The sequence below is a fragment of the Paenibacillus sp. FJAT-27812 genome (assembly GCF_001273905.1).
Taxonomy (GTDB): domain Bacteria; phylum Bacillota; class Bacilli; order Paenibacillales; family Paenibacillaceae; genus Pristimantibacillus.
This window is the reverse complement of sequence record NZ_LIGH01000001.1, coordinates 6,666,962-6,779,980: the sequence shown is the minus strand read 5'-3', so window position 1 is coordinate 6,779,980 and position 113,019 is coordinate 6,666,962. Positions and strand designations below refer to the sequence as shown.

General features: G+C 47.7%; 124 protein-coding genes, 1 other RNA gene and 2 pseudogenes (2 of these 127 only partly in view). 92 read left to right on the top strand and 35 right to left on the bottom strand.

The genetic code is table 11. The features are described 5' to 3' along the window. The 7 genes from ADU23_RS29255 to ADU23_RS29225 form a co-directional block, all read left to right on the top strand. On the top strand, window positions 1–904 hold the 3' portion of the coding sequence (locus ADU23_RS29255) for a phosphotransferase (protein ID WP_053376987.1). Its footprint begins 80 nt before the window's first position; 904 of the gene's 984 nt are visible here — the last part of the coding sequence; its start codon lies off the left edge, out of view; its stop codon occupies window positions 902–904. A gap of 188 nt (window positions 905–1,092) precedes the next feature. Then, window positions 1,093–1,542 (top strand): SRPBCC family protein, encoded by a 450-nt coding sequence (locus ADU23_RS29250; protein WP_053376986.1) that lies wholly within the window; start codon window positions 1,093–1,095, stop codon window positions 1,540–1,542. Window positions 1,543–1,770: 228 nt separating this feature from the next. Then, on the top strand, window positions 1,771–2,964 hold the full coding sequence (locus tag ADU23_RS29245) for a glycine C-acetyltransferase (protein WP_053376985.1): 1,194 nt from the start codon (window positions 1,771–1,773) through the stop codon (window positions 2,962–2,964). Between the two features lie 11 nt (window positions 2,965–2,975). Continuing rightward, window positions 2,976–3,950, top strand: a complete 975-nt coding sequence (locus tag ADU23_RS29240; protein WP_053376984.1) for an NAD-dependent epimerase/dehydratase family protein — start codon at window positions 2,976–2,978, stop codon at window positions 3,948–3,950. A gap of 47 nt (window positions 3,951–3,997) precedes the next feature. Further along, a complete protein-coding gene (locus tag ADU23_RS29235) occupies window positions 3,998–4,567 on the top strand; it encodes a helix-turn-helix domain-containing protein (RefSeq protein WP_053376983.1) in 570 nt (189 codons plus the stop codon). 244 nt (window positions 4,568–4,811) lie between these two features. Next, window positions 4,812–6,185: an S-layer homology domain-containing protein gene (locus ADU23_RS29230; RefSeq protein ID WP_053376982.1), complete on the top strand. Its 1,374-nt coding sequence runs from the start codon at window positions 4,812–4,814 to the stop codon at window positions 6,183–6,185. 98 nt (window positions 6,186–6,283) lie between these two features. Then, window positions 6,284–6,952 carry a DNA alkylation repair protein gene (locus tag ADU23_RS29225; RefSeq protein WP_053376981.1) on the top strand — a complete coding sequence of 223 codons (669 nt, stop codon included), beginning with the start codon at window positions 6,284–6,286 and terminating at the stop codon, window positions 6,950–6,952. Between the two features lies 1 nt (window position 6,953). Here ADU23_RS29225 and ADU23_RS29220 read toward each other — a convergent pair whose 3' ends face one another. Next, window positions 6,954–8,345 carry an MFS transporter gene (locus ADU23_RS29220; RefSeq protein ID WP_053376980.1) on the bottom strand — a complete coding sequence of 464 codons (1,392 nt, stop codon included), beginning with the start codon at window positions 8,343–8,345 and terminating at the stop codon, window positions 6,954–6,956. A 131-nt stretch (window positions 8,346–8,476) separates the two neighbouring features. On the opposite strand from ADU23_RS29220, the gene ADU23_RS29215 reads away from it, so the two are divergent. The 3 genes from ADU23_RS29215 (at window position 8,477) to ADU23_RS29210 (ending at window position 9,486) form a co-directional block, all read left to right on the top strand. After that, a complete protein-coding gene (locus ADU23_RS29215; RefSeq protein ID WP_053376979.1) occupies window positions 8,477–8,782 on the top strand; it encodes an ArsR/SmtB family transcription factor in 306 nt (101 codons plus the stop codon). Window positions 8,783–8,863: 81 nt separating this feature from the next. After that, entirely contained in the window at window positions 8,864–8,995 is a 132-nt protein-coding gene (locus ADU23_RS34005; protein WP_255314267.1) for a hypothetical protein, read from the top strand. Beyond that, window positions 8,986–9,486: a GGDEF domain-containing protein gene (locus ADU23_RS29210; protein WP_082311246.1), complete on the top strand. Its 501-nt coding sequence runs from the start codon at window positions 8,986–8,988 to the stop codon at window positions 9,484–9,486. The genes ADU23_RS34005 and ADU23_RS29210 overlap by 10 nt, the downstream gene beginning before the upstream one ends. A 27-nt stretch (window positions 9,487–9,513) precedes the next feature. Here ADU23_RS29210 and ADU23_RS29205 read toward each other — a convergent pair whose 3' ends face one another. Further along, on the bottom strand, window positions 9,514–10,182 hold the full coding sequence (locus tag ADU23_RS29205; RefSeq protein ID WP_053376977.1) for a class I SAM-dependent methyltransferase: 669 nt from the start codon (window positions 10,180–10,182) through the stop codon (window positions 9,514–9,516). Between the two features lie 227 nt (window positions 10,183–10,409). On the opposite strand from ADU23_RS29205, the gene ADU23_RS29200 reads away from it, so the two are divergent. The 4 genes from ADU23_RS29200 to ADU23_RS29185 all read left to right on the top strand — a co-directional run bounded on the left by ADU23_RS29200 (window position 10,410) and on the right by ADU23_RS29185 (window position 15,034). After that, a complete protein-coding gene (locus ADU23_RS29200) occupies window positions 10,410–10,985 on the top strand; it encodes a GNAT family N-acetyltransferase (protein WP_053376976.1) in 576 nt (191 codons plus the stop codon). Window positions 10,986–11,084: 99 nt separating this feature from the next. After that, window positions 11,085–11,318, top strand: coding sequence for a hypothetical protein (locus ADU23_RS29195; protein ID WP_053376975.1), 234 nt, complete (start codon window positions 11,085–11,087; stop codon window positions 11,316–11,318). Between the two features lie 78 nt (window positions 11,319–11,396). Then, a complete protein-coding gene (locus ADU23_RS29190) occupies window positions 11,397–13,130 on the top strand; it encodes an ABC transporter ATP-binding protein (protein ID WP_053376974.1) in 1,734 nt (577 codons plus the stop codon). Further along, window positions 13,127–15,034 (top strand): ABC transporter ATP-binding protein, encoded by a 1,908-nt coding sequence (locus tag ADU23_RS29185; RefSeq protein WP_053376973.1) that lies wholly within the window; start codon window positions 13,127–13,129, stop codon window positions 15,032–15,034. The genes ADU23_RS29190 and ADU23_RS29185 overlap by 4 nt, the downstream gene beginning before the upstream one ends. A 179-nt stretch (window positions 15,035–15,213) precedes the next feature. Here ADU23_RS29185 and ADU23_RS29180 read toward each other — a convergent pair whose 3' ends face one another. After that, window positions 15,214–15,696 carry a hypothetical protein gene (locus tag ADU23_RS29180; RefSeq protein ID WP_157266015.1) on the bottom strand — a complete coding sequence of 161 codons (483 nt, stop codon included), beginning with the start codon at window positions 15,694–15,696 and terminating at the stop codon, window positions 15,214–15,216. A gap of 357 nt (window positions 15,697–16,053) precedes the next feature. Between ADU23_RS29180 and ADU23_RS29175 the strand changes: the two genes are divergently transcribed. From ADU23_RS29175 to ADU23_RS29165, 3 genes are all read left to right on the top strand, one after another. Next, window positions 16,054–16,455, top strand: coding sequence for a phage holin family protein (locus tag ADU23_RS29175; protein ID WP_053376971.1), 402 nt, complete (start codon window positions 16,054–16,056; stop codon window positions 16,453–16,455). A gap of 85 nt (window positions 16,456–16,540) precedes the next feature. Continuing rightward, a complete protein-coding gene (locus ADU23_RS29170) occupies window positions 16,541–16,942 on the top strand; it encodes a hypothetical protein (RefSeq protein ID WP_053376970.1) in 402 nt (133 codons plus the stop codon). 135 nt (window positions 16,943–17,077) lie between these two features. Beyond that, window positions 17,078–17,467, top strand: coding sequence for a cytochrome c oxidase subunit II (locus ADU23_RS29165; protein ID WP_053376969.1), 390 nt, complete (start codon window positions 17,078–17,080; stop codon window positions 17,465–17,467). A gap of 71 nt (window positions 17,468–17,538) precedes the next feature. On the opposite strand, the gene ADU23_RS29160 is transcribed toward ADU23_RS29165, so the two are convergent. Next, window positions 17,539–17,805, bottom strand: a complete 267-nt coding sequence (locus ADU23_RS29160; RefSeq protein WP_053376968.1) for a hypothetical protein — start codon at window positions 17,803–17,805, stop codon at window positions 17,539–17,541. 107 nt (window positions 17,806–17,912) lie between these two features. On the opposite strand from ADU23_RS29160, the gene ADU23_RS29155 reads away from it, so the two are divergent. The 5 genes from ADU23_RS29155 (at window position 17,913) to ADU23_RS29135 (ending at window position 20,655) form a co-directional block, all read left to right on the top strand. Further along, window positions 17,913–18,200 (top strand): Dabb family protein, encoded by a 288-nt coding sequence (locus tag ADU23_RS29155; protein WP_053376967.1) that lies wholly within the window; start codon window positions 17,913–17,915, stop codon window positions 18,198–18,200. A gap of 152 nt (window positions 18,201–18,352) precedes the next feature. Then, entirely contained in the window at window positions 18,353–18,772 is a 420-nt protein-coding gene (locus ADU23_RS29150) for a DUF86 domain-containing protein (protein ID WP_053376966.1), read from the top strand. 76 nt (window positions 18,773–18,848) lie between these two features. Then, window positions 18,849–19,514 (top strand): helix-turn-helix transcriptional regulator, encoded by a 666-nt coding sequence (locus ADU23_RS29145; protein ID WP_442950635.1) that lies wholly within the window; start codon window positions 18,849–18,851, stop codon window positions 19,512–19,514. A 208-nt stretch (window positions 19,515–19,722) separates the two neighbouring features. Next, entirely contained in the window at window positions 19,723–20,205 is a 483-nt protein-coding gene (locus ADU23_RS29140; RefSeq protein ID WP_053376965.1) for a DUF948 domain-containing protein, read from the top strand. 42 nt (window positions 20,206–20,247) lie between these two features. After that, window positions 20,248–20,655: a YtxH domain-containing protein gene (locus ADU23_RS29135; protein WP_053376964.1), complete on the top strand. Its 408-nt coding sequence runs from the start codon at window positions 20,248–20,250 to the stop codon at window positions 20,653–20,655. A gap of 100 nt (window positions 20,656–20,755) precedes the next feature. On the opposite strand, the gene ADU23_RS29130 is transcribed toward ADU23_RS29135, so the two are convergent. From ADU23_RS29130 to ADU23_RS29110, 5 genes are all read right to left on the bottom strand, one after another. Then, complete coding sequence (locus ADU23_RS29130; RefSeq protein WP_231637555.1) at window positions 20,756–21,976, bottom strand: sugar phosphate nucleotidyltransferase; 1,221 nt, start codon at window positions 21,974–21,976, stop codon at window positions 20,756–20,758. Window positions 21,977–22,077: 101 nt separating this feature from the next. Beyond that, on the bottom strand, window positions 22,078–23,823 hold the full coding sequence (locus tag ADU23_RS29125) for an alpha-glycosidase (RefSeq protein ID WP_053376963.1): 1,746 nt from the start codon (window positions 23,821–23,823) through the stop codon (window positions 22,078–22,080). A 47-nt stretch (window positions 23,824–23,870) separates the two neighbouring features. Further along, complete coding sequence (locus ADU23_RS29120) at window positions 23,871–24,677, bottom strand: SDR family oxidoreductase (RefSeq protein WP_053376962.1); 807 nt, start codon at window positions 24,675–24,677, stop codon at window positions 23,871–23,873. A 194-nt stretch (window positions 24,678–24,871) separates the two neighbouring features. Next, a complete protein-coding gene (locus ADU23_RS29115; RefSeq protein ID WP_053376961.1) occupies window positions 24,872–26,512 on the bottom strand; it encodes an MDR family MFS transporter in 1,641 nt (546 codons plus the stop codon). A 47-nt stretch (window positions 26,513–26,559) separates the two neighbouring features. Beyond that, on the bottom strand, window positions 26,560–27,012 hold the full coding sequence (locus ADU23_RS29110) for a MarR family winged helix-turn-helix transcriptional regulator (RefSeq protein WP_053376960.1): 453 nt from the start codon (window positions 27,010–27,012) through the stop codon (window positions 26,560–26,562). A 281-nt stretch (window positions 27,013–27,293) separates the two neighbouring features. On the opposite strand from ADU23_RS29110, the gene racE reads away from it, so the two are divergent. From racE to ADU23_RS29065, 9 genes are all read left to right on the top strand, one after another. Next, on the top strand, window positions 27,294–28,103 hold the full coding sequence (racE, locus tag ADU23_RS29105) for a glutamate racemase (RefSeq protein WP_053376959.1): 810 nt from the start codon (window positions 27,294–27,296) through the stop codon (window positions 28,101–28,103). Between the two features lie 131 nt (window positions 28,104–28,234). Then, window positions 28,235–29,119, top strand: coding sequence for a M14 family metallopeptidase (locus ADU23_RS29100; protein WP_231637554.1), 885 nt, complete (start codon window positions 28,235–28,237; stop codon window positions 29,117–29,119). A gap of 86 nt (window positions 29,120–29,205) precedes the next feature. Continuing rightward, window positions 29,206–29,448, top strand: coding sequence for a hypothetical protein (locus ADU23_RS29095; RefSeq protein ID WP_053376958.1), 243 nt, complete (start codon window positions 29,206–29,208; stop codon window positions 29,446–29,448). Window positions 29,449–29,490: 42 nt separating this feature from the next. Further along, window positions 29,491–29,793, top strand: a complete 303-nt coding sequence (locus tag ADU23_RS29090; RefSeq protein ID WP_053377886.1) for a heme biosynthesis protein HemY — start codon at window positions 29,491–29,493, stop codon at window positions 29,791–29,793. A gap of 37 nt (window positions 29,794–29,830) precedes the next feature. Continuing rightward, the gene (locus ADU23_RS29085) at window positions 29,831–30,055 is read left to right on the top strand and encodes a DUF1450 domain-containing protein (RefSeq protein WP_053376957.1); all 225 of its coding nucleotides are present in this window, start codon (window positions 29,831–29,833) and stop codon (window positions 30,053–30,055) included. Window positions 30,056–30,155: 100 nt separating this feature from the next. Then, window positions 30,156–30,770, top strand: a complete 615-nt coding sequence (locus ADU23_RS29080; RefSeq protein WP_053376956.1) for a DUF3990 domain-containing protein — start codon at window positions 30,156–30,158, stop codon at window positions 30,768–30,770. Continuing rightward, window positions 30,733–31,032 carry a hypothetical protein gene (locus tag ADU23_RS29075; RefSeq protein ID WP_053376955.1) on the top strand — a complete coding sequence of 100 codons (300 nt, stop codon included), beginning with the start codon at window positions 30,733–30,735 and terminating at the stop codon, window positions 31,030–31,032. The genes ADU23_RS29080 and ADU23_RS29075 overlap by 38 nt, the downstream gene beginning before the upstream one ends. An 86-nt stretch (window positions 31,033–31,118) precedes the next feature. Then, on the top strand, window positions 31,119–32,558 hold the full coding sequence (locus tag ADU23_RS29070; RefSeq protein ID WP_053376954.1) for a PDZ domain-containing protein: 1,440 nt from the start codon (window positions 31,119–31,121) through the stop codon (window positions 32,556–32,558). After that, a complete protein-coding gene (locus tag ADU23_RS29065) occupies window positions 32,534–32,728 on the top strand; it encodes a hypothetical protein (RefSeq protein ID WP_053376953.1) in 195 nt (64 codons plus the stop codon). The genes ADU23_RS29070 and ADU23_RS29065 overlap by 25 nt, the downstream gene beginning before the upstream one ends. A 48-nt stretch (window positions 32,729–32,776) precedes the next feature. On the opposite strand, the gene ADU23_RS29060 is transcribed toward ADU23_RS29065, so the two are convergent. Further along, window positions 32,777–34,810, bottom strand: a complete 2,034-nt coding sequence (locus tag ADU23_RS29060) for an LTA synthase family protein (protein ID WP_053376952.1) — start codon at window positions 34,808–34,810, stop codon at window positions 32,777–32,779. A gap of 24 nt (window positions 34,811–34,834) precedes the next feature. Next, window positions 34,835–35,980: a THUMP domain-containing class I SAM-dependent RNA methyltransferase gene (locus ADU23_RS29055; protein ID WP_053376951.1), complete on the bottom strand. Its 1,146-nt coding sequence runs from the start codon at window positions 35,978–35,980 to the stop codon at window positions 34,835–34,837. A 145-nt stretch (window positions 35,981–36,125) separates the two neighbouring features. Between ADU23_RS29055 and ADU23_RS29050 the strand changes: the two genes are divergently transcribed. Further along, window positions 36,126–36,755 (top strand): O-methyltransferase, encoded by a 630-nt coding sequence (locus tag ADU23_RS29050; RefSeq protein ID WP_053376950.1) that lies wholly within the window; start codon window positions 36,126–36,128, stop codon window positions 36,753–36,755. Window positions 36,756–36,958: 203 nt separating this feature from the next. Here ADU23_RS29050 and ADU23_RS29045 read toward each other — a convergent pair whose 3' ends face one another. Further along, window positions 36,959–38,179 (bottom strand): MFS transporter, encoded by a 1,221-nt coding sequence (locus ADU23_RS29045; protein WP_053376949.1) that lies wholly within the window; start codon window positions 38,177–38,179, stop codon window positions 36,959–36,961. Between the two features lie 404 nt (window positions 38,180–38,583). Between ADU23_RS29045 and ADU23_RS29040 the strand changes: the two genes are divergently transcribed. From ADU23_RS29040 to ADU23_RS29020, 5 genes are all read left to right on the top strand, one after another. Next, on the top strand, window positions 38,584–40,251 hold the full coding sequence (locus ADU23_RS29040; protein WP_053376948.1) for a GspE/PulE family protein: 1,668 nt from the start codon (window positions 38,584–38,586) through the stop codon (window positions 40,249–40,251). A gap of 32 nt (window positions 40,252–40,283) precedes the next feature. Further along, window positions 40,284–41,321, top strand: a complete 1,038-nt coding sequence (locus tag ADU23_RS29035) for a type IV pilus twitching motility protein PilT (RefSeq protein WP_053376947.1) — start codon at window positions 40,284–40,286, stop codon at window positions 41,319–41,321. Between the two features lie 33 nt (window positions 41,322–41,354). Further along, complete coding sequence (locus tag ADU23_RS29030; protein ID WP_053376946.1) at window positions 41,355–42,566, top strand: type II secretion system F family protein; 1,212 nt, start codon at window positions 41,355–41,357, stop codon at window positions 42,564–42,566. Window positions 42,567–42,809: 243 nt separating this feature from the next. Beyond that, window positions 42,810–43,190: a prepilin-type N-terminal cleavage/methylation domain-containing protein gene (locus ADU23_RS34000; protein ID WP_053376945.1), complete on the top strand. Its 381-nt coding sequence runs from the start codon at window positions 42,810–42,812 to the stop codon at window positions 43,188–43,190. 76 nt (window positions 43,191–43,266) lie between these two features. Further along, on the top strand, window positions 43,267–44,022 hold the full coding sequence (locus tag ADU23_RS29020) for a prepilin peptidase (protein WP_053376944.1): 756 nt from the start codon (window positions 43,267–43,269) through the stop codon (window positions 44,020–44,022). 3 nt (window positions 44,023–44,025) lie between these two features. On the opposite strand, the gene ADU23_RS29015 is transcribed toward ADU23_RS29020, so the two are convergent. Next, complete coding sequence (locus ADU23_RS29015) at window positions 44,026–44,523, bottom strand: prepilin-type N-terminal cleavage/methylation domain-containing protein (protein ID WP_053376943.1); 498 nt, start codon at window positions 44,521–44,523, stop codon at window positions 44,026–44,028. An 18-nt stretch (window positions 44,524–44,541) separates the two neighbouring features. Further along, window positions 44,542–44,997 carry a type IV pilus modification PilV family protein gene (locus ADU23_RS29010; RefSeq protein WP_053376942.1) on the bottom strand — a complete coding sequence of 152 codons (456 nt, stop codon included), beginning with the start codon at window positions 44,995–44,997 and terminating at the stop codon, window positions 44,542–44,544. Between the two features lie 73 nt (window positions 44,998–45,070). Between ADU23_RS29010 and ADU23_RS29005 the strand changes: the two genes are divergently transcribed. The 10 genes from ADU23_RS29005 (at window position 45,071) to ADU23_RS28960 (ending at window position 56,074) form a co-directional block, all read left to right on the top strand. Next, on the top strand, window positions 45,071–46,852 hold the full coding sequence (locus ADU23_RS29005; RefSeq protein WP_053376941.1) for a hypothetical protein: 1,782 nt from the start codon (window positions 45,071–45,073) through the stop codon (window positions 46,850–46,852). A gap of 29 nt (window positions 46,853–46,881) precedes the next feature. Next, window positions 46,882–47,985 carry a type IV pilus biogenesis protein PilM gene (gene pilM / locus ADU23_RS29000; protein ID WP_053376940.1) on the top strand — a complete coding sequence of 368 codons (1,104 nt, stop codon included), beginning with the start codon at window positions 46,882–46,884 and terminating at the stop codon, window positions 47,983–47,985. Beyond that, window positions 47,985–48,551, top strand: a complete 567-nt coding sequence (locus tag ADU23_RS28995; RefSeq protein ID WP_053376939.1) for a PilN domain-containing protein — start codon at window positions 47,985–47,987, stop codon at window positions 48,549–48,551. Before pilM ends, ADU23_RS28995 begins: the two co-directional genes overlap by 1 nt. Further along, complete coding sequence (locus ADU23_RS28990; RefSeq protein ID WP_157266009.1) at window positions 48,548–49,279, top strand: hypothetical protein; 732 nt, start codon at window positions 48,548–48,550, stop codon at window positions 49,277–49,279. Before ADU23_RS28995 ends, ADU23_RS28990 begins: the two co-directional genes overlap by 4 nt. Before the next feature lie 224 nt (window positions 49,280–49,503). Further along, complete coding sequence (hemE, locus tag ADU23_RS28985; RefSeq protein WP_053376937.1) at window positions 49,504–50,574, top strand: uroporphyrinogen decarboxylase; 1,071 nt, start codon at window positions 49,504–49,506, stop codon at window positions 50,572–50,574. Then, window positions 50,567–51,520, top strand: a complete 954-nt coding sequence (hemH, locus tag ADU23_RS28980) for a ferrochelatase (RefSeq protein WP_053376936.1) — start codon at window positions 50,567–50,569, stop codon at window positions 51,518–51,520. The genes hemE and hemH overlap by 8 nt, the downstream gene beginning before the upstream one ends. A 5-nt stretch (window positions 51,521–51,525) precedes the next feature. Continuing rightward, window positions 51,526–52,974: a protoporphyrinogen oxidase gene (gene hemG, locus ADU23_RS28975; RefSeq protein ID WP_157266007.1), complete on the top strand. Its 1,449-nt coding sequence runs from the start codon at window positions 51,526–51,528 to the stop codon at window positions 52,972–52,974. Window positions 52,975–53,075: 101 nt separating this feature from the next. Beyond that, window positions 53,076–54,389 (top strand): CapA family protein, encoded by a 1,314-nt coding sequence (locus ADU23_RS28970; RefSeq protein WP_053376934.1) that lies wholly within the window; start codon window positions 53,076–53,078, stop codon window positions 54,387–54,389. Between the two features lie 30 nt (window positions 54,390–54,419). Further along, window positions 54,420–55,160 (top strand): glycerophosphodiester phosphodiesterase, encoded by a 741-nt coding sequence (locus tag ADU23_RS28965; RefSeq protein ID WP_053376933.1) that lies wholly within the window; start codon window positions 54,420–54,422, stop codon window positions 55,158–55,160. Window positions 55,161–55,210: 50 nt separating this feature from the next. Continuing rightward, window positions 55,211–56,074, top strand: coding sequence for a DUF92 domain-containing protein (locus tag ADU23_RS28960; RefSeq protein WP_053376932.1), 864 nt, complete (start codon window positions 55,211–55,213; stop codon window positions 56,072–56,074). A gap of 70 nt (window positions 56,075–56,144) precedes the next feature. Here the strand turns inward: ADU23_RS28960 and dapA are convergent, their stop codons facing one another. Continuing rightward, complete coding sequence (gene dapA, locus ADU23_RS28955) at window positions 56,145–57,029, bottom strand: 4-hydroxy-tetrahydrodipicolinate synthase (protein WP_053376931.1); 885 nt, start codon at window positions 57,027–57,029, stop codon at window positions 56,145–56,147. Window positions 57,030–57,142: 113 nt separating this feature from the next. On the opposite strand from dapA, the gene ADU23_RS28950 reads away from it, so the two are divergent. The 12 genes and pseudogenes from ADU23_RS28950 to ADU23_RS28895 all read left to right on the top strand — a co-directional run bounded on the left by ADU23_RS28950 (window position 57,143) and on the right by ADU23_RS28895 (window position 65,220). After that, complete coding sequence (locus ADU23_RS28950) at window positions 57,143–58,021, top strand: LysR family transcriptional regulator (protein WP_053376930.1); 879 nt, start codon at window positions 57,143–57,145, stop codon at window positions 58,019–58,021. Between the two features lie 259 nt (window positions 58,022–58,280). After that, window positions 58,281–58,718, top strand: coding sequence for a hypothetical protein (locus ADU23_RS28945; protein WP_053376929.1), 438 nt, complete (start codon window positions 58,281–58,283; stop codon window positions 58,716–58,718). A gap of 219 nt (window positions 58,719–58,937) precedes the next feature. After that, window positions 58,938–59,489, top strand: a complete 552-nt coding sequence (locus ADU23_RS28940) for a hypothetical protein (protein WP_053376928.1) — start codon at window positions 58,938–58,940, stop codon at window positions 59,487–59,489. Between the two features lie 243 nt (window positions 59,490–59,732). Then, entirely contained in the window at window positions 59,733–60,197 is a 465-nt protein-coding gene (locus ADU23_RS28935; RefSeq protein ID WP_157266005.1) for a pentapeptide repeat-containing protein, read from the top strand. 238 nt (window positions 60,198–60,435) lie between these two features. Continuing rightward, a pseudogene (locus ADU23_RS28930) lies at window positions 60,436–61,127 on the top strand (class I SAM-dependent methyltransferase). A gap of 119 nt (window positions 61,128–61,246) precedes the next feature. Then, complete coding sequence (locus ADU23_RS28925; protein WP_053376927.1) at window positions 61,247–61,594, top strand: VOC family protein; 348 nt, start codon at window positions 61,247–61,249, stop codon at window positions 61,592–61,594. A 164-nt stretch (window positions 61,595–61,758) separates the two neighbouring features. After that, on the top strand, window positions 61,759–62,130 hold the full coding sequence (locus tag ADU23_RS32525) for a DUF5071 domain-containing protein (protein WP_053376926.1): 372 nt from the start codon (window positions 61,759–61,761) through the stop codon (window positions 62,128–62,130). Window positions 62,131–62,172: 42 nt separating this feature from the next. Next, complete coding sequence (locus tag ADU23_RS28915) at window positions 62,173–62,733, top strand: YdcF family protein (RefSeq protein ID WP_053376925.1); 561 nt, start codon at window positions 62,173–62,175, stop codon at window positions 62,731–62,733. 214 nt (window positions 62,734–62,947) lie between these two features. Further along, the gene (locus tag ADU23_RS28910) at window positions 62,948–63,298 is read left to right on the top strand and encodes an MmcQ/YjbR family DNA-binding protein (protein ID WP_053376924.1); all 351 of its coding nucleotides are present in this window, start codon (window positions 62,948–62,950) and stop codon (window positions 63,296–63,298) included. Between the two features lie 395 nt (window positions 63,299–63,693). Continuing rightward, entirely contained in the window at window positions 63,694–64,083 is a 390-nt protein-coding gene (locus ADU23_RS28905; protein WP_053377884.1) for a tautomerase family protein, read from the top strand. 66 nt (window positions 64,084–64,149) lie between these two features. Then, complete coding sequence (locus ADU23_RS28900) at window positions 64,150–64,692, top strand: DJ-1/PfpI family protein (protein ID WP_053376923.1); 543 nt, start codon at window positions 64,150–64,152, stop codon at window positions 64,690–64,692. A 45-nt stretch (window positions 64,693–64,737) separates the two neighbouring features. Further along, complete coding sequence (locus ADU23_RS28895; protein ID WP_053376922.1) at window positions 64,738–65,220, top strand: HIT family protein; 483 nt, start codon at window positions 64,738–64,740, stop codon at window positions 65,218–65,220. A gap of 57 nt (window positions 65,221–65,277) precedes the next feature. Here ADU23_RS28895 and ADU23_RS28890 read toward each other — a convergent pair whose 3' ends face one another. Beyond that, window positions 65,278–66,003: an SDR family oxidoreductase gene (locus ADU23_RS28890; protein ID WP_053376921.1), complete on the bottom strand. Its 726-nt coding sequence runs from the start codon at window positions 66,001–66,003 to the stop codon at window positions 65,278–65,280. 186 nt (window positions 66,004–66,189) lie between these two features. Here ADU23_RS28890 and ADU23_RS28885 point away from each other — a divergent pair, with 186 nt between their 5' ends. After that, the gene (locus tag ADU23_RS28885) at window positions 66,190–66,570 is read left to right on the top strand and encodes a winged helix-turn-helix transcriptional regulator (RefSeq protein WP_269433179.1); all 381 of its coding nucleotides are present in this window, start codon (window positions 66,190–66,192) and stop codon (window positions 66,568–66,570) included. Here the strand turns inward: ADU23_RS28885 and ADU23_RS28880 are convergent. The 4 genes from ADU23_RS28880 to ADU23_RS28865 all read right to left on the bottom strand — a co-directional run bounded on the left by ADU23_RS28880 (window position 66,560) and on the right by ADU23_RS28865 (window position 70,040). Then, complete coding sequence (locus ADU23_RS28880; protein WP_053376920.1) at window positions 66,560–67,264, bottom strand: GH25 family lysozyme; 705 nt, start codon at window positions 67,262–67,264, stop codon at window positions 66,560–66,562. The genes ADU23_RS28885 and ADU23_RS28880 overlap by 11 nt on opposite strands. 243 nt (window positions 67,265–67,507) lie before the next feature. Next, window positions 67,508–69,298 carry an oligoendopeptidase F gene (gene pepF, locus ADU23_RS28875; protein WP_053376919.1) on the bottom strand — a complete coding sequence of 597 codons (1,791 nt, stop codon included), beginning with the start codon at window positions 69,296–69,298 and terminating at the stop codon, window positions 67,508–67,510. Between the two features lie 194 nt (window positions 69,299–69,492). After that, window positions 69,493–69,675 carry a hypothetical protein gene (locus ADU23_RS28870; RefSeq protein WP_053376918.1) on the bottom strand — a complete coding sequence of 61 codons (183 nt, stop codon included), beginning with the start codon at window positions 69,673–69,675 and terminating at the stop codon, window positions 69,493–69,495. Window positions 69,676–69,806: 131 nt separating this feature from the next. Then, a complete protein-coding gene (locus ADU23_RS28865) occupies window positions 69,807–70,040 on the bottom strand; it encodes a hypothetical protein (RefSeq protein WP_053376917.1) in 234 nt (77 codons plus the stop codon). Between the two features lie 167 nt (window positions 70,041–70,207). Here ADU23_RS28865 and ADU23_RS28860 point away from each other — a divergent pair, with 167 nt between their 5' ends. The 4 genes from ADU23_RS28860 (at window position 70,208) to ADU23_RS28845 (ending at window position 73,170) form a co-directional block, all read left to right on the top strand. Next, window positions 70,208–70,909: a class I SAM-dependent methyltransferase gene (locus ADU23_RS28860; RefSeq protein WP_063846114.1), complete on the top strand. Its 702-nt coding sequence runs from the start codon at window positions 70,208–70,210 to the stop codon at window positions 70,907–70,909. A 79-nt stretch (window positions 70,910–70,988) separates the two neighbouring features. After that, window positions 70,989–71,186: a cold shock domain-containing protein gene (locus ADU23_RS28855; RefSeq protein WP_053376915.1), complete on the top strand. Its 198-nt coding sequence runs from the start codon at window positions 70,989–70,991 to the stop codon at window positions 71,184–71,186. Between the two features lie 113 nt (window positions 71,187–71,299). Beyond that, window positions 71,300–72,289, top strand: a complete 990-nt coding sequence (locus ADU23_RS28850; RefSeq protein WP_053376914.1) for a phosphotransferase enzyme family protein — start codon at window positions 71,300–71,302, stop codon at window positions 72,287–72,289. 161 nt (window positions 72,290–72,450) lie between these two features. Beyond that, window positions 72,451–73,170, top strand: coding sequence for a YebC/PmpR family DNA-binding transcriptional regulator (locus tag ADU23_RS28845; RefSeq protein WP_053376913.1), 720 nt, complete (start codon window positions 72,451–72,453; stop codon window positions 73,168–73,170). Window positions 73,171–73,259: 89 nt separating this feature from the next. Here the strand turns inward: ADU23_RS28845 and ADU23_RS28840 are convergent, their stop codons facing one another. Continuing rightward, window positions 73,260–74,447, bottom strand: a complete 1,188-nt coding sequence (locus ADU23_RS28840; protein WP_053376912.1) for an MFS transporter — start codon at window positions 74,445–74,447, stop codon at window positions 73,260–73,262. A 133-nt stretch (window positions 74,448–74,580) separates the two neighbouring features. Between ADU23_RS28840 and ADU23_RS28835 the strand changes: the two genes are divergently transcribed. The 3 genes from ADU23_RS28835 (at window position 74,581) to pfkA (ending at window position 77,004) form a co-directional block, all read left to right on the top strand. Then, window positions 74,581–74,898: a hypothetical protein gene (locus tag ADU23_RS28835; protein ID WP_053376911.1), complete on the top strand. Its 318-nt coding sequence runs from the start codon at window positions 74,581–74,583 to the stop codon at window positions 74,896–74,898. Window positions 74,899–74,976: 78 nt separating this feature from the next. Next, window positions 74,977–76,005 (top strand): tetraprenyl-beta-curcumene synthase family protein, encoded by a 1,029-nt coding sequence (locus ADU23_RS28830; RefSeq protein WP_053377882.1) that lies wholly within the window; start codon window positions 74,977–74,979, stop codon window positions 76,003–76,005. Window positions 76,006–76,035: 30 nt separating this feature from the next. Beyond that, window positions 76,036–77,004, top strand: a complete 969-nt coding sequence (gene pfkA / locus ADU23_RS28825) for a 6-phosphofructokinase (RefSeq protein WP_053376910.1) — start codon at window positions 76,036–76,038, stop codon at window positions 77,002–77,004. A 122-nt stretch (window positions 77,005–77,126) separates the two neighbouring features. On the opposite strand, the gene ADU23_RS28820 is transcribed toward pfkA, so the two are convergent. The 3 genes from ADU23_RS28820 to ADU23_RS28810 form a co-directional block, all read right to left on the bottom strand. Further along, window positions 77,127–78,323 carry a putative glycoside hydrolase gene (locus ADU23_RS28820; protein WP_053376909.1) on the bottom strand — a complete coding sequence of 399 codons (1,197 nt, stop codon included), beginning with the start codon at window positions 78,321–78,323 and terminating at the stop codon, window positions 77,127–77,129. Window positions 78,324–78,563: 240 nt separating this feature from the next. Beyond that, on the bottom strand, window positions 78,564–78,758 hold the full coding sequence (locus ADU23_RS28815; protein WP_053376908.1) for a hypothetical protein: 195 nt from the start codon (window positions 78,756–78,758) through the stop codon (window positions 78,564–78,566). Window positions 78,759–78,896: 138 nt separating this feature from the next. Beyond that, window positions 78,897–79,694 (bottom strand): YitT family protein, encoded by a 798-nt coding sequence (locus tag ADU23_RS28810; protein ID WP_053377881.1) that lies wholly within the window; start codon window positions 79,692–79,694, stop codon window positions 78,897–78,899. Between the two features lie 197 nt (window positions 79,695–79,891). Between ADU23_RS28810 and ADU23_RS28805 the strand changes: the two genes are divergently transcribed. The 4 genes from ADU23_RS28805 to ADU23_RS28795 all read left to right on the top strand — a co-directional run bounded on the left by ADU23_RS28805 (window position 79,892) and on the right by ADU23_RS28795 (window position 83,377). Beyond that, window positions 79,892–81,508, top strand: a complete 1,617-nt coding sequence (locus tag ADU23_RS28805; RefSeq protein WP_053376907.1) for a DEAD/DEAH box helicase — start codon at window positions 79,892–79,894, stop codon at window positions 81,506–81,508. 359 nt (window positions 81,509–81,867) lie between these two features. After that, entirely contained in the window at window positions 81,868–82,644 is a 777-nt protein-coding gene (locus ADU23_RS28800; protein WP_053376906.1) for a YesL family protein, read from the top strand. 47 nt (window positions 82,645–82,691) lie between these two features. After that, window positions 82,692–82,874, top strand: a non-coding RNA gene (ssrS, locus tag ADU23_RS31850) — 6S RNA. A gap of 113 nt (window positions 82,875–82,987) precedes the next feature. Then, on the top strand, window positions 82,988–83,377 hold the full coding sequence (locus ADU23_RS28795) for a DUF1499 domain-containing protein (RefSeq protein WP_082198158.1): 390 nt from the start codon (window positions 82,988–82,990) through the stop codon (window positions 83,375–83,377). 80 nt (window positions 83,378–83,457) lie between these two features. On the opposite strand, the gene tpx is transcribed toward ADU23_RS28795, so the two are convergent. Further along, window positions 83,458–83,976 carry a thiol peroxidase gene (gene tpx, locus ADU23_RS28790; RefSeq protein WP_053376904.1) on the bottom strand — a complete coding sequence of 173 codons (519 nt, stop codon included), beginning with the start codon at window positions 83,974–83,976 and terminating at the stop codon, window positions 83,458–83,460. Between the two features lie 104 nt (window positions 83,977–84,080). Here tpx and ADU23_RS28785 point away from each other — a divergent pair, with 104 nt between their 5' ends. Both ADU23_RS28785 and ADU23_RS28780 read left to right on the top strand, forming a co-directional pair. Then, window positions 84,081–84,722: a rhomboid family intramembrane serine protease gene (locus ADU23_RS28785; protein ID WP_053376903.1), complete on the top strand. Its 642-nt coding sequence runs from the start codon at window positions 84,081–84,083 to the stop codon at window positions 84,720–84,722. A gap of 39 nt (window positions 84,723–84,761) precedes the next feature. Continuing rightward, window positions 84,762–85,670 carry a LysR family transcriptional regulator gene (locus ADU23_RS28780; protein ID WP_053376902.1) on the top strand — a complete coding sequence of 303 codons (909 nt, stop codon included), beginning with the start codon at window positions 84,762–84,764 and terminating at the stop codon, window positions 85,668–85,670. A 70-nt stretch (window positions 85,671–85,740) separates the two neighbouring features. Here ADU23_RS28780 and ADU23_RS28775 read toward each other — a convergent pair whose 3' ends face one another. Both ADU23_RS28775 and ADU23_RS28770 read right to left on the bottom strand, forming a co-directional pair. Next, window positions 85,741–86,421, bottom strand: a complete 681-nt coding sequence (locus ADU23_RS28775; protein ID WP_053376901.1) for a zinc metallopeptidase — start codon at window positions 86,419–86,421, stop codon at window positions 85,741–85,743. Window positions 86,422–86,458: 37 nt separating this feature from the next. Then, window positions 86,459–86,890, bottom strand: coding sequence for a MerR family transcriptional regulator (locus ADU23_RS28770; protein WP_053376900.1), 432 nt, complete (start codon window positions 86,888–86,890; stop codon window positions 86,459–86,461). Between the two features lie 520 nt (window positions 86,891–87,410). Between ADU23_RS28770 and ADU23_RS28765 the strand changes: the two genes are divergently transcribed. From ADU23_RS28765 to ADU23_RS28755, 3 genes are read left to right on the top strand one after another with little or no spacing between them, the layout of a single operon-like run. Next, entirely contained in the window at window positions 87,411–88,775 is a 1,365-nt protein-coding gene (locus ADU23_RS28765) for an ammonium transporter (protein WP_053376899.1), read from the top strand. Window positions 88,776–88,817: 42 nt separating this feature from the next. After that, window positions 88,818–89,885, top strand: coding sequence for a DUF294 nucleotidyltransferase-like domain-containing protein (locus ADU23_RS28760; protein WP_053376898.1), 1,068 nt, complete (start codon window positions 88,818–88,820; stop codon window positions 89,883–89,885). Between the two features lie 12 nt (window positions 89,886–89,897). After that, a complete protein-coding gene (locus ADU23_RS28755) occupies window positions 89,898–90,632 on the top strand; it encodes a 3'-5' exonuclease (protein ID WP_053376897.1) in 735 nt (244 codons plus the stop codon). Here ADU23_RS28755 and ADU23_RS28750 read toward each other — a convergent pair. After that, the gene (locus tag ADU23_RS28750) at window positions 90,618–91,085 is read right to left on the bottom strand and encodes a Mov34/MPN/PAD-1 family protein (RefSeq protein WP_053376896.1); all 468 of its coding nucleotides are present in this window, start codon (window positions 91,083–91,085) and stop codon (window positions 90,618–90,620) included. The genes ADU23_RS28755 and ADU23_RS28750 overlap by 15 nt on opposite strands. Before the next feature lie 289 nt (window positions 91,086–91,374). On the opposite strand from ADU23_RS28750, the gene ADU23_RS28745 reads away from it, so the two are divergent. Then, a complete protein-coding gene (locus ADU23_RS28745; protein WP_053376895.1) occupies window positions 91,375–91,914 on the top strand; it encodes a TlpA family protein disulfide reductase in 540 nt (179 codons plus the stop codon). A 59-nt stretch (window positions 91,915–91,973) separates the two neighbouring features. On the opposite strand, the gene cimA is transcribed toward ADU23_RS28745, so the two are convergent. Next, entirely contained in the window at window positions 91,974–93,590 is a 1,617-nt protein-coding gene (gene cimA / locus ADU23_RS28740) for a citramalate synthase (RefSeq protein WP_053376894.1), read from the bottom strand. A 203-nt stretch (window positions 93,591–93,793) separates the two neighbouring features. On the opposite strand from cimA, the gene ADU23_RS28735 reads away from it, so the two are divergent. From ADU23_RS28735 to ADU23_RS28725, 3 genes are all read left to right on the top strand, one after another. Then, window positions 93,794–95,080 carry a DNA polymerase IV gene (locus ADU23_RS28735; RefSeq protein ID WP_053377880.1) on the top strand — a complete coding sequence of 429 codons (1,287 nt, stop codon included), beginning with the start codon at window positions 93,794–93,796 and terminating at the stop codon, window positions 95,078–95,080. Between the two features lie 57 nt (window positions 95,081–95,137). Continuing rightward, a complete protein-coding gene (locus ADU23_RS28730; protein ID WP_053376893.1) occupies window positions 95,138–95,374 on the top strand; it encodes a ferredoxin in 237 nt (78 codons plus the stop codon). A 156-nt stretch (window positions 95,375–95,530) separates the two neighbouring features. Then, window positions 95,531–96,934, top strand: coding sequence for a L,D-transpeptidase (locus ADU23_RS28725; RefSeq protein ID WP_063846277.1), 1,404 nt, complete (start codon window positions 95,531–95,533; stop codon window positions 96,932–96,934). Window positions 96,935–96,940: 6 nt separating this feature from the next. Here the strand turns inward: ADU23_RS28725 and ADU23_RS33365 are convergent, their stop codons facing one another. Continuing rightward, entirely contained in the window at window positions 96,941–97,081 is a 141-nt protein-coding gene (locus ADU23_RS33365) for a hypothetical protein (protein ID WP_176707719.1), read from the bottom strand. Window positions 97,082–97,255: 174 nt separating this feature from the next. Here ADU23_RS33365 and ADU23_RS28720 point away from each other — a divergent pair, with 174 nt between their 5' ends. Together ADU23_RS28720 and ADU23_RS28715 are read left to right on the top strand one after the other, a co-directional pair. Continuing rightward, the gene (locus ADU23_RS28720) at window positions 97,256–98,353 is read left to right on the top strand and encodes a quinone-dependent dihydroorotate dehydrogenase (RefSeq protein ID WP_053376891.1); all 1,098 of its coding nucleotides are present in this window, start codon (window positions 97,256–97,258) and stop codon (window positions 98,351–98,353) included. A gap of 17 nt (window positions 98,354–98,370) precedes the next feature. Then, a complete protein-coding gene (locus tag ADU23_RS28715; protein WP_053376890.1) occupies window positions 98,371–99,174 on the top strand; it encodes a GTP pyrophosphokinase in 804 nt (267 codons plus the stop codon). Between the two features lie 171 nt (window positions 99,175–99,345). Here ADU23_RS28715 and ADU23_RS28710 read toward each other — a convergent pair whose 3' ends face one another. Together ADU23_RS28710 and ADU23_RS28705 are read right to left on the bottom strand one after the other, a co-directional pair. Then, window positions 99,346–99,882: a PCYCGC motif-containing (lipo)protein gene (locus ADU23_RS28710; RefSeq protein WP_082198156.1), complete on the bottom strand. Its 537-nt coding sequence runs from the start codon at window positions 99,880–99,882 to the stop codon at window positions 99,346–99,348. Next, the gene (locus ADU23_RS28705; RefSeq protein WP_053376888.1) at window positions 99,879–100,394 is read right to left on the bottom strand and encodes a thioredoxin family protein; all 516 of its coding nucleotides are present in this window, start codon (window positions 100,392–100,394) and stop codon (window positions 99,879–99,881) included. The genes ADU23_RS28710 and ADU23_RS28705 overlap by 4 nt, the downstream gene beginning before the upstream one ends. A 145-nt stretch (window positions 100,395–100,539) precedes the next feature. Here ADU23_RS28705 and ADU23_RS28700 point away from each other — a divergent pair, with 145 nt between their 5' ends. The 3 genes from ADU23_RS28700 (at window position 100,540) to ADU23_RS28690 (ending at window position 103,828) form a co-directional block, all read left to right on the top strand. Continuing rightward, on the top strand, window positions 100,540–102,195 hold the full coding sequence (locus tag ADU23_RS28700; protein WP_053376887.1) for an RsmB/NOP family class I SAM-dependent RNA methyltransferase: 1,656 nt from the start codon (window positions 100,540–100,542) through the stop codon (window positions 102,193–102,195). 1 nt (window position 102,196) lies between these two features. Next, window positions 102,197–102,949 (top strand): pseudouridine synthase, encoded by a 753-nt coding sequence (locus tag ADU23_RS28695; RefSeq protein WP_053376886.1) that lies wholly within the window; start codon window positions 102,197–102,199, stop codon window positions 102,947–102,949. An 81-nt stretch (window positions 102,950–103,030) separates the two neighbouring features. After that, window positions 103,031–103,828 carry a Cof-type HAD-IIB family hydrolase gene (locus tag ADU23_RS28690; protein ID WP_176707718.1) on the top strand — a complete coding sequence of 266 codons (798 nt, stop codon included), beginning with the start codon at window positions 103,031–103,033 and terminating at the stop codon, window positions 103,826–103,828. Window positions 103,829–103,902: 74 nt separating this feature from the next. Here ADU23_RS28690 and ADU23_RS28685 read toward each other — a convergent pair. Beyond that, window positions 103,903–104,511, bottom strand: a pseudogene (locus tag ADU23_RS28685) (IS3 family transposase); the annotation flags it as partial. Window positions 104,512–105,196: 685 nt separating this feature from the next. Here ADU23_RS28685 and ADU23_RS28680 point away from each other — a divergent pair. Both ADU23_RS28680 and ADU23_RS28675 read left to right on the top strand, forming a co-directional pair. Next, window positions 105,197–106,096, top strand: coding sequence for a cation diffusion facilitator family transporter (locus tag ADU23_RS28680; protein ID WP_053376885.1), 900 nt, complete (start codon window positions 105,197–105,199; stop codon window positions 106,094–106,096). 36 nt (window positions 106,097–106,132) lie between these two features. Further along, window positions 106,133–106,510 (top strand): winged helix-turn-helix transcriptional regulator, encoded by a 378-nt coding sequence (locus tag ADU23_RS28675; RefSeq protein WP_053376884.1) that lies wholly within the window; start codon window positions 106,133–106,135, stop codon window positions 106,508–106,510. Between the two features lie 78 nt (window positions 106,511–106,588). On the opposite strand, the gene ADU23_RS28670 is transcribed toward ADU23_RS28675, so the two are convergent. After that, a complete protein-coding gene (locus ADU23_RS28670) occupies window positions 106,589–107,659 on the bottom strand; it encodes an SDR family oxidoreductase (protein ID WP_053376883.1) in 1,071 nt (356 codons plus the stop codon). A gap of 280 nt (window positions 107,660–107,939) precedes the next feature. Between ADU23_RS28670 and ADU23_RS28665 the strand changes: the two genes are divergently transcribed. Beyond that, window positions 107,940–108,533, top strand: coding sequence for a GNAT family N-acetyltransferase (locus tag ADU23_RS28665; RefSeq protein WP_231637553.1), 594 nt, complete (start codon window positions 107,940–107,942; stop codon window positions 108,531–108,533). Window positions 108,534–108,583: 50 nt separating this feature from the next. Here the strand turns inward: ADU23_RS28665 and ADU23_RS28660 are convergent, their stop codons facing one another. Beyond that, the gene (locus ADU23_RS28660; RefSeq protein WP_053377877.1) at window positions 108,584–109,126 is read right to left on the bottom strand and encodes an isochorismatase family protein; all 543 of its coding nucleotides are present in this window, start codon (window positions 109,124–109,126) and stop codon (window positions 108,584–108,586) included. A 206-nt stretch (window positions 109,127–109,332) separates the two neighbouring features. On the opposite strand from ADU23_RS28660, the gene ADU23_RS28655 reads away from it, so the two are divergent. From ADU23_RS28655 to ADU23_RS28640, 4 genes are all read left to right on the top strand, one after another. Next, complete coding sequence (locus ADU23_RS28655; protein WP_053376882.1) at window positions 109,333–110,067, top strand: class I SAM-dependent methyltransferase; 735 nt, start codon at window positions 109,333–109,335, stop codon at window positions 110,065–110,067. 147 nt (window positions 110,068–110,214) lie between these two features. Continuing rightward, on the top strand, window positions 110,215–110,823 hold the full coding sequence (locus ADU23_RS28650; protein ID WP_053376881.1) for a transglutaminase-like domain-containing protein: 609 nt from the start codon (window positions 110,215–110,217) through the stop codon (window positions 110,821–110,823). A 289-nt stretch (window positions 110,824–111,112) separates the two neighbouring features. Further along, entirely contained in the window at window positions 111,113–112,147 is a 1,035-nt protein-coding gene (locus ADU23_RS28645) for an ROK family transcriptional regulator (RefSeq protein ID WP_053376880.1), read from the top strand. Window positions 112,148–112,175: 28 nt separating this feature from the next. Further along, window positions 112,176–113,019, top strand: the 5' portion of a protein-coding gene (locus ADU23_RS28640) for an MFS transporter (protein WP_053376879.1). 386 nt of this gene lie beyond the right edge of the window; 844 of the gene's 1,230 nt are visible here — the first part of the coding sequence; its start codon is at window positions 112,176–112,178; its stop codon lies off the right edge, out of view.

Below are 113,019 nucleotides of genomic sequence, written 5' to 3'. Positions count from 1 at the left end.
TGGGCAGTGGAGCGAGTGTTTGTTTTGGCTGCGAGGCTTGAACGATACCTATCGCGTTCGAACGTCTAAAGGGTATTATATTCTACGTGTCTATCGTCAGGAGATCAAAGAGCAGGATGTTTCGTATGAGCTATCTTTGTTGACACAACTCAAGGCGCTCTTAAGCTCCGAGCACACGGGTGTAGCAGAACCAATAGCTAAAAAAGACAGTCGTTATTATACCGTAATCGATGCAGCTGAAGGAAAAAGGGTCGCTGTCCTTTTTCGATTTATTACGGGTACGGAGAACAGGCTGCAAGACGAAGAGTCTTGCTACGCTTTCGGCAAGTCTGCTGCTGAGCTGCATGCGGCTATGGATCAGGTTGTTTTGGAGCAGCACCGTTATGAGTTGGATACCAAGTTTCTTATTGATCAACCGTTAGAGCGTATTTTGAACTACATAGGCGAAAATCATGAGTCAGCCCCTTTTCTGCAGCAGTTTGCGCTTGCATTAAAAGAACGGATTACTGCTGCCGCTGATCAAGGGTTGGATTTTGGCATTTGTCATGGTGACATGCATGGGAATAATAACGCGATGGAACAAAACGGACATTTCACCCATCTCGACTTTGAATGGGCTGCCAAGGGCTGGCGAGCCTATGATCTTGCGCAAGTTCGGGCAAGAAAAAGGCAGCAACCAGAGACAAAGGAGCAGCTATGGCATGCTTTAATGGCGGGTTATCGGTCTGTCCGACCATTTTCGGTGCAGGATGAAGCGGCGATTGAGCTGTTTGTTTTTGCTCGCAGATTTTGGGTGATGGGCCTTGATGTTGCTTTTATCCATAGCGATAACGGCGCCATTGATTATACGGAGGATTGGCTTGACGGATTTATAGCTGAATTTCGCAAAACGAATTTGGTTTAGCCATGCATAAGCGAGTGGGTGCGGCGGTTCAGCAATTAATAGCTTTTAGCTCATTCTAGAACAAAACGAAGCCACCGCCCAAGATACATGGACACACATCTATAATTGTTGCTTTTAAGACAGCCTCTTATTTTTTTCATCAATCATGTAGAATAGATGAAAAGGGTTTATAAGAGGGGGTAAATAGATTGAAGCAATGGTCAAGAGAAATTGAGATAAACACTCCTATTGAACATGTATGGTCTTATTTAGATGGTTCGTTAGAACAGATGCAAAAGATTATGCCTCAAGTGGTAGAGAATAAACCAGTCCGCATTACTGAAGAGGTTGTCGGCAGCATATACCGTCAAAAGTATAAAGAAGGCAAACGCATAGAGGAATATGACGTCCACACGCTAGAATATGCGAATAATCAAAAGGATAAGAAGATGAAAATCGGGTTCACATTGGCAAATATCTTTGAGATCACTGCTTTATATGAACTGCATCGAATAAATGACCAGAAAACAAAGCTTAAATACACAGTTACCAATAAAGCATTGAAGTGGTTTGCAAAGCTGTTTATGCTATTTGCGACGGAGAAGATCGTTGTTAAATTTTTAGAAGATGTAAAAAAGGTTGCTGAATCAGAAACTTAACCTATGTCATCCTTACATACAATCTAGCCCCAAATCCCCCTGCCCATGCCTTGGCAGGGGGATTTTTTGTTCAGGTCAATACAGCAAGAAAAATGTCGTAATTTCAGTATTGCGCTATAACGCATTTTTATATATTATAACATACATACGCTATAGTGTACTTTTGTGCGCTAATAAAACGAGAGTGTTTTTTAAACTTAAACCTAACTGATACGAGGTGGCATACGGATGAGAAACCAAAGATTATCTTCCATTTTACATCGGGAACTTGACGAGCTTCGAAACCGGGGGCTGTATCCGACGATTGATTCGCTGGAAGGAGCAAACGGACCTGTTATTCGGTTGAAAGGCAAGGAGCTGGTGAACCTCTCTTCCAACAATTATTTGGGACTGGCGACGGACGGAAGATTAGTGGACGCTGCGGTTCAGGCAACGATCAAGTACGGAGTGGGAAGCGGGGCTGTACGGACGATTAACGGGACGTTATCGCTGCACGTTGAATTGGAAGAGAAGCTGGCTGCGTTTAAAGGAACCGAAGCCGCCGTCGCTTATCAATCGGGCTTCAACTGCAACATGGCGGCGATTTCCGCGATCATGGGTGAAGGGGATGCCATTCTGTCGGATGAGCTCAACCACGCCTCCATCATTGACGGCTGCCGGTTAACGAAAGCAAAGGTCATTCGGTACGGCCATTCCAACATGAGCGATTTGCGGATTAAGGCACAGTCAGCAAGGGAATCGGGTGTATTTGATAAAATTATGGTCATTACGGACGGCGTGTTTTCAATGGATGGCGATATCGCGAACCTGCCTGAAATCGTAAAAATTGCGGAAGATTACGACCTGATCACATACGTGGATGACGCGCACGGCACAGGGGTGCTTGGCGGAGGAGCGGGTACCGTGAAGCATTTTGGCCTTTCCGACCACATCGATTTTCAAATCGGAACCCTGTCCAAAGCAGTCGGAGTGGTTGGTGGTTACGTGGCGGGAACGCAGGAGGTCGTTGACTGGCTCAAAGCGCGCAGCCGTCCGTTCCTCTTCTCTACGTCGCAGCCGCCGGGAACGATTGCGGCATGCATTGCAGCGATCGGTATTATCCAAGACAGCAAAGAGCTGCAAGAGAAGCTGTGGAACAATGCGGCATATTTGCAGAATGGCCTCAAGAAGCTTGGTTACTCGATTGGCCATACGGTGACGCCGATCACGCCTTGCCTTATCGGCGATGAGCAGTTGACCCAGCGCTTTAGCGCGAAGCTGTATGAAGCAGGCGTCTACGCTAAATCCGTCGTATTCCCGACCGTGCCGAAGGGAGCGGGGCGCATTCGCAACATGCCTACTGCCGCGCACACGAAAGAAATGTTGGACCATGCGTTAACCGTATACGAGCAGGCGGGACGCGAGCTTGGCATCATCCTTTAGGAGGAATCGATATGAGGCGTATTCTTATTACCGGCGCGTTTGGGCAAATCGGCAGTGAGTTGGCTATTCGGCTGCGTCAGATTTATGGCAATGATGCGGTTATGACGACAGACATTCGGCAAAGTTCCAGCGAAACGGCACAATCCGGGCCGTTCCAAACGCTGGACGTAACCGATGGCAAAGCCTTTTATCATGCGGTGAAATCGCATCAGGCAGATACGATTATCCATCTTGCGGCTTTACTGTCCGCGACGGCAGAAGCATTGCCAATGCATGCATGGCAGTTGAATATGGGAGGGCTGCTGAACGCGTTGGAGGCGGCAAGAGAGCTTGATTGCCAGCTCTTCACGCCGAGCTCGATTGCGGCATTCGGCATGGAGACGCCGAGAAACGGTACGCCGCAAGACACCATGCAGCGCCCTGCGACGATGTACGGCATCAATAAAGTGGCCGGAGAGCTGCTCTGCGATTATTATTTTCATAAATACAAAGTGGACACGAGGGGACTTCGTTTTCCTGGATTAATCTCCTATACCGCTCCTCCGGGAGGAGGGACGACCGATTATGCGGTCGACATGTACGTAAGCGCAGTGAAGACCGGCCGCTTCACCTCGTATATCGATAAAGGGACCTTTCTGGACCTCATGTACATGCCAGACGCAATCAATGCGGTCATTAAGCTGATGGAGGCGGACGCGTCCCGGCTTAAACATCGAAACGCCTTTAACGTGACGGCAATGAGCGTTGACCCTGAAGGGATTGCGGCCAGCATCCGCAGGTATATACCAAGCTTCGAGCTCGATTACGGCATTGATCCTCTAAGGCAATCGATCGCGGACGGTTGGCCGGATGCGATCGATCCGTCGGCGGCTCGCGAAGAATGGGATTTCGACCCTGAGTACGATTTGGATTGGATGACTGATGATATGCTCTCTAATCTCAAAGGAAAATCGACTTATAGCAAGACAAGTGCGAATCTGTTATAATACGCTTAACTTTGGCTGTATGACGGTTTGAAAAGAGGCTTCGAGAGATGGAACAGATACACAAGAAGGTCGGAAAAAATTTGCTGGCTATTCGAAAATCACGCGGCTTAAGCCTGGATAATATGGCCGAAATGACCGGCGTGAGCAAGGCGATGCTCGGGCAGATTGAACGCGGGGATTCGAATCCGACGATCTCGGTGTTGTGGCGAATCGTCAACGGGCTAGGCATCTCGTTTACGACGCTTATCGAAGACATAGATTCGGAAGTAACGGTAGCGACGCCCGGCAATTTGGAACTGTTTTCGGAAGAAGACGGCGCTTATCGCGCTTATCCGATGTTTCCGTACAGCTTGCGAACGAAGCTTGAGTCCTACATGGTCACAATTGAACCTGGCTGCTTGCACGGCTCCGAGCCCCATAACGACGGGGTAGAGGAATATATTTTTGTTCATCAAGGTGTCTTGGAGCTTACGCACGACGAGGAGTCTTACGAAGTGCCGGCGGGCAGCGCTGTTCATTTTCATGCGAACCGGGCGCATTGGTATCGCAATACGGGTTCCGAAGCCGTACATTTTTTTACGGTTATCTTTTATGCCGACGCTGCGGCACGAGGATAATGAAGATCGCGTTGCTTAGGAAAAACAAAGGAGCTATGCGCACACAAGCCGCTTAGCTCCTTTTTTATTTTCAAATTCACACGTTTGCAGATTAAATCCTTCACACACATCTATAATTGTTGCTTTTGGGACAGCCTCTTTAAATAATTTCATTGACACTTATGTTTTCCAGTTGGTATACTATGGAACATTACATATTTCCGATCAAAACTATCGGAATTAAATTATAATGGAGGTAATGTTCATGAGAAAAACACAATCATCGTACACCAAACTGCTAGTAGCACTCCTCTTGTCCGTCTCTGTCATTTTCACACAATCCGCAGCTTTTGCCGCATCGCCAGCTGCTCCTGTGTCTCAGGTTTCACAGGTATCGCAGGAGGATGGCGCAGCACAGTATAAGCTGTTTTTAAAAGACAAGTTTGATGTCAGCCTATCGGGCAAAGTAACTAAAGGTGACTTCATTAAAGCGGTAGCGGATATTCTTGGCTACAAGCCATCCGGCAAAGAAGTAACGTTCTCCGATGTAAAATCCGGCAGCGAATGGTTTGATGCTGCGGCAGCTTTGTACGAGAAAGGCATTTTGTCGGGACCAGCCATTCAGGGCGAGCAGGTGCTAACTACTTCGGTAGCGGTATCGATTGCGGTTAGAGCAGCAGACCTTAAAGAGCTTGCTTATACATACCCGGAAGCTAAAGTGAATAAAGCGTTGACTAAGCTGAACGTAAAAAGCAGCGCGCTTGGCACAAAAGGCGCTCAAGAAACTGCTGCTGCGGTTGACACCGGTTTGCTGACAGCTGACCAATACGCCAACTTTAAGCCCAAAAATGCAGCTAGCGAGCAATTGATCAACACGCTGTTAGGTAAAGTATTGATTACAAAAGGCCTTTACAAAAAGTATATCGGCTATGTGAACGATGGCGATATTTTCGCGAAGCTGAGCAACGCATACAATACTTCTGATATTATTAATGCTCCTAAGCTGCAAGAGCTTGTAAATACGGCACTAAAACAGGATTTGATTACAGGCTACAACATTAAGGATTCCCGTTTCAACGCTAACTTCGTTGACTCCTTATCCCTCATTTATGGACATTCCGATTTTAACCATGCGATTCAGCTGATCGGCTTGCTTCGCAGTGAAGGCTTAAATGCAAAGGTACAATTTGAGCCAAAAACATCTGCTTTTATCTTCTTGGCTGAGTGGGGCACACCTGGACCAAATGTCGTAAAAATTGAAAATGGCAACTATATTTCTTACTCCAAAGAGTATGATCTTGCCTTTGAATTCGCGACAGCAGCAGATAAAGCCGCTTTCCAAGACGTTATTTTGAAATACGCTAAAAAAGATAAAGCAGACCAAACAGGTCTGATCATTGCTTCATGGTGGCAGCCGCTGTACTATTCCCAAACGGAATTGAAGGATTATGAAATTATTACGAACAACTTTATTACTGATCCGGATAGCCCGTATACGGTAAATCCTTTCTCCCTTAACGAGGATTCCGAGAAGGTAGTTGCAGGCTTGAAAGCGATCGACCCTAGCGTGAACGTTACGCCGATTCAATTCTGGGTAGATAAACCGTTCTACAGATATTTGCATGACGAAGCGGTTTAATACCAATTGAGAAGAATATTGATGAAGAGCAGCCCTGACCGTCATTGATGGTTGGGGCTGCTTTATGTTATCGTTCAAAGTAAAGGAGCTGCTATCTTATGACTGCGATTGCACAGGCGCTTGAAGCACGATTTAGGGAAAACGAAAACCCGGAACATGCATTGCCCATGGAAGCATACATGCGCGGCCAATTCGTTTTTTTGGGCATTAAAACACCAGAGCGGACACAACTGCTGCGAGAGTTCTGGAAGCATAACGAGAAGCCTAAGGGCGAGGAGCTGCTGCTAACAGCGGAATACCTGTGGCAGCTAAACGAGCGGGAATTCCATTATGTTGCGATGGGACTGCTTGAAAAATACAGCAAAGAGGCTGCGTCTGCTCATATCGAGAGGCTGGAGCGATGGGTAACGACCCATTCGTGGTGGGATACGGTTGATTTTATAGCGGCGCATCTCGTTGGTTATCATCTGTCGAAATACCCGGCGTTAATAGCGGAGCACACAGAGCGCTGGATCGTGTCGGACAACCTGTGGCTGCGCCGCACGGCGATTCTTTTTCAGCTCAAATATAAGCATCATACCGATGCAGCGCGATTGTTTGGATACATAGGCAAGACGAAGGATGAAAGCGACTTTTTTATAAGGAAGGCGATCGGCTGGGCGCTGCGCGAATATGCAAAAACCGATGCATCGAGCGTGCATCGGTTCGTTATGGAAACGGCGCTCTCCCCGCTAAGCAGGAAGGAAGCGCTGAAGCATATGCTTTAGCTTAAAGCGGCTTTTTAACTCCAAGCTGCTGCCTTGACGATGAGTAATACAGCCAAGTGGCTGCAATGGCAATAACAGCAATGACGGCCATTCCCCAAAAAATATTCGAAAAAGCGCTGCTGAGCGGAAGCTTGCTTTGTGATGCGAGTACGATTCCGCTGATCGCCACGCTGAACGCACCGCTGATGAACTGCGATAGCTGGAATAAGCCCATACCTGCGCCTACATGCTCACTAGGCAAAATGCGTGACAGCTCGTTGGATACGCTCGAATTTAAGGCAGAGAAGCCAACGCTCATTAAAATATAGATAACCATAATGACGTAGATCGAACGATCTGCAAACAAGGCAAATGAAATGGCAGCGAGCAGCAAAGGCAATGGCGCAAGACGAAGCAGCATGCTGTTGCCGTGGCGATCGATGATTTTGCCAATTCGATTCGACGACAGCATCGCGACGAGCGCTCCCGGGAAAATGATCAGGCCGGCTTGACCAGGCGTCAGCTTGAATAAGTGAATGAGCACCTGCGGCAGCAGGAACAGCGTTGCGAAATTGTTAATATACGAGACGATGCCAAGCGTAATCAGGCGGATATACCTTTTATTCCGGAACAAAGTGGGCTGTACAAAGGGATTTACGGCACGATTAATGCGAAGCCAAAATAATACGAGCGCCGTAATTCCGACAATGAGAGCAATCCAGAAATGGTTCGTAATATACAGTAGTACGCCGGTTGATCCGATACCGACAAGTAAAGCGCCCAAGATGTCGAAGGTGCCTTTGCTAACCGCTTCATCCGGGAGCAGTTTATAGAAGACAGGAATAAAGAGCAGCGAAATGCCGGTTACGATGAACAGGTCGTTCCAGCCTAAATACTGGGTGATCGCGCCGCCGATTACCGGACCTAGCCCAAGCCCAAGCGATGCGGCGGAAGTAATAAGCGCCATCGATTTGCCTCGTCTGTCGAGTGGAATAAACCTCGTAATAAGGACGATGGTCAAGCTGAGGACGGAGCCTGCGCCCGATGCCTGAATGAGCCGAGCGACGAGCAGCAAAATATAATGATGGCTAAAAAAACCGAGCACAGACGCGCCGCCCATTGCAATTAATCCAATCATAAGCAAACGGCGAATGGGAACGAAGTCGGAGAGCCTGCTGTAGGTAATGGATGAAATCGCAAAGACGATGGAATAACCGGTTATGATCCATGAAGCAGCGGAGGAGGAAAGCATAAACTCTGCCGTTACTTGCGGAAGCGCTAGATTGAACATCATCGTATTCATAATGACGATGATGACGGTTAAGCCAAGCAAAGGAACAACAAGGCCGTCACGAAAAGCGGGCCGAGCCTCGGCGGTTAGTGTTGGGGCGGTAATCGTTGCAGTGTTTCTCATGGAAACCTCCAAAGGGAATATTTGTCACTGAATTTATTGTTTTCATTGTACGACGATTATCGTACTATGAGAATATAGCATGATCCGTAATATCAAGCAATGAATAATTAATTGGAGAGGAGCGAAGCGGATTGAAAATTTTATTCCATCCCAATCGCGAGGATATCGAGCTTACTTCCGTGCTCTATGCATTAAGCGATCCCATTCGTCTCAGCATCGTTATCGAAATTGTGAAAAGCGGCGAGCAGCCCTGCGGCTATTTCGACTTTCCAGTAGTCAAGTCTACGATGACCCATCATGTTCGGACGCTGCGGGAGGCGGGTGTGCTGAATGTTCGCAAGCAGGGCACCCAGCATTTTTTGACGCTGCGCTCAGAGGATTTGAATATGCGCTTTCCCGGACTGCTCACGGCAATTTTACAGACTGCTTCCGTATAAAAACGTATGGAAAAGTACTTAATTTCTCGTCCTTTTACGCTAAAAAGAAGTTGCATTTTAGCAACGAGAGAAGGAACATCCGTGAGTACGCGCAAAGGCTTGAGGCTTCGATTTGTATTAGGACTATTAGTGATAGGCTCCGTTCTTTTAACCGCCGTTATAGGCGGTTATTTTGCATGGGCGGCGAATGAGGCTTCTTTAAAATCGGGTTAAAGGAAATCCGATTAGACGGATTAACAGGTCTTGCGAACAGGAAAACATTTGATTTGACCATACGGGAGTGGCTGGAGGAAAAAATTCCGTTCGCGCTAATTTTGCTCGATATCGACTATTTCAAAAAAATCAATGATGAGCATGGCCATCTCATTGGGGATGAGGTATTGATGCATACGGCTTCGCAGATATTAGCTTTCTCCAGAAGCGAGGATCTATGCTTCCGCTACGGAGGCGAGGAGTTTGGCATATTGGTCAACCATGGAAACATTCAAACGGCTGTGCAAATGGCAGAACACCTTAGAGAAGCCATTGCAGCTGCTATAAGTCCAACTGGCAGTCCGATCTACGTATCTATCGGCATTTCTGTGTCGATCGCTGGAGCTGCGGATGTTAAGGAAATCATTGAGATGGCGGACAAAGCGCTTTATCAGTCCAAAACGAAGGGCAGAAACCGAACGACCGTATATAAAAAAGAACAGGATGGCTAGCTCGCTAGCTATCCTGTTCTTTTTTCATTAAGGCTTCTTCAACAAGGCGCGAAAGCAGTATAATCGGCCCCATAAATCAGAATGGACAGCATCTGGCGGCGGCGTCCATTCAAAATCGTTCGCAAACGTCAGGCCCGCGGACTCTACGGCACGGTAAAGCTGCTGCAAGTCGACAGTGGGGTAATCAAAGGTAAGCGCGACTCTGCCTCCCCGCTTAACCACTCTGGCGAATTCTTTTAGGCTGAGATCCTGATCCACGTGTCTGAGATGCTCCAGTACGGAAATGCAGAAGACGATGTCAAATTGACCATTTTCATAAGGGAGATCGGTTATGCTCGCTTGCGCGTACCGTACGTTCGAATAGCCCTGATGGGCGATAATGGACGAGAGGGCTTCTTGGCCAACGTCCTGAATGATTTCTTGTTTGATTGCCTCCCATGAGTCAATCCGGGGATCAAAATCGCACGCATGAGTCTCCTTGCATAGTCCGCCCAAATAAAACTTTAACGGGTGGGAAATCCCGCATGCCGCATCAAGCGCGATATCGCCAGGAGCTGCGAGCGACCGGCACCATTCGTATTCATATGGACGACTCCACCATGTTTCTGGCAAAGGATAGATAAGCGTATCCGTCTTTGCATCGGCTGCTGTGAAGAAGCGAGCTTCCTCAAGGCGATTCACATTTGGGTCTAACATCGGTTATTTCTCCTCCCGCGGAATGCGAATTTTCTCCGGGTTTGCACATGAAGCTCATTTTACAAGCTTATGATTCAGTTGGGGGAATATGTATAGCGAGCCATTACAAATGCTTTCACTTTTTTGGAGGATTGTGGTATGTTATCTGATCATGCAGGGGCGAGCGGCAGTCGGTTGAATAACCGCAAGCTGGATCCTTGTTTTTATGATTAAAAGGGGCTGGGTGGATGGCGTTATCATACTCATTTCAAGTGTTTCCTCGGATGGAAACGGAGCGGTTTATTTTGCGCAAGACGCAGGAGCGGGATACAAAAGATTTGTTTGAGCTTTATTCGGAAGAGGAGGTCGTCAAATTTACCCCGTTGCTCCCTTTCTCGGCTGAGGAAGAAGCGTGGCAGGAAATGAATTGGCATTTGGAGATTTTTGCTCAGCAAATAGGCATCAGATGGCTGATCGAGGAGAAGAGCACAGGGAAGGTGATCGGTACCTGCGGTTTCTTGCATTACATGAAGGAGTATGCCCGTACTGAAATCGGCTATGATCTGGCACCAAGCCATTGGCGCCAAGGCGTTATGAGCGAGGTAGCGGCGCCGATTGTTGCTTTTGGCTTCAACAGCATGAAGCTGTACTGTATCGAAGCGAAGGTAGATCCGGCAAATCAAGCCTCGATCGGGCTGCTGTCCAAGCTTGGGTTCAAGCAAGCCGGCGACGTACGGGAATATGAGATTGAAAAGGGAACCTTCGTGGAGCTGCTTGTATTCTCGATGCTGAGGAAGGAATTTTCTATGCTGGAAAAGGGTTAAGCGGCTTTCGAAAAGGCAGCGTAGCGCGTATAATAGAGAGAAGCGAGCGAATGCTTGCGAAGTAAATTTTTTCCAAAAACTTTTTAGGAGGGCAAAATCATGTCCATTAGCAAGGCGAAAAAAGCAAGGCAGAAGCTGGCACAGCAAGGGCGAATAACGCCGGATGTGCTGCGAGGCAGCTGGCAGGGCGTCAATCCAACGATCAAACGAACACCGACCCTACAGGAGAAGCAAGCAAAACTAAATAAGAAACACCGAAGGAATCACGCGAATTACAGCGATGGTTCCTTTTGCATTTATAAGAGGCAAAAGGCGCAAGTCACGGCGGGTTAGCTCCCTTTGAATTTCGCAATTTTGATATGGTAAAATGAAAGTTGCGTATATAGAAATACTGAACGGAGATGATCCAAACTGTTAAAACTATTTCGTGATTTGAGAACGTATTGGCTGATGATCGCATTTGTTTTTCTGCTCGTATTTTTGCAATCGCTATCAGAGCTTTATTTGCCAACGCTAATGGCGGATATCGTGAACATCGGCATCATTAAAGGAGACACGGGTTACATAATGAAGCTTGGCGGTCTCATGCTCCTGATTACCGCTGCTGGTGTCGTATTTTCGATCGCGGCCAGCTATTATTCCTCGTCCATCGCAGCAGGCTTTGGCAAGCGGACGCGCAGCAAGCTTTTTGCCCATGTTGAAAACTTCTCCTTGCATGAATTTGATAAAATCGGAACCGCCTCGCTCATTACGCGCACGACAAACGACGTGACTCAGGTGCAGCAGGTGCTTATTATGATGCTGCGCATGATGGTCATGGCACCGATGATGTGCATTGGCGGCATCATTATGGCTGTGTCAAAGGACGCAACGCTGTCGCTTGTATTTGTCGTAGTCGTTCCCATACTTGCGGGCACGATTATTTTTATCGGCTCCAAGGGCGTTGTTTTGTTCAAAGCGATGCAAATCAAAATCGACAAGCTAAATCTTGTGCTGCGCGAGGGCTTGACCGGCATACGCGTCATCCGCTCGTTTAACCGGACGGGCTTTGAGCAGCAGCGCTTTGAAAAGGCGAATAAGGATTTGACCGACACAGCCATCAAGGTAAACAAAGTGATGGCTTTTATGATGCCTGTTATGATGCTCATCCTTAACCTGTCGAGCGTTGCCATTTTGTGGTTTGGAAGCATAAGGATCAGCAATAACGATATGCAAATAGGGGATTTGATGGCTTTTCTGCAATATGCGATGCAAATTCTTTTCTCTTTGATCATGGTTGCGATGATGTTCATAATGGTGCCTCGCGCTTCCGTATCTGCCGTTCGTATTAACGAGGTGCTGGACATGAAGCCGGACATTGTCGATAAGCATGATGCTGGAGATGGCGAACGCGCAGTTTCAAGTGACGGCGTGGAATTCCGTGACGTAACCTTCAGCTACCCAGGCGCGGAGAAGCCTGCACTGTCAGCGATTTCGTTCACCGCGAAAGCGGGCGAGACGACTGCTATTATCGGCGGAACCGGATCGGGGAAATCGACGCTTGTCAATCTGATTCCGCGTTTCTATGATATTCAGGCGGGCAGCGTGCTTGTAAATGGTTTGGATGTTCGTAGCCTTTCGCAGCATAATTTGCGTGCGAGGATCGGATATGTGCCGCAGCAGGCGGTGCTGTTCACCGGAACGATAAGCGACAATATTAAGTACGGCAAAGAAGATGCGACGGATGAAGAAATTAGGCATGCAGCGCTGGTTGCGCAGGCCGCATCGTTTATCGCTGAAATGCCGGAGGGGTATGAGTCCATAATCGCGCAGGGAGGCACCAACGTATCAGGCGGACAGAAGCAGCGGCTTTCGATTGCGCGGGCGCTTGTGAGGAAACCTGATATTTATATTTTTGACGACAGCTTCTCCGCACTCGACTTTAAGACCGACGCGCTGCTTCGGGCAGCCCTAAAGGAAGAAACAAAGCAAGCCGCTGTTCTTATTGTGGCGCAGAGGGTAAGCACGGTTATTCATGCTGATAAAATTATCGTGCTTGACGAAGGCGAGATTGCCGGCATCGGCACACATCACGATTTGATGCAAACAAGCAGCGTTTATCGGGAGATCGTATCTTCGCAGCTGTCAGAGGAGGAAATGGCATGAGTGAGCGTCCGCATGACAAAACACCATCCAAGCCGGGCGGAGGACCTGGCTTCGGTCCTCCCGGCAGAGGCCCGATGGGGCCAGGAGGCGGCGGTGGGCCAATGGGCGCGCTGGGGATGCCGGTGCAGAAAGCGAAGGATTTTAAAGGAACGCTTCGCAGGCTGCTCGCTTATTTAAGGCCCCAACGAAAAAAACTGATTGTCGTAGTCGTGATGGCTATGCTGAGCACGGTGTTCTCGATCGTCAGCCCTAAGCTTATGGGTAATGCTACGACTGAAATTTTTGAAGGAATTATGGGCGGCGGCGTCGATTTTGACGCGATCATGCGCATCATTCTTATTTTGCTCGGACTGTATGTGTTAAGCTCGCTTTTTGCATACGTGCAGCAGTATGTGATGGCTGGCGTTGCCCAGAAAACCGTATACGGACTTCGCAATGACGTTAACGCCAAGCTGGCTAGGCTTCCTCTCGCGTTCTTCGATTCAAGGACGCATGGGGAAATTTTGAGCCGGACCGTCAATGATGTCGATAACATAAGCAATACGCTGCAGCAGAGCTTGACTCAGCTGATTACCTCGGTTGTGACGCTGATCGGCGTCATTATTATGATGCTGACGATCAGTCCGTTATTAACCGTAATCTTGCTGCTTACGCTGCCGCTTAGCTTTTTTGTGATCAAGGCGATCGCTTCCAGATCGCAAGGTTATTTTAAGTCGCAGCAGGCGCAGCTAGGGAAGCTTAACGGACATGTAGAGGAAATGTATACCGGCCATAAAATTATTAAGGCGTTTGGCCATGAGCGCAAATCGGTAGCCACCTTTGATGACATTAATGATGGTCTGTACCATTCCGGCCGCAAAGCGCAATTCATTTCCGGCATTATGATGCCCCTGATGTCGTTCATCAACAATATCGGTTACGTGCTGACCAGCGTCGTAGGCGGTATTCTCGTAACGCGTCAGGCGATCAAAATCGGAGACATTCAAGCCTTTATTCAATATGCGAGGCAGTTTTCCCAGCCGTTGACGCAGACAGCGAACATCGCAAACATCATCCAATCGACGATTGCATCGGCGGAGCGGGTGTTCGAGCTGCTTGACGAGCAGGAGGAGAGCGTGGAGCCAATTGGCAAAGAGGCAGCTGTTATCGCTTCGCCGAAAGGAAATGTGCGGTTTGAGCATGTGAAGTTTGGCTACAAAGAGGATGCAGTCCTCATTGGAGATATGAATATCGATGTGAAGCAGGGACAAATGGTTGCGATCGTAGGCCCGACGGGAGCCGGTAAAACGACATTAGTCAATTTGCTCCTTCGGTTTTACGAAATTAGAGATGGCAGCATAACCATTGACGGTGTAAATATTGCGAAGCTTAGACGGGGCGATTTGCGCACGCTGTTCGGGATGGTGCTTCAGGACACGTGGTTGTTCAACGGCACGATTCGTGACAATATCGCTTACGGACGCGAGGGAGCGACGGAAGCGCAAATTATTGAAGCGGCGCAAGCGGCGCATGCCGATCATTTTATCCGTACGCTGCCCGATGGTTATGACACGGTTCTAAATGAGGAAGCATCGAACATTTCTCAGGGGCAGAAGCAGCTGCTTACTATCGCAAGAGCGATTCTTGCCGACCCTGCGATCCTCATTCTCGATGAAGCAACTAGCAGCGTTGATACGCGGACGGAAGCACAAATTCAGAAAGCGATGGGCAGGCTGATGGAAGGGAGAACGAGCTTCGTCATTGCTCACCGCTTATCGACCATCAAAGATGCCGATATGATTCTCGTCATGAACCACGGTGACGTGATCGAGAAGGGCAGCCACGAGGAGCTTCTGGAAAAAGGCGGCTTCTATGCCGACTTGTACAACAGCCAGTTTTCCGACGAATCCGGCTCGGTAGCTTGATGGATTTGTGGTCTGTAAGCACGCATGCGTGCTTATAGATAGATATCGGCGAATCGGCGTTCTGTTCCGCGTCAGCCGCCGCTGTTACTATCGCAGTAAAAAGGTCAGTATCGAGGCGACGGAAATCGCTTCGATGCTGACCTTTTCTTTTTTAGCAATTGGCGCTTGCTGCGAGGCATCTACAAGCTCCCGGCTTTTAAAAAAACGACAATCTTGCTGCGATCCATATCATAAATCGTATAGACCGTCTCAAAGGTGTGCTGTTCGCTCACGATAAAATGGTCCAGCAGAAGCTGAGCGAATTCCAGCGGACTTGCCGGGGATGGCTGAGCCAGCGTGCAAGGATTAAACCGATGGCCGTTCCACAGCAAATACTCCACTTCCACATTAGGGGAGACGGTAACGTATTCATGAAGCGCGGTGCGGATGGCTTGCCCATAAACGGGATCGTCGTAATCATGAAAGGGCTTCGCATAAATTAGATGGCGCGTCCCGTCCTCGCATTCGTTGGCCGTATGCTCGAACAGGCTGCTCTGGAATACGGTTGCATTTACGAGCTTGCGCATAAAAATATCGTCTCGTGTTATCACTTCATCGGTAATGGTTCGTACTACACGCTGATCCGGCTCGGACCATTCCATGTAGGCTAGCGAACAATTCACATCGATTACCGCCTCTCTGATTTAATCTTCGTGATGGTCTCGTCATTTGAAATAACGAATAGACGGGCTTCGGCTGGTATAAGCTCGTAGAGCTAACGAGTACGAGCAAGCGTAACCAAAACAACAAAGCAATGATTTAGACGAAGAAGCTTTATCGTAAGTTTCAATAACGGCTGCATGCCTGTAACCCTCTCTTCGAATACGGCTGTATCCACCATACTATCTTTTCAAGCATTTTCCAATGTGAATACAGCCTAAGCTGATCGCCTTTTTCATAGAATGAAGCCTTCCCATCCAGCTGTTAACGGACAACCTTTGTTCTACATGCATATGTTATAGCAGCAGAATGAAGGCGAGGTGGGGATTGTGCCCCAAATATGGTTATGTTCGATTAGCGGCTTGGCAGGCGCGGCAATTACGTTTGCATTCGGAGGCTGGGCTGAGTCTCTTACCTTATTAGTAGTTGCAATGGGCATAGATTATGTTACAGGAATTGCGGCAACCATTAAAGAAGGGAAGGGCTTAAACAGCGTCTTTGGCTCATGGGGACTGGCGCGCAAAGGTTTGATGCTGCTCGTTATTTTATTAACGCACCGAATCGATGTATTGCTTGAGCTGAACAATGTGACGATGGGTGGCGCCATTTATTTTTATATTGCCAACGAAATGATATCGATTACAGAAAATTATGGGCGGATCGGGCTGCCTCTGCCCGAGCAGCTTCGCAAAATAATCGAGGTGCTTAAAGAAAAGAAGTAAATATTGGATAGACGGAAATTCACTTGCATGAAATCGTTGTCCCTGGCTATAATAAGAACAGATGTTCTTATTTGGAGGGGTGGCAATGGCCGCTAATGAGGAAGAAGCCCGCGGCAGAGTCAGAACGGCATCGCATCCGCCGATACAGACGGAGGAAGAGCTTGAGCTCGTGAAGCGTTACGTGCTGCTTGGAATCGTTATGCGTATTTTGGATCATGATATACGAGTAATCGGCACATCCGCGATTAAGCTTCCGCGGTTTTACGATTCCATGCTTCGCGGCATGCAGGATCGCGTGCTGCTTGAGCTTGCCGCGATCAGAAGACAGTTTCGGGAAACGGGCATTAAGGTATACGAGGAGAAGCGTGAAACGGACGGCTTGCATGCCGAATATGTGTGCAGAGGCTACCATCACAAGTTTTTTATGCTGTGGGGTTTCGTGAAGGCGGAGTCCGAACGAGTATTAAAACAGTATTTGTCCAGCTAATTTTGAATTTGTTCATGGTTTTGTCAAAATAACAAAAAAACTTTTCCTCTTTCGGTAGTTTAAGGTTGAGAACATCGGACCATCTTATGTAATATAAGAGGTAGACATTATGAACGCAAAGGGGAGCACATAGCAATGCATAAGTGGATTATGTTTACTTTATTTGCAGCGGCGTCGTTGCTGGGCTTATATTTGCTCACATTCGCCTTGCCGCCTAAGCCGGTTGACGAGTCAGCCTCGTTGCCAGAGGGCATGAGTTTAATGAAAGTAGTAGCATCCAACGATTTCGTATTTGATCAAGCGGAGTACAAGGTGAAAGTTGGAGACAAGGTTAGACTTAAGCTATCCAATAAAAGCGGCATTCACGGTTTGAAAATTGATGAGCTTCAAGTAGCTTTGGATAATGACCACCCAGAAACGGACTTGGAATTTACAGAGCCAGGCACCTACAAGATCTATTGCTCCATCCCGTGCGGCCAAGGACATACAACGATGCATTCTACATTAGTTGTTGAAGCTGCCTGACCCCTAAACCGATTGATGGACCGTAAACATGCGAAAGGAGCCGAAAGGCTCCTTTTTGTTGAAATAAATAGTTATCGTGCCGAGCGGGGATGGCGTTCGCTATCTCGGCCGCGCGCAATCAGCACATCGGCTACAAAGCCAAGCAGCGCCCAAGTGATGATGGTAAGTGCATACATAAGCAGGACGCTTACCTCATGCACGTCGACAAATAAATCAACGACCCATGCGGGAATGCTCAGCATGAAAAAAATAAAGTTGTGCGGGTCGTAACCCGTGTAATTAAACAAGCAGATTGCAACTCCAATTAATGTAGCAACAATTGTTACCGGGTAGCGCATGACGTTCCGATCTCCTTCGCGTTAAAGATTGCCGTAATGCGACTGCATAGGTTATTATGTGACAAAAGGACGAAAGTCATGCGACAAAATCAGAGGAGGAACAATAAATGATTACTCATATCGTATTTTTTAAATTAAAGGATGGCAGCGAAGAGAGCGTGGCACGTACCGCACAGGTGCTTAGAGATATGGAAGGCCAGATCGAAGTGCTGAAATACATTGAGGTTGGCATTGACATCGTACATTCGGAGCGTTCATACGATATTGCGCTTATTACGAAATTTGAATCCTTGGAAGCATTAGAGGTTTATCAAGTGCACCCTGTACATAAAAAAGTAATCGAGCATATGATGCAAGTTCGCGAAGCTTCCGTCAGCATTGATTTTGAGAGCTGAGAGGCAGGTTAACGGCTTATGAGTGACATGAGAGATGTTTATGAAGTGCTGACGTATTTGTTAGTCATTATTTTTAGCAGTATTATTATGGTAGCATGGCTTAAACGCAAGGCGAAAAAAAAGAAGTAAGGCTGAAAGCGGGCGACTGATTGATGTATTATGTGAATCGCGAACAAATTGCCGTACGGTTGAATTCGATTACCGAAGTTGCATCTGCGCTGCAGTCGCTTGCCGCTAATTGGCAGGGGACAGTGCTTGAAGGCCTGGCGCAGGAGAGAGCGCTGCATCTGGCCATTGAAACCGTGACGGATGTGGGCAGCTTCCTGATCGACGGATTTATTTTGCGGGATGCGAGCAGCTATGAGGATATCATTGATATTACGGGCGAGGCAGGCGCATTCCCAGCGGACATGCACGGAACGCTGACGGAGCTCGTGAAGCTGCGCAAGCCGCTCGTACAGGATTATTACGTCTGGCAGCGGACGGAGCTTCATCCGCTTACCGAAGTGCTTTCCACGCTCATGCCTGCCTTCAAGCAAGCGGTTGAGCACTATTTGGAACGCGAGCTGTAGGTAAAATATGCTTGATTTACGAAGAAGTCAAAATACGTTACAATGACGCTATCAAGCCTGCAAAGGTGGTGAAGGGTTGAAGCGGACAAGAGCGGTAGAAGCGGCAGACATGACGGCAGATTCACGGAGAGACAGTTCTACGCGCGAGAGAATTTTAATGCTGCTCAAAACTAGCGGCAGAATGAACGCCGGCGACTTGTCGAGCGAGCTTGCGCTGACAGAGATGGCGATTCGGCGGCATATGTATGCGCTTGAGAGCGAAGGCAGCGTTAGCATCGTGGCTGTGCGCCAGGCAATGGGAAGACCATTGCATGCGTATGAGCTGACGGCTGAGGCGGACGAGCTTTTTCCAAAAAATTATCATGTTCTCGCGCTGGATTTGCTTGACGAGCTGGCGGAAGACCCGGATACTGCAGCGCTTATCGATCGGATGTTTGAAGGCAGGAAGAAGAAGCTGCTTGATCGCTATGAGCCGCGCATGGCGGGCAAAAGCTTGGAGCAGAAGGTCAGCGAGCTTGCTGTCATCCAAAATGCCGGGGGCTACATGGCAGAAGTGGAGACGAGGAGCGACGGCAGCTTTATGCTCTACGAGTATAACTGTCCGATTGCGCAGGTTGCCGGGAAGTACCAGCAAGCATGCCGATGCGAGCTGTCATTGTTTAAATCATTGCTTGACGTGCCTGTAGAACGAACGGAATGTTTGGCTAAGGGCGGCGGCAAATGCAGCTATCACATTGGTTAATGATCATATTTAGACAATAGCAAGGTTGTTTTGGCAGATCTGAGAAGATCTGCTGAGGCAGCCTTTTTTTGTTGGGCAAAAAAATGATTTTTTTATCAGCTGTGTCCTGACAAGCCCATGCTGCTTATACTGTCATTACGCAAGTGGGCATTCGTCTAGGAGCGCAAACGTATGGTCCTGCGATTGATTGAGGGGGAGGGATACGGTCATGATCATGACATGGAGTGCGGCCATTGCAGCCGGTGCATTTGTTGTACTGGCAGCAGGCATACTACTAGCATTGCGAGCAGCGCTTAACAAGCTTGGGCAAGTGCAAGCAGCGGCTGATAAGGTGCAGCAGGATTTGCAGAAGCTGTCGCTTGAGCTTAGCGGGCTTATACAACCGGCAGAAGAGACGATTAGAGCTGCGCATAAGCAACTGGAATCCGCGAGCAAGCTGTTCGAGGCTGCGGGGCAGGTCGGGGGAGCGATTGCGCATACGACATCGGCAGCCGAGCGCATAACGTCCGTATTATCGGAGTCGGCGGAGCATCACGCGAAACGGTACGAGACGAAGCGGCAGGTCGGCGAAGCGCTTGAATGGGCTGAGCTAGGAATGGCGGCATGGCAGCTGTGGCAAACTAGCCGAAAGGCGGCGGCACCTGCTGAGAATGACATGGACGCGTACCAGAATCGGGTTCCTGATCAATAACCATAGACGAAGAACACGCTAACAACGAGAGGAGCAACTATAATGTCAACACGTAAACAAACTAAAGGATTTTTGCTTGGCGCATTAGCCGGAGGTGTCGTAGGTTCGGTTACTGCTTTATTATTGGCGCCAAAGGCTGGCAAGGAGCTGCGTCAGGATATTTCAGTTCAAGCGCATAAGGTAAGCGATACGACAGTGAAGGTTGCTGGTCAAGTAAGTGATACAACGGGCCGCATTGCCAAGCAAATTGGAGATCAAGCGGTTCAAATCGCGGGCAAAACACGGCAAGCAGCAAGCAGCGTCGTCAGCAGCGTAAGATCGCGCAGCAAAGGCACGGAGGAAACAGAAGCCGTTGAAGCTATCATTGAAGCGACTGACGGCCAAGAAGCAAGCGCAATCGGAGCGGTAGAAGCTGGAGAGACAGAAGCGGCTGCATCCAAGGAGCTTTAATCCAAACATAGTCATGCATGGTGTGGGATAAGGACGAAAAAAAAGGCAAACTGCTCTGAGCGATTGCTCCTGCAGCTTGCCTTTTTCTTCGAAACGAGAATTAACCCACTATGTTGCTGTGATCACGAATGGCGACTGCATGAAGAAGAGATGCGAGCGGCTCCATATTGTAATCTTTTCTGGATGGGGACGAGGCGGTTATCGCTTCGCCTGGGCCAACAACGAAGATCTCGTCGTTCAAATGGCCGATATAGGCTCCGTCATGAACGACGGCGCCTTCGCCGATAATGGCGCGATGAATAGTGACATTCCGACCGATTCTGGCGCCAGGCATAATGATGCTTTCGTATATTTCGGTGTTTGCTCCAATCGACACACCCGAGCAGACGATGGAGCGGGTCACTTCCGCTTCTACGGTGGATGCCGGATGAAGAATGGAATCTGTAATCGCCGCTCGTGGACTCAAGTAGGGCTTATCGATGGTCGTATTTTTGCCGGACATTGCAGGCCAGCCGTTAGACCCAAGCCGCAGCTCGCCATCCAAGAGGTCCATGTTGGCCTCCCACAGGCTGTCGATTGTGCCGACATCCCGCCAATAACCCTCGAACGGGTAAGCGGCCATATGAGCATTAGAGGAAAGAATGGCTGGAATGACATCTTTGCCAAAATCATGACTGGAATCCGGATTAACGGAATCCTCTAGCAGGAACCTCTTTAAATCCGCCCACCGGAACAAATAAATGCCCATGGATGCTAAATTGCTTTGCGGCTCAGCCGGTTTTTCATGGAAGGAGCTGACGCGGTACTGCTCATCCGTTGTTAGGATGCCAAATCGGCTTGCCTCGCGCCATGCCACTTGCTTGACGGCTATCGTAGCTGCTGCGCCGCGTTCCTTATGGAACTCCAGCATAGGCTTATAATCCATTTCATAAATATGGTCGCCGGAGAGAATCAGCACATGCTCAGCGCCTTGCTGGTCGATATAATCCATGTTCTGATAAATCGCGTCGGCGGTTCCGGCATATTCCGTTAAGCATTTGCGTGAGGATGGGAGAAGGGAAATGCCGCGTGAACCAATATTTTCGGAAAATTCATGATCCGTGTTTGCTACATAGTTATGGACAGAGTCCGCGCAGTACTGCGTTAGGACGCCGATTGTCGTGATATTGGAATTTGCACAGTTATTCAGCGGGAAATCGATCATTCGAAAGCGATCGCCAAAAGGAATGATAGGTTTGGCTGCTTGACTCGTAAGCGGAGCTAATCGTCGACCTTCACCGCCGGCTAACAACATGGCAATGCAATCAGTATGTTTTTTCAATGAAATTTCCCCCTGTCCGTTATGAGTAGTTGCTGCGAGCGTCCGTTAACGACTAAAAATCTTTAACCTACCGAAGCGGCTTTTAAACCGAAGCGTCAAAATTAAATGTCCCGGCATAATATCCGGAAGTCGAGCGGCTTAAGCTCGAGCTGAAGCTGCTTGTCGATTGTCGCTACCTGATCGCCAGTAAGCGCGTCGCGCCAGTCGTCCGCTTCCATGCCATGCGTAAGTGTGAGAGCATCCTCCGTATTGTTCATCCAAATCGTAAAATGCTGCTTATTGTTCAAACGCTCAAAGAGCAAAGCTCCTTTTTCGTTATCGGCAAACAGGAAGCGGAATCGCCCGTCGCGGAGGGCAGGATGCTGCTTGCGCAGCGCAATCATGAGCTGGTAAAAATCAAACAGCTCACGATCCTGCTTCTCCTGGTCCCATTCCATACATCTGCGGCAATCGGGATCATCTCCGCCCTCCATGCCGATTTCATCGCCATAATAGACGCATGGAATACCCATGGATGTGAGCATAAAAACGACGGCCAGCTTTAAACGCTGCTTGTTGCCGCCGAGTGCCGTCGCCGCACGGACGGTATCATGGCTGGATAGAAGATTAAATAAGGCCTCATTGGTTTGCTGCGGGTATCTCATGAGCAATCGGTTAATTTGGTCGGCAAAATCCGATGCGAGCCCTTCGGACGAAGCGAAAAAATCCAAGACACAATTCGTAAACGGATAATTCATCGCGGAATCAAATTCATCCCCATGCAGCCAATTGAGCGAATTGCCCCATACCTCGCCGATAATGAAAGCATCGGGTTTCTCCGTTTTGACCGCAGCGCGAAAATCCCGCCAGAAGGCGTGGTCGATCTCATTGGCGACATCAAGTCTCCATCCGTCGATATCGACTTCTTTTATCCAGTAAACCGCAATATCAAGCAAATACTGCTTGACCTCGGGATTCGCCGTATTCAGCTTGGGCATATTGCCATAAAAGCCGAAGGTGGCATAATTGGCGACGCCATCTTTAACCTCAACGGGAAAATCCTTCAGATGGAACCAGTCCTTGTACTTGGAGCTTTCTCCATTCTTCAGCACGTCTTGAAAAGGTGGGAACTGCTCGCTCGTATGATTGAATACGGCATCCAGCACGACACGGATCTCAAGGTCATGGCAGGCTTTGACGAGCTTCTTAAGCAATTCGGCATCTCCGAACTGAGGATCGATTTGCTTATAATCGACCGTGTCATATTTGTGATTGGAGGGAGCAGTAAATAAAGGCATCAAATAAATCGCATTAATGCCTAGATTCGTTAGATGGTCAAGATTGCCAAGGATGCCTTGCAGATCCCCGCCAAAATGGGATTCGCCGGATGGCGGCTCGCCCCAAGGCTGCGTGCCTTCAGGATCATTGCTTGTATCGCCATTCGCGTAACGATCAGGCATGATTTGATAGAAGATGGCATCCTTCGCCCATTCGGGTGCTGCAAACAGATCGATGGCATGTATGTATGGAACATCATAATACCCGCCGGCTGGGGCAGGCTGCTCCTCAAAGATGCCGTTCTCGATAAGCCATAACGTCTCTTCGCCGCTCCGAACGCGAAAGCCGTAAGAAAAGCGCCGCTGCTCGGGTTTGATGACCGCCTCCCAATAATCGAATAAGGGGTCCGCCGCAATTTTCTCCATCTGGACGTCCAGACGATAGTTATCCCAGTCGTATTTGTCGCCTGTTACCGCTACAGCTTCTTCGACATCGTTCCGTTTAGTGCGGAGCCTGAGATGATAAGTATCGCAATCGTAAGCATATGCCCATTTCAAATCGGGCGAATGGTGCAAGCATTCCTTGAACATTGGCTCCCACTCCTCTATATATGATTTTGGCCTGCAAAAAATAAGCGTTATCCGCGAAGCAATGATTCTGCGCCGTCAATGAAGATGGCTGTACCTGATATATGGCTCGATTCCTCTGAAGCAAGGAACAATGCCAGCTTGGCCACTTGCGCGGCGCTTCCTGGCCCATGCTCCAGCGGCTGGCTGCCCTCGGGATATTCAACGGGAATCGTTACGCGCTCCAGCTCCGGCGTCCGCTCGGTGTTTTGTTCGATATTCGTCTGAATAGCGCCAGGGCAGATGGCATTGACCCGAATTTTGTACTTGGCAAGCTCCAGCGCTGCCATTTTGGCGAATGCAACCTGTCCCGCCTTGGTGCTGCTGTAAGCGCTAAATCCGATATTGGAAAATACGCGGTTGCCGTTAATGGAGCTAGTAATCAGGATGCTGCCGCCTTTTTCTTTTAATAAAGGGATCGCATGCTTAACGGTAAGGAAGGTTCCGCTCAAATTTACCTGCAGCGTCGTATTCCAATCGTCGAAGTCCATAAGCTCGATCGGTGTCAGTACGCCGTTAATGCCGGCATTGGCATAGACGATATCGAGCTTACCGTAATGTTCCCCCACCTGCCGGTAGGCGTTTGCAAGCTGAATTTCATTCGAAATGTCAGTCTCGATCGCAAGGCAATCTACGTTATAGAGGCGAACACTGCGGCAAACCTCTTCCATTTCAGCTTCCTTGACATCAAGAAGGGCCAGGTCAGCGCCTTCCTTCGCAAACTTCAATGCGGTTGCTTTGCCAATTCCGGAGCCTGCCCCCGTAATGAGCGCAACCTTCCCTTGCAATCGGCCAACGGGGAATTGATTATTTGTCATCGAAATTTCCTCCTTATTTATAAAAAAGGTTTAACATACGCTGTGCGATTGTTTTAATGCTATTTACCCGATATCGAGCTAACGAAACAAGCAGCCGATTCGCATATAAAGCAAAAAAGGACCACGAAGCTACTTAACGTAGCCATTCGTGGTCCTTATTGACGCGCAAAAGGCGCGTAGATGAATCATTTTTATTACATATGATTGACTTGAGGCTCTGCGCCTGCGGCTGCTTTTTCTTCCTTCGTCTGTTGGACAAGCTTTACGTTTCTCAGCAGCAGCGTAAGGACCGTTCCGATTAGAATGAAAACTAACCCAACCCAGAAGACGGTATGCAGAGAATCGATCAGCGTTGATTTTACGACGGGCACCATTTTGTCGGTAAGCTCCTTCGGAAATTGCGTCAACATCTTCGGATCAAGCAGCGTTGAATAAACGGCTTGCGGATTTGAAGCAACGGTTGCCGAGGTTTGATCCGCGAATTGCTTCGCTTCCTCAGGCAGCTGTCCGAGAAGCGGAACGAGCCGTTCCTTCAAATGGCTGCTCGATTGCATGTTCATAACAGCACCCAGCAGCGTCATGCCGAACGTACCGCCGATCTGACGGAAGAACGTACTGGAGGAGGTCACGACGCCGAGCTGCGATTTTGGATACGATTCTTGTAGGACGAGCGTGAGAAGCGGCATAACAAGCCCGATTCCGATACCCAAAATAACCATGAAGGATGATGCGGTCAGTTTAGCCGTCGATGCGTCGAGCGTTGTAAGCAGGAAAAATGCGGCTGCAACAACGATCATCCCGATTGCGAGCTGCAAGCGTACGCCGATTTTGTAAACGACTTGACCGCCGATCACGCTGAAAATCATCATGGAAATCATCATTGGCATCATAACGGTACCCGACTCGGAAGCCGAAATGCCTACGATCCATTGCATGAAGAGCGGCACGAACATAATAGCGCCGAACATCCCAAGGCTCATAAAGAAGCCGATTCCGTTGATCATCGTAAAGGTTCTGTCTTTGAATAGCTTAACTGGCAAAATAGGCTCTTCTGTCGTTGCTTCGATGCGGACAAACACCGTCAAAGATACGATGGCTAAAACGAATAAGCCGATGATTTGCCAAGAAAGCCAGTCAAATTCACTGCCGCCAAGCGATAGGCCAAGCAATAGGCTGACTACTCCGATAACCATGGTGAATATGCCTGGCCAGTCAAATTTGACAGGGCCTTCTGCCTTTTTGCCGCTGAGGGAGATTGCAATCAAAATCGTTGCAAGGATACCAACGGGCAAGTTGATGTAAAAGACCCAGCGCCAGTCCCAAGCATCGACGATCCAGCCGCCAACCTGCGGGCCAAGCACGGAGGAGAGGCCGAATACCGCTGCAAAAACGCCCTGCCATTTGGCACGCTGCTTGCCTGTGAACAAGTCACCGATAATGATCATCGCCATCGGCATCATAATACCGCCGCCAAGACCTTGAATCGCGCGGAAAATAATAAGCTGTTCAATATTTCCGGCCAAGCCGCATAACGCCGAGCCAATAATGAAAATAATAATACCGCTGACGTAAACGAGCTTCCGACCAAGCAAATCGGCGAGCTTGCCCGCGATCGGGACGATCGTAGTTGAGGTAAGCATGTAGGCGGTAGTCAGCCATGCCATCAGCTCTAAGCCGCCCATTTCTCTAATAATAGTTGGCATCGCGGTGCCGACGATCGTGCCGTCAAGCGCTGCGAATAACATCGCAATGAGCAATCCGATAATCAATAAGCCGCGCTTATTGCCGGAATCGGATGAAGGTAGCGGTGCCGCCGCTTGTTTTGTGTTTTCCATCTGTGTTTAACTCCTGTTCTTCTGTTAGTCAGTCGCTTCGCGGCGCGTTAATTGTCCTTCGAAAGCTCGGCTGCTATTTTCTCAAATGTTTGTACGAATTGAAGCATTTCCGCTTGGTCCATCTCTCGCAGATGATGCTTCATCAAAGCCTGGACATCACCTTTTATACGAAGCAGCGCTTCGCTTCCTTTGACCGTGCACTGAACAAGAACGACGCGTCGGTCTTTCGAATCGTGGATGCGCTCGGCGTAGCCGTTGTTCACGAGTCGATCGAGCATCACCGTAATGGCGCTTGGTTTCACTTCCATCTTGTCGGCCAAACGGGATACGGTAATGTTTTGCTCGTTCGAAATAATGCCCAAAATAAAGCACTGGGGAGCGGTCAAGTCGTTGTCCAGCTTCTGCGAAATGAGTGATCCAAGCCTGCGATGGGTTGTCATCATGGCTCTATGGAATCGTTCTACGATAAGCTCAGAAGTCGGATCAGACTGCGGCTGCATATGGGTTCACCTCTTTTTCTGTTCAGTAATTAATAGTTAAAGCATTTAAATATTAAGTTATATACATTTAAGTTGTCAACAAGAAAATAAAGCTCACGGAACGCTGATTTTTGGCAGCCCGACAGGGCGTGTGAAAGAAGCGCAAGGCATGCTGTTTTGGGCTTTTAACTTCGTTGAACCTTGTCCGAGTTTGCGCTAAGATAGAGGTACGTTTTTGTGCCTGTTTTCATATGCTATTCTGTCTCGATTCATTACACTTTGTTTAGGAAAGCGGTGTGTTTGTGCAGCAACCGATTGCGATACTAGATTCAGGCGTAGGCGGCATTACTGTTGCCAAAGAAGTCATGCGCCAACTACCGCGCGAAAAAATCCTTTACTTCGGAGACACGGCGCGGACGCCTTATGGCCCACGTTCTTCTGAGGAGATCGTTCGCTTTACGAGAGAGATCGTTGATTATCTCATACAGTTTAATCCGAAAATGATTGTTATAGCATGTAACACAGCAACCGCTGCCGGGCTTGAGGATATACGCTCTAGAGTGGCAATCCCCGTTGTAGGCGTCATTAATCCTGGCGCCAGGGCGGCAATCGGGCTGACGGTCACGGGCTGCGTCGGCGTTATCGGCACGGAAGGCACGATCAACAGCGGCGCATACGAGCAGGCATTGCGAGAGCTTTCTCCACAGGTAAAGGTAATCAGCTTGGCGTGTCCGAGGTTCGTGCCTCTGGTAGAGAAGGGGAAGTTCCGGTCTCTTGAAACGTATGAGACGGTGCGCAGCTCTATTGGGCATTTGCGAGGATATTCGATGGATACGTTAATTCTTGGCTGTACGCATTATCCGTTTCTGTCGGAGACGATCTCCGAGGTGATGGGCCCAAATGTCAAATTGATCAGCTCGGCAGATGAAACGGCGCGCGAGATCAGCATGATCCTACATGAACAAAGCAAGCTGTCGCGGGGCGACAAGCTGCCGTTACATCAGTTTTTTTGCAGCGGCGATCCCCAAATGTTCCAATCCATTACGCAGCAGTGGCTGGGCAAGCAGATCGAGCTGACGCCCGTCATCTGGCAAATACCGAATATCGTATAAGCATCATACGCGGTTACACCGAAGCTGGGCCCTGAGCGGGCTTGGCTTCTTTTTTTGATTTCGCTTCATAGGACAAGTGCGGCGCCGCATAACATGATAGGAACAAATCGATGCAGCAGGAGGCGATTGCGGTGTACTCCTTACAAACCTACGGCTACGTGGACTTAACAGAGGGTGTGAGGCAGCTGACGGGAAGATATCCTTTTTTATCGGCGCATGTTATTGGACATAGCGTGATGGGCAAGCCGATATTAGCGCTTCGCTGCGGCAACGGCCCGCGCCGTATCCATATGAACGGCTCTTTTCATGCAAACGAATGGATAACCTCTGCTTTGCTTATGCGGTATGTCGCGGATTTATCAGCAGCCTATTGCAGCGGCGACAAAATCGGCAATCAGCATGTGGATGACCTGTGCAGGAAGGTGACGCTTTGGGTTGTTCCGATGGTAAATCCCGATGGAGTCGAGCTCGCGCAATTTGGCGCGGCGCCTACGCATCCATTTTACAGGCAGCTAATGGAATGGAACGGAGGCTCTGAGCAGTTTAGCGCCTGGAAAGCGAACGTAAGGGGCGTTGATTTGAACGATCAATTCCCGGCGTTCTGGGAGGAGGAATGCAAGCGCAGAGGGATAGCAGGACCTGGTCCGAGAGACTATCCAGGGCCGTATCCGCTTAGCGAGCCAGAGGCGATGGCGATGGCCCGTTTTACGCAAACGATCGGATTCGACGCTGTCATGGCGCTGCATACGCAAGGACGGGAGATTTACTGGAACTATCGCGATTTTGAGCCGGCAGAAGCGGAGGAGCTTGCACGCAGGCTAGGCCGCGTTAGCGGTTATGAGCCGGTTAAGCTGACGGGCAGCGACGCAGGTTACAAGGATTGGTTTATTCAGCATTTTCGCAGACCGGGCTTTACGGTAGAAGCCGGCTTTGGCGAGAATCCGCTGCCGATGGGCAACTTTGACAATATTTATATGGAGCTGCAGCCGCTGCTGCTAGAGGCGCTTCGTCTTTAGCGGCTGCCCGCCGTTTGCGGGGAGTAGGTATGACGGACATGGATATGCTATAATAATCGGAAAAGATCAGCAAAGGTGGGATTCAGATGCGTAAAATGCTGTCGCTGCGCCATTGGCAGCGGACGTTTGCCCGAATTTTCCAGCTGCTTCGTTCTAAGAACGTATCTATGCTGGACAAGCTGATTTTTACCGTGCCTGTTTTCCTTTACTGGGTATTGCCTGATGTGCTTCCGCTGCCGTTTTTGCCGATAGATGATATCGCGGTGACGATGCTGCTTGCGGAATGGTTTGCCCGTAGAATGGAGACCAAGTATAATATGAAATTATGATCATTGCCGCAAGGCATAACGATAAGAGGAGCTGGATAAATGATGAACTGCAAAATTTCCAAAAACGCTGCAAAAGTTATTCAAGTAGAGCTGGACAAGCCTGAGAATGCAGGCAAAAAACTTCGTATCTACGTTACGCATTCGCACGGCGACCATGCGCATTACGGCATGGGCATCGACGAGCCAACGGAGAAGGATGAGGTCGTAACGACTGACAAAGGGATCGACGTTATTTTGGAGAAGGACAACGCTTTTCTAGACGGCGTTCGCATCGATTATTTCTATGTGCCAGAAGAAGGTTTTGCAGTTACGAATCCAACCAAGGGCAACCACGGCGATCACTAAGCAATATCCGAATCCGGTTGAAATAGGAAGTTGAATAATGGCTAACGATATAATGGTTTGCGACAAATGCAAGCATATGAAGATGAAATCAATTGTTCCTAAGCTGCAAAAGCTGGTGCCCGACACGGAAGTGCGCGTCGGCTGCAAGTCTTACTGCGGGCCCTGTGCCCGTTACGCATTCATATTTGTTAACGGCCGTTATATTAAGGCGGCATCCGAGGATGAAGCGATCGAGAAGATCCTTCCCTATATCAAGAAATAAAAATTTTATATGGCTGAACACACAACAGGACCCTGCGATAGCTTTATTCGTAGGGTCTTTGCGCAAATAGAGGCTATTGCCATTTGAAAGGAGCACGAGGGTGGACATAACGACGCCGCAGCTGTTATATCACGGCACGACAAGCGATACGGTGCAATCGTTTAGTCAAAAGCTGTTGAATTCGCCATATTGGCGGCCAGGCAAAGATTTTGGCGAGGGATTCTATACGACGATATCCGTTGCGCAGGCTCGCAAATGGTCGCATAAGGCGGCGAAGGATTCATGGGATGGAGGCCGTCCCTGCGTGCTGGTCGTTGAACTGACGTCGGTGCCGGAGCGGGTAGAGCCGCTGCTGTTCCTCTCCGATTCGCCGGCATGGGCATCCTTTATCTATGCTCACCGTAAGGCGGCGGTTAAAGGAAGCGATCCTTGCGAAGCCCATCCGGACATTATAATTGGTCCGATGGCGGACAATGACACTGGAAAAATCGTACATAAAGCAGTACAATTAAATAAAGATGAGCATTGGTTTTATGAACAAATTACGATTTCGCGCAAAGGCACGAAGCTGGACTCGCTGCGGCTTGGCAACCAGGTCGTCTTTTGCTCCGAACGTTGGGAAGCTCATTTGAAACTTGTCGGCTACCATATTTATACGGGAAGCAGGTGGATCTATCATGAAAGTGAAAACGCAGGTCAGGTTAAGCTTGTATGAGCGAGGCATTGTAGAGGCGTTAACAGCCGAATATGGTTACACGCCGGCTGATGCAAGAGTGCTTGTTGTCGAATATATCGAGGTTGTGCGCAAGCTTGGAGGTTATGATAATTGCGGTCAATACGCGCAGCTGCTCGATCGTGCGCGCCGGATGAATCATCCCCCTTCGCAGTGGCTTGATCGTATTCAGGATATAGAGAAGGGCGAGCTGAGAGACAGAGGCATCGGATCGGAAGAGCGCCAATATTTGCAAACGAAGTAGGACCCCGCGATACGGATCGTCGGGTCTTTTGTTTGTTTTACGGCTTAGGCATATACTAGTCAGAGGAAGCTTAGGAGGAACAAAAGATGCTGAAGCCAGCACGTTATTACCTATTTGGACTAGCCCTTGCGCTAGCTTGCTTGGTTGCGGCAGAGCTGATTTGGCTGCCGGCACCGCTTAGAACGGGCGGTGGCATGCAATGGATCGAAATGATAGACCGGCTGTTTAACGTGCTTGCGCTCGTTCCGCTCAGCTGGGCGTTCGGCGCTTTGTTAGGCGCGTGGCAGCAGCGCAGAAGGAGGGGCTTTTTTCTTTTATTGCAGCTCCTGCGGATCATAATAGCCGGGCTTGGTATTATCGGCGCGGCTTTCGTGCTGTTTGCGCCGGAGAAGCTGTTTCTGCTGCTCTTGATCATTGGCGCTGCGGCTCCGCTTGTATTTGTGGATATGCTGCTTAGCGAAGGCTTGGAGCGCGTGCGTGCGGCGAAGCTGGTGAGCTTGGAAGAAGCAGAGGGGCGGCATTCAATCGTTGGGAGAAGGCTTCGATGGCTGCCAAAGCGAGGCGCAGCCGCTTTGCTTGCTACGATCGTCTTGTTACTGGTTTTGCTATGCCCTACAGGCTACCGGGTTACTTACCCAGGGATGACGCTGAACATGAATCGGTATGCGCATGTGGAAGGCGGCAAGGAGGTTGGCACGATTAACGGCGTTCTCGTATTCGATAGGCCGGCGGTACCGGCGGATTGGTTGTATGCGAGACTTCTGCCGCTGTACAGCTTTGAGAAAATTCCGGCTGACGAGCCGCCGCTAACGGAGTCGTATGCGCAGGTCGTTCACATGAAGACCGATGCGAACAGCTTGGCTGCTGCCGTAGCGATGCAGAAGGCAGGAGTAGGCAAAGGCATAACGGCGGACGGCGTCAGAGTGATTGCCGTCGTGAAGGACAGCCCGGCCGATAAGCGGCTGCAGGCAGGAGATATCATTGATAAGCTTAACGGACAAGCCGTTCGTTCGATCATCGACATGACAGACTATATGGCAAAAGCCGTTAAGCCAGGCGATTCCGTAGCCGTTACGCTGAGAAGAGGTAAGGAAGCTGCCGAGGTTGAAGTGAAAACAAAGGCATCGGAGGATGATCCTAAGCGGTCTGTATTCGGTATTTCGGTACAAACGGAGCTGCTTTTGGACACCCCTCGGAGCATCGGCTATAAAAGGTTCATGGCGCATATCGGAGGGCCGTCGCATGGCGCGATGCTGACACTGGCGCTAATCGATCAGCTGACGCCTGGCGGCGTTACGAATGGCAATCAGGTAGCAGGTACGGGTACGATTGAACCGGATGGCTCCATTGGCCTTATCGGCGGCATTAAACAGAAGGCTTACGCGATCAGCCGTACGGACGCCGATGTGTTTTTTGTACCGGAGGAGCAAGAAGCAGAGGCCCGCAGCGGCGCGCCAGATCTGAACATCGTACCGGTGAAGACGATCGACGATGTGCTCGCATGGCTGGCGCAGCACGGGAAATAGATAAAGGGCTGACACGCCATGTTGTTGACACGATGGGTCAGCCCTTATTTTTTGTGCGCGCATCCGACATTCGGCTCTTTCATCACGCGGATACGTGGCAGCTTCTGAAATACAATGCTGAGAAGCTACCGATTGGTGAGCACAGGCTGCAGTTGGTACAGCGGAATTAGCTCAAACCGGTCAAATAGCCGGTTAGGCGATCTATTAAGCTGTTTTTACTATCGTTGTGCGGTCACTAGGTCGCTATTGGCGCGTGCTTCCGTAGCTTTTTGCTCCTTGAAGTCATCGATTAAATCGTTCATGACGATTTGGTCGGACATGCTCAGCTCGGTGCGTGCGCTTTTGTACTCGTCCAGACATGCGTTCAGATCGCCCGGAGCGTTGTTTTGAATGTTCCAGCAGGTCCCGTTCTTCGCGACACCATCGCTAGAAGGCTTGAAGTAGAAGGTGCCGTCAGTAAATGCACCGTTTCTTAACACGATTTTTTTGCCGGAAAGGGGCTTGTCGGTTAGAAGCGGCGTTCCAATCAAATATTGATCAGCCGTCGAAATGCCGAGCAGATGCATAATCGTAGGCGTAACATCAAGCTGTCCGCCAACCTGCGTATAGGTTCCAGCATGCTCGTCACCCGGCAAATGAACAAGGAAAGGCACCTGCTTCAAAATCATTTGGCGCTCGAGCTCGTTAAGCTCCTTGCCAAGGAATGTCTCAAACAGCGACCAATCCTTAATGGAATTGTCGTGATCCCCGTACATGGCCAGTATGGTGTTGTCCCAGAGCCCTTCTTTTTTCAGCCGATCGACTAGTTCTCCAAGCGCCGCATCCACATAATGAATCGCCTGCAGGTAATCGCCCATCATCGTTCCTTTTAGCTCGCCAACATCAAGCTTTTTCTCCGCTGCCGGCATCGTGTAGGGATGATGGCTGGATAGCGTGATCAGAAACGAATAAAAGGGCTGCTTTTGCTCGGATATGACATCGAGTGATTGCCTGAAGAAAGACTTGTCCCCGAGCGCCCAGCCGATCTTCTCATCCAGCGTAAAATGCTTCAAGCTGTAAAACTGATCGTATTGCATATTGTTGTACATAATGTTCCGATTCCAGAAGCCGCCCTCATAGGAGTGAAAAACGGATGTGCCATAATCGTTTTCCTTCAAGGTTTTGGACATGCAGTCGAACTCATTGGGCGCATATTGGATGAAGACGGAACCGTTCGCTACCGGCTGCATCGAGCAGTTGGCGGTAAAATCGGCATCTGACGTTCTTCCTTGGGCCGTTTGATGATAAAACTGACTGAAATACGCGCTTTGCTTGATCAGACCGTTAAGATGAGGCGTAATCTCTTGTCCGCCAATGGATTTGTTGATCATAAAGTTTTGGAACGCTTCAAGCTGCACCATCAAGACGTTGCTGCCTCTATAGGCCCCAAATAGCGTGTCCTGCTCAAGCGAGCCGCGGAGAACGCCGCGCGCTTCGATCCATTTTTGAGCTTCCGACGATTGCTCCGCGGTTACGGTCTGAGCATCCAGGTAGTTCTGCTTCACATAACGGTAAACGTCATAGCCGTGGAAGCCAAGCGCTCCCGTGACATTGTAAATGGACAGATTCCACCAATTGCCGTCAAATATGCCCTGCCCCCATGTACGCTTGGCTTCGTTCACATTCGTGAATACAAGCGAGGAGCCGATTGTAAATATAACGGCGCTCAGTAAGATGCGGACGATTGCTTTTTGCCAAATGGCCGTCCTTCTGCGATGCTCACTTGCCCTCCGGAGATCGCCGCGGCCTCTCCAGATCACATAGAGCGCAAACGGCAATATGGCAATAAAGTCAAGGAAAAGCAGAAAATCCTTCGCGCGAAGCAGCGTTCCGATGCTTTCGCCGAGCGAGTCGACTTGGCTGAATTGAAGCAGCACGGGAACCGAGATCAAATCCTGAAAATAACGATAATAAATGAGATCGGCATATAAAACGATAGATGCGATCACATTTAGTGCGATAAGGGAAATGATTCGCCCGCGCGCGGGCAGCCAAATGGTCCAGAAGCTGAAGAGCAGAATGGAGCCAAGCTCAATCAGCGCGTCTGTGCCGGTCATTTTCATATTGGCGACATGCAGAATTTCCGAAAACAAATACATCTTGGCAAGCATTACGCCAGCAAATAGCAGCAGATCGATAGCTTTAAAGCGTTCAAGCCATATCAAAGCCGTGCTCATGCCGTGGCGTAATGGCGTTTGCCTGGTAGATAACATAAGTGAAATATCCTTCCTGTTCCGTTACTGCCGATTTCCGCGAGGGGGAAGCGGGCCGAAAAATTGCAGGTAGTTACATTCAATCCGTCCATTGAACAGCTTCCGCTTCTTGTCGGCGGGTCGGCCGAAATAATGCTCAATCGTTGTTGAAGGGCTAATCGAGAAATACGACCATGTCGGATAGTGCAGCGCCGTTAGGCCGAATTGGCGAAGCGCCGCCTCTGCCTGCACGTCATCGCCGAGCCTCTCGCCATATGGCGGGTTCGTTATAATGACGCCATAATCGCCTTGCAGCTTCACCTTGGCGACAGGCTGGACGGAAAGCTTGATCACTTTGCCGAAGCCAGCTTTCTTTATTGCGGCCTCAGCGATCTCGATTGCGCCGGGATCAATATCGGAGCCGGCGATTTGGAGCGGGATATCGTCCTTCACTAAATCGAAGGCTTCGTCACGCGCTTCCTCCCATAGCTCACTCGGAATAAGCGGCCAGCCCTCACTATTAAAGCTTCGACGAAGTCCTGGCGCAATATTCCATCCGATCATAGCTGCTTCAATTAAAATTGTTCCGGATCCGCAAAACGGATCATAAAGCGGCCGATCAGGACGCCAGCGGCTAAGCTGAACGAGAGCAGAAGCAAGCGTCTCCCGAATCGGAGCTTCGGTAGCTACTTTACGATAGCCGCGTTTATGCAAGCCGTCGCCGGTCGTATCAAGCGTAAGCATCGCTCGGTCATTCATCAGCGTGACTTCAATGACGTAACGTCCGCCGTCTTCGGGGAACCACTCGGTGCCGTAGCGTTCGCTCATTTTATCAACGACGGCTTTTTTAACGATGCTTTGGCAAGCTGGCACGCTTGTTAGCAGAGATTTTTGCGAGCGGCCATTAACGGGGAATTCTCCGTCATTCGGAATCCACGTCGGCCAATCGAGCGCTTTCGTGCCTTCAAAAAGCTCGTCGAACGTAGTTGCAGGGAACTCTCCCATTTTAATAAGAATTCTGCCAGCGGTGCGCAGCCAAAGATTGGTGCGGCAAATATCGATCGGACCGCCTGTGAAATTCACGCGTCCGTTTTCTACTTGAAGATCGGTATAGCCAAGATCCTTCAGCTCGCGTGCGACAACCGCCTCAAGACCCATCGGCGCGGTTGCGATTAGCTGTAACTTTTCCATTTTACACTCTCTTTTCATCAATTCTTGGCGACATGAGCGTCGCATTAAAGGCTAAAGCTTGTAACCCCGTGAACAAAAACATACAATCAAGTATAGGACAAACTAGGTTGTTATTACAAATTGTAAAATTGGAGAGAGAAAAATAATGTTGCTGAACGAACAATATGTAGATTCGCTTTATGGGGCAGATGTTGATCTGGAACGCGCAAAAGCAGGAATAGCGGCAAACGGAATGCCGGATATATCGGTTGCCGACGGCTACGGAAGGCTGCTCACGATGCTAGTATCGTTATCGAAAGCTGACAATATCGTCGAAATTGGGGCGCTTGGCGGATATAGCGGCATTTGCTTGGCACGCGGGCTGAGAGAGGGCGGAAAGCTAGTTTCGCTAGAGCTTTTGCAAAACTATGCAGACCTAGCCAAGGTACACATGGAAGCGGCTGGCCTAGGGGACAAGGTCGAGTATATGGTTGGCGATGCGAAGCAAAGCTTGGAGGTGCTGAAGTCTGCTGGCCGGAAGTTTGATTTCTTCTTTATAGATGCAGATAAAGAAGGCTACCCGATCTATCTGGATTATGCCATCGCACTTGCCAATCCGGGAGCCATTATCGTAGGCGATAATATTTTGCTTCGTGGCAGAACGACCGATCCAGCGAAAGAGGGGCCTTCGGTTCGCGCAGTGCGATTCTTTAATGAGACAATCGCGTCAGACGAGCGGCTGCAGAGCACGGTGCTGCCCGGTTACGACGGACTTGCGATTGCAATCGTCAAGTAAACGTAAGTTGAAAAGCATTGATCTACTTCATGTTCGCCGAAGTGGGTTGGTGCTTTTTATTTATTTGGCAAGGGAAGGGGGATAGGCACGTATGTGCTCTTAACGCCGAGGATTAGCGTGATTTGGCTTCAACGCTCAATAAGAAAAGCGGCGCAAGAGAATGAATTTCTCTCACGCCGCTTCGCCACTACTATTTAACGGCGTCAGCCGTCCTTGCTTGGTTGTTTCTGTGGTCGCTTGCGCAGCAGCGATTGCCATACCCATCCTGCGTTAACCATAAGCATGACCGCGGATAGGAGGAACAAGCCTTGAATGCCGATCCAGCCGGAGAGAGCACCGCCGGTGATCGGGCCAATCATGTTGCCGAGGCTCATTGTGCTGGTGTTGAAGCTGTACGAGCGGCTCTCCATGCCGTCCGGTGTGTATTTGCGAATAAGGGAGTTTACCGCTGGAATAAGCCCCCCAAGAAAAATACCGAGCACAAAACGAGCAATTAGCAATTGCCAGACCGTTCCGGCCAAAGCCTGCGGGATAAAAGCAAGCGAGGCGCCGACAAGCGCGACCCCAAGCACACGCTCCGCGCCAATTCGATCGCTAAGCTTGCCAAGCAGCGGCGAGGCCACCAAATTGGAGAGGCCTGTAACCGAGCCGACAAAGCCGGCAAAAAAAGCAAGGTTAGCGGTTGTGCCGTGAAGCTCCTGCACGTAGAGCGGAATGAGCGTCATCGGGCTCATCATCGCGAACTGGATGAGGAAGGTGACAGCAAACAATGCGGTAAGCTGCGGAATTCCGCTTAGCTTCCGAAAGCCTTCAATGACGGAGGCCTGCATGCGAGCAGCTGCTTTCATCCGGTCAAAAGGTTCTTTTACAACGAACAAGGCAAGAAGAGAAGCCGCAAAAAGCAAAGCCCCCGTTAGATAGAAAATTGGACGGAAACCGATCGTGTCCGCCATTAAGCCGCCGATGAATGGTCCAAGAATCGTACCCGCAATTCCCCCGGATTGAATCGTTCCCATCGCGAAGCCCATTCGATTTTTTGGCGTTGTTGCCGAGATCAGAGCGATTGAGGCTGGGTTAAAGCCGGAAATCGTACCATTTACCATGCGAAGCAAAAGCAAATGCCAAGGGTTGGTGGCGAAGCCCATCAATACCATAACGATCGACATGCCGAAGCCTGAGCGAAGCAGCATCATTTTGCGACCGTAACGATCGGCCATTTTACCCCATATCGGTTGGAAAATAAACGAAGTAACAAAGTTTCCGGCAAAAATAAATCCAGCCCAAACACCGATCTCATGCTTATCCGATAAGCCCAAATCAAATTGCAGATAAAGGGACAGGAACGGAATGATCATCGTCATCCCAGCCATAACGAGAAACTGTCCGAACCACAACACAACCAGATTTTTTTTCCATTGTTCCATAAGCTGAGTATAGCATAACTTTAATGTCCATTTCCTCAAGCGAGCTTGACCAAAATCGAAAGCGCTTTCGGCAATATTTATTTTTATTTTTATTATATTAATGAAGAATAATTTCTAAAAAGAAAATTTTAAGCCCATTTTCAGCTGAAATGTAGTAAAATAAAAGTGTTATTCGACACATAACGCTACTATTTTTAACATGGGAATGATTTCCTTAGTACATTAATACTACATGGATAATATTACTATTATAAATAGGAAATTATGCTTATCCAGAAAACGGAATATATAGGTCAAAAGTCATTGACAGGGATTATATAACTTGTTTTAATTAAAGCAAGTTTCATTCACCTTATCTCTGCTTCAACATGGTTTGCAAATCTATTGATAGTTGGTGATGAATTATGTCAGGTACCCGTAAGCGAATAGGAGATTTGCTAGTCGAGTCTGGCGTAATTACGGAAGAACAGCTGCAGCAGGCGTTAATTCAGCAGCGGGAATTAAAGACAAGGCTCGGCGATATTTTGATTTCCAAAGGTTACATAACCCAGCAGCAATTTATTGAAGCGTTAGAATTTCAGCTTGGCATACCGCATGTGCAAATCTATCGCCAGAAGATAGATCCTAAAATTATTCAGCTTATCTCTCAAAAGCTAGCAGATCAGCATTGTGTCATGCCGATTCGGATGGAAGGCAATAAACTGATTTTGGCCATGGCCGATCCGCTGGATTATTTCGCAATAGATGAGATACGAATCGCCACTGGTCTTCGCATTGAACCTGTCATTGCCTCCAAAGAAGAGCTTGTTCGTGCTATTAACCGCTATTATGGACTGCAGGATACGATCGAGCAGATCAGCCAGAACCTGCAGCTAAAAGATATAGACGAGGATCACGCCATTCAGGATGAGGATTCTCCTGTCGTGAAAACCGTCAATCAGGTCATTGTACAAGCCGTCCAAATGGGAGCAAGCGATATTCACTTGGACCCGCAGGATGGTAGCTTCCGCATTCGTTACCGTGTGGATGGCGTAATGAGAACCGAACGAATGCTGCCGCCTAACATGCATGGCATTATTGTCGCCCGCATCAAGATTATGGCTAATTTGAACGTTGCCGAGCGGCGCCTTCCCCAGGATGGACGAGTAGAGCTCGATATCGATTTTCGAAAAGTTGACGTTCGGGTATCGACATTGCCAACGATTCACGGCGAGAAGGTTGTTATTCGTGTATTGGATTTAGGGAATTCGCTGGCCGATATTTCTAAATTAGCATTATCCGAGCGCAACGAGCAGGTTTTTCGCAAAAGCATTGAAATGGCGTACGGTGTTGTACTCATAACAGGCCCTACGGGAAGCGGAAAGTCGACGACGCTCTATTCTGCGCTTGCCCACTTAAACAAAGATGACGTCAATATTATCACGATTGAGGACCCGGTCGAGTATCAGCTAGAGGGTGTCAATCAGGTACAGGTTAATCCGCTAAGCGGGCTTACGTTCGCTAGGGGACTGCGGGCTATTTTGCGGCAGGATCCGAATATCGTCATGCTTGGAGAAATTCGCGATTCCGAGACCGCTGAAATATCGGTACGGGCCGCAATGACCGGACATCTTGTCCTTAGTACATTACATACAAACAACGCCGTTAATTCGATTACTAGATTAATAGATATGGGCGTTGAGCCCTTCTTGATTTCGTCTGCCGTCAATTGTATCGTTGCACAGCGGCTTGTGAGACGGATTTGTACGCACTGCAAGCAGCGATATACGCCGATAGACAAGGAATTAGAGCTTATTTCCAGCCACGGCATACGAACGGATCATCTGTACAAAGGCGCAGGCTGCGGAGAATGCGGGCGTACCGGATATAAAGGCAGGCTTGCGATTCACGAAGTGCTGCTCGTCGATAATGATCTTCGATCTTTGATTATTTCTAAACGATCAGACAACGAATATTACGAGCATGCGCTTAAGCAAGGCATGATTCCGATCTTGGCCGATGGTTTAAGGAAAGCAGTAGAAGGCCACACGACGGTGACCGAAGTGTTCCGCGTACTTGGGCAAGGAGAATAAAAGGCAAGTGTTCAGCAGGGAGGGTGCTGCTTATGCAAGCGGAGGAATTGCTTTATTTAGCTCATTCAAAACAAGCATCCGATATCCACATCACCGTAAACTCGCCAATTATTTTTCGAATACATGGGGAATTAAAGCCGATTAACGATGTTTTGTTAAAGCCGAGTGAAACGCTTGAGCTCGCTAAGCAATTTATGACGGACGAACGTTATGAGGCGCTTCAGCAAAATGGTGACGTCGATTTTTCTTACGGAGTTGCCGGACTTGCTAGATTTCGTATTAACGCTTATAAGCAGCGTGGAAGCGTTGGGCTAGCGATCCGTATCGTGCCTAGCCGCATTCCATCGATGGAGGAGCTGCGGCTGCCCCCTATTGCAGCTGAATTCGCGAAAAAGCCGCAAGGCTTGATGCTTGTAACCGGACCAACGGGCAGCGGTAAGTCTACCACGCTGGCATCGATCATCGATCACCTGAACAAAACGGAAAATGCCCATATCATTACGCTGGAGGACCCGATCGAATTTATATACGATCATAAAAAATCGATGGTCAATCAGCGAGAGGTGGGCCTGGATACGCCGTCTTTCTCCCATGGGCTAAGAGCAGCGCTGCGGCAGGATCCGGATATTGTATTGGTCGGCGAGCTGCGTGATTTGGAGACTATCAGTACCGCAATTAGCGCAGCAGAGACCGGGCATCTTGTATTTGGAACCTTACATACTGCGGACGCACCGCAAACGATCGACCGCATCATTGACGTGTTCCCGCCTGCCATGCAAGCTCAAATACGAATACAGCTTGCCGCCGTTTTACTCGGAGTCATCTCGCAGCGTCTTTTGCCGAAGTCCGATGGCAGAGGAAGGATCGCTGCCTTTGAAGTGCTAGTGAATACGCCAGCTGTCGCCAACCTTATCCGTACCGAGAAAATCTTTCAAATTCGTTCTGTGATGCAGACGAACAAGGCGCTAGGAATGCAGACGATGGAGTATGCCTTAAGGGAGCTTGTCCAGCAGGGTCAAATTAAATTAGAAGATGCGCGCGAGGCTCTATTTGGATTCGGCGAGCTTTAAGCAAAACAATTGATTTGTTATGGAGTTGGTATAATGCCGAAATATCGGTACAAAGCGGTTACTTCCAGTGGCAAGAAGTCTATCGGAATTCTTGAGGCCAGCACGATGCAGCGCGCACGCGAGACATTGAGCGAGAAGGGCTTGTGGGTTACGGATATATTGGATACGAACGATACGACGTTATACAAGGATATTTCGTTTGGCGGTCCGCGTGTCAAAATGGATCAGTTTACGGTATTTTGCCGCCAATTGGCTACGATGTACCGAGCGGGTGTCAGTTTAGTAGAATCCGTTCAGATATTGAGCGACCAAACCGACAGCAAAACCTTGTCCAAATTGCTTATAGCGATCGCTGAAGAGATGCGGGGCGGCAAGCAGTTCTCTGAGTCAGTATCCGCTTACCCTACCGTATTTTCACCCATTTTCGTCAGTATGGTTCAAGCGGGCGAGGTGGCAGGGAACCTGGATACGATGCTTGAGCGTCTAGCTGTTTTCTTTGAGAAGGAGCGCAACACGAGAGAGAAAGTAAAGTCGGCGATGGTTTACCCTACGGTTATGCTCGTGATGATGGTACTCGTCGTTATTTTTATGATGCTGTTTGTTATTCCGCAGTATGTAACCAGCTTTGCAGGAATGGGCATCGAGCTGCCATTGCCGACCCGGATCGTTATGGGGATTAGTGAGTTCATGCAGCGTTTCTGGTATATCGTAATTGCGGCAATGTTTGTGCCAAGCTTAGTATGGAAGCTTATCCGGCGCACAGCTGCCGGGAGACAGAAGCTGGATTATTGGCTGCTCAAAATCCCGGTATTCGGCACATTATGGCATAAGCAAGCTATCGCCCGTTTCGCACGGACGTTTAGCTCCCTGATTGCCGCGGCTATTCCGCTTATGCAGGGCTTGTCCATCGTTTCGAATGTCGTGGGCAATGAGGCAATGGGCAAAGTCATCTCGGACATTCGGGAGAAGGTACTGAGCGGAGAGCCGATGTCGGAGCCGCTTAAGCAATCTAACCTATTTCCGCCTATGGTCGTACAAATGATTGCCATCGGCGAACGTTCAGGCGCGACTGAAAACATGTTGGATAAGGTTGCCGACTTCTACGAGACGGACGTCGATCAGATGGCAGATCGTCTGAAGGCGCTGCTAGAGCCGCTTATGATTGTTTTGCTAACTGGAGTAGTCGGCGTCATCGTAATGGCTGTAATGATGCCTACGTTTAAGATGATGCAGAGCTATTTATGAGCATCAGAAAGCTGTAAGCAGGTTGTTTCTGAGCATAGATGTACCCCTTGCTCAGAGCTGCTTGAAAGAATAATAGCTTTATCAAGCCGCATCCCATTGATTACCAGTGAGTCGTTTAGGGTAAATAGCGGTTGTAATCAGTAGCAGTTATAAGGAATAGCATCTGTTTGCTGGAACTTAGACTGCGCATTTCATTGGTTTTACTTTTTTAAATAAGCTTTGAAAATTGAGAGGAGAATGTTTATGTTGATGGCATTAAAACGGAATCAAAAGGGTCTAACACTTATCGAGTTGCTTGCGGTGTTAGTTATTGTGGGGATTATTGCGGCGATTGCTATTCCTGCTATTGGTGGGACAATTTCGAAATCAAAGACAAAAGCAGATACTGCGAGCGAGAAAATGATTCAAGAAGCAGCATTGCGTTACGTAATTGAACAATCGCCAGAACCAGCGGACGGTACCGTAATTACTGAGAGTACACTTGTTTCTGGAGGATATTTAAACGCTGCACCTACTTTTAATGATGGACTAGCAAGAACGTTTACCGCAAAGAAAACGGCCAGTGGATGGTCTATTGTCGTAACAACGGCAGGAGCACCATCACCGTCACCTACTACAACCTAATTTCTATAAATATAAAGGCAGTCCAATCGGATTGCCTTTATATCAATTTTTAGAAAAGACTGGATGAACTATGATAATGTTTATTCTTGCTTGCACTATTTTTGGGATTTTAATTGGCAGTATGTTAAATGCTATCGCAATTCGATGGGATGATAGGCTTCTTTCTGCTTACCCGCCTACGTATACGGTGAAAGCAATAGTGAAGCCCAAGTACTATGAAGTTATTCCAATAATTTCAATAGCCATGTCTAAGGGAACTCACAAAACAGGAGTAGTTTGGCGCTATCCCATAAGCGATCTCATCACGGCTATTCTTTTTGCCCAGGCTGCGTATTACATAGGCTGGAAGCTCGAACTACTCGCAGTATTATTCTTCATAAGCATCCTCATCATCATCGTTCAAACAGACCTTACCGATATGATTATTCCAAATAAAGTGGTGGCGGCCGGTGTAATCGGTGCAGTGTGCATTCGATTATTCGTTCATCCGCTTCCGTTATTGAATTACGGTATCGCAGCTCTTGTCGGCAGCGGGGCCTTGTTAGTCATTGGCATAGTTGGAAGCTGGGTATTAAAGAAGGAGACGATGGGTGGGGGCGACATCAAGCTATATGTGTTTATAGGCTTGATCTTAGGCATTAAGCTTTCCTTGCTCAGTCTGTTTCTCGCCAGTTTATTTGGATTAATCGGAGGGCTTGCCTTGATCGCAGCAGGAGCTCATTCCAGAGGCAAAACGATACCGTTCGGTCCCTATATCGCCGCAGGCGCGTTAGCGGCGTATTATTGGGGGAACGGTTTGATTGATTGGTATTTATCGTTACTGAGTATGTAACAATTAGCGCTGCGTCGTATAGACGGTTGTTAAGATTTCTTTAGTTGAGTTGTTAGGAAGCTGCATGACTAAAGTGATTTGCAGTTTGCCGTTATTTGCGTCAAAGCGAATGTTTTGTACGTGATCGGAGAGCACGACCTTGGTCGGCGAAGCTGCAAGCGTGCCATTTTCTTTTGCTAGGCGGTACACGACTTCAAGAGTATGAGTCGAACTGTTGAAGTTATACTGGGCGTACTGACCGTTGATGCCGTTTAAAAACAAATTGTTGGATGTGCCGTTAAGCGGCGTCGGAATTAATCCTTTCCGGACGGTATTTACAATATGACTCACGGTATCCCGCGACTGCTGCATCACATCTTCTCGCCCAGAAACTTGGTTGAGACTCGTGTTTGTATAATTAAGCAGGTAGATTAATGAACTCAAAATCATTGCAGTTAGTACAAGCACGCCTAGCACTTCTACCAGCGTTAAACCTTTTTCATTATTTTGCAGCTTCTGCATCTTGTACACCACACAATCCTATGATTTGTATTCAATATATGCTTCCAGATTGTATTTTTTGGCAGAAGCAAGCTCTTCGCAAACGATGGTAACGCGTCTGAAATAGTCGTTCGGATTGAGTATGACACTATCGAGCTGCACCGTTTCAAGCGAACCCGGATAGGATTGGATGCGGAGCGAATATTGTTTGTCAGCCGCATTCGGATAATAGATGGTCGCTGATGATAGATTTCGAATGTTGGCAAGCGATAAATTTTGCTCGTAAATCGAAATCGTTGGAGTAGATGACTTTAAATTTCCTTTAATCTCCTCCATTACATTTCGAGAGATAACGACGGATTGGTCAATTTTTTCATTCATTTTAGTATTGATCGTTGATTGCTGCAAAATGTAAGTAATTCCGAGTACCGCGATTGCTAACAGCACGAGTGAGCCAAGCACTTCGACAAGCGTCAATCCCTTTTGATTTCGCATCTTAGGCCCCTATCTATTAAAAGTAATCGTATAGATTTACTCATAGAATAAACTGATGTAGGAGGAAAACGCAATGTTTAAATGTTTTCAATCAGAAAAAGGCGGCACGCTTATGCTCGTTTTCGGATTCATTGTCATGATTGCCTTAGTCATTGCTCCGCTTGCTATGAGTACGAATATTGGCTTGCTTCAAGCGAAGACAAATGGCAACAAGGAGGCGGCATTCACTAAGGCGCATTCGGCAATGACCGTATTCGCTAGACTCTATGAGGAATCGAAAATAAAAGGGGTAATAAATACAAAAGCACAGGTCGAGAAGCTTGTTGCTGCTGTTAATGGCATGAACGACCTGCATGCTGAATTGACTATCGAATCTGACAGTTCAAATAATCCGATTGCCGTACTATTCTCAGCGGATGATGGTTATGACAAGCTCAAGCGCAATGATAAGGTGCGTTATAGCTTAGGACAGATCGCGCCAGAACCAACAGCGACGCCGATGCCAACCCCGACGCCAATCGTAACGCCAACGCCGATGATCCCGACACCGCCGCCATCAACCGTTACGGAGAAGGTGCTTGTGAAAGACAACACAACTACACCGAACAAACATAATAAGCTGTTTGCCGCATGTTATTATGCGCCGCCTGTCGGCGAGCCGCTGCCAGACAAATATTTTAAAAACAGTTATACACAGACGCAGTTCAACAACTGGTTTGGTGCTACGGCAGATAGCTATCTAAATGCTGCCACTCTAGCCATTTCAAATAAGATTGCGGATCCAAGACTCGCTAAAGCTTTGGCACTGAGCAATACAACGCCATCGGGCGCAATTTCGATCTCGCAATCAAGAGCTGCGGTTAATCATACGGGTACGGTAAATATCGGAGGAACCAGCTCGCAAAATATTACGCAGGCCGTGCTGGTCAATTCGGATTCGAATGGGAATGCGTTAACGGCAACTGGCAATCTGGACTTTACGGATATTATCAAAAGCGAAGTTAAATTTGCCGGGAATGTTAAGGTTGGCGGCAATCTTCGAGTAAGGGATACAACTTCTGCCGGATCAATTGTATTTGGAGGAGACGTATACGTTCGCGGCGATGTCGACTTTGGTTACAACGGCGATATCGACAACATTGTCGTTGAAGGAGATCTCATCATCAACGGCAATTTGAAAATGAGCAATACGCTGCAAAAGCTCATTGTTCACGGAGACATTATCCTCGGCGGAACAGCCAGCTCCACCTATCCAATCCATTTGTGGGAAGTTAGAGGGGAAATGGTTGCTAAGGGTGCGGTCACCCTGAGCAATACGGTTTACGCGTTCAAGGTAACGAAAAATGTCATTATCGGCGATAAGCTCTCTCTCAACAGCACGGTTCAAAATTACTTTAATGTTGGAGGATCGTTGCTCGTCAAAAACGATTTGACGTTCAACAACACCGTTTATAACGTGAACATCAACGAGCATATTATTGTAGGCGGAAAAGTGCAATTTACGAACACCATCGAGAAAGCGTTTATCGTAGGCCGATCTTTTGTCGCACGAGGAGACATTACATTCGCTAACGATACGAAGCAATTAATTCATATTGGCGAAAATATGATTACGAAATCGAATCTAAGCTTTAATCCTTACGGGATTGACGGAGGGCTCCAGATAGACGGCATGCTGCTCGTATTCCAAGATGCTAATTTTCAAGCCTTAGAGAAGGATTGGCATTTTAATAAAATGGAGGGCTTTTATATCGGAGGAGTGACAACGTTCTACTCTAACTATTCACAATCCTGGTATATAAACAACCTTAATTCCGGAGCTCAGCAAGAAAGCATTTGTATTACGAAATCTTAGACATCACGCACTCGCAGAGGAGGATTAGGTTGATTCAATCCATATTGCGTCAAATGAAAATAGGCAGTAAAACGCTTGGTCTTGAGATCACAGACAGCCATATAAAAATTTGCGAGACGGAGAGCAAACGAAAGGATGTGCCTCACATCCTCAAATATGCGACTGGAGTGCTTCAAGAAGGAATCGTACGCGATGGCAAGATTCTCAATATGGAGCTGCTCCATACGGCTATTAAGAATCTAATAAACGAGCATAAATTCAGTTCGAAAAATGTGCATTTTGCAATTCCGAGCCAAATGGTGATGGTACGGAATTTAAAGCTGCCGGACCTCTCGCACCATGAGCTTAAAAAGCTCGTACAGTTTGAAATTAAAAACAACCTGGCAGTAGCGTTTGAACAGCCTCATTATGATTTTATTAAATTGCCGAAAAAGGTTGCGAAAGAGACGGAAAAACGGCCTCCAATGCTCAAAAAGCTGTTAAACAAAAATTTAGGCGCAAGCCCAGAGCAAACGGAGGAGCCTTCCGAGGATCATTTATGCGATGTTCTTGTCGTAGCAGCGCCAATGGACATGCTAAGGGAATATTCGGAGATGTTCGCATCTCTAAAGCTTGTGCCGCGCAGCTACGAGATTAAACCATTCTCGATACTTCGATTGCTCGAGAAGAGTCCGATCGAGTCAACGGGACTCACGATTTTGTTGGATGTAAACGAAGCAAACAGCGAGCTGACGATCGTAGAAGATGGCATTTTCAAAATTACGCGTAATGTGGAGATTTCGTTTAAGGCGCTGCAGCCAAATACAACCGAAGACAATAACCAATGGATCTCAGAGTTCACTAGTCCCGAACACACATTTGTTTCCGCGGCTGAGGATCTTATTTCTGAAATTGAACGCTTAATGAATTTTTATTACTATACGCTCAACAAGGGAAATGTCCAATTCGACTCCATCATGGTGTCAGGCAGCATTGCGAATATGGAGATTTTAGTAAAGGCTCTGGAACAACGGATGACGCAGCGGATTGTTGCAATCGATTGGAAGAGATTGGAAGTTGCTAACGATTCAGCTCACTGGAGCGTATCCTCCTATGCAGTCTCGCTGGGCCTAGCTTTAAGGGGGAGCGACTGATGAAATCGATTAACTTATTGCCAGGGAAACCGAAGAAAGAGCGAAGTGTATCCTATATTACGATTCTAGTCGTTATCGCAGTCGCATTTGTAGCTCTTATATTGCAGAGTTCCTTGTATCTGGTGTGGTCAAAAAATCAAGACGAGATTGAACAGCAAATAAGTTCCTATGATGCCCAGATCATAAAATTGAAAGAGGAAGGGCAGTCCCGAGACTTAATTGATAAATTTCATTTAGCGTCTTCTACCCTCTCCCAGTTGAAGGAGCAGCGTCCCGAATACATCTCTTATCTCGCAGCCATAATCGGGTACTTGCCGAGTAGCGCAAAAGTAGTATTCATAGAGGCTTTGGAGAAGGACAAGCTTGCCATGCAGATCAACTTCAAAGCTTATGCTGAATCGGTAACGTATTTGGAAAAGCTTGAAGCCAGCCCGCAACTAGGCAATGTGCAGTTTGGTTCATATACCAACAAAGTTGAGGAAAACAACGCAGCAGGCGGCAAAATGACCGTATTTGAAATGCTGCTGCAGGTTTCATTCGCTGAAAGCAAAGGAGTGAGCGAATGATGGATTTACAATTCAAACCGTCGAAGCAGCCTGCAAAGAAATCACATTTGCCTACCATTATCATCATCGGTATTTGTGTCGTGCTCAATGTGTTCGTCTTGGTATATCTATTTTTGCCGCAGCTAACCAATGTTGCAACGAAACGAATCGTTCTTAATATGAAGATATCTGAATTCAAAGGCGCAGAGCAGCAATTTACGACGACCGAGCAGGTAACCGCCGAGCAAAAAGAAGCGTTATTGTCCGAGCTGCCTGCTGCAAGCGTAGGCTCCAAGGAATTAACGACCATCTATGAGCTTGCTAAGGATTCTAAGCTTGAATTCGTTTCTTTTTTGAAGAAAGAGCCGGAAACGGGCCAAACGAATGAAACAATGGATCCCAATATACAGACTGATTCCTTTGATGTTAAAGTGGTTGGCCATCTGGATCATATGCTGTTTTATTTGAACAATCTGCAAAACCATAAGCCGATAATCGGAGCGCCAACATGGAAGCTGACATGGCTTGAGCCTGATAACGTAGCGTCAACTTATCCTTTTTTGTTCAACAATCCGAATATGGACAAAACCAAACCGGTGTACGAGTTGTCGATTACGTTCGAGCTTTATACGATGCCGCAATTAGCAGAAGCCTTTCAGCTAGAGAAACCTTCTAAGGTAGACGACACGGATGCGATGAGCAAGCTTCTTGCGAAATACCCAAGTTTGAAATTAAGCGAAGCAAGATGAACGCAGCAGGTTGAATATGGTAAAATAACGAAGCGCTTGCTCCAGGCTGGATGCAGGACGCTTCTTTTTTTGTTCGGTCTGTGATCATGTTCATAGATCCTTCATGCAACCAAATGCCGATTGTCATACTATTGTCATAGGAAGTCGATTGGCGGCGGTTGTTAGGTTTGATGAAAAAGGGCATAATGGAAACATAGGAAAATACATAGAAATGGGGAACGGGAATGTCTTATAACGACCGTTTCATACGGGCTTGCCGGAAGGAACACGTAGATCAAATACCTGTATGGTACATGCGACAAGCAGGAAGATACGATCCTGATTACCGCAAAATAAAAGAAAAATATTCATTGCTTGAAATCTGCAAGCAGCCGGAATTGGCGGCGGAAGTTACGATGATGCCGATTCGGAAGCTGGGCGTGGACGCCGCTATTTTATATTCGGACATTATGAATCCTGTCGCTTCGATCGGCATCGATTTTGATATCGTTGCGAATATCGGCCCGGTTATCGCGAATCCGATCCGTACTGCTGCTGACGTTGAACGTCTGAAGCCTATTGACGTGGAAGGCGATCTTGGCCATGTTATCGAAACGATTCGTATACTAGACCGTGAGCTGGAGGTTCCGCTTATTACGTTTGCGGGTGCGCCATTCACGATTGCGAGCTATTTAATTGAAGGAAGGCCTTCAAAAAACTATTTGCGGACGAAAGAAATGATGTACAGCGAGCCTGAGCTATGGCATGAGCTGATGCGCAAGCTTGGCGATATGGTCATTACTTATTTGCGTGCGCATATGGCTGCTGGCGGCAAGGCATTTCAATTGTTTGACAGCTGGGTGGGCGCATTGACGCCTGCCGATTTCCGTAAATTCGTGCTGCCTACAATCGAGCGGATTTTTGCGGAGCTTTCGGATTTGCCGCAGCCGAAAATCTATTTTCCAGGCGTAAGCTCCGGTGAACTGCTGCCTGAGCTGCATCAAGTGAAAGCGAATGTGATCGGTCTTGATTGGCGTGTATCGATCGCGGAAGGCCGCCGCAGACTGGATAACGGATTTGGCGTGCAAGGCAATCTGGACCCTACGATTTTGACAGCGCCGATTAGCGTTATTGAAGAGTATGCGAAAGAAATTATCGATAGCGGCATTGAGGAGCCAGGCTTTATTTTCAACCTGGGCCATGGCTTGTTCCCAGAAGCATCAATAGAGAAGCTGGCTGAGTTGACCACATTTGTTCAATCTTACTCAAGGAAAGCAATCGCGGCACGCAGCCAAAAGGAGGCAAGTCATGTCTGAGCATAAAGCGAAACAAATCGGCGTACTCGTTATGTCCTATGGAACGCCGGAGTCCATGGATGACGTGGAAACGTATTACACGCATATCAGACGCGGCAACGCTCCAACGCCTGAGCTGCTTGCCGAGCTCAAAGGCCGTTATGAAGCGATCGTGGGCGGGGTTTTCCCGCTGCGTGAAAATACGAACGGACAAGTAGCCGGTCTTCAGGACAAGCTGGAGCAGCTCGCGCCAGGCGTGTTCGCTTGTTACCAGGGCTTAAAGCATGCAAAGCCGTATATTGAAGACGGCGTGGAGCAAATGGCGAAAGACGGCATTACACGGGCAGTAGGCATCGTGCTGGCGCCACATTTCTCGACGATGAGCGTAGGCAGCTACATGAAGCGTGCAGAAGAGAAAGCGAAGGAGCTAGGCATTGCGATGACTTTCGTCAAGCAGTACCATATGCATCCGAAGCTGCTTCAAGCGCTAACGGATCGTGTGGCTGCTGGGTTAGACAGACTTGCCGCCGCTACGGATGGGGAAGAAAAGGTGAAGGTGCTATTCAGCGCCCACAGCTTGCCCGTGAAGATTCGTGAGCTTGGCGATCCTTACGAGCAGCAATTGCTTGAAACTTCAGCAGCGGTAGCGAAAGCGGCTAATGTGAAGGATTGGCAGTTTACTTGGCAAAGTGCGGGCCGGACAAGGGAGCCTTGGCTCGGACCGGATATTTTGGAAACATTGCCGGTGCTTGCAGAGGAAGGCGTCAAAGCGGTACTCGTAGCTCCAGTGGGCTTCGTGTCCGATCACTTAGAAGTATTGTATGACCTTGATATTGAAGCGCAGGCCGCTGCAAAGCAGCTTGACATGACTCTAGATCGAATTGCGATGCTTAATCGCGATCCATTATATATGGAAACATTGGCAGAATCGGTCATCGAGGCTTTGGACAGCCAAGGGAAGGAATGAATGAGATGCGGAGAATCGGAAACCCTGATCGAATTGTCATTATTGGCGGAGGGATCAGCGGACTGAGCTCCGCTTTTTATTTGCAGCGGGAAGCGGAGCGGCAAGGCAAGGAGATAGATATAACCATCGTAGACGGTGCTCCTGCCTTTGGCGGAAAAATTAATACGCTGCAGCGTGACGGGTTCGTCATCGAGAAAGGGCCGGATTCTTTTTTGGCGCGCAAGCTGGCCATTATTGATCTGGCAACGGAGTTAGGGCTTGAGGACGAGCTGACGGCTACTAATCCGGGAGCGAAAAAAACGTATATTTTGCATGAGCGCAAGCTGTTCCCGATGCCGCAAGGCCTCGTACTCGGTATCCCTACAGAGATCGGGCCTTTCGTCAAGACGGGCTTATTGTCATGGGGCGGCAAGCTGCGCGCATTGCAGGATTTGGTGCTGCCAGTTCGCAAAGAACAGAGCGACGAGTCGCTTGGCGGTTTCCTGGAGAGACGGGTTGGCAATCAAGTGATGCGCCGAATCGCCGAGCCGCTGCTTGCGGGCATTTATGCAGGTGATTTGAAAAAGCTGAGCTTGCAGGCAACCTTTCCGCAGTTTGCGGCAGCGGAGCGCAAGCACGGCAGCCTTATTCGCGGCATGATGTTTAACCGCAAGGCCGGTGCGGCTGCGGGCGCACTGCCTGCCGCAGCGAAGGGAGGCACTTTCCTGACGTTTAAAGGCGGCTTGTCCACGCTCATTAAGGCACTAGACAAAGCGTTAAGCGGCGCGCAAAGACGACTGGGCACGAAGGTGACGGAAATAAGACGAAATGACGGATACCGCTCATCCGAGCAGAGTGAAGAGGCTCGTTATGAGGTTGTGCTGGATAGCGGAGAGAGGCTGCCGGCTGATCGAATAGTGATGACCGCCCCTGCCTATGACGCAGCGGAGCTGCTTGAGCCGTTGACGGATTGCCGCGAGCTGCGGGCGATTAATTATGTATCGGTAGCCAATGTGGTGCTGGCGTTCAATAAATCGACGTTCGGCCTTGATTTTGACGGATCAGGATTCGTGGTGCCTCGCTCGGAGGGGCTTCATATAACGGCATGCACCTGGACATCGAACAAATGGCTGCACACAAGCCCAAGCGATAAAGTGCTGCTGCGCTGCTATGTTGGCCGGTCTGGACAAGAGGAAAGCGTGAAATTGCCAGATGCTCAGCTGATAAAAGCGGTACGGCGCGATATCGAAGAAACGATGGGCATTAAAGCTGAGCCTGAGTTTGTGGAAATTACGAGACTTCCGCGCTCGATGCCGCAATATCCGGTGGGACATCTATCGAATATGAAGCAGCTTCGGGAACGTTTTGAACGAGATTTGCCTGGCGTTTGGATTACGGGCGCGGCATTTGACGGCGTGGGACTTCCGGATTGCATACGGCAAGGCAAGGAAGCTGCGCAAGCTATTTTAAAATAAGATACGCGATTTTGTTTCCCCATGGAAGGTGGAACCTTGCTATAATGGAAGAGTCTGACGATTGACGGACTACTAACTTTATCGTAGAGGAGCCATCTTCCATGCACGTATCACGGTCCGAAACGCATCAGCAGGACAAGCTTAAACGAAAAAAAAGGCTTAGAAGACTCTTAATCGTAAATTTCACGCTTCTTGGTGTCATCATAGTTGTGCTAGGCGCATGGCTTGCCGCAGCGAATTCAGATAAGCTTGCAGATCTGTTCGATTTTGCCGGGAGTGGCAAGAAGGAGCAAGCTGAGGCGGCGAAGCCTAGCTCGGATGGAGCCGACAAGGGTGATAAACCCGCCGATGAGGCGGTAACTCCAGCGGATGAAACGAATGACGGAAGCGATGATGGCAGTACCAATGCAGCGCCTGATAATGAAAATGACGAAACCGCTGTTATACCGGAATCATCCCCAGCAAGTGATGAGGAACGAATCAGCCTCTCCTTCGTCGGTGACCTCTTGATCGCTGATTATGTGAGCGCGATCACGGCACGCGAGGGTTATGATTTTTTGTATAAGCCTGCTCTACTATACTTAAGCGAGCCTGATCTTACGGCTGGCAATTTAGAATTTCCTGTCACAACTAGAGGCATTCCGGTCGAAGGCACGCCTTATGTGTTCAAAGGCTCGCCGGATGTGCTGCCGTCGATACGCGATGCGGGCTTCGATGTGATGAGCCTTGCCAATAATCATGCGCTTGACCAAGGTATTGAGGGCATGCAAGATACGATGAAGCATTTGGATGATGCAGGAATATCGCATATGGGTGCGGGCAATAACGATACAGAGGCGTATGCTCCCGTTATCAAAGAGGTGCGGGGCATTAAGGTAGCCTATGTCGGCATTAGTAAAGTGATACCTTTTGGTTCATGGAAAGCGGATAAAAACACGCCTGGTTTAGCCGAGAGCTACGATATTAACCGTGCAACTGCCGCTATTAAGAAAGCGAAGGAGCAGGCGGATATCGTTGTCGTGATGGTACACTGGGGCAAAGAGCGCGTGGATCAGCCGGAGCCATATCAGAAGGATTATGGGAGGCAATATATTGATGCAGGAGCGGATCTTGTCATCGGAAGCCATCCGCATGTGCTGCAAGGCTTTGAAATGTATAAAGGCAAATGGATTGCATACAGTTTAGGAAACTTTATTTTTAGTTCGTATCCAAAGGAAACGGCGGGTGAGACTGGGGTACTGGATGCGCTGTGCACAAAAAGCGGCGATTGCGAGATGACCTTCCATCCGATGTTTACGGTGAATGCGCAGCCGACACCGCTTGAAGCGGAAGCGGGGAAAGCGCTGCTCGATCGTTTATCTTCCATTTCTTTTGGCGTGAAGCTTGAAGCGGATGGCAGGATTGTTTCTAAATAAATGGATACTCGTTGAAAGGATGACCGCTTAATGAGAAATCCGTGCGTAGCGCACCGAGGCTGGTCTAGCCGCGCGCCGGAAAATACGATGGCTGCTATTAGGCTTGCGATCGCTGATCCCGATGTAGAATGGATAGAGATTGACGTTCATCTGTCGAAGGACCATATCCCCGTAGTCATCCATGATTACACGCTTCGCAGAACGACGAACGGCAAAGGCGATGTAAAAAGCAAAACCGCTGCAGAGATTACATCTCTGGATGCGGGCAATTGGTTTTCGCAAAAGTATCAAGGGGAACGGGTTCCAACGCTCGATCAGGTGCTTAAGGAAGCGGTCGGTTATTGCAAGCTTAATATTGAACTGAAGACGGATGGCGTTCGGTATCCGTTGATTGAGGAAAAGGTGCTGGAATGCATACAAGCCTACAATGCGGAGAAGGAAGTTGTCATCACCTCTTTTCATGAAGGGGCGTTGTACCGCATGCGCAAGCTCTCCAGCCAAATACGTACCGGACTTATAATTGACGGCTGGCGCAATACGCTGCCGAAGGAGCTTAAGGAGCTAGGCTCAGATTTTCTTTCCATCGGTTATTCGCGTTTAAACAAGGAACGTATAGCCATGCTGAAGAGCGCTGGCATTCAGGTAATGGCTTGGACGATCAACGAGAAGCGGGCCATTCGGAAGGCTGCTGAACTTGATCCTGATTTGATGATTTGCACCAACTATCCGGAGCGCTGGCATGAGGCACGTTTGAAGAGTGTGAATAGATAGAGGGATAGCTCTTACTTCGGTTGATGCAAAAGCAGGAGGTTGCTCGTTAGATGGTTGGATTGTTGGACGAATGGTGGTTAAGACTGTTTGCCGGTTTAATCGGAAGCGGTCTTATTGCTGCAGCTGCTTACCGTGCGCGCTCATTGTCCGCTTCGGGCGCTTGGTCGGCGATCATAATGGGGACCGGCTTCGTTACGCTGGGCGAGCCGGTTTGGTTCGGTTTATTGATCGGTTTTTTTGTGTCTTCGACGTTATGGTCGAAGTGGAAGCGGAAGCATCGTGCCAAGGCATCGGCAGAAGCCAAATACGAGAAGACCGGCCGCCGCGATGCCGGGCAAGTATGGGCTAACGGCGGCGTGGGCTTGCTCTTATGCGCCGCCAATGCGCTGTGGCCGGATCAAGGCTGGCTATTCGCGTACATCGGCGTGATGGCTGCCGTGAACGCGGATACTTGGGCCACCGAGATCGGGGCCTTAAGCAAGACGGCGCCGCGATCGGTGACGAGCGGCAAGCCGGTAGTTGCTGGAACGAGCGGCGGAGTCACGCCGCTCGGCAGCGCAGCAGCGCTCGCAGGCGCCGTGTTCATCGGCGCCGTTGCCGCGCTGCTGCTGGCGGCCCCGCAGCCTGCAGAGGCTGCTGCGGGTACGCCTGGCGGCGGGCTGGCGGCGGCATACATCGCCGCCGCGGCCGCCGCCGGCCTGGCCGGTGCCTTCGCCGACTCCTTGCTCGGCGCAACGGGCCAGGCCATGTATCGCTGCCGGGTATGCGGCAGCGAAACCGAGCGCGCCGCGCATTGCGGCAGCGCGGCGGAGAAAGTGCGCGGCTTCGCCTGGCTGAACAACGACAGGGTGAACCTGCTGTCGTCGCTGTTTGCAGGCGCGCTAGCATGGGCCATCGGTCAACTGCTTCTATGACCGTGGCGAATAACCTTTCATTCTAAGACTGCCCGAGATGATGTCTAATCCCGGTCAGTCTTTTTTTATGCTACAGCAATTGCTCCAATTGAACTTGCAGCTCCTCGGTAATAGAAACCATCGGCAGGCGCAGAGTATCAGATGAGATGATCCCTTGCCTTGCAAGCATCCATTTTAAAGGCGACGGATTGGATTCTTGGAATAGTTTTTGGATTAAGGGAGTCAGGGAATCAAATAGCTGTTTAGCTTTAAGGTAATTCGCGCTGCTGCCGCTGCTCGCAAGCCGAATGACTTCGATAAACGCGTCCGTTTGCACATTCGCTGAAGCGAGGATTCCGCCAGAGGCACCAAGTGCCAGCAGTTCAAGCAAATAAATATCCTCCCCGCACAGAATAGGTTTCGCAACGCGGCTTTTCAATTCCGTAATGAGCTGAGTCCCGCCGGAGCTGTCTTTTAAACCGATTACCCCTTCTATATCCAAAATTTTTCGCATCGTATCAGCGGTTAGCCGAATTCCGGTACGGGCAGGCACCTCATAAGCAATGACGGGCACGCCGACTTGCGCAACCCTCCGAAAGTGTTCAACGATCCCTTCCTGCGATGGGCGGCTGTAATAGGGCGTCACGACGAGGACGGCATCAGCGCCTAGTTGTCCTGCCGCTTCTGTCCGTTTGACGGTAGAGAGAGTATGATTCGTGCCTGTACCGATGATAAACGGCATCTGTTTGTTAACGCCAATCAGGCTTTCTTTTGTGGCATATACGAGCGATTCCACCTCCTCCCATGAGACGGCAGGCGATTCTCCTGTGGTCCCGTTAATGATTAACCCTTGGATTTCATGTGCGCATAACATTTGTAAATATCGGCGATACGAATCCAAGTCCAGCTCCTCGTTCGTGTTGAATGGTGTAATAACCGGCACAAAAATACCTTTTAAATCTGCTTCCTTTAACATCGTCTTACCTCCTAGTGATCGTTGTGACTTTACTTTAGCATGGCATTTCGTATCAGTGTTATCTATAATAATTGATGAACAGTATCAATAATAATGATGAGGCGGCGAAAAATATGGAGTTGGTTTATTTTCAAACGTTCCGCGAGGTCGCCTTGCGCCAAAGCTTTACAAGGGCGGCCGAGGAGCTTGGTTATGCGCAGTCAAGCGTTACGACGCAGATCCAAAAGCTGGAGCGGGCATATGGTGTCCAGCTGTTTGAACGGTTTGGCAGAGGCCTTCGGCTTACCTCTGCGGGTGAAGAGCTGCTGAAGATAGCCGTTCAAATGCTCGAACTCTATCAGCAATCCAAAGAAAGGTTGACGGAGCAAGGCGGGGGAGCCATCTCGATCGGGACGATTGATTCCTTGGCTTCTTATTATCTGCCGCCTTTAATCCAGCAAATTCGGCATAAATATGCCGAACTTGCCATTCGGCTTCAACCCGACCGAGAGTCCGTTATCGTCAACAAAGTAAAGGAAGGCGAAATGGACATCGGGCTCCTATTGGAAAACAAACCTTCCGATCCAGCGCTTACCTGGATTACGATTAAAGAAGAGCCTCTCGTTCTGATTGCTAGTCCAAATCACCCTTTGACGAAGCTAGGAGAAGTAGCGCTTGCCCATTTAAATGGGGCGGAGTGGATTATGGCGGAAGCGAGCTGTAATTATCGCATGATGCTGGAGAAGGTACTGCGGGCAAATGGGATAACCTATCGAATCGGCTTGGAGCTTGGTAACCCGGAAGCGATAAAAAGATGCGTGATGGCTGGCTCAGGAATCGCTCTTTTGCCTAAAATGGCCGTTGAAGAGGAGATTAGGCGGGGAGAACTGGCAGATCTTTTTTTCCGACATGCGGACATCCGTTTGGATTTGCAGTTAGTATTTCACCCTAAGAAGTGGATGTCTCATTCACTGCTTGCGTTTATTGAGATGTTGAAGATGACGGCGGGGTAATGCAAGCGGTCGGCTAGTCTTCTAAAACCTATTGATAGTACAAAGCATATGCATATCTTTTCAACTGTGAAAATTTTGATGGCATAAGGATAGACCGGTATATGGCCAATAAGCCACCTAAACGCTAAAAGCCTTGTAGGTCGAATTTACTTACAAATTTTTCATATTGAGCCTTTTTTACTATTTTTAAATTTACAATATTAGTATATTATTGAAAATGAAGTATACTTCAAAAACTTATTGGGAGGTAGTTTACTTAATGTTAAGTCGTTTCAAAAAGAAAATGATTGCTTCAGTATTAGCCTTTTCGTTATTGATAGGTGCACTAATTGCACCTGCTGCTGCTTTTGCAGCAAATTCAAAAACCGGACCAGTTGTGGCTACTCAGGTCACAGTTGTGTCTGGATCTAATGCTGCAGGAGGATATCAAACAAATAACCTCATCTCGAATGTTATTAAAAAGGCAATTACTGCTGCATTACGTTATGGAGGCTCCTACCTTGGAAAGATACTTGAAAAATTAAGCCCCTCAGCAGGAAAATTCGTAACTAAATATTCTACAAAAATTGCAGATTTTCTTGACTCTATTACGAACTGGCAGGAAAATATTATTGCAACAGGACTCGTTGCGATTGGAATACCTCCTGCAGAAGCATACGAAATTGCTAAAGTCGTTGTTTGGCTTGCTGGAATATAAGCCCTTATAGTGTTTCTAAATCTTAACCTTGACCTGTTATAACTAAAACCAGTGATTTGTATTATTTTTTATATCGCTTAACATATGATGTAAAATAGTGGTATTATTAATGATGAATTACAAGGCGCTGGTTTTAGTTAGGTCATTGATTTATATCATAATAACTTTCACGAATGCTTGATAACCCTATTACTTCTTTATATCAGGTGGTAAAACGATATGAATCCAAACTACTTACTATTACTTTCGTTACTACTTCTATTATTCATGAGTATGAACATTCTCATAAGATATATTGCACGTAGAGATCAAGAAGAAATACCTCCATTAAGCGTAAGAATATGGTTGATTCCAACCCTCTCCATATTTATTGTTTTCCCAATTATAGGATTTGCGTATTTGTATGGATTGTTTTTTAAGTACTTTGCAGAATCAGGCGGATTGCTTGAATTCAGCAAAACAGGAGGAGTTTTTACTTTTTCTTTAGTTGTTATGCTAGGGTTCATTTTTTTTGAAACTTTAGTGCATCCCATTATTTTTGCTTTTTTTAGGTATAAGCTGAAAAAAGAAATGTCGATATATACAAAGCAAGTGGTTAGTATTGTGATTGACAGTCTAATCATTTATTTTTTTGCCAACACCGTTTTTGGTGTTTATATTAAAGATTTTTATGCTGCTATTTCTATCTCTGTGTTCTACCATATTATTCAATGGATATTTATTGGGATCTATAAGTGTTACAAAAGATTTTATGGATCTAGACATTTATAATCCTGATTTTATTATAGTTCATAAGATTAACGATAATTGTGAGAACCAATTGTCTTCTTATAAAAATATTCAACAATTGAGAAGATCCATGTCGCTGTGGGTGTAGCTCTTTTCACCAGTTTTATTTGTTCATCCATAACGGGAAATGTCAGGCATAGAAAACTTTTCTTGAAACTGATAGATATTCAACATTCACGGCATCATAATAAGATAGAAACTATTCATTTAAAAGGAGAAATTCAAATGACAAAGGTAACCTACCAAAACGATGATATATCCGGTTCGCGATTTGTTGAGGTGAAAGCGGAGGCATTGCATTTTGACAATGTAAGCTTGGCAGGGACACAAATAAAAAATGCTAATCTAAGCGGCGTGGTTTTTCACGATGTGAACATGTCCAGAACGAGCATTTCAGATGCTAACCTAACGGAGACCAAAATCAAAGATGCGAATCTAAGTCATTTGAAGATTGATCATGTCCATTTATTTGGCGCTGAATTTCAAAATGTAGTGCTTCCCAAGCCAGGTGATGGGAATTACGATGCGGAAGAAAAGTATAAACCAATTAGCTTTCAAAATTCCGATCTCAGAAATATTCGGTTGCAAAATTGTAATTTAACGAATATGGATATTAGTGATTGTGATATTACAGGCGTAACGATTAACGGTTACTCTCTCGAGGAGTTAATCAAAAATATCAAAATTTAAACAACATAATAAAAAAGCCCGATCAACGGAGCGTATTTTATACGTATAATCATTCTCTACTATTTCCAATAGATTACCAAGAGCTTATGTTAATTAAATCATGGAATGAAAGCGAGTGATTATAGTGGGAGCCATTAAATCCGCGTACGAAGCAGTAATTTTCGAGGTACGTAAGGGATAATCATTTTAGTTACCCTTTCGTGCACACAAAACAAGCACACACGGAGGGAAATCATTTATGTCATTTAGTTATTACGGCGAGCTTTGTACAGAAGTATATGACCTAACCAAATCTATTGGACAGTCCTTTAATGGAGATATTCAATATTATCAGGAAAGACTGAAATCTGTCCGGGGCCCGATTCTTGAGGCGATGGTTGGTTCTGGACGCGTCCTCATTCCGCTGCTCGAGTCTGGTCTTCTAGTCGATGGAGTAGATTACTCGCATGAAATGTTAAGCTCCTGTCAGCAACGATGCGAAGCGAGGGGTTTAAAAACGAACTTGTATCATGCGGATTTAAAGGATCTTGCTCTGCCTGGAAAATATGAGGCAATTATTGTTCCGGCTGGATCATTTCTGCTAATCGAGAATCGTGAAGAAGCAATCGAGGTTTTAAAACGATTTTATGATCATCTGGAAGTTGGCGGCAGGCTTATTTTGGACTTGTTCTTGCCGGATAACGACTACAATAGCTCGGATCTAGGGAAGTGGAGCGCTTCTGCTATCAATCACTTGCCAAATGGCGTAACGGTGAGCTCGTTCAAACGGAATTGCAGCGTTTTGCATTGCGGTGGTATGGGGTGGAAGAATTTAAGTGCATGTTGGAAAACGTAGGTTTTGTCGATGTATCGATTTCCGCTGATTTCGAGTATGGAAAACGACCAAGCCACGCCAAAGAGAAGTTCGTGTATGAGGCATCCAGAAAATAAATCGATCTAACGAGACAAATTGCGACTAAAGAAGTAGAGAATGGTTACTGCATTGTACGGACGCTCTCTTTAATAAAATCCTTTATGATAGGTAAATAAAGGATTGGAGGCGATAGCTGATGGAGATCAGAGAAACGGGTATTATTCTTTTTTGCGAGGATTATGAATCCGTATTGGCGTTTTATTCTGAAAAGCTGGGGATGAAAGTGCGTCAGCGCAGTAAGGAGTTAGCTACTCTTGATTTTGGAGGCAGTTATCTGATGCTTGAAGAAGAGGGATTTGCCTCCGACAAAGAAAAAAAAAGATCGCAAAACCCGACGGTCATCCGGTTCAACGTAAACAACTTTGATTCATCCGTATCAGAGCTAATGGCACGTGGAGTGCAGGTTAAGGTAGAGAGCTTCGATTGGGGTACGATCGGCATCGTTATTGACCCCGAAGGAAACCGGATTGAATTAAAGGATTAGGCGGTAGGAAGGCAATATTGAAGGGGCAGCTGAATGGCTTGCTCCTTCTTTTTGATGGTTAAAAGCGATCATGTTTAAACGATGCAATGTTCATTTTTAGCGGCATCCATGTGCTTGTACGGTGTGTTAATATAGGTGTAATTCAGTGTTTTCGGAGGTGGAAGATGGACGTAAGAGAGCTTATCCCTGAGCACAAAAGCGATTTTGAAAGAATAGAAAAATTAAAAAATAGGGACATAGAAAGCATTCGCCCGATCATTCCAGAATTGATGCAATGGCTTCAAGATAGTAACTGGCCAATAGCATTTGATGTAAGAGAAATCTTGCTGCCGTTTAATAAGGATCTGCTGCCGCATATTAGATACGTATTGAACACAAGCGATGGGGAATGGAAATACTTCCTGCTCACAGACTTTGTAAGTCAGCTGCCTAAAGAAACAATAGCAGAGTTAGAACATGAGTTAATCCAGATCACAAGTAGTCCAAGCGAATCTGATAAATATAGCGAGGTAGATGAGGCTGCTCAACATATTTGAATAGCCTGTATGGATGATTATAATCCTGGAGGGAGCCATAAAATGCCATACCCATTTGATCCCATAACGAAGTTCATATTTCTAGAAACCGAGATTGAACAGGCGGATCTTATTCTTGTGCCTGGGGGAAGCCAACCTCAATTAATGGAAAAAGCTGCGCAATTATATCACCAAGGGTTGGCGCCGCTAATCCTTCCATCGGGAGGGGCGACAAAAAACGTAGAGACAACGGAATGGGATTTTTTAAACGAAATTGGATTGTCGCTAGGTGTTCCGGAAGAAGCGATCTTGAAAGAGGATAGAGCTTCCAATACATTTGAGAACGCAAGGTACTCGTGGGAGATTATACAAGCGAATGGCATTCCAGCAAACAGAGTAATTTTAGCTTGTAAGGCGGGGCACGCATGCCGGGCACTTCTTACCTATAAAACGGTTTTCCCAAAGGAAACGCAGTTTTTTATTGCCCCCGTTATTGATAAGACAGGCATCAGTAAGGATAATTGGTTTTTAACAGAAGAGGGCATAAGAAGGATCATGACGGAAGTCGAAAAGATAGGGAAATACTTTGCCCATCATATTCCGAATTGGGTGAACATTCATTAATGCGATATAAAATTGCAAAAAATGTAGCTAATCAATCTAATGCAATACGACTGAATGGAATGTTTGAGGTCAATACTCTTCAGGTAGAAGCCATGAGGGAGTTCTTTAAACAATTAAGGTTCCAGACTAGTTAACATGTAGAAGCGGGAAAAGGTGAAACCAGCTAATATCGCGAAAGAAGTAAACAAGGAAAAATATTTTAAGGAGGGCTACTATGGGACACGATTTGAGTGGAATGAAAACAGCTAAAGGAATCAATATGCTGGAGCAGGTTCGCCTCATCTGCAAGGAGCTGCCTGAGGTCGTAGATTTAATAGATGGGCACGGACATAATACGTTTAAGGTGAAAGACAAGTCGTTTATCATGATGAGCGACTATGGGATTACCTTCAAGTCAGATTTAGAGACGCAGGAGATATTACTGCAGGAGGAGCGATTTTTTAAACCAGCTTATATCGGTCATCGCGGCTGGGTGTCCATAAGCGATCCGCAAGATTGGGAAGAGATGGGCGTCCTGATTAAAGAAGCTTATTTACGTGCCGCGCCTAAGCGTCTTGTGAAGTAATTTGTCGATGCTGAATAAGGCGGTTATATGAAAATAACGTTAAAACAAGTATCGATACTTCAAAAATCCATTCCGTCTTTTCTTATGGACATATAAGCAAAGTAATTACAGATACACTTATTGATTCAGATTTTGAAGGACAAACGAAGCATTTTACCTCTAAAAATGATTTAGCGAACGAGTGCCTTCGTATACTAGATAAGAACGATATCGTGTTAGTAAAAGGGTCACGTGGTTTGAAGCTGGAAGAGGTTTGCATGCTTTTGAATCAATGACCAACTTGGCAGCGCCAACAACCTAGCATTTCCCATTTCCAAATCCCATGCTATAATTAGGATGATATTGGAAGCAGCTTAGCTGAGAATAGTGGAGAAGAGAAAGGTGAGATGAGGAGCATGGCTCAAGTAAAGATGTATGGCTTAAAGGAAAGTCTGAATCCCATTAAACAAAAATTGTCGGAAGTCGTTCATTCCTGTGTAGTTGAAGCTTTTAAATTTCCAGCGGATAAGAAGTTTCATCGTTTTTTTCCTATGGACAAAGAAGATTTTCATTTCGCCCCGGGGCGGACGGATGCTTATACCATTATTGAAATAAGCATTTTTGAAGGTCGTTCGGCGGATTCGAAAAAACTGTTGATTCGGTTGCTTTTTGAGAGCCTGAATAACCATTTTCATATTTCACCGGAGGATTTAGAAATTACCATTTTTGAGACTCCCAAATCGAATTGGGGTATTCGCGGTTTGCCTGGAGATGAGTTGAAACTTAATTATAAGGTTAATGTATAGAGAGTTGTTTTTAAGGTGACCAACTTTGGTTGCCTTTTATTATGCGCTGAGGAAGAGGTGGCTAACGTGGCAACAGGTGTTTTGCTTTATCCGCTTTTTAGTGAGTATGAGTTAACGGTAGCGCTGTCTGTTTTAAAGCAAGGAAATCATCCGATCACGACAATCGGAATAACGGATCGCCCGATACAAGGAGAATCCGATTTAACCTGCGTAGCAGATAAGACGATTTACAATGTGGATGCTTCGACGATAGACAGTTTATTGCTGCCGGGCTGTATGGATATTTCAACGCTCTTTGAAAATGCGGATGTAATTCGATTTTTGCAAAAGTTTACGGAGAAGGATCTTGTCATCGCCTCGATTTCAAGCTCTCCCTATTTATTGGCGAAGGCCGGCCTATTAAAGGGCAAAAGGTATACGATAGGCATGCTCCCAGAGCATCGGGCTCAAACAGGAGTGTTTGACGAGGAGCTTTATAGCGAGGAGCTTGTTGTTCAAGACGGCAATCTCCTTACAGCAAGAGGAAGGGGCTTTATCGAGTTCGGGCTCAGGCTGGGTGACATGTTAAAGCTAACGTATGATCCTAGATGGTATGCGAGTGATAGTTGAGAGTCGTCTAGTATTCTATGAAAAAGGAATTCAGGAGGATTGAAAATGAGACAAGTCATACTCTCAAATGGAGATGAGTTAGAAGTCGAATGCTTAAGCTGCGCAGTTACTTCCGGCTTAGTTCAACCAGCAGGTGGCGTCATTTATGAGGATGAGTTATTTCATGCCCATCAGGATGTGGCTTATCCGATCCCTGGATTAGTTATTTTGGCATCAAAGCGGCATTTCTATTGTATGGATGAGCTAACGGAGGAGGAATCTAGTCGATATATTCAGCTGATAAGGAGGATACGTGAAGTTCAAAGAAATGAGCTAAAAATAGATCATGTGTATTACTTTTACAATGAAGACACTACGCATCATTTTCATTTGTGGATGGTTCCGCGTTATGAGTGGATGAAGCATTTTGGGCAATCGGTTGAATCATTAAGGCCTGCGCTTCGGCATGCGAGAACCGAGATGAACAACGAGGATAACAACAATTATGTGATCAAAAGCATAGAAAAGCTAAGAAAAGGATTGTTATGAGTTGACGATTGAAACGGCTGCCGCGGAGCAGCCGTTTTCATTTTATCGAGACTTGTTTTAGCGCAAAATATAGCCGCCGTCAGGAAATAAAGTGCTGCCCGTTGTATACCCGTTAGTCATCAGGTAGATGGTCGTATGCGCGGCCTCGCTGGCATGGCCGATTCTGCCTAGCAAATTTATTTTCGCATATTCGTCATAGGATTGATCCCGGACCTCCTGCTCTGCTCCTTCCCAGTTGAAGGAGGTATTTATGGTGCCAGGGGAGATGACGTTGACCCGGATTGGGGCGAGCTCTACGGCAAGCGCTTTGCCGAGACTTTCGATAGCCCCGTTGCAAGCGGCGTATGAGGCTCCATCCGCTAGAGGACGCTGGCCAAAAGCGCCTGACATGAGCACGATCGAGCCTTTGGCGTTTAGATAAGGAGCCGCGTACTTCACAGCATGATATTGCGGCCAAAATTTCGCGTTAAAGCAGCTATGCGCAACGTCTGCGCTGGATGTAATCGGCCCTCTGACATAGGAAGCGCCTGGCGTAAAGAGATGGTCAAAGTTCCCAACCCTTTCGAAAAAGGACTTGAGCGCAACCTCATCTTTGTTATCCAACGAATGGGTTTCTACGGAATCGTATCCTAAAATTTGTTTGGCTTTGTCTAATTTCTCTTCGGAGCGGCCGCCGAGGATGACATATGCTCCTTGTTCTACCGCTTGTTTAGCAGTCGCAAGCCCGATGCCTGAGCTTCCGCCGATGATAACGATACGTTGATTTTTTAAAGTTATAGACATAGTTAATGCTCTCCTTTTTTACGGGCCAGTGAATTTGAAAGTTCTGTTTTTTATTATTGGATAAAAAAATAGAACTGCCAAGTACGCACTTCATTCGTACTTGGTACGAAAATTCGTACTGATTGGAGCTTAAGGGAAGGTTAGTTCGCACGATCGCTCGTGCAAAAGGAGACTGTCTCAGCTATGATGATAGGAGAGGTGAGAGAGGAAATGGATTGGAAAGAGAGAGAACCAAGGTTAAGAGGAGTCCTTACCACTCTACATATGATAGGCGGGAAGTGGAAGCCGCTTATTTTATTTATATTGTTAATAGACGGGACCAAACGTTTTGGCGAGCTTAAACGGTTGATCCCGGAAGTGTCACAGGGAACGCTTGCCAAGCAGCTGCGCGAGCTGGAGGATGACAAGCTGATTAACCGTGTTATTTATCAAGAAATTCCGCCCCGGGTGGAGTACAGCATTTCCGAGCATGGCAAAACGCTGACCGCTGTTCTCGACAGCATGTGCGGCTGGGGGAGAGGACATTTGGCGTATGTGGATACGAAGGATGACGAGCCTAAGCTTTAAACTTTGCGTTAAATTCCGCTTGGCTGCCTTTGAACACATTTATGTCTACATAAGCATCGATCCCCTCGACTCTACCGCGATTGCAATACTGCCAAAGCAACCAATCCCGTTTTTTTTTCAGGGCGGGGTATTTCAAAATATCGCGAATCCAAATTTCGTAATCTTCAAATCCGCTCGCAACATAGGTATTGTAAGTGTCATACGTGACATACAAAATCGGCTTTTTCTGATAGGCTGCTTCAAGCTTGCCACTCATTGCCTTCAATTCATGCTGAATGACAGCAACATCATGCGTCAGCGCGATTTCGATATCGATTACGGGAGGAAGGCTGGCAGCCTCTTGCGACACCATGCTTATAAAATGGTCCGCTTGCTGCTCCCCGGTGCTTCGCGCCGAGAAGAAGTGGTAAGCGCCGACTAACATTCCGTTTGTTTTGGCGCGGTTCCAGTTTTGCTCGAACGTGTCATCCGTATAATCATTGCCTTCTGTTGCTTTCATGTAAACAAATTGATACTTGTCCTTTGCTGCAACGGTCTTCCAGTCGATATCGCCTTGATAATGGGACACATCGAGCCCTTTGACCTTATACTTCATCGCAAATATACTATTATGCCAAATGATGCCCTTGTACTCGAGCACGCCAATAATGAGCGCAAGCCCGATTAGAATAGCCATTACTTTTACTGCTTTCATATAGCCTCCTAGAGGGAAAATGTTTATGTTGGGTGCAGGCAAGTGTGTAAGCTGGCTCTGGCGGCGGAAGTCGCGTTTGTGGCTTTTGGCAGCAAGATTACCGGGAAAAGCTCCTGTTCATTCCGTTCTATCCGCAAAGGGCACGAGGAAACGCACCTCCCACAACGCAAAACGAGCCTCAGAAGTGATTCTAGAGGCTCGTTTTCTATTGCATATAGGTTTGTTCAGCTGCATTTCATTGCATTACTTCGTCAGCTGCTCCATCTGGCCAATAAGCTCCTCGAACACGCTCATCGCTTGCTCGATCGGCTCAGGCGATGACATGTCAACGCCTGCTTTCTTCAGGATATTGATGGAGAAGTCGCTGCCTCCGCTCTTCAGGAAGCCGAGGTAACGCTCAACCGCAGGCTGGCCTTCCTCCAAAATTTGTTTGGAGAAGCTCGTTGCCGCCGAGAAGCCCGTTGCATATTTGTACACGTAGAAGCTGTTGTAAAAATGGGGGATACGTGCCCATTCCATTTCGATATCTTTATCGATGACCATGCCCGGCCCGTAATACTGGACGTTCAGATCATAGTAGATTTTGCTGAGATCCTGCGGTGTCAGCGAATCGCCGGCCTCGGAGCGCTCATGGATGATCTTCTCGAACTCCGCAAACATCGTTTGGCGGAATACGGTCGTGCGGAATTGATCCGCGTAATAGGTGAGCAAATACATTTTTTCCTTCGCATCCGTCGATTTGCCAAGCAGGTAATCCATCAGCAAAGCTTCATTCAGCGTAGAAGCGACCTCAGCTAGGAAGATCGTATATTGCGCATCCCGGTAATTTTGGTTCGTGTCCGAGTAATGGGAATGAAGCGCATGGCCCATTTCGTGCGTCAAGGTGAACATGCTGTTCAAGTTGTCCTTGTGGTTAAGCAGCACATACGGATGCGTTCCAAAAGCTCCCCAGCTATAAGCGCCGCTGCGTTTGCCTTCATTCTCGTAAACGTCGATCCAGCCTTTGTCAAAGCCTTCTTGCAGCACCTGCAAATAATCCTCGCCAAGCGGCTTTAAGCTCTCGCTAACCGTTTTCTTAGCTTCCTCGTACGTAATGTCCATCTTGAACTCATCGACGAGCGGTGCGAACAAGTCGTACATATGCAGCTCATCAAGGCCAAGCAGTTTCTTACGAAGGTCCATGTAGCGGTGCATGAGCGGGAGATGCTTATGGATCGTATTGATCAGATTCGTGTAGACCTCCTGCGGAATGTTATCCCCATAGAGGGACATATCGAGCACGGAGTCGTATTTGCGAGCCTTCGCATAAAATATGTTTTTGGTTACGTTGGAGGTCAACGTAGAAGCGAGCGTGTTTTTCAGCTTGCCGTACGTATCGTATACCGCTTTGAACGCTTCGCGGCGCACATCTTGATTTTTGCTCTCCAGAAACTGTATGTATCGGCCATGCGTCAATTCAACTTCTTCGCCGTCTTCGTTTTTAACTTTAGGGAACTTTAAGTCCGCATTGTTAAGCATGTTGAAGATTGTACCTGGTGCGGAGCTCATATTGCCGACCTGAGCGAGCAGCGCTTCTTCGTTTTTCGTTAAAATATGTGCCTTTTGGCGGCGCATTTCTTCGAGCGTGTGGCGGAATTTAGCTACCGACTCATCCGCAATGATCGCTTCCAGCTTATCATCCGGCAAGCTCAGCACTTCAGGCGTAATGAAGGAGAGCGCCTCGCCGGATTCAACGCTAATTTTTTTCGATTTCTCGGACAAGGCTTGATAGGTTGGTTCTGCTGTATCTTCGTGATGCTTCATATTCGCATATACATAAAGCCGTTCCACATGCATTGAAAGCTCATCCTCAAGCTCAAAACACGCTTTAAGCTGAGCCACATCGGCAAGCTTGCCTTGGTATTCAGGGAGTTTTTTGATCAATGCCTTTGCTTCTGCAAATTCCTTGTCCCATGCCGCTTGGCTTTCAAATAAATCCTCTAGCTTCCAGCGAGTCTCAGGCGCGGATTCTGAACGTTTTGGTACGTGATTCATCGAATTCCTCCTTGGTATGGATAAGGTTGGTGAAGCATGCTTGCGAGGTGCTGCAGCATCATTGGAAGCTGCTGCGCCCGGCACAAGGCTTAAAGCCAGCAGCAGGGGGAGCCATTTCATCCAGTTATCACCTCAAGACACAGTTTGTGTTTACTATGTCCGTACGTGATTTTGAATATTCAGCACCCTGCAGGCTAAGCTGCACCCATCGTAAAAAAGGCATAAACAATTAGAAAAAACGCAAACGCAATGAACGCGATGGATACAAGCGCAAGTCCGCGTCGCAGACCGGCGGGCAAGGATTCACGTTTCATAATGACGATTGCTCCGAGCGAGAAGGCTGCAATAATAAAAATAATCGAAGCAGTTGGATCCATCTGTTGGTAAAGCCTCCTGACAAGAAGCTGGCATGAAGAGCAGCTTCATCATTTTACCTATGCAGCGATCAGTAACGATATGTTCGCCGCATAGGGTAAATTTTCCTGCCGCATTTCAATAATAGCGGGTGTTAAACTTCTTTCAAAGCTTGCATAATGGCAGCTAATTCTTCTTCGCGACCGACATAGTCGGAAGCGCGGTACCGATTTTGCGCCCAATGCATCATTTCTGGCCTGCTGATGAAGGTATGAGTGTCTTCTCCCCATTGATCGGAAATTTCCCGAACGATAAGCGTTTTTCCTTGTACTTCAACCGTCAGCATATTGTATTTGTCGGTCTTGTAAATTTCGTGTTTTTTGAACATGCTTTTTTTCACCCTTTTTAGTAGTTAATTATGGTATTGTTATCATCATAGCCATTATGGAGGCTGTAATCAATACGACAGCGCAAGAAGAAAGCCCAGATGAGACGAGAATGGTTAAGATTTGATGAGGTTTTATGAGATGAGACGAGATGAGGAGAGCTGAGCGAATGAGTAAACAAGGCTACGAGCAAATTGGTGTCGCCATGACGTGCAGAAGCTTCGACGAGTATGTGAGAATGTTCGGCTTGCAGCAGTCAGACATGGAGAGAGGACCGATTCTGGATGTTGCGGCAGGAGGCTCCTCCTTTACGGCGGAGGCAAACGCAAAAGGGTATTCGGCATTTGCGGTTGATCCGCGTTATGGAACAGGGATTGAAGAGTGGATCAAAGAGGCTAAGCAGGAGATCGAAACGTCAACTGCCAAGCTTGCCAAAGCGCAGGATCATTTTGACTGGAGCTATTATGGCTCGCTTGAACAGCACCGTGCCGGCCGCGAGGCATCTATCCTGCGATTTGCCGCACATGTGAAGGACCCGCTTGCAGCCAGTCACTATAAATATGGCATGCTGCCTGAGCTGCCGTTTTCCGATGACCAATTTTCACTTGTGCTTTGCAGCCATTTTATGTTTTTGTACGCAGATCAATTCGGATATGAATTTCACATAAAAGCGATTTTAGAACTGATGCGCATATGCAAGCCGGGAGGCCAAATCCGCATTTATCCGCTGATTGCGCTTAATTGGGAGCCATATCCTAAGCTTGAGCAGCTTATGGGGCACATTTCACAACATGGAGGCAGGGCAGAAATGCTTCCTTCTCAACTTCCTTTTATTCCCAAATCTAGTCATTACTTGAATATTTTAGCGTAATTGCTTTTTGTTTTTTGGATAGATATAATAATTTTACTCGCCATTACATAAAGGCGGTAATATTTAGGAGGTTGTTTGAATGAAAGGGACAGTTAAATGGTTTAATGCGGAGAAAGGCTACGGCTTTATCCAAACAGAAGGTGGCGAGGATGTATTCGTTCATTTCTCTGCGATTCAAAGCGACGGTTTCAAATCTTTAGATGAAGGGCAAGCGGTCGAATTCGACATTACTGAGGGCAACCGCGGGGCTCAAGCGGCCAACGTCACTAAACTATAGTAAAATGTGCGAATGAATGATTAAAGAAGGCTCCCTGGCAGCAGGGAGCCTTTTCCAGCGATATTTGATTAAAAGTTGCCAGTAAAATGATACTTGGCGGGCGGTGATAAGCGATGGATGATAACGTTATCGATGAAATTTTAAAGCAATATCCCATTCGCGTTACTTCAATCTCATTTATTCGGCATAACGAAAATATGACCTATAAAGTGACGGATGAGGCAGCTGGGATAACCTATTTATTGCGAATCCATAAAGCGATAACTTCCAGTATGAGCGGACTTCAGCATATCTGTGAGGGGCTGGACGCAGAGATGGCTTTTTTGCAAACATTGCACGAGAGCAAGGATGCGGTTGTTTTGACGCAGACTCCAGTTCGCAATAATTCAGGGGATTGGGTTACGTGCAAGACGGTTGACGGAGAAGTCGTTCATAGCACGCTTCTGCAATGGATTAACGGCAGGGACCTGCAGCAGGACGAATCGCTCTCGAGGCACCAGATTACTCATTTTGGGGAACAAGTCGGCAGTCTGCATCAATTCGCCAAAAGCACAAGCATGAGCTTGAACAAGGTTCGGCCGGCGTATGCCGGTATCACGCAAAATGAGTTGATGCTGAAGAGGCTTAAGCATGGCGTTTCAATGGGTATATTTTCGGAAATTGACTATGCAGCGTTAACTCGATTTTTTGAGGTTTTAAATGCCAGTTTAGAGACGTATCCTCAGACCGCCAATTGTTGGGGTATCATTCATGCTGACATTAACAAAGGAAACCTGCTTTTAACTCCAAACGGGATCGCCCTTATTGATTTCTGCTTATTCGGCTACGGTTATTATCTCTATGATGTCGCTGGAAGCGTTCTGAGCTTAAAGCCGGAAGAGCGAGATTATTTTTTGACAGGGTATTTGGGTCATACAGCAGCTTTATCGGCTCAGGATATGAAACGGTTGGAAGGATTTATGATGGTTGCTATCCTTGGTTATTACGCTTTTCAGTTGGAAAATGAAGATAGGCATAGCTGGATGAGGGAGAGAATGCCGCTCTTTTGCCAAAAGTATTGCCTGCCCTTTGTAGGGAACCAAAGCATTTTTTATACCTTTTAAGGTGACGCCAATAAACCGATCTTAATCATTAGAGCTAACCGAGCTATTTTTATATCAAAAGTTGGCTTGGCGCTGCAGCCGTTTGCGCTTGCTTTCATTGACCAAGACCTACCTGCGGTGATAAACTGTTGCTTGGAAACTTTGTCAGGGGAGCGAGCATAATGAAATTTAAATTGTTCAAAGACCGTAAAGGTAAGGCCGATCAGGCTAAAAATAACAAGTTCGTTAAGCTCGGACGTGAAATCTACGTTCAAGCGCGCAGAGGCGGCCCAAACCCGGATGCTAACTTTGGTCTGAAAACGGCGATTGCCAACGCAAGGGCAGAGCAAATGCCGAACGATAATATCGAACGCGCAATCAAGAAGGCTGCTGGCGCTGGAGATGGCGTTGAGTACGAGGATATCATGTATGAAGGCTACGGCCCGGGCGGCGTTGCTATTATGGTTAAATGCTTGACGGATAATCGCAATCGTACCGCTGCTGACGTACGTTCCGCGTTCAACAAACGCGGCGGCAATATGGGCGAGAGCGGCTGCGTAGGCTATATGTTCGATCATAAAGGTTTGCTTGTTGTGGACCGCGAAGCTCACGAGACAGACGAGGATTCCATGATGATGATTGCGCTTGAAGCAGGCGCAGAGGATGTTGTCGTAAATGATGACAGCTTTGAAATTTTGACTCATCCGCATGAGTTCGAGCAGGTAAAAAACGCGCTGGAGAAGGATGGCTATACGTTCGTAAACGCCGGCGTTCGCTGGCTGCCGCAAAATATCGTAAAAGTAGAAGGCGAGAATGCGGACAAGCTGCTTAAGATGATGGATGCATTCGAGGACAATGACGATGTTCAGGACGTTTATTCTAACTTTGAAATTGCGGAATAAGATGGTTTTGAGCTAAATGCAACAGGGCTGCTCCCAGCGTGTTCGATACACGTCTTAAGGAAGCAGCCCTGTTTTGATCTATTTGGCGATTATCGTTCTGACCGGCTAAAATAATAGCGGGCAAGGAAGGCCGCCGCTGCGACGATCGCGAAGCCTGCACCCATGCGGAAGAAGGTTTCGCGGCCAAAATGCTCGTAAACATAACCGCCGAACATCCCGCTGATCACGCCGGCTAACCCCGTCCAGACGACAGCGTATACCGCTTGCCCGGAAGCGCGGTACTCATCGGGAATAAGATGCGAGAGGTAACGAAGAGCGGTGGAGAAATAAATGCCGAACGAGATGCTGTGCATCGCTTGCGTAGCGATAACCCAGCGCGGATCTTGAATGTCGCTGAGCAGCCATAGCCTTACCGCATACATAATGGATGCGATCATCAGCAGCGGGAGCTCTTTAAACTTGTGCCCGTATTTGCCGAGCAGGAACAATATCGGAATCTCACTCAAAGCGGATACGAGCCATGCAAGCCCAACAAGCGAGTCGCTGGCGCCCATATGGCGCATCGTAACGGCAAGAAAACCTTCGTACATCCGGTGAGGAATGGATATCGTCAAAATAATTAAGAAGAAGAGCAGCACATCGCGCTGCCGCAGCAGCTTGAAGAAACCGGAGAAGTCGATCTTGCGGGCGCTGCCTTGATAATCCTTGATTCTAGTCGTTAAAATAAGCGTGATCGCTATCGTGCAAAGGGCAAGCGGAAGCGTCCACTTCGAGCCGATTTCCTTTAATATGAGTCCGAATGTATAAGCGGTTACCGCAAAGCCTAACGATCCGAAAATCCGTATCAGCGCATATGGCGTCCCGGTGTATTGACTGGATAATAGCAGCAAGCTGTCGCTAAGCGGATTTATTGGTGTCTGAAAAAAATAAAAGCCCATCATAACCAGGCATACCAGCGCAAAATTTTCGATTGGAAATAGAAGCGATATCATAACAAGCTGGCCAAACAAGAGAAGCATGAGCAGCTTTTTGATCGTTCGGTACTTATCGCTTGCTAGGCCGAGAATGATGTTGGCGAAGATCGATATAAATGGTCCGGTCGAATAAATGATGCCGATTTGCTGCTCCGAAAAACCTCTATCCAGAAAATACAAAGGGATAAAGGAGACGACCATCGCTGCCGTAGAATAGGCGGAGAAGCTGTAGATGCGCAGCGATAAAGTCTCCTTGCGAGCTGTCGAAGATCGCTCTGTTTTGGCAATATCTGGTGTATCCATCGTTGAATGCTCACCCCATCTGTGTCTAAAACAATATGGTTATCAGTATAGCACGGATTACCAATCGTACCAATGAGATTTGAAGCTGGATTATTATGATTCGAAATGGTACATTTAGAGGTGGAGGTTCACAATGGATGCTTATCGTTTTGACTGGAATGAACGGCTTCGGATCCGTATTCCCGTGCTGGAAATGGAATGGGAGCAGTATGAAACTGCTGTGCAGCTTACGATCGTTGAGCAGTGGGAACTTATTCGCGGAATGATTCCTGATCGCGTCATGGAGTTTGAACAGCTCATTAACGTAAAGCAAGCTCAGCTGTTTGAAGAAGATAGCTTCGAGCGATCCTGTATACTAAACTATGAAATTGCCGATTATGCAAGTAGGATTAACGATCTTCATATTTGGTACCGCATCGATCAGCAATTAGAATCACGCCGACATTCATGAACATGTCTTGAGGAGGAGTGCGTCGTGAGATTGACGACTTTATCAGGCAAACGAGTGCCACAGAGTCCACTTAAGCTCATGCACCGTGTTTATAAGTATGTGCTGCCAGCTGTGGACCGAGAGCTCGCGCAGCTCCGTCTTCTCGCGCAGCGAATACCCGATTTGGAGCTTCGAGCACAAGCTCTTAGCAGCATGGATAGCAAGAAGTTTCATTGCCAAGGCGGCGGCGTATATGCTGCTGCGAATTTAGAGCGCAGGGATGTGCTCATTCCGCTCATCGTTGCCTTGCAGACGATAAGCGACTACTTGGACAATCTTTGCGATCGCAGCACCTCACTTGATCCGGATGATTTTCGATTATTGCATCAATCGATGATGGATGCCGTCAATCCCGAAGCGAAGCTTCAGGATTATTATGCATTTCGTAGTGAAAAAGACGATGGCGGTTATTTGCACCACCTTGTTCGCACCTGTCAGCTGCAAATATCGCAGCTGCCGTCTTATAGGAGCGTGCAGTCGCATGTGACCGAGCTGGTAGGCTTGTATGGAGATTTGCAGGTGTACAAGCACATTCATAAGGATTTGCGCGAGGGGCATTTGCTCGCATGGTGGGAGCTGCATCGCAGCAGCTATCCGCATTTGCAATGGAATGAGTTCGCTGCGGCGACAGGCTCAACGCTCGGCATGTTCATGCTGTTTTTGGCGGCAAGTCAACACCAGCTATCCGAACAGGATGCTGCCGCAGTCAAGAAGATTTACTTTCCGCATGTATGCGGTCTCCATATTTTACTTGATTATTTAATCGATCAGGAAGAGGATCATGCAGGCGGAGATCTTAACTTTTGCAATTATTACGATAATGAAGGTCTGCTTGTTGAGCGCCTCGGAACCATCGTGAACCGCGCGCGTGAGGATGTGAAGCAGCTTCCTGCTTCCCGTTTTCATCGTTTGATTATTGAAGGGCTATTAGCTCTCTATTTATCAGACCCGAAGGTCCGTCATCAGGCGGATGTTAGAGATGTATCAAGGAGGCTAATGAAGAACAGTCCGTTAACGCGTCTGTTTTTCCTTATAAACAGCATCTGGATTCGGAAGCAACAGGCTTAACTATAAATGAAAAATGTGGAGGAATGGAACATGTCTGCAGTCAAATCAATCGCAGTACTGACAAGCGGAGGAGATTCGCAAGGAATGAACGCAGCCGTTCGTGCTGTCGTAAGAAGCGCACTATTTTACGGTTTGGATGTGTATGGGGTACAACGCGGTTATCAAGGGCTTATTAACGATGATTTGCGACCAATGGATTTGAGAAGCGTTGGCGATATTATCCAGCGCGGCGGCACGATTCTGCAAACGGCAAGATGCAAGGAGTTTGTCACGGCAGAAGGCCAGCAGCGCGGTGCAGAAGTGCTTCGTGCAAGAGGAATTGACGGCTTGGTCGTTATCGGCGGAGACGGCTCGTATCAAGGCGCTAACAAGCTTAGCAAGCTAGGCATCAAAACGATGGGTCTTCCCGGCACGATCGACAACGATATCCCGTTCACGGATATTACGATCGGCTTTGATACTGCTGTTAGCATCGTAGTGGATGCGATTAATAAAATCCGCGATACGATGTCCTCGCATGAACGTTCATCAATCGTAGAGGTTATGGGCCGTCACTGCGGAGATATCGCGCTTCATGCGGGCCTTGCAAGCGGTGCGGAAACTATTCTTGTGCCAGAGGTTCCATTCGAGCTTACAGAGGTTGCTGAGCGCATGAAAACGAATTTTGCCAAAGGGAAACGCCACAGTATTATCGTGGTCGCAGAAGGAGCAGGCAAAGGCGAGGATGTCGCACAGCAAATTACGTCTCACTGCGGAATCGAACCGCGTGTAACGGTGCTTGGTCACATTCAGCGCGGCGGCACGCCTACGGCAATCGATCGGATTTTGGCAAGCCGTCTTGGCGACTTTGCGGTTAGACAGCTAATGGCTGGCGATTCAGGCAAAGCTGTCGGCGTAGTGCGCGGTGAGCTTGTTACAACAGATATCGATACCGTGGTAAATACGAAGAAGCCTTTTGACATGACGATGTACGATTTGGCGCTTCGTTTATCCCAATAACACAAACGAGAGGTGCAGATGATCATTGCTTTGATCGCTCAACTCAACCATCATAAACATCAAAAAAAATCCACCAACGCTTTCAAAGCGCGGGTGGATTTTTTGGTATATAGGCGGCCGTTTTATTTGTACGTAACGCCTGGTGAATATTTATTGCCTGCATTCCAGAGGAGATACTCCTTAACGCCGTTATCCTGCAGCGCTTTGATCTGAGCTTCTACCTCGGCTTTGCCATATTTCATAAAGTGGCCGCTGCCGAGCCAGCTAGCCGTGAAATCTTGAATCCACGGACGAATGATCGGCTTTAAATCCTTGATCGGGTCCAGCTTCTTGTGCGTGTCGAGCATAGCGCCCTTAATGGTTTCGTATGGGCTTTTGTCAGGGTCCTTCTGTTTAAACCAACCGGTGCTGTAATGGCTTGGGTAAATCATCGGTGAAATAACATGCACGTCATTGGATATTTTCACAAAGTCCTGACCGATTCCTTCGGCGGCTGGGACGGATGCTGCATATCCGAAAATATCAACCGAGACGCGAACGCCAAGCGGTTCAAGCTGCTCGCGCGCGTATTTCACGAAGCCGGCAACCGCGTCAACCCGGCTTTGATCCGTTTTGCTAAAGGTGAGTGAAGCCGCTTTATTCTCGAAGCCCTCGGGAAACCGCACATAATCAAATTGGATTTCCTTAAAGCCCAGCTTAGCCGCTTCCTTGGCTACGGCGATGTTATAATCCCAAACCTCCTTGCGGTAAGGGTTGACGAAGCTTTCGCCGCGCCCGTTCTTCCATATCGTTCCGTCCTGGTGGAGGAAGGAGAGCTCAGGCTGCTTGCGGGCAAGCACGGTATCCTTGAACACGACTAATCGGGCAATCGGATAAATATTATGTTTTTTTAGGGTCAACATCAAATCGTTAATATCTCTGATATATTTCTTGGATGCGCCAATCTCTTGCAGCTCTGGTGTCGTTGTAGGATATGTAATGTATCCGTTATCGTCTTTAATATCGATGACCATACTGTTCAATTCGGTGTCGTCCAGCAGCTTTAATAAGGATTCCATACGTGCGCCGCCGGCGCTGTGGGCCGTAACATAAATACCTCTTATCGGCGGAGTAGATGGCTGCGGATCTTTTTTGATTGAGCCGGCTCCGGATGTCCCAGGGTTTTTGCTCCCAATCAACGTCGAATCCGGTTGAATAATGGTTTGACCAGCTGCGGAATTTAGATATGCAATTGCAAGCTGCTTGGCGGTAGAACTCTCTTCTCCGCTACCTGTGAGCAAGCTGTACAGCAGCAGTAAAGTTGAAATGATGATGTCCATTTTGCTCTCTCCCCGTTAGCTATTCTGTTCAAATTATAAAGCAGATGGCATGCTGGGTCATTAACTTTTTTGAAGGAATACCAAAGTATATGTGACAATTGTGAAAGAAAGGTTAATTTTATTCGTGTAAATAAAGGGAGGGAATCTGATGTTTTTGCAGCGGATTTTAGCAGTTGAAAAACAAAAAGCCAGTCGATTAGATCTCGACTGGCGCATAAATAATCCGTGTGTCCCGCATTGTCATTGTAACAAAGCTTCTCTCTGCTGATTGCAAATGCTGTGCTGTACAATTTCCATTGCGTCCGCGGGTTCTAGCAGGGCTAGGCCGTCACGCAGCACGATGCTGATGTCCAATTCACGTGCAGTAAGAAAAGGACTAAGCTCTGGGGCAAGCTTCTCTACAATTTGAGACAATTTGACCGTTTCCATATCCATTGAGCATCACCCTTTCATATCGAATGTTTAGGGGAAATCATATGGCAAGAAACCAAAGCTACGGGATACAAACATTATATCAGGATCATTTTCAAAAAAATAGGGATACGGCGTAAAATCCATTCCTGCGTATATGGACTAGTCTTTTGGCTTGGAGAAGTCCCCAAGCACGCCCACCGTTTCGACGATGTTAATGAAGGCATGCGGGTCGATCGTGGTAATGGTTTTGCTTAATTCAGCTATTTCGTATTTCGTTCTTACAGTCATCAGCATATCGCGTTCGGCCGAGGAATATGCACCGCGTGTTTTTATAATCGTAATGCCGCGCGGGTGCAAGAGCAGCTTCGCAAGCAGCTCATCGGTTTTGGTCGTGATAATGAAGGCTGTTAATTTAATATGCCTTACATGAATGAGATCTACTAATTTTCCAGCGGAAAAAATCGCGACAAGCGAGTACAGGGCGGAGTCCCAGTTGCTTGTGAATAAAACGAGCAGGGCGATGACAACGCCATTTAGGATGAAAATAATCATCCCAACAGGCAAATCCCGCTTGCGCGTAACGATTGAGGCGACGATATCGAAGCCGCCGGAAGAGCCTCCATACCGGAGCGCCAGGCCGCTTCCAAACCCGATAATAATGCCTCCAAAGACAGCGCCAAGCACGATATCATCGACGATCTGGACAATAGGAAGAAGCTGGAGGAACAGGGTAGACGCAATAACGGTGTAGATGCTCCAAATAATAAACCGGTGGCCGACCACGAACCAGCCCCATAGCAGAACCGGTAAGTTAAGGATAAAATAAAGCCAGCCGATGTTACCGCCGGATATGTAGCCGATCATCATGGAAATGCCGGAGATGCCGCCGGCTAACAGCTGATGCGGGATAAGGAAAAGGTTGAAGCCAATCGCGATAAGGAAGGCTCCTGCCGTCATTACCGGCACGGTATAAAGGTAACGCAGGGAGTGCGGATTCAAGGCAATCGCTCCAATGCAACCAACGTATCTGATTGTTCAATTTTGACATGCTTAGTATGGCTTTAATTGCTTCGCTGGTATTCATGAATGATTGTGTGCTATAATGATTTGGATATTCTTAAGTAGGCTGCAGATAAAAGGAGTTTGAGAAAAGTTTGAAAACATTTGCTGAATTTGGCTTGGAACCAAAAGTGTTACAAGCAATTACCGAACTTGGATTCGAGGAATCTACCCCGATTCAAGACAAAGCGATCCCTATTGCTATGGCAGGGCAAGATCTTATTGGCCAAGCACAAACGGGTACAGGAAAGACAGCGGCATTCGGAATTCCGCTCATTAACAAAATTCCGACAAGCGAGGAACGCATTGTCGCATTAATAATGACGCCAACCCGTGAACTCGCTATTCAAGTGGCTGACGAGATCGGGAAGTTAACTCGATACAAAGGTCTTCGCTCGCTGCCGATTTATGGTGGACAAGAAATTGGTCGTCAAATCCGTGCATTGAAGAAGAAACCTCAAATTATTATCGGTACGCCTGGCCGTTTGCTTGACCACATCAACCGCAAGACGATCCGTCTTGAAGATGTGCAAACGGTCATCTTGGATGAAGCGGATGAAATGCTCGACATGGGCTTCATGGATGACATCCAATCCATCCTGAAGCAAGTGCCTGAAGAGCGTCACACGATGCTGTTCTCCGCTACTATGCCGGCTAACATTCAGAAGCTTGCACAGCAATTTCTGAAAAACCCAGAGCATGTTTCGGTTATCCCGAAACAAATCACTGCACCGCTTATCGAGCAATCTTACATTGAAGTGCATGAGCGCCAGAAGTTCGAAGCGCTTAGCCGTTTGCTTGATATGGAATCCCCTGAGCTTGCAATCATCTTCGGCCGTACAAAACGCCGGGTTGATGAGCTAAGCGAAGCGCTTCAAAAGCGTGGTTATACAGCTGATGGATTGCATGGCGATTTGTCACAAAACCAACGGGATAGCGTAATGCGCAAATTCCGTGACGGCAGCATCGATGTATTGGTAGCAACTGACGTTGCTGCACGTGGTCTTGATGTATCGGGCGTTACGCATGTTATCAACTTTGACCTTCCGCAAGATCCTGAAAGCTACGTTCACCGTATCGGTCGTACGGGCCGTGCAGGTAAAGAAGGTACAGCTTGGTCATTCGTAACACCGCGCGAGACAGATCATTTGCATTTCATCGAGAAAGTTACGCGTCAAAAAATGAACCGCAAGCCGCTTCCAAGCATTGCAGAAGCGATTGAAGGCAAACAACGCGTAACGGCTGAGCGCCTTCTTGAAGTCGTTCAAAACGAAGAGTTCTCGGAATACAAAGCGATTTCCATTCAATTGCTTGAGCAATATGATTCCGTACACCTTCTTTCCGCAGCAATCAAATTGCTGACAGGCGAGAAGAAAAACGTGGAAATCGAATTGACGCCTGAAGATCCGCTTCGCGCTAAGAAACGCAAACCGGATATTCGCTCTAACGGTCGTCCATTCAACCGCAGCGGTTCGTCTTCTTCATACGGCGGCAATCGCAGCGGCGGTACTGGCGGCAGCGGCGGAGGCTATCGCGGTCGCGATGACAGACGCAGCAGCGGTGGTAGCAGCAGCACTGGCGGCAGCTCGCGCGGTGGCTACGAGTCCCGTGGCGGCAGCAGCAGCGGCGGTTACGGCGGCAAGAGAAGCAGCGAAGGACGCACTGAGAACCGTCGTCCAAAAAGCTCTTCCGACGGCTACGTTAACAACTAATTAATCTTTACCCATGTATTTTCCAAAAAAAACCGAGGAAGTCCGTGTCCCTAACGGGCATCCGGACGTCCTCGGTTCTTTTATTGTTAGTCTATTGTTTGGCTTAGTCAGCACTAATTAACTAAGAACAACATTTAGAATCAACATAACGAGATTGTTACCTGTAGAGGTGAATCAACCGTGCTTGCGATATACTCAGGCATCCTCTTTTTGAACTTCATATATAGCTCTGCTATATATCCTTGTGAATAGGTTTAAGCCGTTTAGACGCTAGCCTAGGAAGCGGAAATTGGGCGGTTACATGTCACTATGCAAGTCAGTCTGGTGGGAGTAATCTTACTTTTCTGGAGGCAGATCCGATGGAACCAAGAGGGCTAATGGGTGGGTTTTACCGAATTTCCGAATGGATTATGCGGTTATCGGTTATCAATGTATTATGGTTGGTCTGTTCAGTTCCATTCGTTTTCTTCGCGTGGGGATTGGTTTTGTCACAGGATGTCAATCAAGTGTATTCCGCTCTTATTGCAATGGCGGTCGTTGCGCCGTTTACCTTGTTTCCAGCTACTGCAGCCATGTTTGCGGTTGCCCGCAAATGGGTAATGGGTGAAGGCGATGTGCCGTTGTTCAAAACTTTTTTCCGCGGCTACAAAGAAAATTATAAGCAAAGTATGCTTGGCGGTATTATTTATACGATACTGCTGGCGATTATGATTGTTGATTTTATCGTATATCGTGAGCAATTGAATTTGCTTTCGTACATTTTTATTGCTTTTCTCGTTTTGCTAGTCGTATCGCTATTTAATTTTTTCTCCATGCTTGTCCATTATCATATGAAAACGTTTCAATTGTTGAAAAACGCTGTCCTCATTACGATCGGCAAACCTTTCCGTTCACTTTCAACAGCGATAATGAGCGGGGCAGTTATGTATTTCAGCACGAAGTTCACGTTTCTTATTCCTTTCTTTATGGGCAGCATTATCGCTTATTTGGCATTCTGGAACTTCCACTTGATTTATCAGAAGCTGCAAGACCAAGCGGAGAAAGCGCGTCTTGCCGAGGAAGAAGAAGCGGAGAATGCTGCTGAGCTTGACCGGATCGATCTCGTTAAAGATGATTCGAACGGGTCCAGTAAATAACAGCCGAACAAAGTTTACTTTTTCTTTTGTAAGGTCTATAATAGCAATACCTCCTGCGATGCTCGTTACGGCTTTACGCTGTTTTGAACCAATGGCTGTTTCACGGGAGACCAATATCGAAGCGTAGCTGACATGCCCCCGAAAGGGGATCTCAAAAGCGGTTCTGCGGTCACCCACCTGCGTAAGCGGGTTCAGAAACATGTGAGTCGGACGGCATAGGCGGGTTCTCATTTTCAAATGAAGAGCATTTGCTGGTTAAATCCAGTGATAGCTCTTTTTTCATGGGACAAATCATGGTATCATATAGAGTAATGTACATAGATGCCGGAGGGGGAGATCGTTGTTGTTGAAGCGGACCTTGATCGGGCTGCTGCGCAGTCATGAACAGACTGGTGACAAAGCCAAGGATCCAATGCTCAAATCTCATTTCTACAAGCTGTCCAAAGATAAGGCTTGGGAAGAAGTGATATCGACTCTTAAGAAAATGCAAGGTTATAAAGTGCTGCACGAGGTGCAATCCGTTGGTGAGATTGTGCTGGAGAAGCGCACGGCATTTGGAAGAACGATGGACATTACGGTTTCCGTTATAAGCGTTAATCCGCTACAATCGGCAGTCGACATTTATTCAGCATCCCGCGGGTCACTTGGGGATCTAGGTTCTAATTACAGAGTCATTCTGGATTTGTACCGTACACTCGATAAGAAGCTTGCAGCCTTTAAAGTTAATAATTAATACATAAACAAAGCGAGGAAGGATATCCTTCACTCGCTTTGTTTGCAGTTTGAGTATTTGTGAGCTTTATTAAGTACGTATTATACGAGCGCTTTGACAGCGTTGATCGCTTGCTCATAGTTCGGGTGCTCTGTCATTTCTGGCAGGTATTCCACATATTGAATCGTGTCATTTGCATCGATAACGAAGATCGAACGTTGATCAAGGCCAAGCTCTTTAATGTATACGCCATACGATTCGCCAAAGCTGTGCGCTTTGTAGTCAGATAGCAATACGACTTTGTCGATGCCTGCAGCTCCGCACCAGCGTGCTTGTGCGAAAGGAAGGTCAACGGATACAGTAAGTACAACAACGTTGTCGCCTAGGGAGCCGGCTTCTTCATTGAAACGGCGGGTTTGCGCGTCGCATACGCCTGTGTCGATTGAAGGCACAACGCTGATTAATTTTACTTTGCCAGCGTAATCATTAAGAGAAACATTTTCTACGAGCGATTTGTTGAGGCTGAAATCAGGAGCTTTGTCCCCTACTTTCAATTCTGGTCCAACTAATGTGATCGGATTGCCTTTGAAAGTGGCAGCTCCATTGCGTTCTTGTGTCATGTGTGAATTTCCTCCTCTAAATTAAATGGTCAATACCAAATTTATTATAATCGTTATGAAACGACCTTGTCCAATTGTTGGAGAGAAAAGGGGTTGATGATATTATGATCTTCTTGCGGTATGAGAGCTTTCGTTCTTATTTAAAGCTTTATCCCGTTACGTCTGCTTTGATTGCTTTAAATATCATTTATTTTATCGTGATTGCTGTGAGTGGCGATCCTAATAGTATTGTACACGCGTATAAATTTGGTGCTTTTGCGACCAATGTGGAGTTTGATCCGTATGGTACGGATGAGCCGTGGCGTTATGTAACGTCGATATTCATGCATTCAGGCATTGAGCACTTGCTCTATAATATGTTTGCTCTGCTTGTGTTCGCACCGCCGCTGGAGCGTCTTCTTAACAGTGTCAGGTATGCTTTTTATTATTTGCTTTGCGGCATTGCCGGCAATGCGATGAGTGCTGTCGTAAATGTGATTGAAGGAGACCCTAATAGCCACATAGGTGTGGGAGCTTCAGGAGCGATCTACGGCATTTACGGCGCGTTTCTGTATATTTCCTTGTTCCGCAAGTCGCAGCTTGATGAGAGCTCGCGTAAAACGGTATATACGATTTTGATTTTTGGCGTTATTTATTCCTTCCTTGTGCCGCGGGTTGATCTGTGGGCGCATGTCGGAGGTGCACTAGCCGGCTTCCTTCTTTACCGATTATTTGATCGATTGAAAACGCGCAGAAGAAGCGCGTAGAAAGAAAATTATGTATATACGGGAGAGAATCTAACCGGTATGGAACTTCGTCAGCTTCATTACTTCGTGAAAGTAGCAAAAAAAGAGCATGTCACACAGGCAGCTGAAGAGCTGCATGTAGCGCAGTCGGCAGTCAGCCGGCAGATCCACCAGCTTGAGGAAGAGCTTGGTGTAAAGTTATTCGTTCAAAAAGGAAGAAATTTGCAGCTTACGCCAGTCGGCCAGCTTTTTTTAAAGCGAGCTGAAGTTATTTTAGCTGATTTGGAACGTGCTGTAATTGAAATACATGAATTTCTGGACCCCGAGAAGGGCGAGATTAGGCTAGGTTTTCCGCATAGTCTTGGAATCTCCTTAATTCCCCAGGTTGTTGCGGCTTTCCGCAAGCATCATCCGAACGTAAAGTTCCGATTCAAGCAGGGGATGTATCCATCGCTGATCCGGGACATGATCAAGGGTGAGATCGATCTTGCGTTTATATCACCGTTTCCGGATGAGCATGATTTCGTGTGCGGGGAAGTGCTACTTACGGAAGAGCTCTATGCGATATTGCCTCCTGGCCACCGATTGTCAAATTCGGAATCGATTGAGCTGAAGGAGCTGGAGAATGAGACGTTCGTTTTGTTCAGCGAAGGTTATTCATTGAGGCCGATCGTTTGGGAAGCGTGCCAAGCGGCAGGATTTACGCCGCAGATTGGCTTTGAAGGCGAAGAGACGGATACGATTCGCGGTTTGGTCGCTGCAGGAATGGGCGTCAGCTTGCTTCCTGAGATGGCGCTGCACTACACTGGACCTTTGCAGCCAACGAAGGTTCGCGTCACAGAGCCTCAAGTGACCCGTACAATCGGTCTCATTCGCCGTTCGAATGAGAAGCTGCCGCTCGTGGCTAAAGTGTTTCACGGCTTTTTGCTTCGTTATTTTCATGATGAGCTCAAACAGCCGAAGGCTTAAATAGAAAGAGGAGCTGTTCCGATCAGTCGATGTTGACTGATGGAACAGCTCCTCTTTTTATTGCCGATCCTTATTCTTGCCGGCTGCCGCCTACAAAAATTAAGATGTATCGAACGAGCTCGAGCAAGGATAGGAGCGCTGCCGCTACATAGGTTAAAGCTGCTGCATTAAGCACCTTTGCAACCCCGCGTTCTTCCTCATTCGTGATGAAGCCTTCTGCTACCATAATATCTCTTGCCCGGTTGCTTGCATTAAATTCCACTGGCAACGTAATGACTTGAAAGGCTACCGCGACCGAGAAGAATATGATGCCAAGACCGATCAAATTCAAAGCCGAGAAAAGAATGCCGGCGATGAATAAGAAAGGCGCTACGCCGGAGGCGAAGTTAACGACCGGGAAGATACGGTGACGCAGTACTAGCATCGGGTAATGCTCCGCATGCTGGATAGCGTGACCGACCTCGTGGCAGGCGACGGAAATGGCTGAGATTGAATTTTCATAATAAACGGGCTCCGATAAACGCACGACGCGGTGAATCGGGTCGTAGTGGTCTGTGAGAACGCCTCGTACAGGTTCGATCGGCACGTCATGCAATCCATTGGAATCGAGCATCCGTCTTGCTGCTTGGTAACCGGTCAATCCGCTGTTCGCTTGCACGCTAGTCCATTTCTTAAAGGTTCCTTTGACTCGGAATTGTGCCCAAATCGTTAATATAAAAGCGAGTACGATCAAAATGTAGATAAACGTCATTGAGTCATTCCTCCATTATATTGATGAAATATAATCGCTACATGAGGGAGCTTTTGTTGATAAGAAGCATTAGAGCCTCGATACAAGCGGCGGTCTGCGGCATGAGGCGAGTGTAGAGATGGTTGGCTTGGCGGGGCTTGAGCTTCTTAATGACGGGCTCCAGCTCCTTTACTTCCCGCTCCAACTGGCTTAGATGATGCTGCAGGTCCGTCAGCTTGCGAGAGACTTGCTCCTCGGGTGTAATTTTGCTCCAGCTTTCAATTGTCGCTTTAATCTCATCTAACGTATATTTATCTTTTTTCATCTGTTCAATACGTTCTAATCGCTCCAAGGTTTCATCGGCATAGAGGCGATAGTTCTTGGCGGATCGTTCCGCGGGTTCTATTAAACCGATTGAAGTATAGTAATCAATGGTTCGTGGGCTGATTTGAGAAAGTTTAGCTAGTTCTCCGATACGATACATTTTCATATCCTCCATTCGTACAAAATATAAGAAAGTAAAATTCCGTTCATGCGCTAAACTTATATTTTACCCGAAACATGGCTCCGTGTCGCCATCACAATATGTGGTTCCTCTGTTATCTCTAATGATAATAGTAAAGTAACCATACAGTCAAACGTGTTACATGACCGTGTAACCAGGAACGGTAGAATCTACGATTTGAAAGCGCAGTTATTTTATTTCTTCTATATATAGCTTTTTTTTTATCTAATTTGATGCATCGCCATTCCTACTAGGAGATCATTATTTACACAAGTAGGAATCTATGCCTATAAAATGTGAAAATGCGAAGAATAAGCATGTGCGATAGTGGATTTTAATGCGGATTTGTTCAAAATCTTAACGTTCGTGTTAGATTTCATGCCGAATGTTTGATTTTTTTTGTAAATTTGCAGAAAACATATTGTCAAATTGAGCACTACTGACTATAATGACATTAAGTCTTTCCTCTCATGTAAGGAAACATAACACTTAGGGAGTGGTCGTAATGATTAAGAAAACGATGTTAGCTTTAGGAATCTTCACCTTATTGTTTCCGGTAATGGCGTTCGCAGAGGATCCTTCCGCCGCAACGTTGAACATGGGTCTGAACTCGCTTTGGGTTATGCTCGCATTCATTCTTGTTCTACTCATGCAAGGCGGATTTATTCTTCTTGAAACAGGTTCTACTCGGATGAAAAACGCGGGTCACGTTGCCGGCAAAACGATTTTCACAACTGGCCTAGCTGCACTTATTTATTGGGCATTCGGTTACGGCATTGCATTCGGCGGAGATAGTGGCGTAAGCGCCTTGTTCGGATGGGGCAACTTCTTCTTCGATCCAGCTGTATCAGCTGGAGAAGGCGACAGCTTGCCAAGCACGGTATTCTTCTTGTTCCAACTCGCTTTTGCAGCTGTATCGCTTTCCATCGCATGGGGCGGTTTCGCAGAGAGAGCTAAGCTTTCCTCTTATATCGTATTTACCGTATTCTTTATCGCAATCATCTATCCGGTAGTTGCTCACTGGATCTGGGGCGGCGGCTGGCTTGCTGAAGACGGAGCGCAAGACTTTGCAGGCTCGACGGTCGTTCACTTAACGGGTGCACTTGCAGCATTCGCAGCAACTGTATTACTTAAACCGCGTATCGGTAAATTTAACAAAGACGGTTCCGCAAATGAAATTTTGGGACATAACCAAGTTTTCACTGCACTTTCCGTATTGCTTCTATGGGTTGGCTGGTTCGGATTTAACGCAGGCAGCACGGTAGCTATCGGCGACGGTTTCTTCGGATTTGTAGCCTTCAACACGATGCTTGGAGCAGGCGCAGGCGGCGTGGCGGCACTTCTTATTTCATGGGCAGTTACAGGCAAAGCGGATATTACTGCAATGCTTAACGGTACGCTTGCTGGTCTAGTTGCAATTACAGCATCATGCGCATTCGTTGACCCTTGGGCAGCCGTTGTTATTGGTCTGGTTGCAGGCGTGCTCGTATTCTACAGCGTGAAGTTTTTCGAAAAAATCAAAGTAGACGATCCGATTTACGCATTGTCCGTTCACGGCGCGGCTGGTGTATGGGGTACGCTTGCTAACGGTATCTTCGCTACACAAGCGCTTGCTGACAAAGTTGGCGTAGGTACAGGCGGTTTGATCGACACAGGCAGCTGGAAACAGCTTTGGGTACAATTTGAATCCGTTGTAGTCGTTGGCGCTTTCGTTCTTGCAGCTTCGTTCCTTATCCTTGGCGTGATGAAACTTATCATGGGCTTCCGCGTTACGGAAGAGCAAGAAATTATCGGTCTTGACCTCAGCGAGCATGGCGCTTATGGTTATCCTGAGCAAATGAAAAAAGCAGGTCAAAACATTCAAGGATAATGGATAGGTCATGATGGACTGACCGAAGGGAGAGGGCGTCGCATGAGTGATCCGGTGCGATTGCAGCTGCTCAAACAGATTGGTTCAGCCGATCATGTGGAAGGGCTGCGAAGCTTGCGGGATCAAGTACACGAGCAGATGGAAGCTCTTCTCCCTACGCGTCCGGTCGAACAATTTAATGAACAATTGAATGAGGTGCACGACGCGGTTATTCATCGCTCGATTGTCCTCGCAGAAGCGGAAATGGCACGGTTGGGGAAGGGTTCTCCCCCCGTGCCTTACGCATATTTATTGTTCGGCAGCGGAGGCAGGAAAGAGCAGACATTGTCAAGCGATCAAGACAGCGGAGTTGTCTATCAAGATCCAGTGGCTGATCCGGCGGAAGTGAAAAACTATTTTAAAGAGCTTTGCGAGCTTGTCGTATTTCATCTGCAAAAGGTAGGGTATCCGCCATGCGAGGGGAATGTGTTAAGCAGCAACCCCGATTGGTGCTTATCCTTAACGGAATGGGGCGCTAAGCTGAATCATTGGTTTGAGGAGCCGGCTTGGGAAGCTGTTCGGTATTTGCTTATCATTGCGGATGGCAGATGCATTTATGGCGACAGCCGGCTGCTTGATGAATTAAAGGACTTATTTTTTACCGATATGCTGAACCATCAGATTATTATTCAGCGCATGCTGGATAATACGATGCGCCACAAGGTGCTGCTAGGTTTTTTTGGCCAATTGCTAAAGGAGCAGTACGGAGAAGACGCAGGCAGCCTCGATATTAAATATGGCGCTTATATTCCGATGGTAAATGCGATTAGGCTGTTGGCTGTTCAGGTTGGTATCCGGGAAACGTCGACGCTGGAGCGAATCAAAATGCTTGTCAAAGCGGGTAAGATGTCCAAAGAGGATGCTGCCGTGTATGACCAAGCGTTTCGGATTTTTCTGAGACTTCGGTTAATGACGACCGAGCAGAATGACGATGGCTTATATGCCAATAATGGCAAGCTTTCGAGCCGTAAGCTGACGAAGGAAATGACGGATGAATTAAAAAGCGGCCTGCGATTAGGCAAGAAGCTGCAGCGTGCGGTATTCAAGCAAACAATGGGCAGGCTTACGTAAGGCGGTGGAGTAATGAAAGAGCAAAAAGGCGTCGGTCGCATGTGGAACCTATACAAAATGGGAGGATTTACGCCTGCCATCGCTTCTATGTTAGGCTCGCAAAATGCGCAGCAAATGGCGTTTATTCGCAACGTCAATAAAGAACAGCGCAAGCAATCCATGTTCGACATGCCGCTGCGAGAGCTTGAGGTTGTCGTATTTGATCTTGAAACAACGGGCTTCTATCCAACAAATGGGGACGAGATCATTTCTTTCGGAGCAGTGTTGCTGCGGAACGGCGAAATTGTGGAAAATGAATCATTCTACAGCCTCGTAAATCCTAAGCGGAGAATTCCGAAGGCGATAATCGAATTAACCGGCATTACAAATGAAATGGTACAGGATGCGCCTGATTTGATGCAGGTGCTTCATGATTTTATGGAGTTTGTCGGCAGGCGTCTGCTTATTGCGCATGCTTCCGGTCATGACAAGCAATTTTTAAACGCTGCGCTTTGGCGAACATCGAAGGTGAATTTAAACCATAGGGTGCTGGATACGATGATGGTAGCAAAGTGGCTGGAGCCGAACCTTGAAGGATACAGTCTCGACGAGCTGCTTGAGAGCTGCTGTATCCCCATAACGGAACGGCATCATGCGCTGCAAGATTCAATTATGACAGCCAAGCTGTGGCAAAACTATTTGGCAAGAATTTTGGAGCGGAACATTACGACGCTTGGTGATCTTTATGCTTATCTAAGCAAACACTAGGTGCAGCGGTAGGAATGTCCCTTGTGTGAGGCGATAGGGCTTAACCTGAGGGGCTGCGCTGTTTTGCAAGGACACAATCCAATAGGAAAGCTCGGATGCGGGCAGGAAACCTTCAGAGTCGCTAGAAGACGGAATGGCTTCTGTTCGCGGATGCGAGTGAAATAAGCCGACAAGCGTTTGTCGGTTTTTTTGCATGTCATAAAAGGCAGCCGTCCACTCTGCCGGATCAAAGGCGAACGAGCGGGTAGGATCGATATGTATATTTTTTATCGGAATAATCGTATCAATCAATTGGAAGGTTGCATCATCAGGCCGATCAGCCAAGGGCGAGGCGTTTGATTCGCTGCTTACAACGATACCGCATGCTTCTAAAGGCTTGGCATCCAAACAAATTTGGATAAGCTGCTCATATGCCGATTTGGTAATATAACCCTTCGATTGTTGTGCTGTCATAATAACGCCTCCTTATTCGGAATGGATAAGGTAAGTATAACGGATTAAACAATGGTGCGCTAACATTTGTGGGCAAAGGCGCAGGCAGGCCAATATCTGGTTCGGGGTATGAACAGCACCGCGTTAACCGACAATAAGTTTAGTACTTGGATGAAACGATTTAGCTGTTTAACTGGATAATCGTGACGAATTTATGGCTAATGTGCCCAGCGCCTTGAGCTTCCATACGGCGCATGATACCATGAAGCCATACCAAAAGAATGATATTGCGAGAGAAGGAAGGTTCTGCATGAAACGCGTTATAGCGCTTTTTACGATTGCATTCGTGTTTGCCGGTCTAGCTGTTTTTCAATATAAAAATGATGATTCAAAGTCGGTTACGATGGCGGCTCCGGCCGAAGGGTTTAAACCGAAGGCGGGATTTGAGGCGACAGCCTTCAAGCTTCCGGCGCTTGACGAGAAATCGTACGAGGTAGGCGGAAAGCAAGGCAAGCTATCGTTTGTCAACTTCTGGGCTTCCTGGTGCGGTCCTTGCGAGCTGGAAGCGCCGGATCTTCAGCGGCTTCATGAGCAGTATGGAGATGCAATTCAGCTAATTGGGGTAAATGCAACGAAGTACGATAAAGAACGCGCGGCTAGAGATTTTGTAAATGAGCATGAGTTTACGTTTCCGATATTGATGGACCGGGTTGGCGATGTGACGAAGCAGTATAAAGTGGATACGTTTCCGACAACGTTTCTAATCGATAGCGAAGGCGTCATAAGAGAGCGGATCAATGGCGTCATCCCTTACGAAGAATGGGAACGCTTGATCGAGAAGTGGATGTAATAAACAAATAGAAGGGCTGCCCGTTCGTCACTCAATGACGAGCTGGCAGCCCTTTTTGCTTAATGATTCACGAGTCCGATTCGATCTAGCGGATCAACATGCGCGCTATCTACTTTAACCATGCCAAGCAGGGCATAACGGATGCTGTCCACGAGCGCTTCCCAGCTTGCTTCGATAACGTTGCTGGACACGCCGACCGTGCTCCATGTGTTATCCAGTCCAGTCGATTCAATAAGAACGCGAACCTTAGCGGCTGTAGCGTCCTTCTCGTCGATTACACGGACTTTATAATCGGAGAGATGGATATTTTCAATCTTCGGATAAAACTGCACCAGCGCCTTGCGCAAGGCGTTATCGAGGGCGTTGACCGGACCGTTGCCTTCAGCAGCCGTATAAACCTGCTGTCCGCCGACGTTGATTTTGACGATGGCTTCGGAAATCATCTGGCCGTTCGTTTTTTCTACGAGCATCTTGAACGATTCGACCTTGAAAACTTCCTTGACCTCGCCGCCGAATGCTTCGCGAAGCAGAAGCTCCATTGAAGCGTCGGCACCTTCAAATTGATACCCTTGATGCTCAAGCTCTTTGATCTGATCCATGATGAGCTTCGTTTTATCGTTGTTCGCCGTAACATCAAGACCAAGTTCCTTAGCCTTAGAAATAATGTTGCTTTGGCCTGCAAGCTCGGAGACGAGAATGCGCTGTTTGTTTCCTACAAGCTCTGGCTGAATATGCTCGTAGGTTTTGGAATCCTTCATGATCGCGGACACATGGATGCCGCCTTTGTGAGCGAACGCGGCATTGCCGACATAAGCTTGGCCAACCGGCATGTGGACATTCGCGATTTCACTGACATAACGTGCCGTACCCGTAAGCGCGCGAAGCTTGTCTTCCGGCAGCACATCGTAGTTCATCTTAATTTGTAGGTTCGGAATGATTGAGCATAGGTTTGCGTTGCCGCACCGCTCGCCGTATCCGTTAATCGTTCCTTGCACCTGGCGTGCGCCAGCTCCGACAGCAGCGAGCGAGTTCGCAACGGCAAGCTCGCAATCGTTATGCGTATGGATGCCGATCGGCGTCGTTAGCACCTGCTTTACGCGGGTTACGATTTCATGGATTTCATTCGGAAGCGTACCGCCGTTCGTATCGCAAAGAACGAGCCAGTTCGCACCGGCGTCCTGCGCTTTCTTCAGAACGGAGATCGCGTATTCCGGGTTGTTCTTGTAGCCGTCAAAAAAGTGCTCCGCATCAAACAACGCTTCCATCTCGTTCTGTTTCAGAAATGCGATGGAATCATAAATCATCGACAGGTTTTCTTCAAGCGTCGTTTGCAGGGCGGTATGTACATGGAAGTCCCATGACTTTCCTACAAGCGTAGCCGCTGGCACGCCGGATTCAGCGATGCGGACAAGGCTCGCATCCTGCTCGGCTAGGCTGTTTTTACGGCGCGTGCTGCCGAAAGCGGTAATTTTGGCATTCAGATTAAATGCTTTGATCCGTTGGAAAAATTCAATATCCTTGCTGTTGCTTCCCGGATTGCCGCCTTCAATATAATGGACGCCCAACGCGTCGAGCTTCTGGGCAATTTTTAACTTGTCATCCGCCGACAGGCTGATCCCTTCACCTTGTGTACCGTCACGCAGCGTCGTATCAAATATGGAAATGTTTGTTGTCATTAACGGGACGCCTCCTTCACTGATAGCCTTTTCAAATCATAATTTAGTATTATAACACTTGTCGCAATGAAAGTAGAGAGGTTAGCACTATTTTTTGTCCGCTTTTCTATGGTTCGTTGACTTGACCCTATTGCAATTGTATGCTGATGATGATTAAGCTTATGTGGGCAATTTGCTTCGAATAGGCGGTGCTTTGCGTCATGATGAAAAATGTGAATGAGCATTATCCGGCTAAAGGCCGCGTGATCATTCATTTGGATATGAATGCCTTCTATTGCTCCGTGCATGAAGCCGAGGAGCCTGAGAAGTATAAGAACAAACCGACGGCGGTGTCTGGCAGCGTGGAACAGCGCAAGGGGATTCTCGTGACTGCCTCGTATGCGGCAAGGCGCAAAGGGATTAAGACGGGCATGACCGTTAGACAGGCACTTAAATTATGTCCCGAGCTTATATTAATAAAGCCGGATTTTAATTTATACCGCAAATACTCACACGGTTTTATGGCGATTGCCAGGCAATACACGCCGCTCGTTGAGGCAGTTTCCATCGATGAGTGCTACATGGATATTACGGGATCCAAGATGTTCGGCTCGCCTCTGGAAATCGCCGAGGCGCTTCAACAGCGGATTATGTCCGAGTGGTCGCTTCCATGCTCAATTGGTTTAGCTCCGAACAAGCTGCTGGCGAAGATGGCGTCAGACATGAAGAAGCCAAATGGGTTAACCGTGCTGCGCATACGAGATGTGAAAAGCGTGCTGTGGGATAAATCATGCGATACCTTGTTCGGAATCGGGAAGAAGACGGCCGAGAAGCTGGCGAAGCTGAACATCCGTACAATCGGTCAGCTGGCTGCAACGGATGAAATGATGCTGAATAAACATTTTGGCGTAGTCGGATCTTGGATGAAATCGGCTGCGCACGGACTGGACTACTCCGAGGTTAATCCGAATAGGGAGCGCAATAAATCAATTGGACACACGACGACGCTTCCAAGCGACATTACCGCTCGCGAGGACGTTTACCGGGTGATGCTGAATTTGGCCGATCAAACCGGACGCAGGCTGCGGAGGCAGAAGATGGTTGCGACTACCGTCCAGATTACGATCCGCAAGCCGGATATGACGACGATCGCCCGCTCCCATACGCTTGCCGCGCCTTCGCAAAACGCAGAGGATTTCTATAGAGAAGCGTGCAGGCTTTATGATCGGCATTGGAAGGCCGGCGAACCGATTCGCTTGCTTGGCATTACGCTCCAAAACCTGACGCTGCTTGATGAAACCGCCCTGCAGCTTGATTTATTCAGCTATGAGCAGCAGCCCCGCAAGGAGGCGCTAACGCAGGCAATGGATAGGCTCCGCGACAAGTACGGAGAGGATGCTGTTTTAACCGCCGGCATGCTTGGTGACGACCCGTCAACCTTAATTAGGAATAAACGAATTCGCGGTACATCCTTGCAAAAGGACGATAGTTTGTTATATATTGATGAGTGAAGCTTGACTGTATAGAGACGAGATTATACCGTATTATTTATTTGGGAGGGAATTTCCATGGGTAAGTTTACTTGGGTAGAAAAAGATACGTGCATCGCTTGTGGAGCTTGCGGAGCTACCGCTCCTGACATTTATGATTATGATGACGAAGGTCTTGCAGAAGTTATTTATAAAGCAGATGGAAACACTGGTAATACCGAGATTCCTGAAGATTTATTTGACGATTTGCAGGATGCAGCTGACGGCTGTCCTACAGATTCGATCAAAATTGCAGACGTACCGTTCAATTACTAATCTATAGGAATCAATGAAAAAAGCTCCTCTTCGCCGGCGCAAGCTGCGGAGAGGAGCTTTTTGTTTGCCGAGTGCAAACTAAAAAGCAAAGCGGGGATACAATTGGGCAAGCTTCCTGCCGATAAAGAGGGTAAACCATTTATTGGGGGGTTAGGGATGGAGTCTCCAGAGGATCTATTTTATTTGAAGCAATTTGTGAAGCAGCACCCTGACAACAAGATGGGGTGGTATCTATTAGGAAAGCAGTATTTGCTCGCGGGCAAGGAAGGCAAAGCAAACTACTGCTTTCTGCAGGCCGGCGAGGTTTACGATGCATTCGAGGATGAAAGCCATCCCCTATCGGAAAATCAACTGCTGCTGCTAAAAGCATGGGATAAGCGGCAAAAGAAAAAAAAGCTCGCAACGAGAGCGGCATTGTTAGCGGGTTTATTATTGCTTATCGCAGTGCTAGTGCCTGCCAACGGGGCTGTTTTTAAGGAGAACGCAGCAACGCCCGTATCCGGCGAGGAGGCGGAAGCGCATTCGGTAGGTGTCGTATTTGTGCCGCTGAAGGACCGGCAGCCTGCGGGCAGCGCCATGAATGCTCTTGTTAGCGCTGCGGATGAAGCGCCGAAGCTGACGATAGCGGCACGCCTGGAGGAAGAAGCCGGCTGGCGCAAATGGACAGGAAATACGAAGCTGCTAATGGCCATCCAGAAGGATAGCGAGAGCAGCAAGCTGCAGGTGTCGATGTTTGATCGTCAAACCTGCTTGTGTGAGCCATCCGAGGCGGCCGCAGCTGCTTCGCAGTACAAGGATTGGAGCAAGGAGCAGGAAACGCACTGGACGCTCTCCAGCGCGGTTTACCACTATGAGCGCAAAAACAAAAAATGGCCGGAAAAGCTGGATGATCTGATTCGCCCTTATCCGAATAATGTGCTTGCAGGCGAGCGCGGAGGAATGAGAGCCATGTTTGCAGATGTGGTGACGAGACTGAACGCCGCGCAAGCGCGCAAAAATAGTCAACCTTCCGCGCAAGGCCAGGACGGAGAGCAGAAGGAATCCGATAACAAAGCGGAGCAGCAAGCTGCTGTTAGCCCGATTGTAGGCACAAACGGGGTACTGGACAAGGCATGGAGCCAGCCGCTTGAAATTATAGTAGACAAGGCGTCGCATCGCCTTGCCGTCGTTCAAGGGGATATTATTGTACGGAGTTATAAAGTAGGGCTAGGCGGGGAAGAGACGCCCGAGGGCAGCTTCTACATAAGCGAAAAGGTGAAAAATCCGAATGGCCGCGACGATGGCAATTTTGGCAGCAGGGGCATGACGTTGTCGAACACGCTGTATGCCATTCATGGCACCGATGAGCCTAACAGCATCGGGAAGGACGAGTCGCTTGGCTGCGTTCGCATGGGCAAGGCGGACGTTGAGGAGCTGTTCGATATGGTGCCGCTCGGAACGGTCGTCAAAATAAAAAACGGGACGCTCCCGTCCAAGGTGCAGCAGCCAGCCGAACGCTTTAAGCTGGAGCCGCGCCAGAACGAAACCAATCCCGCGAAGGTGTATAAATGGTTGACGTAAGATGTCTTACGAAGTAAACACGAGAAGCAGTGCAACCGCAATGACGACAACGCCAACGATTGAGCTGATCCAGATTAGTGCTTTTTTATTTACTTCGTCTTTCGGTTTGGCTTTTATCGTAGCCGGCTTTCTTTTTGGTGAACTCATCGACAATCAACCTCTCTATTACATAATTAAAAAGAATATAAACTTATTGTAATCGTTTTCTAGACAAGCCGCAATATAACGGATGCTTGCACCTTGCGTGCAGGCTCTTTTCTTTTTGCCGTAAAAACGATAAACTGTCAGGTAGAACATACATCTGAGATCGGAGTGAGTAAGTTGCTTTATTCTTCAATTTTAAAGCCTATTTTTTTTCAAATGGACCCTGAGAAGGCCCATCATCTCGTCATTGACGGCTTAGCCGCAGGCGGAGTTGTGCCTGGTCTTAATGGGCTGATGCATGCCATGTACGGCGTAGCAGAGTCGCCGGAGCTTGCAACAGATTTATTCGGAATCCATTTCCCGCATCCGGTCGGACTGGCTGCTGGATTAGACAAAAACGGCAAAGCGGCTGACGGATTCTCAAGCATAGGCTTTGGATTTGCTGAGGTCGGGACCGTAACGCCAAAGGGACAAGCCGGCAATGAACAGCCGCGATTGTTCCGCCTCCCGCCAGACGAAGCGCTCATCAACCGGATGGGCTTCAATAATGACGGTACGGCCGCGATGGCAGAGAAGCTGTCACGACGCAAAATAAACCGGATTCCAATCGCGGTTAACATCGGCAAAAACAAAACGACTCCAAACGAGCTTGCTCATGAGGATTATCAGACCTGCATTCGCGATTTGTATACATATGGTGATTTCTTTGTCGTCAACATCAGCTCGCCGAACACGCCGGATTTGCGTGATTTGCAGCATGGGGAAGAGCTTAGAAACCTACTTAGCGCTGTGAAAAAGGAAATGAACACACAGGCGGCGAAACTAGGAAAGAAAGCTAAGCCCGTGCTTGTCAAAATCGCTCCGGACATGACGAATGAGCAGCTTGAGTTAACCGTTGCTACTATAATGGAAAGCGGCGTGTCGGGCATCATCGCTACCAACACAACATTGTCGCGGACAGGACTTCAGCATGCCAATGCGGGAGAGGCGGGCGGGCTTAGCGGCAAACCGCTGCGCGATCGTTCAACAGAGGTCATTCGCGCCGTTTATCGACAGACTGGCGGGCAGCTGCCGATTATTGGATCCGGCGGCATTTTTACCGCTCAAGATGCATACGATAAAATCCGCGCAGGAGCTTCCCTGGTAGAAATTTACACGGCTCTTATCTACAAAGGACCAGGCGTATTGAGAGAATTAACGAGCGGCTTGAAGGAATGTTTACGCAAGGACGGCTACCGCAATATTGCAGAAGCAGTTGGGGCAGATCACGTTTAAGAACAGGAGGCGGCCGGATGGACGGTAGAGACTGGAATCTTTTTTTACAGCCTTATGAACAAGCGGTTGAAGAACTTAAAGTGAAGTTTAAGACGATGCGGGTAGAACTGAAGATAAGAGAAGCCTACGCACCGATAGAATTCGTCACCGGCCGGGTTAAGCGAATATCTAGCATTTTGGAAAAAGCAAGGCGCCTGAATGTCCCCTCGGATCAATTGGATACGGGAATTGAGGACATTGCAGGAATACGAATCATGTGTCAGTTCGTGGATGATATCCATCGCGTAGCCAGCCTCATTCGAACGCGCAAGGATCTCTCACTCGTTTACGAGAAGGATTATATTACAAACTTTAAAGACAGCGGCTACCGCAGTTACCATATGATCGTAGAATATCCGGTACAAACCGCGCTAGGCTACAAAATCGTGCTCGCAGAAATTCAAATCCGCACGTTGGCGATGAATTTCTGGGCTACGATCGAGCATTCTTTAAATTACAAGTTTAAAGAGAGCTTGCCGGAGGATGTGCGTGATCGGCTGAAGAAGGCGGCTGAGGCCGCATCGCAGCTCGATACCGAGATGACAAGTATACGCAAAGAGATATTGGATGCGCAGACTGAATTCGAGGAGCAATCCAATGTCGTCTCGAAGGTGCTGAACGGCATACAGGATCTTTACTTCTATCACCGGGTGCGTGAAGCTGCGCAGTTCCAAATGAAGTTTAATGAGAAGTTTGAGAAGGAAGATTATCATGAGCTTAATCAGCTGTCGCTCGAAATTCAAGCGGCAATCGGAAAAGCGAAAAAAGCGAACCAAAGCTAACATGATAATCGAGCATAAACGGATAATTGTGGAAAAATAGGTGTCTGAGTGGCGAAAATGCTGCTGAGACGCCTTTTTTGTTGGCTGCCAAAATAAAAAAGGCTGTCCAAAAAGGTCTGAATTGACCCAATTGGACAGCCTCTGCCTCATTTGCTTCGGGATTTGGCAAGACTATTCGCTTGATTTTTTGGGTTTGTACAAAACGTCTATCGCTTTGCTTATCTCATCAGCGGTCTTGCCTTGCTTGCTTAAGGCGATGACTTCCTCCATCTCTTTCTTGCAGATGCCGCAGCTGGTGCTGTGATTCGTCCAAGTTACGCCGCCCTCATCGGCAGGATGCTCGGCGACGTAGCAGCGCAGGAGCGAGTCATGCGGCGTTTCAACCGCCAGCCCGTCCGAGCAGCCGCAATAGCAAGTGACACCGCTCATGATGTCTGCGTGGTCATGGACCGCTTTGTATAGCTCGCTCGTATGCGGGGTATAGTCTGAGAGAAAGCCTGGCAGCTCGTCATACGATGCTGTCGTTTGCCAGGTTTCGGAGCCATGTTGATGCTCAGCGCCGGCCTTGTCATCTTTCGCGAGGCCGCATGCGGTGAGCAATGTAATGAATGCGAATGCTAGAAGCAGGGCATACATGGTACCGCGAATACGTGAGCTTTTTTGCTCCTCGGCGATCTGTTCATCCGTAAGGCGCTGGCGCTTCATCATTTCGCCTCCGCCCCCGAATGTTTGTTGAAGAATGCTTTGTAATCGTCTAAGGAATAGCCGGTTGTGCCTTGCTCGGCAAGGCCGCCCTCTAACCGGTCAACTTCGACGCCGTCTTTGAAATAGGCTAGCGTAGGCGTATATTCCACTTTGTATTTGTTAAAGTATGTCGGAAATTCACGTAGGTTGAATTGCGGCAGATCAACGCCAAGCTCGTCTGCAAGCGGCATAAGCTTTGGTGTCGTTGCTCGGCAATGCGGGCAGTCGGAAGCGAACAGATAAACGAAGAAATCTTCCTTATCGGTAACCTTCTTGTCCAATACGGCCGGTAATATGATATTCTGATAGTTAGGATCGTCAAGCTGCTTGCGTGTTTCCGGGTTTAATTGGTTGACAGGCTTGCCATACAATGGGTTATCCTTGCCGCTGTTGTTTAGTACGAAGATAAAGCCGAATAAAATAACGACGATTCCGATGTACACATAAATCATTTTTACTTTCTTTTTCTTTTTCATGAATGTGGCTACCTCCGAAACGAGTTTAGGTTGGACAACCTTTTTTCCTATAAGTGCATGTCCTAACTTTAATATATTATATAACAAAGCTATGTGCGTATGTAAGAGCAAGGACATCGATGATAATTGGCAGGAGGAAATGAGCATGATCGGCAATCTGCCGCGTAATTTCACGGAAAAAATGGAAAAGCTGTTAGGTGATGAATATGACAAATTTATGTCATCTTATGATGCCCCAAGAGTATATGGTCTAAGAATCAATCGTTTGAAGCTTGGCGTAGAACAGTGGAAAAAGCTATCTCCCATGGGAGAGGCGGCAAGACGGATTCCTTGGGCAGAGGATGGTCTGTATTACAAGGAAGGCGAGCGCCCCGGCAAGCATCCGCACTACCATGCGGGCCTTTATTATATCCAAGAGCCGAGCGCGATGGCACCGGTTGAATTGCTTGACGTGCAGCCTGGACATCGCGTGCTGGACTTATGTGCCGCGCCTGGCGGGAAATCGACGCAAATAGCAGGCAAGCTGCAAGGCAGCGGCGTGCTGGTCGCCAATGACAATGCTAGGGAGCGGACGAAGGCGCTGGCGAAAAATATCGAGCTTGCCGGCGTCCGCAATGCGGTTGTGCTGAATGAGGAGCCAGCGGCTATTGCCGCTGTTTTTCCAGCATGGTTCGACCGCATCCTTGTTGATGCGCCTTGCTCGGGAGAGGGCATGTTCCGCAAGGATGATTCAATGATTGCGGAATGGGAGAAGCATTCAATCGAGCGATGCTCGGTTATGCAGCGTGATATTTTGCGCCATGCCGCAGCGATGCTTGCGCCCGGCGGGCGAATCGTCTATTCGACCTGCACCTTCTCGCCGGAGGAGAACGAGCGGCAAATCGCCTTATTTCTTGCGGAGCATGCTGATTTCAACGTAGAAGCTGTTCCTTTGGACTATGGCTGGTCAGCGGGAAGAGCGGATTTGGCGGCGGAGACGGCACAATTAAGCGATGAACGGCTGCAAACGATTCAAGGGACGGTAAGGCTATGGCCGCATCGCATCGAAGGAGAAGGCCATTACGCGGCTGTATTAAGACGCAGCGGCGAGAGAGTAGTTGAGCAAGCTGATAATACGGCATTGGCAGCGGCGCCGCAGAGCAGATCTGCATCAAAGCCTGCAGGCGGCAGCTTAAAGCGCGAGACGCCGAACGCTAGCGGGAAGCGGGACGAGAAGAAGCCAAGCCACCGGGATGAACGGCGCGCAGGCAAACGCCAGACGAGAAATGACTGGGCAAACGCAGCTATGGAGCGTCCAGCGCAGAAGGGAACCGTGCGAGGAGGCCGTGACGGCTCCGAGGCGAATGCGGAGGAAATAAATCCGGTTTTGCTTTGGTATCAATATGCAGAGCAGTTTGCAATTGGCGCTCTAAGCTGGCCAGGACATGTGGTTGCATATGGCTCTCGCGTATATATTCAGCCAGCAGGGCTGCCTTCGCTTGATGGCTTGCGCGTCGTAAGGGCGGGCTGGTATGTCGGTGAAGCCGTTCGAGGACGGTTTGAGCCTTCGCATCCGCTTGCGATGGGATTAACGCGCGATGCGGCTGTGCGTTCGGTGAATTGGAGCTCGAACGATGAGCAAACGATTCGTTTTCTCAAAGGGGAAACGTTGTTTGTAGAGGAATCGGAAATTCAAGTGCATGAGGGTGCCTCGGCGAAAGGTTATCTATTGGTTTGCACGGATGGATATCCGATCGGGTGGGGGAAATATGCCGGGGGCATGATCAAAAACGAACTGCCTGCAGGATGGAGATGGATGTAAAATGAGCAAACGGATTCGTATCGATAAGCTGCTTGCCCATATGGGGCTCGGGACACGCAGCGAAATAAAAAAAGCGGTAAAGCTAGGCAAGGTTGCCGTTGATGGCCGATTGGTGAAGGATAGCGGCCTCATCGTAGACCCAGAGACGAATGTGGTTACTTTTGATGGAGACCCTGTCGTTTATAAGGATGTCGTATATTTCATGCTGAATAAGCCCGATGGCGTCATATCGGCGACGGAGGACAGCCGCGAGCGTACCGTTATTGATTTGCTGGAGCCGCAGGATCGGCTGCGCGAGCCTTTCCCTGTGGGGCGATTGGACAAGGATACGGTGGGCTTGCTGCTGTTAACGAATGACGGCCAGCTCGCCCATGAGCTCTTGTCGCCGAAGAAGCATGTAACGAAGACGTATGAAGCGCTTGTGCAGGGAGATGTCGGGGAATCGGATAAACAGCAGTTCGCAAGCGGAGTCACCTTGGATGACGGGTATGTTACGATGCCGGCAGACCTTCACATACTAGGGAGCGAGCAGCAGGAAGAAGAGACCATCTCGCGCATATCCCTAACGATTATGGAAGGTAAGTTTCACCAAGTGAAAAGAATGTTTGAAGCGGTAGGCAAGAAGGTCGTATACTTGAAAAGAGTATCGATGGGTCCGCTAAAGCTTGATGAATCCCTTCTTGAAGGCTCTTATCGGGAGCTGTCCGAGGAGGAAGTCGAGCTGCTTCGCACGCATAGACGAGCGGCGGAATAGTTCTTATTGGGAAGGCAACAAGCTTTAAAATATAGATGCAGATAGACAAAAAAAAGAGAGATTTGGAATAGGAGTGGGAGTATGAGCTTGCAATATGATTTGATTGCATTGGATGTGGACGGCACGCTGCTGACGGATGACCATGTGCTGACAACGTCTATCCGTGAGACTGTGCACGAGGCTGCTAGCCGCGGCGCACAAATCGTGTTATGTACAGGTCGCGGCCCTTCAGGAGCGCTTCCCGTCATGGAGGAGCTTGGCCTTGGCGGTACGATCATTACCCATAACGGCGCGGTTACGATTAATTCCGATGACCGTTCTGTCGTGCACCAATTTGAAATGGCTTCGGACCACCTGCTAAGCTTTGTGAATTATTGCCGTGATCAAGCGATCCATTTTGATTTGAACACTGCGTTCGAAATGATGGTTGAGAGCATGACGCCCGAGGTAGAGGCGATGTATGGCAAGTTTGAAGCTAAGCCGTCCATACAAGATTTTCGTTTGGGCTTGCCCGGCGGGCTTGTGAAGTTTACCGTTTTTGGCAGCAAGGATCAGATGGATTCCGTACAAGCAGAATGGGCGGGCTGGCCTAAGCATCTTCATTCGATACGCAGCGGCGATTTTTTCATCGACGTTCATCATGCCGAGGCGAACAAAGGAAGAGCGCTGCAGCAGCTTGCGGAAATTCGGGGCGTTGACCGAAGCCGCATTTTGGCAATTGGCAATTATTATAATGATATTACGATGCTGCAATTTGCGGGCATGGGCATAGCGATGGGCAATTCCCCTGAGGAAGTGAAACTCGCGGCTAATGCGGTCGCCCGCTCGAACGCCGAGGATGGCGTAGCGAGAGCGCTGCGCGAATTCGCTTGGAGCTAATAATAAAAAAACCGCCAGAGCGAAGTTGGGACTGACCCCCATTTATAAGACAGGGATCAAAACACCTTTCAAGTTTAAACGGCCAGTCGCCTGTAATCAATCGGCGACTGGTTCTTTAGTTTCGTTTGAATACGAATTGCGTTATAGTAAGTGATGTAGTCTCGAACGGTCTGTTCAACGATTGCAGTCGTTGTATGGGTCAACCCTTCGAGGTAGAACGTTTCAGACTTTAGTGTGGAATGAAACGATTCAATGGGGGCATTATCAGCGGGCGTTCCCTTGCGGGACATGCACATGGTAATGCCTTTTCCTTTTACAGCTTCCTGATACCCATGGGACGTGTAGACGCTGCCCTGATCGCTATGGAGAATCGCACCAGGCACAGCTGGCAATTGATTATGTGTATCCAGGACAAAGTCCGTATCTTGCGTATCAGATAGACGGCTAGCTACGATCTCTCCGTTATATAAATCGAGGATGCTCGATAGGTACATCATTTTTCCGCCGAATGGTAAATACGTAATATCCGTGACGAGTTTATGCATCGGTGCTTCAGCTTGAAATTGCCGCTTTAACAGGTACTCAGCTACATAAGCAGGCTGCCCTGTATGCTTTCGTTTCTTTACTCTGACTCGACATTGAAGCTGCTCACATTGCATGATTCGTTGTACGCTGCCTTTATTTGCTCCAGTTCCGAGGTAAACTCAGGTCCTTTACCGTAACACCTCCAAGGTTGTCTCCATATCTTACGACATGGTTGCATTTTCTTGAAGGTGTTTTGATTTGTCTCACGTTATGGGGTCAGTCCCGTTCACAGTTCTGGCGGTTTTTACTATGGGCGGGTAGTTGTTAGTTAGAAAATAACAGATCGAGTAATGATTACGAGAAGAATGAACAAGACCAAAATTACGCCTAAAGACGTAAAACCTCCGTGTACACCGGACATGCTAATTCCCCCTAGATAGAAATTTCCGAACTTGGACCGATCCTGTATAGTTGAATGTCTCGTCGTTCGGTTATGGTATTGTATGAAAAATACGTCCAAACGATTGGACATTTGTCTTGGTTTAACCACATTTAGGCGGATGCCTATACCGTTTTGCGCAGATGCAACATAATTAGTTCGCCCAAACTCTCTTGGCTTGCAGTAAGATTTCTTACATAAGGCAAGACTGTTTCTCTAGACCCACACGATTTTCGTTTTGTATAATGACACGGTACCTTTAAAGGTATAGGCGATATATAGGGAAACGTACGTGGATCGGAATCTTTGTGGACTTGATGACAGAAAACTTAGAAAGCTCCAGCATGTGCTAATCGAACTCATAAATCATCGCATTCAAACTGTGCTGGAGGATGGACCGCTCAATGGAATCAACAAGTAACCAATCAGCTTTTGCAATTTGGACTAGTTTAATCAGCAATATTCTTTTAACCGCCATGAAACTTATTATTGGTTTTCTATTCAGCAGTCAGGTGCTTATCGCGGATGGCGTACATAATGCTGGGGACGTTTTTGCGACCACGGCTGCTTTAATATCGATGATGATTTCGAAAAGGCCGCCAGATAAGGATCATCCTTACGGACACGGGAAGGCGGAGGTAATCGGTGCCGGCATCGTCGCCGTTATTTTGATCCTTGCAGCTGTCTATATGGGTTATCATTCGATTATGGCGCTGATGGAGCCGGCTCACCAAGCTACGCTGCTTGTACTGATTGCGGCAGCTATCTCGCTGGTATGGAAACAGTGGCTTTATGTGTACACCATGCGTATCGGCAAAAAAATCAATAGCAGCGGCTTGATCGCCACCGCTTATGACCACTTGGCTGATGTATATGCGTCGCTGGCAGCTGTAGTTGGTATCGCCCTTGCCATGATCGGTGATCATTTTAACATCCATATTCTGAAATACGGCGACCCTATCGCGGGAATTATCGTGGCTTATTTTGTTCTAAAGCTGGCGATCCACATGGGACGCACCTCCATTGATGTTCTAATGGAGAAAAATATCGATGAGGACCGCATGGAGGAAATTACGCAGCTGGTCCGCTCGATACCGGAAGTGAAAAGGATTGACCGCATACGCGCCAGGGAGCATGGCCATTACATGATTGTTGATGTGAGGGTAGGCATTCCCGCTGAGCTAAGCGTCCAAGACGGCCATGACATTAGCAGAAAAATAAAACAGACGATTATGGAACAAAACCCGCTTGTCGAAGAGGTGCTGATTCATTTAAATCCCTGGTATCAGGATAACGACAAATAGGCTGCGCCGTATTTGGCAAGGAGGGAAGTAAGCCCAGTGCTGGAACCGGAGAAGACGTACAATACGGCGGTGGAAGTAACGCTCGAGGTGATCGGCGGCAAGTGGAAGCAGGTTATTTTGTTCCATCTAACCCTCGGGAAGAAACGCAACGGAGAGTTGATGAGCTTAATGCCTGCGGTAACCCAAAAAGTGCTTACACAACAGCTTCGTGAGCTGGAGGAGGATGGCATCGTTACTCGCATTTCGTATAACCAGGTGCCGCCAAAGGTCGAATACGAGTTAACGGAGTACGGCTGGAGCTTGAAAGACATTCTTCATCTGCTATGCAGATGGGGAGACAGGCATGCCGAGCTGGTATATGGCGGTAAGGTTAAAATTTTGGCGGTAGCACCGCAAACGGATGGAACGGATTAGCGTGAAAATAAAACCGGTCGCTGCATGTCAGTGACCGGTTTTTTTGCAATCAGCAAGGGTGGACGGTAGGTAACCGGATCAAGGAATGACCTTGCGCTGCCTCAGTTCTTTAAAAATGTCCATAAACATCGCTTCTGTATCAACAAATTCGTGGAAGCCGAACCGGCGCGCCTTCGAGCCGTCGGCAAAGAAGTCGTAATCCCACGAAAATACAAAATCCCCGAATCTCCATGAGGAAACGTCCTTATAGGCGTTATTCGCCAAGCCATGCTTCTCCACCATGGAGCTCCATAGCTCCTCCTTGTCTGCCATAACCTCCTCCAAGGACATTTGCAGCGGGGGCGCCGTCTCAAGCCCGAAGCTCGCGGCTATTTTTGGCCAAAGCTCGTTCCACCGGAACAGATCGCCGTTTGTGATGTTGAACGCTTGATTCGCGCAGCGCTCGTCAGTCGCCGCCCAGACGGTAGCTTTTGCGAGCAAGGCTGCATCCGTCATTTCCAGCAGACTGTTGTAGGCTCCGGGCTTGCCGGGAAAACGGAGAGGGAGTCCAAGCTCTTTCGAAATGGAAGCATATACGGCGATCACCATGGCCAGATTCATCGGATTGCCGAGGGCAAACCCGGATACGACGGAAGGCCGTAGCGCCGACCAAGTCCAGCTGCTTCCCGGCTGCCTTCGTTCGAGGAACTGCTGCTGATCGATATTAAACTCCGGCGGCATATGGTAAGCATCTGTTTCCCGGGCAGGCGTCTTAAAGGGACCTAGGTGCGCGCCATACACCTTGTAGCCCTGCATGAGACTAATATGCTGCAGGTTTGCAGCGTGAGGTTCTACCGCATTGACGACATTGACTAGCATGGCGAGGTTCGGTGCGACCAGTTCTGCCCAAGTAGGGCGATCTTGATAAGCAGCGTAGAAGATATGGGTAACTTCCGACAGCTTGCCTAGTTTCTCGTGTGTATCCCCTTCATTAAGCAGATCAACGGAGACATAGCGTGTACGGCCGCTGGAATCCCCGCCCCGTCTTGACACGCCGATTATTTCCCATTCCGGCAGAAGCTCCAAATATTCGATCAGATTTCTTCCGATAACGCCGCCTGCTCCAATGACTAGCGCCGTTTTTTGAGCTGCTGCTCCTTTGTTATTCATAAGTAATTCACTCCTCATTTGTAGTGGCTTTAACAACATTGTGCGCCTTGTCAGGTTGAAAAAAAAGTACGCACTTTGGAGTGATATAGTTACTTGAAAGTAATATAGGCTTATGAATGTACAATGGAGATAGGGATAGATACCGATGACTATAGCTGTTTTCTCCCAAAAAAAGCCAAAGGAATGTGCTACTATTGTTTTATTCGAGCGGTAGTAAAGGAGAAAACATCACTCCGGCAAGTAGGGATGGCGCAAGAAGCCGATAGGAAGGGAAATAGTTATGCATATAAATTCAGCTATGCAGCGTGAGTCGACGAATGACCCTTTCACGATAGAGTGTAAGGATGTTATTTTGCGGGAATATCGAATAGAGGATTTGGATGAGTTTTACGCGCTTACCCAGCAATCGGAAATCATTGAATTTTTGCCAGGCTGGGATGTTCCGAAGGAACAAAGGCAAGATTGGTTAATCCATTACGAAACCGTCGAAAACAAACAGTTTTTAAAAGCTGTGGCAGAAGAAGGCGGCGATATTGGACAGCTCCGATTACGTCTTGGCATCATTTCAAAGGAGACAGGTGAGTTTATCGGGTGGTGCTGTACGGGCATAAAAGAACAATTGCCGCCGCCAAACAGAGAGATCATGTATGCCATATCGAAAAATCATCGCAACAAAGGGTATACGACCCAAGCTGCTCAAGGGATGATCGATTATTTGTTCTCGCAAACGAATGTAGAGGAGCTTAGCGCTGTAGCTCTGATCCGTAACACCCCCTCGAATAAAGTCATTCAAAAATGCGGATTTGAATTGATAGATACGATAGAAATCGAAGACGAGGCCTATCAGTATTACAAGCTTTATAAGCGAAAATAGAAGGGAGTACGCCTGCAACTCAAGCGTGCTCCCTCCAAATGGGTCCTTCCTCACATCATATTCTCAGCAAAATATTTATCAGCATATTTTTCGTAATCCAAAACTTCAATAACGCTCGACCATTGGAGAACCGTTCCGACAAAACGTCGAATGTCTAATCCTGGCATGCCGTAAGATTCATCCGTATTGCCTGTTCCAGTTGCATTCTTAATTAATGTCACTTTGTAGCCTCGGTCAAATGCAGAAACCGCCGTAAACATACAGCAAAATTCAGTCTCAAATCCAATGATAAAAAGATGAGTTACACCTAAATGATCTAACGTATCCGCGAGGTTAGTTTTGAAGAATGAGCTTGGTGTTTGCTTCTCAATCACATAGTCGGCATAGTCCTTTAAAGAACCGTGCAGCTCAGAACCAACAGAACCCTTATAGAGCGGGCTTTCTTCCGAATCATCAAAATGTCTTACAAAAATAACAGGAAGGCTGCCGGTTCTGAAATCCTTAATCACACTTTCCATCAATGCCAGTTCCGTTTTGAAATCGCCTAAATTAACAATACCGTTTTGCACATCAATAACTAGGAGTGCTTTCATTTTCTCACCATCCATCATCCTTGTTCCTTCATACTTTTAATATTCGAGATTCATGTTTGAACTTCCTTTAAGGCTTGTAATTGACCGAGCCAAACAAGTAAAGTTCAATTATAGTTGAATTTGAAATGGAATTTTTTTATGGTTTAATGATAAGGTAAAGAATTCCTTTCGCATTAATTCCAAAAGCAAGGAGACAAGCCGAAATTATGAAACAGAATAAATACGATGATTCAGGCTTTTTTGAAAATTACAGCCAAATGCCACGCTCGATCGGAGGGTTAAATGCTGCTGGTGAATGGGAATCGTTTCGCGCAATGCTTCCCGAACTTCGCAATAAAAAAGTGCTTGATCTGGGCTGCGGCTTTGGCTGGCATTGCAGATACGCGCGCGAACAGCATGCCCATTCCGTGGTAGGCGTAGACCTCTCTGAAAATATGCTGGAGCGCGCCAGAGAAATGACCAACGAATCGCAGATTGAATACCGCCGCTTCGCAATTGAAGATATCGACTTTAAAGCCGAGGAGTTTGACGTAGTCATAAGCTCTCTTGCGCTCCATTATGTGGAGGACTTCATTACCGTTTGTCAAAAAGTTCATCACTGCCTTGTCCCAGGCGGCGCGTTTGTGCTATCCGTCGAGCATCCGGTATTCACCGCGGTTGCAGCACAAGACTGGCATTATGGCCAGAAAGGCGAGAGATTGCATTGGCCAGTCGATGACTACCATTATGAAGGATCGCGGCAGGCTAGATTTTTGGAAAATGATGTCGTGAAGTACCACCGTACCGTCGCTACGCATCTAAATGCGCTAATTGAGACTGGCTTCAGCATTACGAAGCTGTCCGAGCCTAAACCGTCGCAGGAAATGAAGGAAAACAATCCTGATATGCAGGATGAATTCCGTCGCCCTATCTTTCTCATGATCGCTGCGGTTAAAAATTAACGCATATACTCAATATAATCGACAACAGGCTGCCAACTGGCAGCCTGTTCGTTTTTTTAAACGATTAATAAAATAATCATATTGTATAACTATTCATTATAATGCATAATAATACCGACAGGCAGTTCATAGCTAGGGGGATTACATATGATTTTGAAATGTGATTCGGATAAATTAGAAGATTATTTAATAGAAACAGAAGATATCAATTATAGTTACCAGTCAATAAGCGAAAAAGCATCGGAATTATTTATGGCATCCATTAACGAGAACGATTTTGTGGAAAATGCCTATACATTCGTTCGTGATGAGATCTCTCATTACTGGGATATTCAAAGCTCGAGAATAACATGCAGGGCATCGGATGTGCTTTTTTATAAAGAAGGCATTTGTTACGCGAAATCTAATTTATTGTGTGCCTTATTAAGAAGCAAAGGAATTCCAACAGGTTTTTGCTATCAAAAACTTACATTAGGCGATACGCCGGATACAGGGTACTGCATCCATGCTTTAAATGCCGTCTACTTCACAAGTTTAGGAAGATGGATCCGTCTTGATGCGCGGGGAAATAAGGCTGGTGTTCATGCGGCATTTTCTTTAACCGAAGAAAAGCTGGCTTTTGTTGTGCGGCCAGAATACGATGAAGCCGATTATTTGCAAATATACAAGCTGCCTAACGCTAAAACGATGGATGCGCTCAAAGGACATGCGGATGGTATGAATATGTATCTACATGGCTTGCCGGATAGCCTTTAATTTTTGATGTATGGAAACGTATAGATGCCCACAACCCTCAAGCTTATAGGAAGCCGCTGAGCGCAGCAAGCAGCCCTTGCGGATCTTCCCCTCGAGAATAAAATCACCGCAAGGGAGCGGACGCCCGCTACCATGAGCTTCGCTATCGCTGCATGCCGATTACATCAGTTCATACATGAGCCCTGGTTGATTAAAATAATAAAAGTCTTTTCATTGCTGAAAAGTTCTGGTATTATCGATTTGACTTATTAAATGTATTTAATAAGTATCGCAATTTAAGGTGGTGTTCATGGTGAATGATTTTCCAGCAGCTCCCAATGAGATGAAAAGAGCTATTTTTCGGGGCATACGCGCATCCCTACTGGCGCTTGGCAGTGCTACGAAAGTGGAATTGAGCCACAAGTTAGGAATAAGCTTCCCCACTATTAGCAAGTTCCTGTCGCAAATGGAACAGGACGGGGAGCTGATCTTAGTTGGTCTTGATGATTCCAGCGGCGGAAGAAGAGCGCAGCGCTATGCCTATAATCCGGAATACATGCTGGGGCTGGCTATCTTTTTAGAGAAAACGGAAACGAACTATACGATCTTTAATTGTTTAGGCGAAGTGAAGGAGCAAGGCACGGCTGCAAGCGTGCTTAAGGACGACATTTTAAGCTTAACGAAGCATATTGAAGACCTTATTTTGAAGTATCCGAAGATCAAGTCGGCGGCTATAGGCGTACCGGGATCGGTCAATAATGGTCGGATTATTTATATTCCCAGCTACGAGAAGTACCATGACTTTGATTTGAAGGGATACTTCGAAGAGCAATTATCTATTCCCGTCGTAGTAGAAAACGATATGAATGCTGCTGTCCTTGGCTATCACGACAATAGGCGGAAAAGAGAGAAGTCATCTTTGGTCTATTTGTATCTGGGGCAAAATGGCCCTGGTGCGGGCATTATCGTAAATGGCGATGTGGTACGGGGAAGCTCGTTTTTCTCAGGGGAAGTGTCCTTCGTCCCTCAGTATGATGACAGAAATTTTTTGCAGGCTTTAAACGGAGAAAGCGAAATAGCAGCAGCAAAGCTTCGCGAGGAGGAAAGGATCGATGCCATCAGCAGGTTGGTCGCATCGTTTACAGCGATCCTCAACCCGCACACGATTGTTTTTTCGAATGACGAGGTGAACCAATCCATGATTAACCAAATAGCGGTAAAGAGCGCAGTCTATATCCCGGAAGAACATCTTCCCGAGCTTACGGCAAGCGATTGGAAACAAGATTATTTGTATGGCTTGCAGCATCTTGGGCTGGATCTTATGATCTCAGGAACTAAAATATAAAAATGAAACAAGGGAACAGGTGAAACGCATGGCTACATTCTTTTTATTTATTATTTATTTGGCTTTTATAAGCCTTGGATTGCCTGATTCATTGCTCGGAACGGCATGGCCTGTCATGCAGCTGGACTTTGAAGTGCCGCTTGAGACTGCCGGCGTCCTGTTTATGATCATTGCGGCCGGTACGATCGTGTCCAGTCTGGCAAGCGGGACGGTGCTTAAGCGCTTCGGAACGGGCAAAGTGGCACTTGTCAGCTGTATCATGACAGCCGGTGCTTTGCTTGGTTTTGCCCTCTCCCCATCGCTTGTATGGTTAATGATATGCGCCATTCCGCTTGGTCTTGGCGGAGGCTCGGTGGATGCGGGATTAAACAATTACGTCGCTGCCAACTACAAAGCGCATCATATGAGCTGGCTGCATTGCTTCTGGGGTGTGGGGGCTACATTCGGGCCTGTCATTATGGCTCAGTTTATTTCAGGTCAAAACGAATGGAGAGACGGTTACCTTACAGTTGCATATATTCAGTTTGCTCTAGTTGTTATCCTGTTCATCACGCTGCCTTTATGGAAACGGGTTTCAAAAGGGAGCAGCGTTAATTCAAGTGAAGCTGCAGATTTGCATGAGGGTGAAGAGGAGCTGCATTCCGAAAAAGTAAAACCTTTGCAAATTAAGGGAGTTAAGCTGGCTCTCGTATCATTTTTGTTTTATTGCGGCGTCGAATCAACGATGGGCCTATGGGGGAGCAGCTTCCTTGTCAATGTGAAGGATTTGCCCGCAGCGACAGCCGCGCAATGGGTATCGCTATTTTACGCGGGCATTACGATAGGCAGGCTGATTACCGGCTTTATTACTTTCAAAGTAAACAACCGTATTC

Coding starts and splice junctions, on each gene's coding strand:
- ADU23_RS28670 (WP_053376883.1), bottom strand. CDS start 107,659: ATGAATAACAAAGGAGCAGCAGCTCAAAAAACGGCGCTAGTCATTGGA.
- ADU23_RS32525 (WP_053376926.1), top strand. CDS start 61,759: ATGGACGTAAGAGAGCTTATCCCTGAGCACAAAAGCGATTTTGAAAGA.
- hemE (WP_053376937.1), top strand. CDS start 49,504: ATGTCTTATAACGACCGTTTCATACGGGCTTGCCGGAAGGAACACGTA.
- ADU23_RS28820 (WP_053376909.1), bottom strand. CDS start 78,323: ATGGACATCATCATTTCAACTTTACTGCTGCTGTACAGCTTGCTCACA.
- ADU23_RS29235 (WP_053376983.1), top strand. CDS start 3,998: ATGGAACAGATACACAAGAAGGTCGGAAAAAATTTGCTGGCTATTCGA.
- ADU23_RS29115 (WP_053376961.1), bottom strand. CDS start 26,512: ATGGAAAACACAAAACAAGCGGCGGCACCGCTACCTTCATCCGATTCC.
- ADU23_RS29040 (WP_053376948.1), top strand. CDS start 38,584: ATGTCAGGTACCCGTAAGCGAATAGGAGATTTGCTAGTCGAGTCTGGC.
- ADU23_RS28915 (WP_053376925.1), top strand. CDS start 62,173: ATGCCATACCCATTTGATCCCATAACGAAGTTCATATTTCTAGAAACC.
- ADU23_RS29245 (WP_053376985.1), top strand. CDS start 1,771: ATGAGAAACCAAAGATTATCTTCCATTTTACATCGGGAACTTGACGAG.
- ADU23_RS29220 (WP_053376980.1), bottom strand. CDS start 8,345: ATGAGAAACACTGCAACGATTACCGCCCCAACACTAACCGCCGAGGCT.
- ADU23_RS28750 (WP_053376896.1), bottom strand. CDS start 91,085: ATGACAGCACAACAATCGAAGGGTTATATTACCAAATCGGCATATGAG.
- ADU23_RS29045 (WP_053376949.1), bottom strand. CDS start 38,179: ATGGAACAATGGAAAAAAAATCTGGTTGTGTTGTGGTTCGGACAGTTT.
- hemG (WP_157266007.1), top strand. CDS start 51,526: ATGCGGAGAATCGGAAACCCTGATCGAATTGTCATTATTGGCGGAGGG.
- ADU23_RS29140 (WP_053376965.1), top strand. CDS start 19,723: ATGATCATGACATGGAGTGCGGCCATTGCAGCCGGTGCATTTGTTGTA.
- ADU23_RS28865 (WP_053376917.1), bottom strand. CDS start 70,040: ATGTTCAAAAAACACGAAATTTACAAGACCGACAAATACAATATGCTG.
- ADU23_RS29060 (WP_053376952.1), bottom strand. CDS start 34,810: ATGTTATCTACCAGGCAAACGCCATTACGCCACGGCATGAGCACGGCT.
- ADU23_RS28845 (WP_053376913.1), top strand. CDS start 72,451: ATGAAATTTAAATTGTTCAAAGACCGTAAAGGTAAGGCCGATCAGGCT.
- ADU23_RS28760 (WP_053376898.1), top strand. CDS start 88,818: ATGAGTGATCCGGTGCGATTGCAGCTGCTCAAACAGATTGGTTCAGCC.
- ADU23_RS28780 (WP_053376902.1), top strand. CDS start 84,762: ATGGAACTTCGTCAGCTTCATTACTTCGTGAAAGTAGCAAAAAAAGAG.
- ADU23_RS28910 (WP_053376924.1), top strand. CDS start 62,948: ATGGGACACGATTTGAGTGGAATGAAAACAGCTAAAGGAATCAATATG.
- pfkA (WP_053376910.1), top strand. CDS start 76,036: ATGTCTGCAGTCAAATCAATCGCAGTACTGACAAGCGGAGGAGATTCG.
- ADU23_RS29030 (WP_053376946.1), top strand. CDS start 41,355: ATGCCGAAATATCGGTACAAAGCGGTTACTTCCAGTGGCAAGAAGTCT.
- ADU23_RS28680 (WP_053376885.1), top strand. CDS start 105,197: ATGGAATCAACAAGTAACCAATCAGCTTTTGCAATTTGGACTAGTTTA.
- ADU23_RS28905 (WP_053377884.1), top strand. CDS start 63,694: ATGGCTCAAGTAAAGATGTATGGCTTAAAGGAAAGTCTGAATCCCATT.
- ADU23_RS29075 (WP_053376955.1), top strand. CDS start 30,733: ATGAAAGTGAAAACGCAGGTCAGGTTAAGCTTGTATGAGCGAGGCATT.
- ADU23_RS29165 (WP_053376969.1), top strand. CDS start 17,078: ATGCATAAGTGGATTATGTTTACTTTATTTGCAGCGGCGTCGTTGCTG.
- ADU23_RS28770 (WP_053376900.1), bottom strand. CDS start 86,890: ATGAAAATGTATCGTATCGGAGAACTAGCTAAACTTTCTCAAATCAGC.
- ADU23_RS29065 (WP_053376953.1), top strand. CDS start 32,534: ATGGCTGGCGCAGCACGGGAAATAGATAAAGGGCTGACACGCCATGTT.
- ADU23_RS28705 (WP_053376888.1), bottom strand. CDS start 100,394: ATGAAAAAGAAAAAGAAAGTAAAAATGATTTATGTGTACATCGGAATC.
- ADU23_RS29170 (WP_053376970.1), top strand. CDS start 16,541: ATGGCCGCTAATGAGGAAGAAGCCCGCGGCAGAGTCAGAACGGCATCG.
- ADU23_RS28840 (WP_053376912.1), bottom strand. CDS start 74,447: ATGGATACACCAGATATTGCCAAAACAGAGCGATCTTCGACAGCTCGC.
- ADU23_RS28800 (WP_053376906.1), top strand. CDS start 81,868: ATGGAACCAAGAGGGCTAATGGGTGGGTTTTACCGAATTTCCGAATGG.
- ADU23_RS28880 (WP_053376920.1), bottom strand. CDS start 67,264: ATGAAAGCAGTAAAAGTAATGGCTATTCTAATCGGGCTTGCGCTCATT.
- ADU23_RS28890 (WP_053376921.1), bottom strand. CDS start 66,003: ATGTCTATAACTTTAAAAAATCAACGTATCGTTATCATCGGCGGAAGC.
- ADU23_RS29110 (WP_053376960.1), bottom strand. CDS start 27,012: ATGCAGCCGCAGTCTGATCCGACTTCTGAGCTTATCGTAGAACGATTC.
- ADU23_RS28935 (WP_157266005.1), top strand. CDS start 59,733: ATGACAAAGGTAACCTACCAAAACGATGATATATCCGGTTCGCGATTT.
- ADU23_RS29070 (WP_053376954.1), top strand. CDS start 31,119: ATGCTGAAGCCAGCACGTTATTACCTATTTGGACTAGCCCTTGCGCTA.
- ADU23_RS28830 (WP_053377882.1), top strand. CDS start 74,977: ATGCACCGTGTTTATAAGTATGTGCTGCCAGCTGTGGACCGAGAGCTC.
- ADU23_RS28730 (WP_053376893.1), top strand. CDS start 95,138: ATGGGTAAGTTTACTTGGGTAGAAAAAGATACGTGCATCGCTTGTGGA.
- ADU23_RS29015 (WP_053376943.1), bottom strand. CDS start 44,523: ATGCAGAAGCTGCAAAATAATGAAAAAGGTTTAACGCTGGTAGAAGTG.
- ADU23_RS28725 (WP_063846277.1), top strand. CDS start 95,531: ATGGAGTCTCCAGAGGATCTATTTTATTTGAAGCAATTTGTGAAGCAG.
- ADU23_RS28810 (WP_053377881.1), bottom strand. CDS start 79,694: ATGACGGCAGGAGCCTTCCTTATCGCGATTGGCTTCAACCTTTTCCTT.
- ADU23_RS29155 (WP_053376967.1), top strand. CDS start 17,913: ATGATTACTCATATCGTATTTTTTAAATTAAAGGATGGCAGCGAAGAG.
- ADU23_RS28950 (WP_053376930.1), top strand. CDS start 57,143: ATGGAGTTGGTTTATTTTCAAACGTTCCGCGAGGTCGCCTTGCGCCAA.
- ADU23_RS28775 (WP_053376901.1), bottom strand. CDS start 86,421: ATGACGTTTATCTACATTTTGATCGTACTCGCTTTTATATTAACGATT.
- ADU23_RS28755 (WP_053376897.1), top strand. CDS start 89,898: ATGAAAGAGCAAAAAGGCGTCGGTCGCATGTGGAACCTATACAAAATG.
- cimA (WP_053376894.1), bottom strand. CDS start 93,590: ATGACAACAAACATTTCCATATTTGATACGACGCTGCGTGACGGTACA.
- ADU23_RS28965 (WP_053376933.1), top strand. CDS start 54,420: ATGAGAAATCCGTGCGTAGCGCACCGAGGCTGGTCTAGCCGCGCGCCG.
- ADU23_RS28835 (WP_053376911.1), top strand. CDS start 74,581: ATGGATGCTTATCGTTTTGACTGGAATGAACGGCTTCGGATCCGTATT.
- ADU23_RS29050 (WP_053376950.1), top strand. CDS start 36,126: ATGTTGCTGAACGAACAATATGTAGATTCGCTTTATGGGGCAGATGTT.
- ADU23_RS28765 (WP_053376899.1), top strand. CDS start 87,411: ATGATTAAGAAAACGATGTTAGCTTTAGGAATCTTCACCTTATTGTTT.
- ADU23_RS28940 (WP_053376928.1), top strand. CDS start 58,938: ATGAATCCAAACTACTTACTATTACTTTCGTTACTACTTCTATTATTC.
- ADU23_RS28645 (WP_053376880.1), top strand. CDS start 111,113: ATGGTGAATGATTTTCCAGCAGCTCCCAATGAGATGAAAAGAGCTATT.
- ADU23_RS28870 (WP_053376918.1), bottom strand. CDS start 69,675: ATGGATCCAACTGCTTCGATTATTTTTATTATTGCAGCCTTCTCGCTC.
- ADU23_RS29135 (WP_053376964.1), top strand. CDS start 20,248: ATGTCAACACGTAAACAAACTAAAGGATTTTTGCTTGGCGCATTAGCC.
- ADU23_RS28665 (WP_231637553.1), top strand. CDS start 107,940: ATGCATATAAATTCAGCTATGCAGCGTGAGTCGACGAATGACCCTTTC.
- ADU23_RS28715 (WP_053376890.1), top strand. CDS start 98,371: ATGGACGGTAGAGACTGGAATCTTTTTTTACAGCCTTATGAACAAGCG.
- ADU23_RS28990 (WP_157266009.1), top strand. CDS start 48,548: ATGATGGATTTACAATTCAAACCGTCGAAGCAGCCTGCAAAGAAATCA.
- ADU23_RS28695 (WP_053376886.1), top strand. CDS start 102,197: ATGAGCAAACGGATTCGTATCGATAAGCTGCTTGCCCATATGGGGCTC.
- ADU23_RS28860 (WP_063846114.1), top strand. CDS start 70,208: ATGAGTAAACAAGGCTACGAGCAAATTGGTGTCGCCATGACGTGCAGA.
- ADU23_RS28655 (WP_053376882.1), top strand. CDS start 109,333: ATGAAACAGAATAAATACGATGATTCAGGCTTTTTTGAAAATTACAGC.
- ADU23_RS28735 (WP_053377880.1), top strand. CDS start 93,794: ATGAAAAATGTGAATGAGCATTATCCGGCTAAAGGCCGCGTGATCATT.
- ADU23_RS29085 (WP_053376957.1), top strand. CDS start 29,831: ATGGCTAACGATATAATGGTTTGCGACAAATGCAAGCATATGAAGATG.
- pepF (WP_053376919.1), bottom strand. CDS start 69,298: ATGAATCACGTACCAAAACGTTCAGAATCCGCGCCTGAGACTCGCTGG.
- ADU23_RS29010 (WP_053376942.1), bottom strand. CDS start 44,997: ATGCGAAATCAAAAGGGATTGACGCTTGTCGAAGTGCTTGGCTCACTC.
- ADU23_RS29200 (WP_053376976.1), top strand. CDS start 10,410: ATGGCGTTATCATACTCATTTCAAGTGTTTCCTCGGATGGAAACGGAG.
- ADU23_RS28815 (WP_053376908.1), bottom strand. CDS start 78,758: ATGGATATGGAAACGGTCAAATTGTCTCAAATTGTAGAGAAGCTTGCC.
- ADU23_RS29185 (WP_053376973.1), top strand. CDS start 13,127: ATGAGTGAGCGTCCGCATGACAAAACACCATCCAAGCCGGGCGGAGGA.
- ADU23_RS28895 (WP_053376922.1), top strand. CDS start 64,738: ATGAGACAAGTCATACTCTCAAATGGAGATGAGTTAGAAGTCGAATGC.
- ADU23_RS28970 (WP_053376934.1), top strand. CDS start 53,076: ATGCACGTATCACGGTCCGAAACGCATCAGCAGGACAAGCTTAAACGA.
- ADU23_RS29240 (WP_053376984.1), top strand. CDS start 2,976: ATGAGGCGTATTCTTATTACCGGCGCGTTTGGGCAAATCGGCAGTGAG.
- ADU23_RS28710 (WP_082198156.1), bottom strand. CDS start 99,882: ATGATGAAGCGCCAGCGCCTTACGGATGAACAGATCGCCGAGGAGCAA.
- ADU23_RS29230 (WP_053376982.1), top strand. CDS start 4,812: ATGAGAAAAACACAATCATCGTACACCAAACTGCTAGTAGCACTCCTC.
- ADU23_RS29035 (WP_053376947.1), top strand. CDS start 40,284: ATGCAAGCGGAGGAATTGCTTTATTTAGCTCATTCAAAACAAGCATCC.
- ADU23_RS28855 (WP_053376915.1), top strand. CDS start 70,989: ATGAAAGGGACAGTTAAATGGTTTAATGCGGAGAAAGGCTACGGCTTT.
- dapA (WP_053376931.1), bottom strand. CDS start 57,029: ATGTTAAAGGAAGCAGATTTAAAAGGTATTTTTGTGCCGGTTATTACA.
- ADU23_RS29195 (WP_053376975.1), top strand. CDS start 11,085: ATGTCCATTAGCAAGGCGAAAAAAGCAAGGCAGAAGCTGGCACAGCAA.
- ADU23_RS28925 (WP_053376927.1), top strand. CDS start 61,247: ATGGAGATCAGAGAAACGGGTATTATTCTTTTTTGCGAGGATTATGAA.
- ADU23_RS28960 (WP_053376932.1), top strand. CDS start 55,211: ATGGTTGGATTGTTGGACGAATGGTGGTTAAGACTGTTTGCCGGTTTA.
- ADU23_RS28690 (WP_176707718.1), top strand. CDS start 103,031: ATGAGCTTGCAATATGATTTGATTGCATTGGATGTGGACGGCACGCTG.
- ADU23_RS29160 (WP_053376968.1), bottom strand. CDS start 17,805: ATGCGCTACCCGGTAACAATTGTTGCTACATTAATTGGAGTTGCAATC.
- ADU23_RS28850 (WP_053376914.1), top strand. CDS start 71,300: ATGGATGATAACGTTATCGATGAAATTTTAAAGCAATATCCCATTCGC.
- ADU23_RS28785 (WP_053376903.1), top strand. CDS start 84,081: ATGATCTTCTTGCGGTATGAGAGCTTTCGTTCTTATTTAAAGCTTTAT.
- ADU23_RS28995 (WP_053376939.1), top strand. CDS start 47,985: ATGAAATCGATTAACTTATTGCCAGGGAAACCGAAGAAAGAGCGAAGT.
- ADU23_RS29125 (WP_053376963.1), bottom strand. CDS start 23,823: ATGTTCAAGGAATGCTTGCACCATTCGCCCGATTTGAAATGGGCATAT.
- ADU23_RS29120 (WP_053376962.1), bottom strand. CDS start 24,677: ATGACAAATAATCAATTCCCCGTTGGCCGATTGCAAGGGAAGGTTGCG.
- ADU23_RS29005 (WP_053376941.1), top strand. CDS start 45,071: ATGTTTAAATGTTTTCAATCAGAAAAAGGCGGCACGCTTATGCTCGTT.
- ADU23_RS28745 (WP_053376895.1), top strand. CDS start 91,375: ATGAAACGCGTTATAGCGCTTTTTACGATTGCATTCGTGTTTGCCGGT.
- ADU23_RS28885 (WP_269433179.1), top strand. CDS start 66,190: ATGATAGGAGAGGTGAGAGAGGAAATGGATTGGAAAGAGAGAGAACCA.
- ADU23_RS33365 (WP_176707719.1), bottom strand. CDS start 97,081: ATGAGTTCACCAAAAAGAAAGCCGGCTACGATAAAAGCCAAACCGAAA.
- ADU23_RS28945 (WP_053376929.1), top strand. CDS start 58,281: ATGTTAAGTCGTTTCAAAAAGAAAATGATTGCTTCAGTATTAGCCTTT.
- ADU23_RS28700 (WP_053376887.1), top strand. CDS start 100,540: ATGATCGGCAATCTGCCGCGTAATTTCACGGAAAAAATGGAAAAGCTG.
- ADU23_RS29205 (WP_053376977.1), bottom strand. CDS start 10,182: ATGTTAGACCCAAATGTGAATCGCCTTGAGGAAGCTCGCTTCTTCACA.
- tpx (WP_053376904.1), bottom strand. CDS start 83,976: ATGACACAAGAACGCAATGGAGCTGCCACTTTCAAAGGCAATCCGATC.
- ADU23_RS29150 (WP_053376966.1), top strand. CDS start 18,353: ATGTATTATGTGAATCGCGAACAAATTGCCGTACGGTTGAATTCGATT.
- ADU23_RS29090 (WP_053377886.1), top strand. CDS start 29,491: ATGAACTGCAAAATTTCCAAAAACGCTGCAAAAGTTATTCAAGTAGAG.
- ADU23_RS28660 (WP_053377877.1), bottom strand. CDS start 109,126: ATGAAAGCACTCCTAGTTATTGATGTGCAAAACGGTATTGTTAATTTA.
- ADU23_RS29225 (WP_053376981.1), top strand. CDS start 6,284: ATGACTGCGATTGCACAGGCGCTTGAAGCACGATTTAGGGAAAACGAA.
- ADU23_RS29055 (WP_053376951.1), bottom strand. CDS start 35,980: ATGGAAAAGTTACAGCTAATCGCAACCGCGCCGATGGGTCTTGAGGCG.
- ADU23_RS29020 (WP_053376944.1), top strand. CDS start 43,267: ATGTTTATTCTTGCTTGCACTATTTTTGGGATTTTAATTGGCAGTATG.
- ADU23_RS34000 (WP_053376945.1), top strand. CDS start 42,810: ATGTTGATGGCATTAAAACGGAATCAAAAGGGTCTAACACTTATCGAG.
- ADU23_RS29095 (WP_053376958.1), top strand. CDS start 29,206: ATGCGTAAAATGCTGTCGCTGCGCCATTGGCAGCGGACGTTTGCCCGA.
- ADU23_RS28650 (WP_053376881.1), top strand. CDS start 110,215: ATGATTTTGAAATGTGATTCGGATAAATTAGAAGATTATTTAATAGAA.
- hemH (WP_053376936.1), top strand. CDS start 50,567: ATGTCTGAGCATAAAGCGAAACAAATCGGCGTACTCGTTATGTCCTAT.